Source organism: Haloarcula sp. DT43 (genome assembly GCF_037078405.1).
Classification (GTDB): Archaea; Halobacteriota; Halobacteria; order Halobacteriales; family Haloarculaceae; genus Haloarcula; species Haloarcula brevis.
In genome coordinates this window covers 115,344-223,248 of sequence record NZ_JAYMGZ010000004.1, presented here as the reverse complement: position 1 = coordinate 223,248, position 107,905 = coordinate 115,344, and the positions used below count along the sequence as shown (strand labels likewise).

Genomic DNA, 107,905 nt, shown 5'->3' with positions numbered 1-107,905 from the left:
ATGTCGCTCGCCGTCGGGCTGACCATTCCCGACACCACCGACGGGACGATAGTCGCCAACCTCGCCTACGATTCCGTCGAGCATCCGGCCCCAGTCGTCCACGGCGACACGATACGCGCGGAGACGACGGTCCTGGACAAGCGGCTGACGAGCGACGAGGAGCGCGGCGTCGTCACGATGCAGGTCGACGCCTACAACCAGGACGGCACGCTCGTCTGTGCGCTCGAACGGACGGCGCTGGTCCAGCGAGCCGAGGAGTGAACGGCCGTCCTCCCCACCCCGTTACAGGCGAAGCAGGAGCGTCGCGTTCACCACGACGGCACCCGCCCACGGGAGCGCTATCCCGAGCGGGACGACGACGCCACGGCGGTCGCTCAGCAGTCGGCGCGTCACCCCTGCCAGCCCCAGCGCGGCGACCTTCGTCAGTCCGAGGACGGCGAACCCGAACGTCTCTATCGCGGCCCGCATCACCGGGTTTCCCTCCTGCAGGCCGTGCTGGAGGCCCACGTGCGTCAGCCACACGTCGACGACGAGCGTCACGGCGACCACCAGCCACAGTTCCCGCTCGACGCCCGCGAGTTCGTCGAGCAGGGCGCTACACCACCGGTCGATGGCCCCTATCGGGACCGTCCGGTCTGTCGTGAACACGGCACCCTCCGCAACCACGCCCCCACGTGGTCTGTCCGCTACTTGTCACGTATCCGTATTAAATACACGGCGTCTACTTCTGAAACAGGGCGGGTAGAGAGCGTCTACTGCGGCGGCCTCAGAGAATCGTGCCGTGTTTCTTGTCGGGGCGGTCCTTCTCGACGTCCTCGTAGAGGTCGAACCGGGCGGCCAGTTCCGGACGCAGGTCGCTCGGCGGGACGATTTCGTCGACGACGACCTCGCTCGCCATCCGGTGGACGTCGATGTCCTCGCGGTACTCCTCCCGGAGTTCCTGCTCGCGCCGGGCGCGTTCCTCGGGGTCGTCTATGGCGTCGAGTTTGTTGGCGTACACAGCGTTTATCGCCGCTTCCGGCCCCATGATAGCGATTTCGCTGCCCGGGAGCGCGAGGGTCGCTTCGGGGTCGTAGGCGGGCCCTGACATGGCGTAGATGCCCGCGCCGTAGGCCTTGCGGACGACGACACATTGCTTCGGGACGGTGGCCTGCGAAGTGGCGTAAATCATCCGTTTCCCGGCCTCCAGAATCCCCTCCTTTTCGACCGACGAGCCGGCCATGAACCCCGGCGTGTCACAGAGGTACAGCAGGGGGATGTCGTAGGCGTCACAGGTCCAGACGAAGCCGGCGGCCTTGCGGGCCGAGTCGGGGAAGATGGCACCGGCCCGCTGGCTCGGCTGGTTGGCGACGATGCCGACCGGGCGGCCGTCGACCCGGGCGAACCCGGTCAGAATCTCGGGACCGTACTGGGCCTGAAGTTCAAAGAAGGAGTCGGCGTCGACGACCCGCTCGATGACCTGGTGCATGTCGTAGCCCTTGTTCGGCTCCGCCGGGATGACCGAGTCCAGTCCTGCGGGGTCGGCCGCCGGAGCGGTTCCGTCGGTCCGCGGCGGCTTCTCATCGGCGCTGTCGGGCAGGTACGTGATGAGTTGGGCGACCAGTTCCCGGGCGTGTTCCTCGTCGTCGGCGACGAGGTCGGCGCTACCGGAGTGGCGGGCGTGCAGGTCCGGCCCGCCCAGCGTTTCGAGGTCGATGTCCTCGCCGGTGACCATCTCGACCATCCGGGGCGACGCGATGGCGAGCGCGCTCATCCCCCGGACCATGACGGTAAAGTCCGCGAACACTGGCGTGTAGGCCGCGCCGGCGATACACGGGCCGTAGAGCACGCAAATCTGTGGCACCGCGCCCGACAGCAGCGAGTGGTTGTAGTAGAACTTCCCGATGCCCTCGCGGTTGGCGAAAAAGCCCCGCTGCTGGTCGATGCGGCCGCCCGAGGAGTCGACCAGGTACAGCAGCGGCTGCCCGCTCTTCAGCGCACGCTGTTGCAGCCGGAGGAACTTCTCGACGCCGTGGCGGGCAATCGACCCCGCCTTGACGGTGAAGTCGTTGGCGGCGACGTGGACCTGGCGGCCCTCGAAGGTCCCCGCGCCGGTGACGAGGCCGTCGGCCGGCAGGCGGTCGCCTTCGCCGTCGGCGTCGGGGCTGTCGGGGTGCCACGAGTCGAAGTTGGCGAACCGCCCGTCCTCGAAGTCCAGGCCGCCGTCGCCGAACCACAGGTCCAGGCGGTCGCGGACGAACAGTTTCCCCTGCTCGGCGAGCCGGTCCCGGTACTTCTGCGGGCCGCCGCGCTCGATGTCCTCGATTTCCTCTCGGAGCCGCCGCTCGCGGTCCGTCGGGGCGGCGTCCGTTCCGGCGTCGTCACCGGTCGCGTCCGAGTCCTGGCCGTCGGCGGTCACTTCGCGGACCAGCGTCGGGGTCTCCTCGTCGCCGACGTACACTTCCACGGTTCGACCGGTGTGTTCGGCGACGGCGGCCGCGATGGCCGACGCCTCGTCGCGCGTGGCCCCGTCCGCGATATGGACTCTCATACCAGCCCCAACGGTCCCGGGGGTCACAGTAGTTGCCCCCGTGCCATTATCACCTCTCGTAATGGTGGCGTACGATTGATAGTGGGTGCCGGAGTAGCCACACGTCATGAGGACCACCGGCGGCTCCCGGGAGACGGCTGGGTCGGCTGGGAGACAGCGCCGGTGGCTCCCGCTGCTCGTTTTGCTCGTTACGGTCTCGCTGGTCGCGCCGATGGCCCCTGCGGTGGCCGCGGCCGAAGACACGGAGCCTCCGGAGTGGGGGAACGCGACGCGGGGCGACGACACGACCATCGAACTCACTCTGTACGACGACACCTCGATAAACACGAACACGATTCAGGCCGACGACTTCCGCCTGACCGCGGGCCGGGTCGAGAACGTCTCTGTCAGCTCCGCCAGCGCGCCGGACAGCAACAAGAGCGGGGCGCGCGTCTCGCTCCTCCTCGCCGACAGGATAGACCAGAACAACGTGACGGTCGGCCTCAGTGCCACCGGCAACATCACCGACGGCGCGGGCAACGAACTCCCGGACGAGTCGGTCACCGTGACCGGGATGGACAGCGTCACCCCGAAGTATCGGGATTTCAACGTCACCCGGGTCAACAGCTCGACCGCCGAAATCGTCGTCGAGACACACGAGCGGCTGCGCCAGCTCCGCATCTCCGTCGGCGGGCCGTCGCTCGACTCGCTCAACATCTCCGGGTTCACGGAACGCACCGGCAACAGCGCCACCTACACCCGGGAGTACACGTTCACGGAGGAGGGAGAGTACTCGCTGCTCCTGATGTCGGTGACCGACAGGAACGGGAACAACAACTCCTTCAGCCGACAGCGGACGTTCCTCTACGACGGGTCCGCCCCGAACGTCACCGTCGCCGGGCCGGGGAACGCGACCGTCGGCGAGCAGGTGACGTTCTCCGCGGCGGGGACCACCGACGACCAGGGCGTCGAGTCTATCCGATGGCAGGTGGGTGGGGATACGATTCTCACCGGCGAGAACATCACCGTAGCTTTCGCCTCGCCCGGCAGTCACGAGGTCACGGCGACGGCCACGGACCCGTTCGGGAACACGGGGCGGGAGACCAGAATCGTGTCCGTGGGCGGGCCGGGAGCCGGCGGGAACGTGACCGTGCGACGGGTGAACGCGACGACGGCGAACGCGTCGGTCAACGGGACCGGCCGGCCACAGCGCATCCAGCCCGACTCGGGCGCGCTCGTCAGCGGTCAGAACGGGACGCTACTGCGGCTTTCGGCGGCGTTCCCGCGTAACGAGTCCGCCGAACTCACTGTTCGGGCCCGCCGGCCCCCGTCGTCGTTTTCGGCCGCGACCGGCCACACCGCCGTCGGTCGATTCGACGTCGACCACGGCTCGGTTCCGGCCACGGACGCGACGTTCACGTTCACCGTCGACCGGGCCACGCTGGCGGCGGCCGACGTAGAGCCCGGAGCCGTGGCCCTGTTCCGGGACGACGGCGAGTGGACGCCGCTTTCGACCGACGTAGTCGGGCGGAGTGAATCGCGGGTCGTCTACCGGGCCGACTCGCCGGGCCTCTCGACGTTCGTCGTGGGAATCGAGCAGCCGACGCCAGCGGAGACGGAGACGCCGACCGAGACAGCGACGCCCGAACCGACGACGGCGACGGAACCCGCCGGGGAGCCGGACATCGTGGTCACGAACGCGACTGCCGAGCCGCCGGCGCTCGGCCCGGGCGACCGGACCGTCGTCACCGTCGAACTGGAGAACAGGGGCACCGCGAGCGGCGACCACCGGGTGGTCGTCTCGCTCAACAGGTCGGTGCTGGCGACGCGGACGGTCACGGTCCCGGCCGGCGAGACGCGAACGACGGAGTTCGCGCGCTCGGTACCGGCGAACGCAACCGGGGACCTGACCGTCGACAGGCGACGCGTCGGGAACGTGACGGCCGCCGGCAGCGGCGGCGGTTTCTCGCTGCCGGCGCTGCCGTCCGTCGGGATACCGAACCCGCTCTCCCTGTGGCCCGACGGCATCGTCGGGACCGTCCTGGGCGGGCTGTTGGGCGTCGCTATCGGGCTGTACAGCGTTCTGAAGGCGCTCGCGATATACCTCGGCTACTGAGCCGTCAGTCGATGGACGCTTCGAGGCGGTCGACGAGGTCGTCGTTCCCGAGGTACAGCGGCGTCCGCTCGTGGAGCGCGTCGGGGTCGACCTCGAGCAGCGACCGGTTCCCGTCGGAGGACCGGCCGCCGGCGGATTCGACGATGTAGGCCATCGGGTGGCCCTCGAACTGGACCCGGAGCTTCCCCTCGGGGCGTGACTCCAGTTCGGGGTACGAAAAGACGCCGCCGTAGGTGAGCACCTGATTGATGTCGGCGACCATCGCCCCGCCGTAGCGGAGCTTCAGTTCGTGGCGTATCTCCTCGGCGTAGGATTCGAACTCCTCGGTCCAGGAGTCGACGCCGCCGCCGAACCCGAACACGGTGGGGTCGTCGGGGACCGTCACGTCGTCGTCGACGACCCGCTTGTCGCCGTCTTCGACGATGTACTCGTGGACGCGGCCCTTCCGGGCGACGACCATCGAGGTTATCGGGCCGTAGACGACGAAGCCGGCGGCGAGAAGGTTGGTGCCGACCGTCGGCGGCCGCTCGCTGTAGACGCCGAAAATCGTCCCCATCCCGCTGTTGGGTTCGAGGTTGCTCGACCCGTCCAGGGGGTCCATCGCGACGTGGAGGCGGCCGTCCGTCGCTTTCACGTCCGCCCGCTCCTCGCTGGCGTACGTGGCGACCCCGTCGATGTCCAGCAGCCGCCGCTCGAACAGTTCGTCGGCGCGCAGGTCGGCCGCGAGCTGGTCGTCGCCGGTGGGGTTGACGGAGTTACTCTGGCCACGGTGGTCGGCGATTGCGCGACGGACGTCCGGTGTCGTCGCGGCGATGCCGTCGACGACGTCGGTGACTGTCTGCTCGGCTTCGCTGGTCGAGGTATCGAGTGACTTGCTCATTTGTCAGGTGTAGGGGCAGTGACTGGCCGGCGGTGACCAGTCGCGTTTGTCTCCGAGCCTGCTGCCCGCAGGGTCTCTCATCACCAGTCCGTTCTCCGGCACAGCATAAGTATCTTTTTGCTGACATTTACTACATTTCGAGTGAATGTTCGACGGGCGGGCGTCGTTTGCCGCTAAGTGTGTGGGACTCTCCCGGAGGGACCCGCTCGTCGGAGCGACCACTCCCGTCGGCAGACTTACACGACGGCCGGGCGAAGCGGACCTATGCACCTCGAAGCAGTCGACACCGTCGGCGTCGTCGGGGCCGGGACGATGGGTAACGGCATCGCCCAGGTCGCGGCGACGGCCGGCTACGACGTCGTCATGCGGGACGTGTCTGAAGAGTTGGTCGCCGCCGGGTTCGAGGACATCCGGGCGAGTTTCGAGCGTCTCGTCGCGCGCGGGACCGTGAAGGAACAGGAGGCCGAGGCGGCGACGGCCCGCATCACCGGCACCACCGAGATGACGGCCCTCGACGACGCCGACCTCGTCGTCGAGGCGGTGACCGAGGACATGGATGTCAAGCAGTCGGTGTTCGGGGAACTCGATGCCGTCTGCGGGTCGGACGCGGTGCTGGCGAGCAACACGAGCACGCTCTCGATTACGACCATCGCCAGCGCCACCGACCGGCCCGAGCAGGTCATGGGGTTGCATTTCATGAACCCGGTGCCGGTGATGAAAGGCGTCGAACTCGTCGTCGGCGAGCACACCAGCGACGAGACGGTGGCGCTGGGTCGGGAGTTCGCCCGCGACATCGGCAAGGAGACCTGGGAGGCCGACGACAAGCCCGGCTTCGTCGTGAACCGCGTACTGATGCCCTGGATAAACGAGGGCATCCGGGCCTACGACGAGGGCGTCGCCGACAAGGCCGACATCGACCGCGGGCTGACGCTCGGCACGAACGTCCCGATGGGGCCGCTCGAACTGGCCGACCACATCGGCCTCGACGTGGTGCTCGACGCCTCCGAGACGCTGTACGAGGAACTGGGCGACCGCTACAAGCCCGCGTACCTGCTCAAGCGGAAGGTCGCGGCCGGCGACCTCGGGAAAAAGTCGGGCCGCGGCTTCTACGACTACGAGTGAGTCGGCGACGACGGGAGGGTTCGAGTACGAGACCGAGCAACGGGTCGGGCGTTGGCCAACAGTAAAGACCCGACCCGCGCTAGACCCTGCCATGGACTTCAGCCCCACACAGGAACAGCGCCAGATACAGGAGATGGTCGCGGAGTTCGTCGACGAGGAGGTCAAGCCGCGGGCGGCGGACATCGACGACACCGACGAGTTCCCGTGGGACCTCGTCGACGAGATGGCCGAACTGGGTCTGATGGGCATGCCGATTCCGGAAGCGTACGGCGGGGCCGAACTGGACTACCACAGCTACGCGATGGCGCTCGAAGAGATTTCGCGGGGCAGCGGCGGCCTCGGGACAATCGTGGCCGCGCACATCTCGCTGGCCTGCAACATGATATACGAGTTCGGCGACGAGGCACAGATGGAGACGTACCTCACGCCGCTGGCAGAGGGGGCGGAAATCGGCGCGTTCGCCCTCTCGGAAGCCGGCGCCGGCAGCGACGTGCCGGCGATGGACACCACCGCCGAACCGGTCGACGGCGGCGACGCCTATCTGGTCAACGGCGGCAAGCTCTGGATTTCCAACGGCTCGGTCGCCGACACCGTGGTCCTGTTCGCAAAGACCGACCCCGAGGCCGGCAACAAAGGCATCTCGTCGTTCGTCGTCCGCCCCGAGGAGGACGACGGCTTCATCGTCGAGGGCACCGAGCACAAGCTCGGGGACAAGGGCTGTCCGACCGCCGAACTCCGCTTCGACGACATGCGCCTCCCCGCGGACCGCCGGCTCGGCGAGGAGGGTCGCGGGTTCGTCCACGCGCTCAAGACGCTCAACGGCGGCCGCATCACCATCGCGGCCCGCGGCGTCGGCATCGCACAGGCGGCACTGGACGAGGCGCTGAAATACGCCCAGGACCGCGAGCAGTTCGACCGGCCAATCAGCGACTTTCAGGCCATCCAGCACAAGCTCGCCGACATGGACACGAAGACCCAGGCCGCCCGCCTGCTGATGCACCAGGCGGCCGACAAAAAGATGGCCGGCGAGTCCTTCGTCAAGGAGGCCGCCCAGGCCAAACTGTACGCCTCCGAGGTGTCACGGGAGGTGGCGAACGAGGGCATCCAGATTCACGGCGGCTACGGCTACACGAAGGACTTCCCAGTCGAGCGGTTCTACCGCGACGCCAAACTCAACGAGATTTACGAGGGGACCAGCGAGGTGCTCCGGAACACCATCGCGGACCAGCTGCTCGACTAGGGGAGCGACAGGAGTCCCTCGACGACGACGGCGCGCGTGAAGTAGAACGACTTGCCGTCCGCGCGGTAGCGGTTCGCGCTGACGGTGCCGAGCGCCAGGAGCACCACCGCGCCGACGGTACCGGCGAGCACGCCGACGGCGAACGGCGGCTGGACAGTCGTGCGTGCGAACACGTACGCCGCGACGCTCGCAAGCGCCGCGAACGGGAGGGCGTCCAGCCCAGCCAGGAGGAGTGACCGAGACAGGGACATGGCTGTACACTGCGGAAGGCTCGTAAAAAAGAATACCCCTCCGCCGGAGGACCCGGTTTGGGGCCGTGCCGTCAGTCGTCGTCGCCGAGCGCCGCCCGCATCCACTCGTACTGCTCCCGGAGCCGCCGCTGGCCGGCGTCGGTCAGCGAGTACTTGTCGGCGATGCCGTCCTCGCGGTGGTCGACGAACCCGGCCGACTCCAGCGCGTCGAGCGCGCCGTAGAAGCTCTTGGGCTCGATTCGCGTGTCGTAGCGGCTTTCGAGCCGCGTCTTCAGCCGTTGGCCGGAGAGTTCCCCGTCCGCCGCGGCGGCCAGCAGGACGCACATGTCGCGCCGGCGGCCGCTCTGGAGCCACTTCGCCATGGGTGTCCCTGGCGGCGCGCCCGCTTCGCGTTTGCGGTTTCGGACCGCCAGGTTCGCATACCCCCACCCCCTAGGACCGGCGATGACCGACTCCGAACTCCCCGTCGAGGCGTCGGCCGACGGCATCACGGCCACGTATCGTGAGACGGACGAGGAACGGCTGTTGACCTTCGAGAGCGACGGCGGGAGCGCCGCGGTCGCCCAGAACATCGAGGGGTACGCGATGCTGAAGGTCCGGCCGACCGCCGACGGCGACGAACTGGAGCGGTACTACGGCTTCGACATGGCGCTCGACCACGCGGCGGAGTTGCTGGGTGTGTCTCCGAACGCGCTGCCGATTCCCGACCCGGCCGCCGACATGGGGATGTAGCCGCCGGGCCACGACGCCTCCCCGCCCGGTTTCTGTCCCGGCTGTCGGGGCATCCCGCTGCGGTGGCGACCGTTCCCCGACTGGTACGTAGCTGAGGACGAACCGGCTCGTGAGGGAACGTCGTCGACGCCATACAGTACGTACCCCGCAAAAATAGCCGTATTTGTGATATGTCCGATGGGTTAGACGTACGGGTGGAACAGAGGCCACTGGAGCACTCCTGGACATATCATACGAATATTATAAAACTGCTTTAACAACCACTGCTACCCCTCACCCGCATGGTCGATTTCACTCGACGGCAGGTGCTTTCACAGTCGGTGGCTGCTGCGCTTGGGGCCAGCGTCATCGGCGTGGCAAGCGGGGAAGAGGTTGAGGAATCGGACACACCGGGCGCACCGAGCGTCGCCGGGAGTCTCAAACGCTTCTCGACGACGGCGTTCGGCGCGGAGGTGACCGGGCCGTTCGTCTTCCAGGACGGGTCGCTGCTGTACAGCCTCCAGCACCCGGAGGGAGCGAATCCCGAACCGTTCGGACGGGCCGCGGTGGGCTATTTCAGTGGCTTCCAGTTCGAGTTCGACGGGAGCAACAACGACTTCCCGGAGGTGGGGATTCCGGACACGGAAGAGAAACAGCGACAGGTCCGGTCCGCGGCCGGCGACTACGAAATCCTCGTCCAGGGGCGCGAGCCAATCAACGGCGGCGAGGAGCGACTCGGCGTGGTCCAGACGCCCGACGGAACGGACATCACCCAGGAGAACTTCGCGGGCACCCAGTACGGCGGCGCGGCGACGAACCCCGACTGCAACCAGTTCGTCCCGACCAACGACGAGGGGACCGAGGGCTACCTGTTCACCAACTGGGAGAACAGCCCCGGCTGCGTCTCGCGGGTCCCACTTAGCCAGGACGAGAACGGCGAGTGGCGCGCGGACACCGAGAACGCGATGAACCTGACGAACACCGAGTCGCTCCGCGAACACGGCGGGACGCGCATCAACTGCTACGGCGACCTCAGCCCGTGGGGGACGATGATTTCCGCCGAGGAGAACTACGCACACCCCCGCGTCAGCCTGACGGCGACGGTGAGCGACATCGTCGAGGCGGGGTCCGGCGAGGGCCTCATCGGCGGCTGTCAGTTCTGGAACCGGCCGAACCCCAGCGAGATTTCGGGCGCAATCGAGTCCTACGCCGAGAGCGGCGACCTCGACGCGAACTTCGGTCCGCAGGGGTACTGGGCGCTGACCGGCGTCGAGTTCCTCGCGTACTACCTCGGTGCGGAGCGCGACGACCAGGGCGACGGCGAGAACCTGGCGACGACGCTGCTCGACGACGTGTACCCGAACCCGTACCGGTACGGATACTTCGTCGACTTCCGTGAGCCGACCGCCGACGAACCCGAGGCGGTCAAGTACTACGTGATGGGGCGGGCGTCGTGGGAGGCACCCGACATCGAAGGCGACCAGCGGACCCTCTACGGCTGCTCTGACGGCGACAGCAAGGGCATCTACAAGTTCGTCGCCGACGAGCCGATTCCGGAGTACGACGACCCGATGGACGTCACCGGGACGCTGTACGCGCCGAAGATTACGAACGACGCGGCCAACGCCGCCGAAGCCGGCGAGCGAAACTCCCCCGCACAGACCCCGCTCGAAATCGAGTGGATAGAACTCGGCCACGCCACCAACGGCGAGGTCGAGTCCTGGGTCGCCGAGTACGACGACGTGACCCAGGCCGACTACCTCAGCGCCCACGCCGACTGGGCGGAGGGCGACGAGGTGACTACCGAGGTCATCAAGCAGGCCGACCTCTCCGTCATCGAGAACGGGAACCAGAACTACATCACGAACGAGGACATCCTCGCGTGGGCCGAGCAGTACGAGGCCAACGGCCCCGACGGCGTCGACGAGGAACTCCGGCGCGTCCCGTTCCTGGAGACCCGCGCGGCCGCCAAGGAAATCGGCGCGTCCATCGAGTTCAACAAGGCCGAGGGCGTCGACAGCGTCGACGACTCCCAGCCCGGCGACTTCGTCTACTTCGGCATCTCCGAGTTCAACGACGCGCTCGCCGACGACGAGGGCGACGTCCAACTCGACCGCGTCGACGGCGGCGTCGTCTATCGCGGCGTGCTCGAATCGGACTACAACGTCTCGACGCTCGAACCGGTCATCACCGGGCCGGACTTCACCGACTCGCCCGAGGACGCCGACGACGCGCTCCGGAACATCGACAACGTCTACACGATGCGGGACGGCCGCGTGCTCTGCTGTGAGGACGGCTTCGGCGGCCCCGCCCGCTCGTACCCGAACGACGGCCTCTACGTCTACCAGCCGAACGTCGTCGTCAGCGCCGGGTCCGCGGCGGTCGGCGGCGGCACCACCGGGAGCGTCCCGGTGACCGCCTCCTCGCTCCCCGCCGGCTTCTCCGGCGCGCGGCTGACCCTCTCCCTCTCGAACCCCGACATCGCGTCGATAACCGGCGTCTCCTTCCCCGACGCGCTGGGGCTCACCGAGAGCGCCATCAGCGACGACGGTTCCTCGGCCACCATCCGCGTGGCCGACGTGAACACGAACGTCCAGTCGGGCGCGATGGACGTGGAACTGGCGACGCTGGACGTCCGCGCCGACAGCGGCGGCACGACCGACCTGACCGTCTCCGTCGAGCAGATGGACGACGAGAACGGGAACGCCATCAAGGCCGAGACGCGGAACGGCCTCGTCGTCGGTGGCCCGCAGACGGTCGTCGGCGACGCCGCCCCGACCGACCCCGACGGTGACGGTCACTTCGAGGACCTCAACGGCAACGGCCGCCTCGACTACGAGGACGTGCAGGTCCTGTTCTCGAACATGGACTCCGACAGCGTCCGCCTGAACACCGGCGCGTACGACTTCAACGAGAACGGACAGATAGACTTCGCCGACGTGACCGCTCTCTACGAAGAGGTCAACTGACGGCCGCGGTTCCCCGTCTTTCGATACAGCGACCCAATGACAGACGACACCCACCGTTCGATACGCGGCCGGACCGCTCGCCTCCCCCTGGCGCTCGTCGCGCTCGTCCTCCTCGCGGGGACGCTCCCCGCGCTCGCCGCAGGGCAGAGCGACCCGGCCATCAGCATCGAGGCCGGCTCCGTCGCCGCCGGCGAGACCACGGCCGTCCCGGTCGTCCTCACGAGCGCCCCCGACGGTCTGGCCGGCTACCAGCTCGAACTCGCGGTCTCCGACCCCGGGGTCGCCCGGTTCGGGAACGCCAGCTACCCCGACCGCTTCGGGCTCACGACCGACCCCGTCGTGAGTTCGGACGGCGGGACGATTACGCTGGAGGCGGCCGACCTCGACGGGCAGATAGAGCCCGGGGCCACTGACGTGACGCTGGCGACGGTCGAACTGACCGGCGTCGCCGGCGGCGAGACGCAGGTGACCGTCGCGTCGAGCCAGGTCGACGCCGACGGCGGCGCGGCCGTCGAGCCCGCCACGACGGCGACGACGGTCGCGGTGACTGGGGACGCGACGGCAGAGCGGGTCGCCGCGTCGGAAACGACCCCGCAGGCCGTCGAATCCACCGCCGGGACGGCGAGGACCGCGAGCGACGCGGGTGGCGCTGCCGGCGGTGCCACGGCCGCTCGGTCGACCACCGGGGCCGACGGCTCGCTTCCGCCGGCGCTGGTCCTCGTCGCAATCGCCGGCGCGGCGGCGCTGGCAGCCGGAACCGCTCGACGTCCGTAGACCGACAGCCATCCATGCCACACACAGACACAGCAGACGCACCGACGGACAGTTCGACCTACCGCGAGTACATCCTCGGCGTGCGCGTCGTCGAGCGGACGACCGCCGACGGCGACGTGTGCTACCGCTTCGAGGCCCCCGACCACGAGGGCATCGCGTTCGAGGACCCCGAGACGGCCACGTTGTACGCCGACGTGTACTTCGACGTGAACGGCTTTCAGGAGGCCGGCACGGGCGAGCGCGGCGTGCCGCCGACAGTCATCCAGGCCGGCCGCGACACCCTCGTCGCGTACCTCCTCACGCAGGACGGTATCGACGCCTACTGGGCCGCGTCGTTCTACGGCGTGAAACCGGAGAAAATCGAGCGCTACGTCTCCCGCGTCCGCAAGCGGTCCGAAAGCGTCCGCGAGGGAGCGAAAGAGCAGGGTCACGCCTGACCACCGCGCGTCCGGGGCGGCCGAGCGTGTGGTCCCGCTAGGACACACGGGAGCAGTTCGTCACTGACGCGGCGAGCGGCTATCGCCGCGTTGTCCCCGAGAATTCCCGTCAGAACCAGCGCTGGCGGAACGTGGGGCTTTTTCGTATCGGGGGATTGAGCGTCAGTTAATGGTCGGTGATCAGTGATGTCGGTTCGCGTCGACTGGCGACAGAGCATCGGCTTGACCGGCACCGTCATCAAGTATCTCGCCGCGACGATGCTGGTCCCGCTGGGAATCGGGCTGCTCTACGGGGACGACGTCGTCGTCTTCCTGATTTCTATCGCGATTGCTGTCACCGTCGGCGTGGCGCTGGAGCGGGTCAGCGACAGCCACGAACTCGGGCCACGCGAGGCCCTGCTGTTCGTCGCCCTCTCGTGGGGGGCCGTCGCCGTCATCGGCGCGATACCCTACGTCATCGCCGGCTACGGGACCGAGTCGGCGCTGGGCCAGCCCGTGAACGCGCTGTTCGAGTCGATGTCCGGCTTCACGACGACCGGTGCGACCGTCACCGGCGAGATATCGTTCGACCGCCACTCCCACGCGCTGTTGATGTGGCGACAGCTCACCCAGTGGCTCGGCGGCATGGGTATCATCGTCCTGATGGTCGCCATTCTCCCGGAAGCCGCGGTCAACGGCGCGCAGCTAATCGAGTCGGAAGCGCCCGGTCCCGAACTCCAGAAGCTCACCCCGAAGATAGCCGAGACCGCGCGGCTGCTCTGGCTGTTCTATCTGGGCTTTACCGTCCTGCTCGTCCTCATTTTGCTCGGGCTCCACTACACCGGGTTCGCGCCGAACATGAACGCCTACAACGCGGTCGCACACGGGTTCACGACGCTGCCGACGGGCGGGTTCTCGCCGCAGGCCGAGAGCATCGGCGCGTTCTCACCGGCCGTCCAGTGGGCCGTCATTCCGTTCATGCTCGTCGCCGGGATGAACTTCGCGCTGTTTTACCTCCTGTTACAGGACGACTACGCCGCCTTCCTCCAGGACCGCGAACTCCAGACGTACCTCGGGGCCAACGCCGGCGTGGCCGTCATCCTCTGGGGGCTGCTCTTTACCGGGTCCGCGCCGCCGCTGGAACTCGGCGGGGTCACGCAGGGGGCGCTGGAGAACTCGCTCCGGCAGGCGACGTTCCAGGTCGCGTCGCTGCTGAACTCGACCGGGTACGCGACGAGCAACTTCATCGAGTGGGGCGACACCGCGAAGGGAGTCCTGCTGTTCGCCATGTTCATCGGCGGCTCCGCGGGGTCGACCGGCGGCGGCGTCAAAATCGTTCGGTGGCTCGTCGTGCTCAAGGGCATCCGACGACAGCTGTTCACGACCGCCCACCCCAGCGCAGTCAAGCCGGTCCGGCTCGGCGGCCAGGTCATCGAAGAGGACGTCATCAACGCCATCTACGGGTTCACGCTGCTGTACCTGCTCACGCTCGGGGTCACCACGGTGGTGCTCCTCCTCGATGCGGGCCGGGTCGGGCTCGAACTGACCGTCCTCGAGGCACTCAGTGCGAGTCTGGCGACGCTCGGAAACATCGGCCCCGGGTTCGGGTTTCTGGGGCCGTTCGGGAGCTACCTCACGTTCCCGGACACCAGCAAACTGCTGATGGTGTTCCTAATGTGGCTCGGCCGGCTGGAGATTATCCCGGTGTTCGTGATATTCACCGGCGCGTTCTGGAACGAGTGAGTGCCGTCCCCGGCTAGCTGGCAGTTCAGTTATGTGCGTCCGCGGCGGAGATGTTGGTATGCCCAGTCCCGCAGATGAACCGATACCGCCGGAGGGGATTCCGGCGGCACTGGCGGCGGAACTGTCCGACCGGACCCCCGAGGAACTCCGCAACACAATCATCTACGCACAGGAGTTACTGCAGTTCCACGACGAGACGGCGTCGCCGGTCATACCGGGGCCCAACGAGGAGATACTCCGGTCGACCGAACGCGACGGCTACACCGAGGTAGTGAAGCGGACGACCTGCGCCGACGGCTGCGACGACTGTCCGCACGGGCCGTATCTCTATCACCTCAAAGAGGAGTCCCGGCCCGAGGGCGGGACGAAGGTCCGCTGGACGTTCCTCGGCGAGGTGTCCTTGGCGGAGTGACACGGACCGCGGCGCACGGAGTCACTGTCGCCGACCTGTGGCGGTCGGCCCCGAAACACTATGCCTCCCCCGCCGTATTCCCCGGTATGGCTCGCCTCACCGAGCGGTTCGACCACCCGGCGTGGCTGACAGCCGCCGGGACGCTCGCCGGCTACGGCCTCATCCTCCTGTTCGTGTTCCTGCTGCTGTTCGTCCTGCCGTACCTCCTGTTCCCGGCCTGAGTCGACCCCGTACCGCCCACGTTCACTCGGCTCTCGAATCGATGAGAAACCCGAGCGAGATGAGGCCACAGACCATCGCCAGGAACCCGACGATAGCGAGGCCAAACGGCGGGTCGTCGCCGGGATACGCTACGAGTGCGCCGAAAGACCCGACACTGACGGCACAGAGTCCGACCGTCAGCACTAGGTCCGCATACGTGTTCCAGGCGTCTTCGACAGCGGGTTCGAGACGAGCGAGCCACCACTCGGGCGTGTCCTCCTGAGACGACGACCCGCGGCCCAGAAGCTGGCGAACTGCGGGCCGTCCGCCCGCGACGGCGAGTGCGGCAGTAGCGAGCGCCGCAATCCCCGCCAGTGCCGACACCGGGGCCACACGGACCTGCAACAACAGGAACAGGGTAACGTAGCCAAGGACCCCGATGCCTGCCGTGAGTCCGCGGAGTGTCTTCCCGATGCTCATTCCTCGTTGCTGTTTCTTTCGAACTGAGCGAGATAGCGGTACCGTCTTACTGCGACGCAGTCGCTTCGGTCGCTGTGGCCACCGTGACCGATACAGGGGTATCGCAGTTAGTAAATAGGTCCGCGCGGGAGTACACGTCGATGGAAGGGAAGGCAGCAGCGCCCGCGGCGGGGACGGTCCTCAACGCGCTCGCGACCGGCCGCGGCGCGGCGTTTGCTATCGACGAGTACACGACCGCGACCGTCGAGCTCTCGACCGAGACCGACGGCGTCACCGGCGAGGTCGCCGGCGCGCCGGACGCCGACACGCGGCTCATCGAACGCTGTGTCGAGTACGTCATCGACGCCCACGGCGGCCCACAGAACGTGGGCGTCCCGGCGGTCTCCGGCGGGACCGTCCGCACCGAGAGCGATGTCCCGATGGCCTCGGGACTCAAGAGTTCCAGCGCGGCCGCGAACGCGACCGTGATGGCGACGCTCGACGCCCTCGACGCGACCGACCGGATGAGCCGCGAGGACATGGCCCGCCTCGGCGTCATGGCCGCCCGCGACGTGGGCGTCACCGTCACCGGAGCCTTCGACGACGCGTCGGCGTCGATGCTGGGCGGCGTCACCGTCACCGACAACGAGGACGACACGGTCCTGGCCCGCGACGAAACCGACTGGGACGTGCTCGTCTGGACGCCGCCCGAGCAGTCGTTCAGCGCCGACGCGGACGTCGAGCGGTGCCGCCATATCGCGCCGATGGCCCGCCTCGTCGAGGACCTCGCGCTCGACGGCGACTACCAGCGCGCGATGACGGTCAACGGCCTCGCGTTCTCGGCCGCGCTGGACTTCGAGACGGACCCAGTGGTCGACGCGCTCCAGCACGTCGAGGGCGTCTCGCTGTCCGGGACGGGGCCGTCGTTCACCGCCGTCGGCGACCGGGCGGCGCTCGAAACCGTCCGGGACGCCTGGGACGACCGACCCGGAGACACCTGGCTGACCACGACACAAACCGAGGGAACACAGACAGTATGAGCACGAACCCAGAGGACATGTCGCTGGACGAACTGCGCGACGAAATCCGGAGCATCGACCGCGAAATCGTCGAGAAAATCGCACAGCGGACCTACGTGGCCGACACCATCGCGCAGGTCAAAGACGAGAAGGGCCTGCCGACGACCGACGAACAGCAGGAGCAGGCCGTGATGGACCGCGCCGGCGACAACGCCGAGCAGTTCGACGTCGACGCGAACCTCGTGAAAGCCATCTTCCGGCTCCTCATCGAACTGAACAAGGTCGAACAGCGCGAGAGTCGGTAGCTAGTACTCCCAGAGGCGGTCGATACGCGACTCGATGTCGGGGTGGGCCGCCCGGAGCGCGTCGACGTCGGTTTCGCCGTCGACGTTGACGACGTGGACCTCGCCCCGCTGACCGCCGTACACGTCCTGAAAATCGTAGACGACGCCGAACACGTCGACAGCCTCCGGCACGTCGTCGCTGGTGCGGAGGAACTCGACCTGTCTGTCGACGTTGTACTCGACGAGACGGTTGATGGCCGCCGCCCGCTCGATGTCCGTGGGGAGGTGCTCCAGTGCCGGTTCGAGATGCGGTTTCAGAACGCTGAGACAGTGCTCGATACCTGCCGGCTCGTCGAGCCCGTCCGTCAGGTCGTCGTACGTCGCCGTCACCGCACCGCAGCCGGTGTGTCCGACGACGACGGCGGTTTCGGTCAGCGTGTGCTCGATTGGGTACAGCACGTCGCCGGACACCGCCTCGCCGGACGCGGTCCGCTGGATGACGCGGTTCCCGATGTTGCTACACGTAAAGAGATGTCCGGGGTCGTCGTTGCCCCACATGTGGTCCTGGAGCACCCGCGAATCCGAGCAACAGACCGTGACAGCGTCGGGCGTCTGTGAGTTCTGGACGCTGTCGAACCGGTCCCGGAACGCCGCCGCGTGAGCGGCGTTCCCGGCGAGTAACTCCCGTAATAGCTGGCTCATGGGTTGCCAGATAGCCGCCACGAAGTAAACTCATTGGGCTCTCCACCAGTGCCGCGTCCGACTCACCACGTCCGCTCGGTAACTGGGCCACTCCACCGCCAATCGATGCGTCGACTGTCAGCTGAAAAATTCTTCGGGGCCAACAACGCTTTGACGCTTGAGAACCAAGCCATGATACGGAACCAAGCACACACTGTGCGTTTAGCTCCGGCGGAGAGAGCTACTTGAAACGGGAGTTCCCGTTCACACCCATCCATTTCTCTTCGCGCACCGGTTGCGCGGAACGCATCCCCAGTGAACCGTTTCGCAACAAGAGCCATCAGCAAATGTCAGACGAACGTGGCGAGACCGGTGATTCGCTGAGTGAACTATTCGAGATGCTTAGCCACACGTACCGTCGCCGCATTCTCATGGCCGTTGCACACCACAATCCGAACTCCGAGGACGACATCACATCGGAGGGGGTCACGGATGAGGACGAGAACGACGACGAGGCGCTCAATCACCTCTCGACGGAGTTCTACCATGTTCACTTGCCAAAACTGGCAGATGCAGGCCTCATCAACTGGAATCGTGATACTGGGGTCATCACGCGCGGCCCGCGGTTCGAGGAGATCGAACCGCTCCTCACACTGATGCAGGACCATGAGGACGAATTGCCCGATGGCTGGCCCTGACCCAGTCTCCGACTGAGTTGCTGCACGTCCTGATCTGTGCACGAGTGCGGCGTGACTGTCCCCCGTCCAACCGAGTTCCCCGGCCCAGTGGAGCGCCGGTTGAGAGCACGCGGACCACCTCGTACTGACCGCTCTGGAGTGGTGGCGTGAAAAGCAGCAGAATTTTCTGCTTTGCGTTTATACGGAGTGGGGTCGGAGGGATTTGAACCCCCGATCGGCTGATATCTCCGTCCTGTGCCTCGGAACTCCAGAGGGTCATCGTCGCGACGCGGTGATCAGCCGGTCGCTCAGTATATCAGCCCTTGGAGTGTCGTCCCAGGCACGTGGCCTCTGGAGTCAGCCGCCTTCCCGGACTAGGCCACGACCCCGCACTCCGGCGTAAGCCGACTCGCATTAAAGGGATTTCGATTGGCAGACGGTGCTCACTCGCGGTCGGTGTCGGCCCAGTCACACTCCTGGCACTTGTAGCCGGTGACGAACTCCAGCGCAGAGGGCATGTACCCGACGGAGATGACGTTCTCGCCGCATTCGGGACAGTCCTCGTCGGCGTCTTCGATAGGCTCTGCGTCCATGACGGAGTCGCCTTCGATGAGTTCGGCCAGGCTCTCGGGGGTCTGCATCCGTCCCTGGACCACGCGGTTGTCGCTCATACCGGACAGGCGGGCCTGACGGGCCTAAAAGTTCCCCATCAGAGCCACGGGGCGCGCTCCTGGTCGGGTTCGTACTCGACGGTCGCGCCGTCGTCGGTCCGCTCGTCGGCGGCGACGCCCTGGGACGCGCCGCCGTCAGAGAAGGCCGCGGTGAGGTCCACGGCGTCGGGGCGGTACTCCGTGTGGCGCGTGCGGGCGTTCTCCGGGTCGAAGGAGAGCAGCGCCGTGACGGCGAGGACGGCCAGCGCCACCGGCGCGTCGGTCGGCATCACGCCGAGGACGGAGAGGGCGAGCACGCCCAGCGCGACGGCGCTGCCGAACCGGAAGCGGTCGATGTCGACGGCGTTACGGAGCCACGGGCTCGCCAACGCGACGGCGAGGGCAAACGCGATACCGACGCCGGTGGTGGCGGCCGCCCGGAGCAGGACGCCGGGCTCGATGGCGGTGACGAGCGTCGCGCCGGCGGGGTCGAGACTCGCCAGCAGGCCGAGCACGACGATGACGGCCGGGCGCGGCAGGTACTCGCCGATGCGGGCACTCGCCGTCTGTGCGGCGATAGCGAGGATGACGAGGCCGGCGAATCGTTCGAGGGTCGCCAGTTCGACGATGCCCGCGATGGTCGGCGCGAGCGCCGCCTCGACGAGGGCGACCGGGAGCAGGACAGCGCCGATGATGAGCACCGAACGGGCCTGCTGGCGGGGGCCGCCTTCGAGTTCGGCCAGGACGACGGCGACCGTCGCCGACCCGCCGAAGACCAGCAAGCCGACTTCGAGGACGCCGGTCCAGGTCGAGAGTGCCCCTGCGAGGACGAGCACCGGGAAGATGCCGTCGACGAGCGGGAGGCCCATCACGGTCGCTAGGAGTCGGCCGCCGCGGCCTACCTGCTGCTCGATGTCGAGGGCAATCGGGTGTCTGGAGATGCTCATGTCGTGTTACGGTCGAGCGTGACCCAACTCCCGATGGGGGGTTCTCGCTCGGTCCTGACGGGGACGACTGGGCTGCCAGAACTGTTTACCGAACCCCGCGAACGTTGTGTTGCCCGACGCTATCGGCGTCGTCTGACGGGCAGTACCGTTCCGTGCGGGTTCGGCGAGTCGCATGTTTATAATTATCCTTCATTCCCACATAACCGTTGCGTGAGAACTGCGCACACACGCCACCGTTTTTCCGGAATCGACCGCTGTTTGTGGACGAATGCCCCACATCCGATGGTACGACTTGACAAGTGAGGCATCGGGGCCGCCGTCGCCGGCCCCACGGCCACCGGCGTGTGTGGTATCGAACCCCACGTAGCGGCGAGTCTCGCAACGTTTTTGCCGGGCCGTCGTGGACGATTTACATGGCGAACGATTCCGAGCCTTTCTCAGAGAAGCTCCGAGTGCCGGAGGCGCTGACGTTCGACGACGTACTCCTCAGACCCAAGGAGTCCCGCGTCGAACCGGACGAAGCGGACACGACGACACGGGTCTCGAAGTCGGTCGAACTGACCGTCCCCGTCGTCTCCGCGGCGATGGACACCGTCACCGAGAGCGACATGGCGATTGCGATGGCGCGACAGGGCGGTATCGGCGTCCTCCACCGCAACATGAACGCCGACGAGATGGCGACCGAAATCGAGCGGGTCAAACGCGCCGACGAACTCATCATCCGCGACGTGGTGACGGCCAGCCCGAACCAGACCGTCCGCGAGGTCGACGAGATGATGGAGCGTGAGGGGGTCTCCGGCGCGCCCGTCGTCGACGACGACAGTGAGGAAGTGCTGGGTATCATCTCCGGGACGGACATTCGCCCGTACCTCGAAGTCGGCGAGGACGACGCGGTCACGGACGCGATGACGGACGAGGTCGTCACCGCCCCAGAGGACGTGACACCGCGGGAAGCGCTGGAACTGATGTACGACCACAAGATAGAGCGCGTCCCCATCGTCGACGGCGAGAACAGGCTCGTCGGGCTGGTCACGATGCAGGGCATCCTCCAGCGCCGCGAGTACGACCAGGCCGCCCGCGACCACGAGGGCTCGCTGCGCTGTGGCGCGGCCGTCGGCCCCTTCGAGATGGACCGCGCGCAGGTCGCCGACGAGGCCGGCGTCGACATCCTGTTTATCGACTGTGCGCACGCCCACAACGCGAACGTCATCGAGAGCGCCCGCGAAATAAAGGCGGAAGTCGACGCCGACGTGATCGTCGGCAACGTCGGGACCCGCGAGGCCGCCGAGGCCGTCGTCGACTTCGCCGACGGCATCAAGGTCGGTATCGGCCCCGGCTCCATCTGTACGACCCGTGTGGTCACCGGCGCAGGGATGCCACAGATTACCGCCGTCGCGCAGGTCGCCGACGTGGCGAGCCAGCACGACGTGCCGGTCATCGCCGACGGCGGCATCCGCTACTCCGGGGACGCCATCAAGGCCATCGCCGCCGGCGCGGACGCGGTGATGCTGGGCTCCTACTTCGCCGGCACCGACGAGGCCCCCGGCCGCGTCATCACGATGAACGGCAAGAAGTACAAGCAGTACCGCGGCATGGGCAGCGTCGGCGCGATGAACGAGGGCGGCGGCGAGCGCTACCTCAAAGACGACGAGGAGGGCGAGGAGTTCGTCCCCGAGGGCGTCGAAGCGGCGACGCCGTACAAGGGCTCGCTGGCCTCCGAACTCCACCAGCTCGTCGGCGGCATGCAGTCCGGGATGGGCTACGTCGGCGCGGCCACCATCCCTGAGTTCAAGGAGCGCGCGGAGTTCGTCCGGGTCTCGGCGGCCGGCCAGCAGGAGAGTCACCCCCACGACGTGATGATTACCGACGAAGCGCCCAACTACAGCCCGGACAGCTAAAAGACCGAACTCGACTACGACGCCGGTTCGCAGGCCGGGCTACGCGCTTCCGTCTGTGCCGCGTTCGCGTCCGGAGACGCTTTGAACGGCTCACCACAGGTCGCACACTCGACCGTGTCGAAGTCGGCCATACCGGGGGCCGGTACTCGCGCCACGGGAAGAATTATTGTCGCTCCGGCAATCGTAGTCGGTTATTCCGGCTTGTCAGTCGTAGTAGTCCTCGTCCAGAGGCAGTTCCGTGCCGGACGAAGTGACTTTGTCGACGGTGGTTTCGAGGCGTAGCGTTTCGCTGCATTCGGGACAGATGACCGCCACGTCGACCTGTAGCGCGTTATCGGAGTCGTAGATACCCAGAACCTCTGCGTCAGAGGCGTACAGATACTCCGCCGACAGTTCGTGCTCGTGGTCGCGAGCGTAATCGTAGGTCATGCATGCTCGCTACACCCGCGTCTGTGTTGATGGTTTCGGCGATTCCCAGTGCTAGCACATACAGGGACCCCACCCGAAGCCGCTGGCATGAGCGATTTCGAGGTCGACGCCGGCACCTGGGACGAGTTCGAAGACGCGGCGACGGCCGTCCGAACAGAGGTGTTCGTCGACGAACAGGGCGTCTCGGAGGCCGAGGAACTGGACGGGAACGATTCGGACGCCGTCCAGTTTCTCGCCCGCGACGGCGACCGTCCGGTCGGTACCGCCCGGCTCCGGTTCCCCGAGCCAACGGTCGGAAAGGTCGAGCGAGTCGCCGTCCGCGAGCCCTACCGTGGTGCCGGCGTCGGGTCGGCGCTGATGCGGGCCGTCGAGGCGGCCGCCCGCGAGGACGGGGCGACGGAACTCATACTCCACGCACAAACTCACGTCGAGGCGTTCTACCGGCGACTCGGCTACGAGACTGTCAGCGACGCGTTCGAGGAAGCCGGCATCCCGCACGTCGAGATGCGAAAGCGGCTGGACGGCTGACCTGTCCGCACCGACTTTCCAATCCTCTGCGGACGCTTCGCTGTCCGAGTCGTTTCTCACAGAAGCGAGTCGGAAGGGATTTGAATCACATCGAGATTCACGCCGTTCATCTCGTCTGCTTCAAACTCTTCTGCAGTTTTCACTGCTCACCTCGTTCGCAGGAAAACGGGCCGGAAGGGATTTGAACCCTCGACCGACGGCTTAAGAGGCCGTCGCTCTGCCAGACTGAGCTACCGGCCCAGTGCACTCAATGCTCTGGACGGCCTGGTAAAATAGGTTTTCATTCTCTCGTCGCCTGTCGGTTTGGACCCAGTTCGCACGCCTGTCGCAAAGCGGCGCGGCTGACTAGCCCTCGACCGCATCTCTCGTCCGCTCGGCGTCGAGGCCGAACAGGAGACCGGCCAAGAAGAGCAGTTCGTTGCCCTGGTAGTACCGCTCGACGACGAAGGTCACGAGCCCGATTTCGGGGGCGGCCACGCCGAAAATCACCAACAGGAGGGCGACGAGGGCGGCGAGGCCGGCGACCCAGCGGACGACGATTCCGGAGAGCAAGCCGACGACGAAGACGACCAGTGCGGTCAGGAGGCTCATCGGTCGCTCCGTCGAGCGCGGCGGGTCACCGTCCGTAAGCGTGCGCTCATCGTCCGTACGTGCGCCCGACCGAGGTAAATACGTAGGCCCTGACAGTCCCGGCCTGTGGGGTTACCGGGCGTACCGGCGGGGGCCACTGGCCGACACAGCGGACCCGCCCTTTTCCGGGCAGTCGAACAGGTGTGTGGTGCAATGGATGCAATATAAGAGGCTTGACGCCAAGCGATACAGACACTAATGAGTGCAGCCAGCGGCATCACGATGGCCTCTATGTCGACCTACGCCATCCTTGGGTGTGGGAGTGTCGGCCACGCCGTGGCGGAGGAACTCGTCGAGGAGGGGAAGGACGTCCTCATCCTCGACGCCGACGAGGGGCGGGTCGAGGCGCTCCGTGACCAGGACCTCAACGCACAGCAGGCCGACATCCGCGAGGCCGACGTCGCTCAGACGGTCGCCGACCGCGACGTGGTGCTCATCATGTCCCCGGACGTAACCGCCAACGCGGAAGCGGTCCAGAACATCCGCGAGTCCGGCGGCGAACAGTTCATCGTCGCCCGCGCCGACGACCCGGTGTCGGCCGACGACCTCACCGACCTCGGTGCCGACGTGGTCATCAACCCCTCCGCGGTCATCGCGGACTCGGCGCTCCGGGCGCTCGAAACGGGCGAACTGGAGTACAAGGCCTCACAGCTCGGGGACGTCATCGACGGGACCGAGGAGCGCATGGCGATTCTGATTCACCGGTCGCCGGACCCGGACTCCATCGCTTCGGCGGCCGCGCTGCGGGCCATCGCCGCGAGCCGCGACGTGGAGGCCGACATCATCTACGAGGGGGAAATCGGCCACCAGGAGAACCGTGCGTTCGTCAACCTCCTGGGTATCGAACTGACCTCGAACGAGGACGTCGACCTGGAGGAGTACGACACGTTCGCCCTGGTCGACGTCGCCAAGGGCGGCGAACCGGCAATCGACTCGGTCGACATCGTCGTCGACCACTACGAGCACGAACACGAACTGGAACACGACGCCACCTTCTCGGACATCCGGCCGAATATCTCGGCCACGTCGACGATTCTGACGAAGTACATCCAGGAGCTGGACCTCAATCTCGACCAGAGCGTCGCCACGGCGCTTCTGTACGGCATCCGGGCCGAGACGCTGGATTTCAAGCGGGACACGACGCCGGCGGACCTGACCGCCGCGGCGTACCTGTACCCGTTCGCCGACCACGACACGCTCGAACAGGTCGAGTCACCGTCGATGAGTCCGGAGACGCTGGACGTGCTCGCCGAGGCCATCCGGAACCGCGAGGTCCAGGGGAGCCACCTCGTCTCCAACGCCGGGTTCATCAGGGACCGCGACGCGCTGGCCCAGGCGGCCCAACACCTCCTGAATCTGGAGGGGATAACGACGACGGCCGTCTTCGCCATCGCCGACGACACCATCTACCTCGCCGCGCGCTCGAAGGACATCCGGATGAACATCGGGAAGGTGCTGTCGGACGCCTTCGGCGGGATGGGTGAGACGGCGGGCCACTCCACCGACGCCAGCGTCGAGATACCGCTGGGCATCTTCACCGGCCTGGATACGAGCGACGACAACCGGGACACCCTGCTAGAACTCACCGAAGAAGCGGTCAAACGGAAGCTGTTCGAAGCGATGGGCGTCGACAGTTCCAGTAGCGAGAGTTCGAACGGGAGCTAGGCGGGGACTTCCTCTTCTTCGTCGCCGGTCTCGGGCTGGCGGAGCCGTTCGACGATGTCGCTGACGATGACGATGTCGCCGACGGCCTGGACCCACCGGTACGGGATGATGACGCCCCGCGCCGCGTTGACGTCTTCCTCGAACAGTTCGGTGTTGAGCTGGTGGAGGGCGAGCCCCGTGACCTCCTTGCGGTCGAGTTCGAGACGGAGGTCCTCGACCTCGCCGACGAACACGCCGTTTTTCGAGTACACCTCGCGGCCGACGAGGGCTGTAATCTCCTGTGGCAGATTCTCCATTCCCATACGACGGTGGTTGGTTGGACGGCTTATAAAACTTCTTTGCGACTGAACAGTCCTGTACCGGGGCCTGAGCGTCCCGTCGTCCGTCGAAACACAGCGCTAGACCGGGCCGGGACGTCACCGACGCTGAACGGCCGCTGTCGCCGACGGGGTCCGGGGGACTTTTGCGCCGCTCGGCCGTCGACCAAGTATGCTCGACACTGGCGACCCCGCGCCCGACTTCGACCTGCCGGGGACCGCAGCCGACGGCGTCGGTACCTACCGGCTCTCGGCGGCGACGAACCGCGCCCCGGCAGTCGTTGCGTTCGTTCCCGGCGGTGACCCCGCTTCCCGTGGCTTCCTCGAAGCCCTGGCGGAAGCGGACTGGGCGACCGTCGCCGACGCCGTGGCCGTCTTCGGCGTGCTCCCGGCGAACGTGGACGACTGCCGGTCGCTCGCGGCGGCGCTGTCGCTCCCCTATCCGCTGTTGGCCGACACCCACGGCGTCGCTACCCAGTTCGGCGTCGGGAAGCCGGACGGGAGCGTCCAGCGGGCGGCGTTCGTCGTCGACCGCCGGTGCCGTGTGCATGCCGCGACGACCGTCGGCGACTCGGACGAGAGCGAGGGGCTGGACGCGGTGCTGCGCGGCCTCGCCGACCTGTAGCTACTCGCCCCGGCCCAGTTCGGCGGTCAGTAGCCGTCCGCGGACACGCCGCCGTGCCGACCGGGACCGCTGCAGAACGACACGCCGAAGGGAAGCCAGCACTGTCATAGGGTATGGGAACGCCGCTGGATTCGCGCGAGGCACAGGCCACGGAGGTCGTCGACCGACTCCACGAGGAGTACCCCGATTCGGCGATTTCACTGCACTACAGCGACCGGCTCGAACTGCTGGTCGCCGTCGTCCTCTCGGCGCAGTGTACCGACGAGCGGGTCAACGAGGTCACGGCGGACCTGTTCGAGACGTACCGGGGCGCCGAGGACTACGCCGCGGCCACCGAGGAGGAACTCGCGGAGGCCATCTACGGCATCACGTTCCACAACAACAAGGGCGGCTACCTCCAGGGCATCGGCGAGATTCTCGTCGAGGAACACGACGGCGAGGTCCCCGACACGATGTCGGAACTGACGGACCTCCCGGGCGTCGGCCGCAAGACGGCCAACGTCGTCCTCCAGCACGGCCACGACATCGTCGAGGGCATCGTCGTCGACACGCACGTCCAGCGGCTCTCGCGGCGGCTGGGACTTACCGAGGAAGAGCGGCCCGAGGCCATCGAGCAGGACCTCCTCGACGTGGTCCCCGAGGACGAGTGGCAGCAGTTCACGCACCTGCTCATCGACCACGGGCGCGCGGTGTGTGGTGCGCGCTCGGCCGACTGCGGGGCGTGCGTCCTCGCGGACATCTGTCCGTCCGAGCAGGGCGACGGCGAGGTCGACCTCGCCAGCGGCGAGGCGTGGTAGCCCGAGCAGTCAGTCCCCGTCGGCACCGAGTCGCACGGTCAGCACGGGTACGTCGGACGTTCGAACGACCTTCTCGGCGACGCTCCCGAGCAGATACCGCTCGATGCCGGTCCGGCCGTGGGTCCCCATCACGACGAGGTCGAGGTCGTTGTCGGCGGCGTAGTCGAGAATCGCGCGGTGCGGGGGGCCGCGTTCGACGGCGGTGACGGTCTCGACCGTGTCGACTTCGTCGGCCGCCGCCTCGACGATGGCCTGCGCCCGCTCCCGGAGCGACGACTCGATGCCGTGCTCCTCGCCGACCACGCCGGGCTCAGACGCGTCGTGTTCCTCCGCGACCATCCCGGACGATGCCCCCTCCGTGCCCGCGGCGGTCATCCCGATGTGTGGCGAGGACGTATCGAGGACGGTCATGACGTGTAACGTCGCGTCGTGTGTCTCGGCCAGTTCCCGCGCGTGCGCCAGCGCGACCGCCGCCCCGTCGCTGCCGTCGGTCGGGAAGAGGATGTGTTCGTACATTGGAACCACGGCCGTCGATAGACCTGCACTCCTAATGAAACGTCTAGTCGGTTCGCGGGCCCCGAGAACCGGTGGCTCGTCGGCGCTCACGCCACGTACCGGAGGGCGTAACGGGCGAGGCCGACGAGATACGCCAGCAGCCAGAAGATGACGTACCCGAAGACGCCGATGCGAAGCCGCGAGCGCCAGTGGCTGAACGTCTCGTCGCCGATTTCGTCGAGCAACAGCTCCTCGTCGTAGTCGTTGTAGAGGTCGTGTTCCCGCTTCGCGCGGAAGATGCGGACGATGCCGGTCCCGCCGAAGGCGAGCAGCGCGTACGCCTGGAGGCCGAGCATCGCGTGAACGGCCGAGAGGCCGCCGAGCTGGTCCGGGAGCCGCGGGGCCATCCACAGCACCATCGGGACGGTGGTCAACACGAGCCCCGTCGTGACGAACTTCAGGTGGTGCATGAGCACGTCCCAAGTCACCGGCTCGGTCTCGATGATGTAGTACGCGCCATAGAGGAAACAGGGCAGGCTGAGTGTCACCGACAGTAACACGACTGTGGCTACGAGGCCGTCCGACACCATGGCCGGGCCTAGGGACAGTGCTCGCTAAAGACTGCCGGATGGCGACGGTCAGAACTTGTAAGCCGTCGCGGTCCGTACACCCGGCCGATGGCCGACCCGGACTCGACGGCGCCCACGGAAGACGAGCGCGGGAACAGCCCTGCGGACGCGGTCACTGCCGAACCCGAGCCCGGAACCGAGGGCGGGGAGCCGGCCGACGGCGAGGAGGACCTCGACACGGAGGCGCTCCGGAAGCAGGTCGAGGAGAAGTACGACTTCGACAACTTCGGCCCGGCGGACATGGCCGAGATGACCGCCGAGGAGTGGGACGTCGCCTTCGACGAGGAGTCCTGGATTACCGGCGACGAACTGTTGGACCGGGTCACGCGGGACCTCCGGAGCCGCGTCGCAAACCGCGACGTGTTCGCCCGCATCGAGCGCCACCGGGACCCGCCGCGGGTGCTCGCGTACTCCGACGAGGGCTACGCGGTCGTCTACCCCGACGGGAGCCTCGAAGGCGAAGGGACCGTCATGCGGGACGTGAAGCCGACGGTCGCACTGTGTTCGATGGACTCCTACGACGTGCCCGAGACCGTCCCCGACAGGCCCCTCCCCGAGCCAGAGGAGGTCCCCGAGGGCGGCGGCGAACTCGGGAACTGGATGCTCCAGGCGATTGCCGGCACGCAGTTCCTGGCCGGGGTCGCCCTGCTTGGGGGCGCGGTGCTTGCGACCGCCGGCGTCATCGGCAACGCCGGGACCAGCATCGCGCTCCTGGTCGTGGCCGGCGTCGCGTTCATCGGGGTGTCGCTCGTCCTGTTTTTCACCGTCGCCAACGCGCGGCTCTCGGACACGTTCCGCGCCGAGGAGTACCGGGACAGACTGCGGGCCATCGGGCTCGAAGACGGCGAGCGACCGGAGTTCGTCCCGGAGCTCGACCCGCAGAATACGGGGTCCGAAGCGGGGACGGACGAGACCGACGAAGCCGGGCAATGACGGTTCCTGCGGGTGGTATTCGGTGGGTTTATACAAACTCAGTCCTGATTCTTGAGTGTATATGAACAGACGGGAGTTCGTCCGGACTGCAGGGGGTGCCGCCGGTGCTGCGGCGACCCTCAGTGCCACCGGCACCGCCGCCGCACAGGAGGAGGGCAGCGGAGGTGGCGAAACCGTCCCGGACTACGGCGGTTTCCTGGACCAGGTCGGGAACTTCGACGGGACGACCGTTGACGCGACCGGACAGGACACGGTGACTGTCGAGGTCGGTGTGCAGGCCAACGGCGGCGCGTACGGGTTCGGGCCGCCCGCCGTCCACGTGGACAACGGCGCGACCGTCCAGTGGGAGTGGACGGGCAACGGCGGCGGCCACAACGTCGTCTCGGACGGCGAGGGCCCGCTTGACTCCGGCAGCACGACCTCCAGTGCCGGGGTCAACTACGAACACACCTTCGAGGAGGACGGCATCTACCCGTACCTCTGTGTCCCACACGAGGGACTCAACATGAAGGGAGCGATTGTTGTCGGCGAGGAGTACCCGACACAGACAATCGGTGGCGGCGGCCCGGTAGAGGTCGACCCACACTACGCCGGCGTCCCCATCCAGCCCCACTACGTCGGGTTCGGTGCCGGGCTCGCGGTCATCATCCCGCTCATCTACACGTTCTTCCAGCTGAAGTACGGCGAGTCGCCCCACACTAGCGGAGGGAACAACTGATGGCATCCGAAGGCTCCACCTACGGCGATATCCACCGGTACGAACCGCCGCGCGAGAGCACGGCGGCGGCCGTCGGTATCGTGCTCCTGACGATTATCCAGGTCGGCCTTGTCGGCCTGTTCACCTACGGCATGATTGCCGGCTGGGCGTCAGGTATCGGGACGACGCTGACGGTTCGGCTCATCGAGGCCAACATGTTCCTCGGTGGCGTGCTGACGGCGATTTTCATCGACCTGTCGTTCATCATGCTGCTGTACCGCAAGGAGTTCCTCCCCGACGTGATGATAGTCAAGAAACGCCGCCGGAAGTGGGAGGACCTCTACATCCGTCAGGAAGACGTCGACGGTACGACGATGGCGGACGGCGACAAGTTCGCAGAGACCTTCAAACGCGCAGTGTATCCATACTACAAGAAATAACATGCCACTTGATGAAGACAAATATCCGGCCGAGACAGGCCGCCGTCGCTTCGTAAAGGGCGTCGTCGGGAGCGCAGCGCTCTCCAGCGTCGGCGTCGGTGGCGCTGCAGCCGTCGACGTGACGACAGACGCCGCCGGCGAAGGTGGCGGGACGACCCCGTTCGTCGCCGTCGAGAACACCGACGGACCGGCCCCGCGGGGGATGCCGATAATCCCCATCGAAATCAACGGCGGCGAAATCAGCGGCTTCTGGCCGGAATACGACGAGAACGCCGGTGCGGCCGTCGCACCGGACTTCGGCGGCAGCGGCATCGACTACTCCTCGCAGTGGTTCCAGTACTGTGGTATTCAGAGTACTGCAGCCATCTACCCGCAATCGGAGCGGAACAACACGTTCCTCAACGACACGGGGACCTTCTCCTGGCAGGGCGAGTACGAATCCGGCAAACCACTTACCGTCGACATGTTCGACGACTACCAGGAGTGGGGCAACGGTATCGGTACCCCCGGAATCGGAAAGCCTGCGAGCGTCGTCTGGCGGACCAACAGCGAAGGGAGTAACGGCGCTCCGGTGCAGGTAATCCGGTCGGTCGAAGTCGAGAAGATGGCTAACGGCGAAGGCGAGTACGCCGACCTCCCCGGAAGCGTCCAGTCGTTCGTCTCGGAGGCGACCGACCAGGGCTTCATCGCCTGGCTGAACAAGTGTACGCACTTCTGCTGTGTGCCTGGGTTCAAGACTCAGGAAGGGAGTGCGAACTTCGGCGGCGCAAACGCTATTTACTGTCAGTGCCACCAATCGGTGTACGACCCGTTCAGTCCCGTGCAAGCGACGTTCGTGGCGCTACCACGCCCACCACAGACGGAGTAATCAATGAGTCTCGAACGCAAAGACGAACACGACCACAAAGGCTGGATGGAATCGCGCGAGCTGACGCCGGTCGAATCGGTGTACCTGACTGTGCTCGTCTGGCTCGACAGGCGGCTGCGTATCGTTGACTACCTGGAGATACTCGAGGACCTCTACTACAAGGTCAACATGCAGATGCCCAAGAGCCACACGGAGCAGTACAACCTCGACAACAAGTTCTGGTACTGGTACCCGCTGTACGCGCTGGGGTCGTTCTCGACGGTGGCGTACGTCGTCGCCGCGATATCCGGCGCGCTGCTTGGCTTCTACTACGCACCGGCCGCGGCAGCCGCCGACGGGTCGCCGACAATCGCGTACGACTCGGTGCTGCTCATCATGGGCCAGCTCAACCTCGGCTACTTCCTGCGGTCGGTCCACCGCTGGGCCGCCCAGATAATGGTCGCTGCCGTGTTCCTCCACATGCTCCGCGTGTACTTCACCGGGGCGTACAAGGAACCGCGCGAGCTGAACTGGCTCATCGGCATCGTCCTCATCTCGCTGACGCTGGTGTTCGGGTACACCGGCTACCTGCTGCCGTGGAGCCAGCTGTCGTTCTGGGCCGGCCAGATCGGCGTCGAGATGTCCCTCTCTATCCCGCTCATCGGTGAGTGGGTCGCACAGCTGATGTTCGGCGGGTTCACGCTCTCGCAGGCCACGCTACAGCGGATGTACATCCTGCACGTGTTCTTCCTGCCGTTCATCACGACTGCCATCATCGCGGTCCACATCGGCATCGTCTGGATGCAGGGGATCGCTGAACCACACTGATACAATGAGCGACAACGACAACGACGACGTTCGCACGGACGGTTCCGGCACCGGTATCGTCTCGCCGGACGACGAGACCCCCGCGTGGTCCGAACGCAAGGAGCGGACCCAGGGGCTCTCCCGGCTGACCTACGAGTACTTCGAGCGGGCGCGCCGCGAGGACCAGGACCTGCGCCAGCAGTCCGACTACGTCGAGCGCGACGTGCTCGCGTTCCCGGCCTGGCCCCACGAGATGATGCGCAACATCGCGCTGACCTCCTTCTTCGTGGGCATGATTCTGTTCGTCTCGGCGACGCTGCCCCCGGAGATGCCGAACCCGGCCAACTCCAGCGTGACGCCGGCTATCATCCTGCCGGACTGGTACCTCTACTGGTCCTTCGGCCTGCTCAAGCTCGGCCCGCTGAACCCGGACCTGAGCATCCTCGGCGGGTCGAAGCTCATGGCCGACCGGACCTACGGTGTGCTGGCAAACGTCGTCGTCGTCGGGTTCGTCGCCATCGTCCCCTTCCTGAACAAGGGGTCTGCGCGCCGTCCCGTCGAGCAGCCGTTCTGGGCTGCGGTCGGGATGTCCGGCGTCATCTTCAGCCTGACCATCGCTGCGCTGTCCATCAAGAACCTCGTCCCGATGGACTCGCACCTGCTGTTCGACCTGACGTTCCTCGTCCCCATCGTCAGCGCGACTATCACCTACGCGGTGCTCAAGACGATGCGCGAGGGCTACATGTTCGACCTCAACCGCCGGTACTACCGGCTGCGGCCGCCGAAGTAGTCCGTTCGCAGTGTTTCTTTTCACCGTCGCTGTCGCCTACTGAGCGGCTCGCCCGCGTCTCGCCGCAGTAAAGTAGCTTCCGTCCCTAGGGCTGACGATGACAGAGGACCAGCCAGCGGGGACTGAGAGCGGTTCGGAGCGGCGGGACGTCGTGGTCCCGCTGCGCGTGTACAAGGCCGTGACGGTGTTCTCGACGCTGTTTGCGGTGATAAGCGTCGTCGCCGGCTTCATCCTCGTCGACGTGGCGACACAGCGGGCGTCGGCGCCCGCCTCCGAGATAGACGTCCCGGTCGCCATCGCCGGCATCGCCTGCATCCTCGCCGGCACAGTCGTCTACGCGTTCTCGACGCGGTTCCGGACCGAGGAAATGGGAAAGTCTAAAGACGACGCTACCTAACGTTCGGATAATGGCTGACGAGTTCATGAAGGGGTTCGCGTGCCTCATGGTCGGCGGACTGGGTTGGATGACGATCAAGGGCTGGTACAACACGCCGAGCTTCGAGGGGGCACAGCTCACCGGCGAACTTACCATCGAGGAACCGACCGTGTTCGACCAGATAGCCCTGTTCATGGGCGACGCGTTCTTCTGGTTCGCGGTACTGGGCGCGCTGACCTTCTGGGTCCTGCTCCCGCTGGTCAGCGAGTTCCAGGCGTATCTCGACGAGCGGTCGGCGTAACAGAGCTGTTTTTTCGAGCGCTCTCAGTTCGCGGTATGCTTGACGAGCGTGTTGCCGTCCTCCTCGCGCACCTGAATCCCGCGTGACCGGAGCGCCGCCGCGAACTTCGAAGGCGACACGCCGCCGTACGTCGCCGCCTCTTCAAGCGTGAGCGTTTCCCCGCGATACAGCGTCAGTGCCGTTGTGAGGGACCTGTGTGACATCTTCGTCTACAACGACACGAACGTCTTAGAGGTATTAAACTATTGCGGCTAGTTCTAGACCAATCGGGCGGGGTTTTAGAATAATATTGTTCAATCAAACTCTTTTTTCGGATGGAATTAGACATTAGGCGTAATCTGACGTGTGGCGTGTCGACCATACACGCGATGCTATCCGCGCACGCCGTCAGCGGAGAAGTGAGCCGGAACAGACCGGGACGTGTTCAGACGATGGCGCTCCAGGGGCCCTTGATGACCCAGAACAGGCTCTGGTAGCCCGCGTACATGAACACCACGAGGGCGGCGACGATGGCACCTTTCGGTCGTTCCAGCGGGATGTCACGGCGCGCCTCGACCTTTCGGGACTCGAACTCGAAGAAGTCGGTGATGACTGCGCCCAGCACGAGCACGGACAGGACCATCCCGCCGTGGTGGTGCAGCGTCATGTAGAAAAACGACAGCACGACCAGTGCGACGTTGGTGAACGTGTGTGCCGGGTGGCGGCTAATCGCGTCCGCGCCGCCGTCTTCGTACTGTTTGACGTGGCTTCTGTGGGCGAGCTGCCGGGTCAGGAAGTTGGCAACCACCACACCGAAGATGATGTATTCGATGAGGAACGCACCGCCGACTGTCGGACTCCCCAGAATGGTATCCAGTGGCCCAAAGAGCGTTACGGATGGCTGCATACCCAAAACTCTGTCCACCGTCCATTAGTGTCTTTCCAATCTCACTCGAATCTGGACTGGCTCTGGGCGACGACGGCGGTCCGAACCGGGGAGCCGAGGGATATCGTGACGGTCTCCTGATAGCCGATTGTCCGTGACACCCGGTCGTCGACAAGCAGTTCGACGGTCGCCTCGTCGCGCTCGACCGAGGCGCTGAGCCCGACGACCGGCAACACCCAGTGGTCCGGGTCGGTCGCGAACGGCGCAATCGGCGCGACCACCGCCTGCTTGGACGGTGCCAGAGTCGGGCCGCCGACGTGGTGGGCGTAGCCCGACGAGCCGGCGGCCGTCGCGATGACGACGCCGTCGGCCCGGAACCGGCCGATTCGGTCGGCCGTCGACGCGACGGTGAACTCGGAGATACGGGCCGCGTCGGCGGTGACGAGGGTCACGTCCCAGAAGGCCTGCTCGACCGTGCCGTCGGGCATCGTGACACGAAGCACCGGATGTGTCTCGACGCGGGCGTCCGAGAGCGCTGAGACGGCGGCCACGGCGTCGTCCCTCGATACTGACCGGACGCCGCGACCGGCCGCGACCGGCAACACGAGCGGGTCGCCGTCCGCGCGTGCCACCGCGGCGACGGCCGCTTGGCCGACGGCGACAATCCGGTCGGTTCCCGGGACCGTGCCGCCGCTGTCTCGTTCGACGGCCACACCGGCGTTCCGGAGCGCGTCTGCCAGGGCCTCGTCACCGACCACACCAACGGTGGTTCCCATCACCAGACACTCCGGGCCGGCGGAAAAAAACCTGCCGCACTTCGCTCTCAGATGCCGAAGCGACGGCGCGCGTAGTCGACGAGCAGCGGCACGTCCGAGAGGTGGGCGAGCTTCGCAATCGCCCGGCGGTCGCCGCTGTTTATCTGTCTGAGCGTGTCCTGGCCGGTGCTCCGGAGGTCGGCCATGAGCTGGTCGTACCGCTCGTTCGGGGCCAGATACAGCAGTTCCGTCATCATCAGGCGGGCGCTGTGCTTCGGGGCCACGTCGCTGTGCCAGAGCTGGTCGTAGACGGACAGGCTCTCGGCGGACGTGTCCGGCTCTTCCGGCGTGAGTGCGGCATCGGCGGTCGCGGCGGCGGCGCGGGCCGACTTCATTCCCTTGTGGATGCCCTCGCCCCACAGCGGGTCGATGGTCGGGACGGTGTCGCCGATGGCCATGAAGTTGTCCGTGCTCATCGACTTCGGCGGCTGGATGTGGGCCGACCCGCGGTGTTGCTGGCCCTCGATGCGCTCGGCGTCGTCGAACCGGGAGTCCGAGTCCAGCCAGTACTCCAGGTAGTCGTCGATGCCCATCCCGTCTTTCGCGTACTTCTGGTGGGAGCCGTTCTGGATGTAACAGAGGCCGACCTTCGCCGTGTCTTCGCCGGTGTGGAAAATCCAGGAGTAGCCGCCGGGGGCGAGGTCGTGGTCCAGGCGCAGCATCATCGCGTCCCGGAGGTCGGCGTAGTCGTCGTGGTCGACCTCGACGCCCTCGAACTCGTACTCGACGCCGATGGCCTGGTGGTCGCGCTGGAGGTCACACACGTCGAGTTTCTTGGCGAGCGGCGCGGCGGGGCCGGTGGCGTCGATGACGATGTCGGCGTACACCTCCTCGTCGCCGTCGTAGCGGACGCCGACGATTTCGCCGTCCTCCATGATGGGGGCGGAGACGCGGGAGTCGAACCGATAGGTCGCGCCGTTGGTCCGACCCTCGGCGACCAGCCAGCGTTTGAACTCCGCGAACTCCAGCACTGCGCCGGTCTGGCTGCGGACGTAGTGGTCGTTTGGCGACTCCAGGACGACGTTGTCGGTGTAGTTCATCACCACGTCGTCGGGGATGGCGAAGCCGGTCATCGCCGACATGAACGTCCCGGCAGTGGACTTGTTGCTCTGACGCGGGAACTCGTCTTCGGACTCGGTTTCGAGAACGAGCACCTCGTAGTTTCGCTCCGCTAGATCACGGGCACACTGCGCCCCCGCAGGCCCGGCTCCGGCAATCACCACGTCAAAGCGCTCGCGCATGGTTGTGGGTGTTCCCTGTCGCTAATCAGTCTTTCCGAATACACCGACGGCGGTCTCGAAAGGGTAAAGACGACCCCACTACCATCACGGGAACACCCGGGGCGACATACAATGGTTCTCAAGACAGGCGCGGGCGTGCTCGCGGACAGGCGGCGGCTTCCCACAGCACTGCGAGCGGTGCTGGGCTACTACGCGGACACCGGCGTCTTCGACGCCGCCAGCCTCTCGCTGAAGTCCGAAATCGACGACCGCACCGAGGCGATGGTCGACGACGTGACCGCCCGCATCGAGGACGCCCTCGAAGACGAGTTCGGACGGCCGGTCGACTTCTCCTACGACACGAAGCTCATCCTGCCCGCCCAGCTCACGCTCGGCTACGTCTACCGGAACGCCCGCCGGCAGGCTCCCGGCGACCCCGTCATCGACGCCATCGCCGACGGCGTTCCGACCGTCGACGAGACGGCGCTGGAGCAGGGCCCGGCCCAGGACCTCGCGCCCCGCGAGATGGTCGTCCGTGCCGAGCAGATGACCCGCCTCTCAATCGAGGCGCTCATCGACGGCGACATGCGCGACGCCATCAACGACGAGGAGTTCGAGGACTTCGAGGTCGAGTTCGGCGAGGCCGACGCCTCGAAACGACACGGTGAGCGAAGCGAGCCGTGGAGCGGCAGCGAGGCCGACCGACGGCGCGTCGCCGAGGTCACCCAGTCCGCCCTGCAGTCCCACCTCGATGGCCTGTTGGCGGACATGCCGCCCGTCGTCGAGGACGCTTACCAGTGGGCCGTCGACTACAGCGAGGCCCACCAGGACCGCGACGAGCACTTCCGGGGGCTGATGACCGCGGCCGAGGACGGCGACGCCGACGCCCTGGACGACATCCGCGAGGAGTACAAGTTCGCCGCCTACGACGAGGAGCCGGCGACGTTCACCGAGACGGAGAAGGACCTGCCCTACAGCAAGACCCAGTACGCCCGCGTCGGCGTCCTCTACGACGGAATGTTGGACCTCTACCGACTCGCCGGCCTGGACATCGACCGCGAGTTCGCGAAGGCAATCGTCCTCGCTATCATCGGGGCGCAGGTGTGGCTCGACGACGTGGACGACTACGACGACGACCGCGCGGAGGGGCAACTCACCCCGGTCACCGCCGAGTACCTGCTCGCGCCCGACGACGAGGCCGCCTACCGCCGCGTCGTCGACGTGACCGAACAGTACCTCGACCTGGCGAAGACCTACGCGACGGCTGCCGACTCGCCGCTGACCGGCGTCGCCATCGAGTACATCTACCGCTCGGGCGACCCGGACGTTCTACCCGGCAAGCCCAAGTAAGGACGCCCGCCCCAAGCGCCAGAGTTTATATCCCGCCGCCCGCACCTGGATTTGAATGCTTCATTCGTGGGTGGGCAGGGGCGCGGCTATCTGTGTGTTGCTGGCCGTGCTGTTCGCGCTCATGGTCGGTCTCGGGGCGCCCGCGCCCGACCCCGCGGTGGGTGACTACCCCAACGGGGACGCGCTGGCCCAGGATTACGACCGGTACGTCGGCGAGTACGTCCAGGTGACCGGCACGGTCGTCGGGACCGACCCCGTCGAAACCGACCTCGGGTACGCGTACGCCGCTGACGGCGAGCGCCACACCGGGACGCTCACGGTCACCGTCCGGAACGTCGACGCCACCGTCGTCGAGGGCCAGTCGCTGCAGGTGTACGGCACGCTCGGCCCGGACCGGACCATCACCGCCGAAAACAGCGTGGGCGTCCCGGCGACGAACTACACCGCGATGTACCTGGTGTCGGCGCTCGCCGGCCTGTGGACCCTCGGGCGAGTGGTCTGTGGCTGGCGGCTGGACCCGCGGACGGGCGCACTGCGTCGGCGCGAGGAGCCGCTCACGCCGGCACGGACGCTTCTCGTCAGGGCTCGGGAGGTGCTGGCCTGATGCCGGACCTGCTGTCGCACGCTTTCATCGCGTTCACCGCCTGTACGCTCCTGTCGCTCCGATACGACTGGCTCACCGGCGAGTACGTCACCGTGGGGATGGCCGGCGCGTTCATCCCCGACATGGCGAAAATCAAGCTCCTCGTCGATTCGGCGACCGTCGAGGCGGCGCTTGGGGTCCCGTTCGACTGGCTGGGTGTCCACACGCTCGGCGGCGCGTTCGTCGCCGTCCTCGTGGGCACGGTCGTCGTGGGCCGCTCGGACCGGCGGCGCGCGTTCGGCCTGCTGTCGCTCGGGGCCGCCAGCCACCTGTTCGCCGACGCGCTCCTGCTGAAGGCGTCCGGGCAGTCCTACGAGGTGCTGTGGCCGCTGACGCGGTACCACCCGCCGACGCCGGGGCTGTACCTGAGCACGGACGTCTGGCTCGCCGGCGTCACCGGGGCCATCGCGGTGGCGGCGTGGCTGTTCGCGGGCGACCGGTAACCCGATCTCGCGGCCACACTGCCCGGGACGGCAACAGTATTGTTGTTAGCCACACAACTATTCTGTATGGCACTCAGTGCTCGGAACAACCTCAGCGGGACGGTTCGCTCAGTAACGGCTGACGAAGTGATGGCCGAAGTCGTCATCGAACTGGATGGCGGCGAGACGGTCACGTCGACGATTACCCGAGGGTCCGCCGACCGACTCGACCTCGCCGAGGGCGACGAAGTGACGGCGGTCATCAAGGCCAGCGAAGTGATGGTCGACAAGGAGTGAGAGCGGCGTCGCCGAGCGTGCGCCCCGGTTACCGCTTCCCCAGCGCCGTCTCGAACACGCGCTGGGCGCGTTCGTAGGCGGCGTTCCGGTCGACGATTGGGTGGTCGTAGTCCGGGGCCAGCTCCTCGCGTTCGCCGTCCGAGAGCGTCGGCCAGTCGACGATTTTGGCCGCCGGAACGCCGCGCAGTTCCGGCACGTACTCGGTGACGTAGTCCGCGCCGCTGTCGTACTTGCTCATCTGTGCGACCGGGTCGAAGATGCGCACGTCCACCGAGTCCGTCCCGGTTGAGGCCGTCCACTGCCAGCTGGCGGCGTTGTTCGCGGGGTCGTGGTCGACCAGTCGCTTTCGGAAGTGCCGCGCGCCTTCGCGCCAGTCGACGAGGAGATGCTTCGTCAGGAAGGACGCGACGTTCTGTCGGGGGCGGTTGTGGATGTACCCCTCTCGTTCGAGCTGGCGCATCCCCGCATCGACCAGCGGATACCCGGTCTCGCCGCGCTTCCAGGCCTCGAACTTGGCCTCGTCGTTTTCCCACTCGATACGGTTCGGGAACGGCTTGTAGTTCTCCGACAGCAGCGTCGGGTTGTGGTACAACAGGTGGTAGCTCTGTTCCCGCCACGAGAGTTCGTAGCGGTACTTCTGGACGTTCCGCTGGGCGTCGCTGGTGACTTCGGTGTGACGGTCGGACGCGTCCTGCCACATCTCGCGGATGCCTATCATCCCCGCTGCGAGGTACGGCGACATGCGCGAGACGGCCCCCGTCGGGCGCTCGACGGCGGCCCGCATGTCGTCGCGGGTGTCGCTGTACGTCTCGATGCCGGCGTCGAGGAAGTCGTCGTACCGTTGCCGTGCGCCCTCGTAGCCGGGTGTCGGCAGGTCGATATCCGTCTCGATGCTCGGGGCCGTCGTCGGGTCCGACACGTCGACGAGTGCGTCCGCCGCAGGCGTGTCGACCGGCGGGAGCTTGTGATGGGCCTGCCAGTCGTCGTAGAAGCGGCTGTGGTTCTCGTACCGGCTGTCGAGCCCGGCCGGGTCGACGAGCACGAGGTCGGTCAGGGATTTCGTCGGCACGGCCTCGCCGACGCGGCGCTGTCGGTTCCGGCGTGCCGGCCGGTAGTGTTCGTTGTAGTACACCCGGTCGGCGTCGTACTCATCGACCACGTCCGCGAGCACCTCGGCGGCGGCCCCCTCCCGGACGAGCAAGTCCCCGCCGCGGTCCCGATACGCCGCTTTCAGCGCACGGACACCGGCCAGTAGGAACGCTCGCTGGCGTGTCCCGACCTTCGACAGCAGGTCCGCGTCGACGACGTACACCGGCAACACCGCGTCGTCCGTCGCGGCGGCCGTCAGTCCGCGGTTGTCCGGGAGTCGGAGGTCACGCTGGTGCCAGAAGACCTTCATACGCTCTGTTGGGGACCTGGACGTATGGACGTGAACCCGATTCTATTGTGTACCTCGCTCGGTGGCCGTCGCTCGGAACCCAGCGAGACGAGAAGTCGTTGCGGTCAGCGTCCGGCGGCCGCAGGCCGCCGTTTCACGGCTTCGCGGCGTCGCCGCGGAGTCGCCTTTTTCGCCCACGTTTTTCGGGGAGCCTTCCCACAGCGCGCTCGTAGAGCGCGCGAGGAAAGGCGACGACGAAAAAGGTGGTCTAGTAGAACTCGCGGACGAGGTCCATCGCGCCCTCGGGCGCGCCGTCGGGAATCTCGGCCATCGAGCCCTCGACGCCCTCGCGCTCCTCGAACGGGACCGAGTCCTCGTCCTGGTAGAGGACGCCCATGTACTCCTTGTCGCTTTCGAGGATCTTGTCCTTGGCCTGGTCGCGGTTCGACGGGTCGTGGTCGGTCTCGTCCAGGTCGACGATGGCGTCGCGGAAGTAGTCGTAGGTGTCCACGTCGTTGAACGTCACGCAGGGCGAGTAGACGTTGACGAAGCCGAAGCCGTCGTGTTCGACGGCCTGCTGGACGATTTCGGCGTGGCGCTGTGCGTTCGAGGAGAACGACTGCGCGATGAACGTCGCGCCGGAGGCCAGGGCCAGCGCCTTGGGATTGACCGGCGGCTGGTTCGGCCCCTCGGGCGAGGTCGAGGTCTCGAAGTCCTCGCGGCTCGTCGGCGAGGCCTGCCCCTTCGTCAGCCCGTAGATGCGGTTGTCCATCACGACGTAGCTCATATCGACGTTCCGGCGAACGGCGTGGATGAAGTGGCCGGCACCGATTGAGTAGCCGTCGCCGTCGCCGCCCGAGACCATCACTTCGAGGTCCGGGTTGGCCATCTTCACGCCGATGCCCACGGGCAGTGCGCGGCCGTGGACGCCGTGGAGCGCGTAGCTGTGCATGTAGGTGCCGATTTTGCCGGAACAGCCGATACCGGCGACGATGAAGGTGTTGTCGGGGTCGTTGCCCGTCTCGGCCAGCGCCTTCATCATGCCGTTCATCGTCCCGAAGTCACCGCAGCCGGGACACCAGGTCGGTTGCTTGTCGGATTTGAAGTCTGTGAAGCGAACGTCGGAACTCATTGTGTTGCCTCCGCGGGTGTGTCGAGCGTCTGCTTGATTTCGGTCGCCAGTTCGTCTGCCTTGAACCGCACGCCGTTGTACTTGTTGATGCGCTGGACCCGTTCGAGGACGTCGTGTTCGATGATGTCCGCGAACTGGCCGGTGGCGTTACACTCGACGACGATGACGTCCTCGGCCGCCTCGATTTCCTCGGTGAGGTCCGGCCGCGGGAAGATGTACGGGACGGAGATGAACCGCACGTCGTAGCCGTCCTCCTCGAGCAGTGTCAGGCCTTCCCGGAGCGCGCCTTCGTTGGAGCCCCAGGAGATGACCAGCGTGTCCGCGTCGGAGTCGCCGAACTCGCGGTAGTCGAAGTCCTCCTGTTCGCGGGCGGTCTCGACTTTCCGCTGGCGTTTGTCGACCTGTTCGATGCGGACGTCCGTGTCCTCCGTCCGGCGACCGAGTTCGTCGTGTTCGAGGCCGGTCGTCATGTGCGCGCCGTCGGTCGTCCCAGGGAACGCACGCGGCGAGACGCCGTCGGCGGCGGCGAAGTGGGCCTGGAAGCGCCCCTTCTCGTCGAGCCAGGCGTCGATGTCGTTCTCGTCGACGACCTTGCCGCGGTCGATTTCGACCTCGTCCATGTCGAAGGTCTCGGGGGCGAACGTCTGCTCCGTGACCGCCATCGCGAGGTCCGAGACGAGGAACACCGGCGTCTGGTACTTCTCGGCGAGGTTGAACGCCTCGACGGTCTTCCAGAAGCACTCCGAAACCGTGGTCGGCGCGACGACGAACCGCGGAATCTCGCCGTGGCCGCCGTACAGTGTCATATTGAGGTCGCCCTGTTCCTGCTTTGTCGGCATCCCGGTCGAGGGACCGGACCGCATCACGTCACAGATGACCAGCGGGGTCTCGCTCGTGGCGACCAGCCCGAACGTCTCGGTCATCAGGTCGATACCCGGGCCGGACGTGGCGGTCATGGCTCGGGCACCGGCGCGGGCCGCGCCAAGCGCCATGTTGATGGCCGAGAGTTCGTCTTCGGCCTGGACGACCTTCCCGCCGAACTGGTCGACGCGGCCGGTCATGTACTCCATCACGTCCGTCGCTGGGGTGATGGGGTAGCCGGCGTAGAAGCGACAGCCGGCGGCGATAGCGCCCATGCCGATGGCCTCGTCGCCGTTCAGCAGGACGTAGTCGTTGTCGGTCGTCTCCATGTCGTAGTCGAAGTCCTCGTCGTACTCCTCGCGGACGTACTCCTGGCCCTTCCGGGCGGCTTCCTTGTTGTTCTCGACGATGGCCTCGCCCTTGTCGCCGAAGCGCTTTTGCAGGCTTTCGTCGAGGTTCTCGATTGGGAAGCCAGTGACTTCACACGCCGCCCCGAGGGCGACGACGTTGAGCATGATGGCCCCACCCGCGTCCTCGGCCAGTCGTTTCAGCGGTACTTCGAGCGCCGTCGCGTCACCGGGGACCTCCACGTCCTGCATCGTCGAGCGCTCGCCGTCGTAGATGATGACGGAGTCCTCGTGGAGTTCGTCCTCGTTCTCGTGGATGGTGCGCTCTGTGAGTGCGATCAGGATGTCCAGGCGGTCGACGACACTCTCGACCCGGTCGACCGACGTCCGTACCTTGTAGGCAGTGTACCCGCCGCGGATGCGGGAGGCGAAGTCCTTTGAGGTGAAGACGTGCCGACCAGCCCGGGAGAGTGCCTGCGCGAAGATCTTCCCGGTGGAGTCGATTCCATCGCCGGCTTCGCCGCCGATGGCCCAGTTCAGGTCCTCTGGCATTATACCGCACGGGTAGCCAGCGTGGTAGGAAAAGCCTTCCGTAACCGCCCGCGAGCGGGCTACTCGTTTCCGAGTGAAAACCGGCAGATTTCGCTGCCAGCCGGCCGTATTTCCCGCGTACCGGAATGCGCAACCCGGCCTTTCAGCACTGTGGAACGCGGGGCGACCGTAACCCCCTTGGCCGGGCGCGGCAACTGCCGGATATGGATGAACGCGAACTCGACGTGGTGGGCGTTCGGGACGTCGGACCGGACACCGTGGCGATTGACTTCGAGACCCCGGAGGCGTTCGACGCGCAGCCGGGCCAGTTCGTCAAACTGACGCTGACCGTCGACGGGGAGGACGTCTCGCGGTTCTACACCATCTCCTCGCCGACGGTGGCGGAGACGTTCGAGATTACCGTCGGCATCGACCCCGACGGGGAGCTTGCGCCCCAGCTCGGCGCGCTCGAAGCGGGCGACGGCGTCCGCATCGCCGGGCCGTTCGGGTCGGACTACTACGAGGGTGAGAGCCGCGTCGTCGTGCTGGCGGGGGGCCCCGGCGTCGGCCCGGCGGTCGGTATCGCCGAGCGTGCCCTCGACGACGGCAACGAGGCCGCCGTCGTGTACCAGGACGACACGCCGGTCCACGAGGACCGACTGGACGCGCTAGCCGAGGCGGGCGCATTCGTCCGCGTCGTCGGGGCCGACGAGGACCTCACGGACCACGTCGGCGAGGCTGTCGACGGCGGCGGGCAGGTCTTCATCTACGGCTTCGCGGACTTCCTCGACGCCGCCACGGAAGCGCTCGAAGCCGCCGGCGTCGACACCGACGACGCCAAGGTCGAGAACTTCGGGTAGCTACGCCTCGTCGCCGGCGTCGGCCGACCGGACGGTCAGGACGGGCACCGGCGCGGTCCGGACGAGTTTCTCCGTGACGCTGCCGAGCAGGTAGCGGTCGATACCGGTCCGGCCGTGGGTCCCGATGACGACGAGGTCCACGTCGTTGTCGTCGATGGCCTGGAGGATGACCCGGTAGGGAATCCCGTGGGCGACGGCCGTCTTGACCGCCCCAACGCCCTGGTCGTAGAGGCGCTCCGACGCGGTGGCGACGGCGTCCTCGGCGATGGACTCCAGTTCGTCGATGATGACGGTCGACCCCACGTCGATACCAAGCGACCGCGTGTCCACGGCCGACAGCACGTGGACCGTCGCGTCGGTCTCGCCAGCGAGGGCCGCGGTCGGCTCAATCGCCGCCTCGGCCCCGCTGCTGCCGTCGGTCGGGAGCAGGATGTCGTCGAAGCGCACCCCGCCCGGCTCGGCGTCGGCCTTGACCGAGAGGACCGGCACGTCGGACAGACGGACCACTTTCTCGGTGACGCTCCCGAGCAGGTAGCGCCGGACGCCGGTGCGGCCGTGGGTCCCCATGACGACGAGGTCGACACCGCGCTCGTCGGCGTAGTCGAGGATTTCCTCGTGGACGACGCCCTCCCGCACGGCGGACGTCACCTCGATGCCGTCGGCCGCGTCCGACTGCTCGTCGAGGAACGCCGCCGCGGGGGAGTCGCCGTCGTAGTCCCACTCGCCGTCGCTCGGGCCGTGTTCGTCGACCACGGCGAGGACGTGGACGGCCGAGCCGTACTGCTTCGCGAGGGTCGCCGCGGCCTCGAAGGCCCGCTGGGAACCCGGACTGTCGTCGATAGGGACCAGGATAGTATCGAACATCGCGTATCGACCCGGTGTTCGACGGCGGTCGTGATAAAGTGTCGTGGCGAGGAAGTGTCCGCCCGATAGTCACATTTAGGGAACGGACGGCCGACAGTCGATGCATGTCAACCGTCCGCAGACTCGTCATCGACGTGTTGAAGCCTCACGACCCGCCGCTTATCGACTTCACCGAGCGCATCACCGCCGAACACACCGTCGTGGGCGTGACCGCGTCGCTGGTCGAACGGGACAAGGAGGTACAGAACGTCAAACTCACGATAGAGGGCGACGGCGTCGACTACGAATCGATACGGGAGGCGGTCGAGGAACTCGGCGCGTCGGTCCACTCCGTCGACGAGGTGAGTTGCGGCGAGCGCATCATCGAGGAGCGCTCGACGTTTCAGGACCGCTGAGCCGTGGTCTCGATACGGCAGTTGGTGACGCGCCTCCTCGGAAAGGAGGACGTGCGCGCCATCTCCCGGCGGTACTTCATCTCCAACGGGTTCGACGGGACGCTGACGAGCATCGGCATCGTCGTCGGGGCGGTGCTGTCGGGCGTGAGCGACGGCGTCACCGTCGTCCAAATCGGCCTCGGGGCGGCCGTCGGCCTCGGCACGTCGGCGGTCTGGAGCGTCTGGGAGATAGAGCGCGCCGAGACCCGCGCCGAGATTCTCCGCATCGAACAGGCCATGCTGGCGGACCTGGACGACACCCGCATCCAGCGCGAGCAGCGCGGCGCGCGCGTCCTGCACGCGACGATGAGCGGCCTCGGCCCGCTCATCGGCATCGCCGTTCCGCTGGTCCCGTTCTTCTTCGAGGGCACGCTGCTGACGATGGGCGAGGCCGCGCTGGTCGCCGTCGGCCTCGGCGTCGGCGTCCTCGGGGTGTTCGGCGCGTACATGGGCTCTATCTCGGGCCAGCGCTGGTACATCGCGGCGGCCCGGATGGGCTTAGCCGGCCTGGTCGTGGCCGTCATCAACTACCTCATGCCGGGCTGAGTCCGGGTCGACGCGCCTGACTCCCCACCCGACGAGGGCGAGCAGCGGCGCGCCGACGGCGAGCGTCCCCGCGATGAGTCCCCAGTCGGCGACGCCGAGCGCGACCGTCCCGAAGTACTGCCGGAGCGGCGTGTAGAGGATTGCGAGGTGGAGGGCGAGCGACGCGGCGACGGACGCGGCCAGCCACGGGTTCGAGCGCAGCGGCGTGTCCCGCGTCCAGCGCACCACGTAGAGCTTCACGAACTCCAGCGCGACGAACCCGGTGAACACCATCGTCATGGCGTAGGGCGTGACCGACGGCGCGCCGTCGAGCGTGTACGTCATCAGTCCCAGCATGAGCGCCGTGGCGACCAGCCCCATGCCGCCGATGAGCGTCAGCATCGGCCGGTCGACGATGCCCGTCTCGCCGGAGCGGGGCTCGCGGTCCATCACGTCGCCGGAGGGGTCGGCCCCGAGTGCGAGCGCCGGCAGGCCGTCGGTCAGGAGGTTTATCCACAGCAGTTGCACCGCCGGGAGGATGAGGTAGCCAAAGAGCGACGCGATGAACACGAGCAGCACCTCGGCAGCGTTCGCGCTCAGCAGGTAGGCGACGAACTTCCAGACGTTGTCGAAGATGGTCCGCCCGCGGCGGATGGCGTTGCGGATGGTCGCGTAGTTGTCGTCGAGCAGGACGATGTCGCTGGCCTCCTTCGCCACGTCCGTCCCCCGGACGCCCATCGCGATACCGATGTCGGCGTTTTTCAGCGCCGGCGCGTCGTTGACCCCGTCGCCGGTCATCGCCACGGCGTGGCCGTTGCCCTGCAGCGCCTTGAGCACGCGGACCTTGTGCGTCGGCTCCATCCGGGCGAACACGTCGACCGCTTCGGCGCGCTTGGCGAGCGCTTCGTCGTCCATCTCGGCGACCTCCGTGCCGGTCAGCACGTCGGACTCGATGCCGATTTCGGCCGCGATGGCTGACGCCGTCACCGCGTTGTCGCCCGTGACCATCTTCACGTCGATCCCGGCGCGATGCGTGTCTGCGATGGCGTCCTTGACGGCCGACCGCGGGGGGTCGATGAGCCCCTGCAGGCCGACGAAGACGAGGTTCTCCTCGGGGCCGCCGTCCTCGCCGCAGTCCTTGTACGCGAACCCGAGCACGCGGAGCGCGTCGCCGGCGAAGGCGTCGACTTGCTCGACGATTCGCTCGCGGGTCGCGTCGTCCAGTTCGGCCGGGCCGTCGGCGGTGAGCACCCGCGTCGAGCGGTCGAGGACCACCTGCGGCGCGCCCTTGACGTAGATCTCCTCGTCGTGGACCGTCGCCATCCGCCGGCGCTCTGAGGAGAAGGACACTTCGTCGGTCCGCGGGCGCTCCTCGCGGAGTGCCTCGACGTCGATCCCGCATCCGCTCGCGCCGGCGACCAGCGCCCGCTCGGTCGGGTCCCCGTCGTCGCCCGTGGCGTCGTTACACAGCACGCCGATTTCGAGCAGGCGGCGGAGTCGCCCGTCCTCGACGCTGGACGGTCGGTCCTCGCCGCCGAAGCGGGTCACGTCGTCGTCCACCCACGCGGCCCGGAGGCGCATCTCCCCCTCGGTCAGCGTCCCGGTCTTGTCCGTACAGACCACGTCAACCGCGCCCAGCCCCTCGACGGCTGGAAGCGTCCGCACCAGCGCGTTCTCGTCGGCCATCCGCCGGACGCCGAGCGCGAGCGTCAGCGTCACGACCGCCGGCAGTCCCTCCGGAATGGCCGCGACGGCGAGCGAGATCGCGGTCAGCGCCGCCTGAACGAGCGCTGTCCCGCCCAGATACAGCAGCGGGACGATGATCGCCGAGAGCGCGGCCACGCCGAGACCGAGGCGTCGGCCGAGCGTGTCGAGGTCGCGTTGCAGCGGCGTCTGGCTGTCCTCGGCGCTGAGCAGTTCCGTCGCGATCGCGCCCATCTCCGTCGCCATCCCGGTCTCGACGACGACGGCGACGGCGCTCCCCCGCGTGACGCTCGTCCCCTTGTACAGCACGCTCGTGCGCTCGGCAAGCGGCGTCCCCTCGTCGACCGGCTCCACGCCCTTCTCGACGGGCATGCTCTCGCCGGTCAGCGCCGCCTCGTCGACTTCGAGCGACTGCGCCTCGACAACGCGACAGTCGGCCGGCACGACGTCGCCCTGCTGGAGGACGACCACGTCGCCGGGGACGAGCTCGGTCGCGTCCACCGACTGCTCGGTCCCGTCCCGCCGAACCGTCACCTCGGGCGTCGCGAGTTCGCGGAGCGCTTCTAAGCTCTGCTCGGCCCGGTACTCCTGGACGAAGCCGAAGACGCCGTTCCCGAGCAGGATGATCCCGATGAGCACCGCGTCGACGGTGTGTCCGATGGCGACCGACAGCGCAGCGGCGCCGAGGAGGACCCAGATGAGGGCGCTGGAGAACTGCGCCAGGAAGACCCGAAGCGGGCTCCGACCCTCGCTCGACGTGATCTCGTTCGGTCCGCCTGCGTCGAGACGTGAAGCCGCGGCGTCGCTATCCAGACCGCTCTCGGTGCTGTCGAGCGCGTCGAATACGTCCCCGACCGGGCGCGCGTACCAGTGCGTGTCGCTCCCGCCTGCGCGCTCGTCGCTGGGCCGGTCGAGCGACTGCGCTCCGCTCTCGCCGGCCGACTGCGTCCCGGTGTCCGACATCGAGCGGTCAGGTGCCGCGCTGGAGCTCTTCGCGGGCGGTCAGCTCGTCCGGCACCAGCCGGAAGAACTCGAAGGTGACCTCGCGGACCGGGCGGTCGAACACGTCGACGAGCGGGATGTCGACGCGCTCGAAGCCGTCGAGGACCTCGCTCGTGATGTCGGCGCGCGACGCGTCTTCGAGGCGACCGCTGGCGACGACGCTCTTCCAGGGCTCCTCGCCGTCGCCGTAGGTCACGAACGTCACCGGGCGGCCGTCGAGGTGCCCCTTCTCGCTGTCGCGGTTCGCGGCCAGACGGAAGTAGAAGACCCCCGACTCGGGGTCGTACCCGTACGAGACGGGAGCCGCGTACGGGGCCGTCTCCTCGTCCACCGCGATCGACAGGACCCCGGTTCCGCCGACTCCGAGGAACGCGTCCCGGTCGTCGGCACTCATCTCGGCGCGATTCGTTTCAGCCATACGAGATATCACTCGCCGATAGTAAATAAAGCCCCACGCGCGGGCCGGTCGGTCAGGACGCTCGCCGACGGAATAAGACATATAACGGTCGGTTGCGAACTGTTCCCATGCGCGAGGCAAGTCGGACGACGCGCCAGCGCATCGCTGACCAACTACGCGACGAAGCGATGGCCGCCGGGACAATCGCGAACGCCTTCGAGATACAGACCAGCGACGCGCTCACGCACGTCGAACACATCGCGAAATCCCTGGAATCGACCGACGAACAGCTGCTGGTCGCGCCGCCGGAGTGCGAGGAGTGTGGCTTCACGGACTTCGACGACCTGACGAACCGGCCGAGCCGGTGCCCGGAGTGCAAGTGCGAGTCGGTCGCCGAACCGGCGTACCGCATCAGCTGACGCGGCACGACGCGCCGGCGTCAGTTGCCGGAGAAGCCGATGCGGCCGCGCGAGGAGCGGTCGTGGTCGCCCGAGGGGCCCTGCTGCTCGAACTCGTAGCGGTCGTCGGTGAGGTAGACGACGCCGTCCTCGACGGTAACCGACACCTCCTCCAAAACTGCGCCCTCACAGGGGCCGAAGTTACACAGGCCCGAGTCCGACTCGAACGTCGCGCCGTGTTTCTCACACACCAGCTCGCCGTCGCGGACCGTCGCGCCGTCGCCCTTGTCGAGGCGGATGTCCCGCCAGTGGGGGCAGTAGTTCTCGAACGCGACGACGGCGTCGGTCAACTGCACGACGAACGCCTCCGTCGTGTCGAAGCCGTCCCGGACAGTGAACAGGAACGTCCCGTCCTCGGGAACCTCCTCCAGCGCGACGATGCGGCTGTCCTCGTCCATGCTGGTCCCCCGTATGGGGCTCGGGGGTTTCAAACCGCCGGTCCGGGCGACAGTTGCGGACACGGCGGGGCGTCGCTCAGTAGTGCTCGGCCTCGATGCGCTCGTCGAACAGCCGCTGGAGGAGCTTCGTCATCGGACCCGTCCCCACGGGGATGCCGTCGACGGTTTCGACCGGGCGAATCTCCCACGTCGAGTTAGTCAGAAACGCCTCGTCGGCGTCCCGCAGGGCGTCGAGCGAGTAGTGGCCGGTCTCGACCGGGAAGTCCTCGGCGCGCGCGAGGTCCATCACGACGTCGCGGGTCACGCCGGGGAGCAGGTCGAGGTCGGTACTCGGCGTCCGGAGACCGTTGTCCGTGACGAAAAAGAGGTTGCTCGTCGCGCCCTCGGCCAGATTGCCGTCGGTGTCCCGGATGAGGCACTCGTCGGCTGGGTCGCCGCCCGCAGCCGCCTTCCGGAGTTCGAGGCGGCCGAGGATGCCGTTGAGGTAGTTGTGGGTCTTCGCGTCCGCCGGGACGGCCTCGCCGGGAATCCGCCGGGTCCGCACCGTCTGGACCGCCGCCGGCCCGTCCCAGACGCGCTCGCCCTCCAGTCCGCCCCGCGGGAGTCCCTTGCAGACGACGACGACCGTCGGGTCGACGTCGGGGCCGGGCGTGAGTTTCCCGGGCTGAACCCCGCGCGTGACAGAGAGTCGAACGTAGGCTTCCGTGAGGTCGTTCGCTTCGAGCGTCTCGTCGACGCGCGCCCGGAGGTCGTCTGGGACGGCATCGGCGAAGCCCAGCGTCTCGGCGGTCCGCTGGAGTCGCTCGCGGTGGGCGTCCCACGCGAAGGGGGCGCCCCCGTAGGCCCGGAGCGTCTCGAACGCCGCGTCGCCGTACATGAACCCGCGGTCGCGCACCGATACCGTCGCCTCGTCCGCGGGGACGAGGTCGCCGTCTACGTGGTATTGCATAGCAGGCAGAAGTTCTCTATCATGGTCTTGCCGTGGTCGGTCAGGATGCTCTCGGGGTGGAACTGGACGCCGACGTGGGGGCGGTCGTCGTGGCGCACGCCCATGACGACGCTGGCCTCGTCGGTACCGCCCTGGCCGTCGACATCGGTCGGCTCGGCGCTGTCCTCGTCCCCGTCGGTGACGGTGTAGGCCGTCTCGGTCAGCACGTCGGGCAGGGCCTCGCGGTCGACGGCGAGAGAGTGGTAGCGGCCGACCTCGACGGGGTCCGGGAGGTCCGCGAACACGCCGGTGCCGTCGTGGGTGACCGACGAGGACTTGCCGTGGACGACCGCCTCGGCGTGGCCGACCGGTGCGCCGTTGGCCGCACACAGCGCCTGGTGACCGAGACAGACGCCCAGCGTCGGATACGTCAGCTCCTCGAATATCGGCATCGAGACGCCGGCGTCCTCGGGGGTGCCTGGTCCCGGCGAGACGACGATGCCGTCGGGGTCCAGTTCGCGGATGCCCTCGACATCGATGGCGTCGTTGCGCCGGACCACGACGTCGTCAGCTGTCCCGCCCAGGCGCAGGACCACCTCGCCGACGTACTGGACGAGGTTGTACGCGAACGAGTCGTAGTTGTCGACGACGAGCACGGTCGGCGCGAGCGCGTCCCGGTCGCCGCCCGTCGCGTCCGCGCCGCTCATGCCGCGTCCTCCATGTCGAGGTCGACACGTCGCCCCAGCGCCTCGTCGACGGCATTGACGAGCGCGCGGCCCTTGTCGAGCGTCTCCTGATACTCGCTGTCCGGGTCCGAGTCGTGGACGATGCCCGCCCCCACGCGGAGGTGGTACTCCTCGGCGTACCGCACGAGCGTCCTGATGACGATGTTCAGCGTCGCCCGGCCGTCGAAGCCGAAGATGCCGATAGCGCCGGTGTACGGCCCCCGTCGGGTGGCTTCGGCCTCGTCGATTATCTCCATCGTCCGGGGCTTGGGCGCGCCGGTGATGGTCCCGCCGGGGAACACCGCGGCGATGGCGTCCGCCAAGGTTGCGCCGTCGCGCAGTCGCCCCTCGACGACGGAGACGAGATGCATCACCTCGGAGTAGCGGTCGACGCGGCGGTAGTCCGACACCTCGACGCTGCCGAACGCGCTGACTTTTCCGAGGTCGTTTCGCTCCAGGTCGACGAGCATCGCGTGTTCGGCCCGCTCCTTTGCGTCGTCGAGCAGGTCCGCCTCCAGGCGCTCGTCCGCGGCCGGCGTGTCGCCTCGGGGCCGCGTCCCGGCGATGGGTTCGGTCTCGATTCTGTCGCCCTCGCGGTGCAGGAGCAGTTCCGGGCTGGCGCTGACGAGGTCGACGCCGGGGAACTCAACGAGCGCGGAGTAGGGCGCGGGGTTCACGGTCCGAAGCGCGTCGAAGGCCTCGACCGGGTGGACCGCCGCGGGGGCGCGGAGGCGCTGAGAGACGTTCGCCTGGAACGTGTCGCCGTCGCGGATGTACTGCTTGACGGTGCGGACCCGGTCGGCGAAGGCCTCGCGCGTGCAATCACTCTCGAAGGTCGCCTCGTCGGCCTCGACCGGTGGGTCGCCGACGCTCGGGTCGCCCTCGACGGCCGCCCGCGCCAGGTCCAGCGCGTGTTGCTTGCCGAACTCGTAGGCCAGTGCGGGCGTCTCGAAGTCACCGACTCGCGGGCAGGCCGTCACGCGCAGCGTCGTCGACTCGCCCCGGGGTTCCTCCCAGGCGGCGAAGCGGTCGTACCGGGCCACCTGCAGGTTCGGGAGCGCGCGGTCGGCGTCGGCGCTGTCTGGCAGCGACTCCAGTTCGCGGGCCACGTCGTAGGAGAGCCACCCGACAGCCCCGCAAGGATAGGGCACGTCACAGTCCCCGCGGACCAGGCGCTCGCCGTCGAGAAACTCGGTCAGCGCGGCGAGGGTCCCGCCCGCGGCCGGGTCGACCTCGCGGAAGTCCGCCGGGGCCGTCCCGAAGTAGCCCCAGCCGGACTGGCCGCCGGTAGTCGCCAGATACACGCCGCCGGTCCCGTCGCGCGCCCGGCGGTAGGCGAGAAACGGGTCCTCGATGTCGACCCGGACCTCGACTGGGACGCGGGCCGACGGGGGCGCGTCGGCTGCGAGGTCCGTGAACGCGGTCCGGTCGGTCTCGACCGATGGCATTACAGTACGGAAGCACTGCCGCGACTAATTCCCTTGCGGTTCGGCGAGTCCGCGCTACCGCCGTCCGTCACTCGAAAAGCGGCGGTGTCAGTGGCCCTGGGCCCGCTCGACCCAGCCCGAGACGCGGCTTTCGGAGAGGTCGGTGTCCGCGGCGATGTCGGCCGCGTCCGCGGCGGCCAGGTCGCCGACGGTCTCGATGCCGATGCCGGCGAGCCGGTCGGCGTAGGCGGGGCCGATACCCTTGATGTCCGTGACAGGGGCGGTACTTCCCGTATCGTCGGCCTCGTCTTCCTCGTCGGCTTCGGTTACCTCGGTGTCATCGCCTGTCTCGTCGGCGTCGTCGGCTTCCGTCTCCGAATCGGACCCCGAGACCGTCTCCGTGGACGTCTCCCCGGCTTCGGCCGTCGACTCGTCGTCGGCCTCACCTGATGACGGCGTGGTCTCCGACTCGTCGGAGTGTGCGGCTGTCGCATTCCCGTCCGCCGATTCGTCGCCGGCTCCGTCCCCGGTGCCGGTCGCGCTGGCCTCGGCAGTCGTCGCGGTGTTCGTCCCCTTCACAGCGTCTTCGTCTTCAGTAGAGGGCTCCCGCTCGACGGTCACGTCCACGTCGCGATTGGTCCCGGACGTGGATGACCCGCTCCCGTCAAGCCCGAGGGCGGATTTCAATTTCTGAAGCAGACCCATACATGAACGTATTTATCCACCACACAAATCTCTTGCTGGTGGTCGGCTTCGCTACAGGTACTCGCGCAACCGTCCGTTCATCCGGTCTACGGGCGCGTCCTCGCCGGTCCACCGTTCGAACGCCTCGACGCCCTGATACAGGAGCATCCACGCGCCGTCGACCGTCGTCGCGCCCGCGGCCGCCGCGTCCCTGAGCAGACGGGTCTCGATTGGCGTGTAGACGGCGTCGAGCACCGCGAGGTCGCCGTGGAGCGCGTCCGCGGGGACCGGCGTCTCGTCTTCCTCCATGCCGACGCTGGTACAGTTGACGAGGACGTCGGCGTCCGCCAGCAGGTCCGACAGCGAGTCGAGCCCGTGCCCGGTCGCGCCCGGGACCTCGTCGGCGAGCGCGTCGGCCTTCGACTCGGTGCGGTTCGCAATCCGCACCGACAGCCCCTCGTCGGCGAGGCCGAACGCGACCGCCCGCCCCGCGCCGCCGGCACCGACGACGACCGCCGTGCCGGACAGCGACACGCCGTGGTGCTCCAGGGCCCGAACCGCGCCGACGGCGTCGGTGTTGTAGCCAGTCGGCGTCCCGCCGGCGAAGTCGATGGTGTTGACCGCGCCGATGCGCTCGGCGAGCGGAGCCGGGTCGACGGCGTTTAGCACGTCCTGTTTGAACGGGATGGTTACGTTGAGACCGTCGATGCCGAGCGTCCGGGCCGCTTCGACGGCTTCGGCACCGGCGTCGACCGGCGGTTCGAACGTGACATAGCGCGCGTCGAGCCCCAGCGCCTCGTAGCCAGCCTCGTGCATCGGCGGCGACAGCGAGTGGCCGACCGGGTTTCCGAGGAGTCCGTAAACGTCCATACCAACGCCAGCGCGCCCCGGTCGTATGAACGCCACGCTCTCGGGAGCCGGCGGGTCGGTCGACACTTTCGCAAGCTTTTCAGCCGGACCAAGCCACATCCCTGGTAGTGAGTCGTTTTCGCCATCCACTGCTGCAGGTCGCAGTCGCACTCGCCCTGACTGTCGGCTGGATATACCAGTTCCTCTCCGGTACCGAGGTCGGGAGCGTGACCACCGTCGCGGTCAGTGGGCTCGCCGTCCTCGGAGCGTCGTTCCTCCTGGCCTGGGGGGCCGAGACGGCAGAGAAAGACGTACCGAGGGCCTTCGCCATCGCCGTCCTCGCCATCCTCGCCGTGGCCCCGGAGTATGCCGTCGACGCGCTGTACGCCTGGAACGCCGGGGCCGGCGGTGCGACGGCGGAGGCCTGTCGCCAGCTCTCGGCACAGGCCATCGAGGCCAGCGAGACGCCGCTGGCCCGGGCCTGTCACGACGCGAACCTGGCGATTGCCAACATGACCGGCGCGAACCGCATCCTCATCGGCATCGGCTGGGCGGGCATCGCCGTGTTCACCGTCTGGCGCGCCGCGAAGACGCGGGACCCCGCCGTCCAGAAGCGCGCCGGGTTCCTGAAAGACGCCGTCCAGCTCGACACCGACATCGCCACCGAGATTTCCTTCCTCTTCCTGGCGACGATGTGGGCGTTCCTCGTCCCCCTCGGCGGCGGCATCGGCATCCTCGATACGCTGTTCCTGGTCGGCCTCTACGTCGGGTACATCGGCCTCGTCCTCAAGTCCGACATCGAACACAGCGAGCACACCGTCGGCGTGCCGAAGTACTTCCAGGAGTGGTCGCTGCCCTGGCGGCCGCTGGTCGTCCTGGCGCTGTTTGGGTACTCCGGCGCGATGATTTTCACCGCCGTCGAGCCGTTCGCACACGGCCTCGAAGAGATCGGCGTCGCCAACGGCATCCCCGAGTTCTTCATGATTCAGTGGGTCGCCCCGCTGGCCAGCGAGTCGCCGGAACTCATCGTCGTCGCCGTGCTCGTCAACAAGGCCCGGTCGACGGCCGGGTTCAACGCGCTCATCTCCTCGAAGCTAAACCAGTGGACGCTGCTCATCGGGACCATCGCCGTGGTGTACTCCATCGCACTCGGCGGGTACGGCGTCCTACCGTTCGACGCCAGACAGGGGGCAGAGATATGGATTACGGCGGCCCAGTCTTTCTTCGCGCTCGCCATCCTGATAAACTTCGAAATCAGCATCCGCGAGGCGGTCGGGCTGTTCGTGCTGTTCATCTCGCAGGTGGTCTTAGAGTTCGCAATTATCAGGGACCTCCTCGCCCTGCCGGTGTCGAGCCACGGCCTCCTGCTCGCGTACACGGGACTGTACCTCGCCATCGGGGTCGGACTGTTCGTCCAGCGCCGCGAGGCGCTGAAACACCTGTTCGGGCTGGCCGGCGACGCCGTCCGGACCGCGCTCGGCCGTGACCCGGTCCACGTGGAGAACGCCGACTGATGCTCGGCGTCGTCGTCTCGCGCGCCGACGCGGCGTCTACCCACATCGGCGAGCACCTGCTCTCCCTTCAGGAGTGGGAGACCAGCGTCGACGCGGCGCGGCCCGACGCCGAGGGCGGGGGCACGGTGTACCGGGCCCACGGCGTGGAACTCCGCGAGTTCGAGGCGCTGCACCTGGACATCGAGGACGCCGCGGCGGCCTTCGACGACCCGGACCTGCTGGTGTTCGCGTCGAAACACGCCGGCGAGACCGAGGAGCTACTGACTGCACACCACACCGGAAACTTCGGCGTCGCCGAGTACGGCGGTGAAGACGGACACTTCGCCCGCGCCTGTCCCGGCGCACACGAGGCAGTCGCCGCGGCGCTCCAGCGCCACGCCCCGCCGGAGTACGAGGTCGGGATGGAGTGTACCCACCACGGCCCGACCGACGTGGGCGTCCCGTCGATGTTCGTCGAGGTCGGGAGCGCGGAGCCGCAGTGGGACGACCCCGACGCCGCCGAAGCCGCCGCGAAGGCGATACTCGACCTGGCCGACGAGCCGGCCGACAAGCCCAGGGAGAACGGGACGCGCCGCCAGCTGCTCGGCGTGGGCGGCGGCCACTACGCGCCACGGTTCGAGCGGGTCGTCCGCGAGACGGACTGGGCGGTCGGCCACATCGCCGCCAACTGGTCGCTGGACGCCCTCTCGGAGTGGGCCGACAGTGCCGCCGAGCGCGACGCGGTGCTCGAACGCGCCCTCCGTGCCAGCGCGGCCGACTACGCCCTCATGGAGGGCGACCGGCCGGACCTGGAGGCGGCCATCGAATCGCTGGGCTGTCGGGTCGTCAGCGAGACGTTCGTCCGGGAGACCGACGGCGTCGACCTCGGCCTCGTCGAGGCGCTTGAAGCCGCCGTCGGGCCGGTCGAGGAAGGGCTCCGGTTCGGGGCGCTCGCACCCGGATTCGATGGCGAGTGGACAGTGTTCGACCTCCCCGACGAACTGATTTCTGACGCGCGTGGCGTCGACAGCGAAGCGCTGCGAGAGGCTATCGAGGCCCACTCGGTCGCCTACGGTACCGAGCAAAACGGGACCGTCCTCACCGGCCCGATTGTCTGCCCGGCGACGATAGACGTCGAAGCGGTCGTCGACCCCCTCGTGGGAATTCTCGAACGGCGGTTCGACAGCGTCGAGTGGACTGCGGGCGAACTCGTCGCCCGCGAGACGGCCTTCGACCCCAACCTCGCGCGGACCGCCGGCGTCCCCGAAGGCCCGAAGTTCGGAAAGCTCGCCTCGGGCCAGTCCGTGGAGCTCGACGGGGAAGAAATCGACCCGGAGCGGTTCCAGCGCGAGCGTATACGTCGATATACGCTGTGAACACCGGCGCGTCAGCCGTCGACACCGGCCCTCAACACGTCAGACGAGCGTCAGACACAGGGGGAAAACTAATAACTATTCGTCTGCAAGGACGCTTTAAATTATGGATTCGATAATTGACGACGCTATCGACGAGGCAGAACAAGACGGGGAGGACGCGGACGGAGGAACTGTCGACGAGACGACATCCACGCCGTCCCAGGACATGTCCACGTCGGGGACGATGTCCGACGAGGAACTGGCAAGCGTCGTCAAGGACCTGGAGACGAAGATTACGGTCGTCGGCTGTGGCGGTGCCGGCGGGAACACGGTCACCCGGATGATGGAGGAAGGCATCCACGGGGCCAAGCTCGTCGCCGCGAACACCGACGCCCAGCACCTCGCCGACGAGGTGTCCGCCGACACGAAGATTCTCATCGGCCGCAAACGCACCGGCGGCCGCGGTGCCGGGTCGGTCCCGAAAATCGGCGAGGAGGCCGCACAGGAAGACATCGAGGACATCCAGCAGTCCATCGACGGCTCCGACATGGTGTTCGTCACCGCGGGTCTCGGCGGCGGGACCGGCACCGGCGCGGCCCCGGTCGTCGCGCAGGCCGCCCAGGAAGCCGGCGCGCTCACTATCTCTATCGTCACGATTCCGTTCACCGCGGAGGGCGAGCGACGCCGCGCCAACGCCGACGCCGGCCTCGAACGCCTGCGCTCGGTCTCCGACACGGTCATCGTCGTCCCGAACGACCGCCTGCTCGACTACGCGCCATCGATGCCGCTGCAGGACGCGTTCAAAATCTGCGACCGCGTGCTCATGCGCTCGGTCAAGGGCATGACCGAACTCATCACCAAGCCCGGACTGGTCAACGTCGACTTCGCCGACGTTCGCACCATCATGGAGAACGGCGGCGTCGCCATGATAGGCCTCGGCGAATCCGACTCCGAGAACAAGGCCCAGGACTCCATCCGCTCGGCGCTGCGCTCGCCGCTGCTGGACGTGGAGTTCGACGGTGCGAACAGCGCCCTGGTGAACGTCGTCGGCGGCCCCGACATGAGCATCGAGGAGGCTGAGGGCGTCGTCGAGGAGATTTACGACCGCATCGACCCAGACGCCCGCATCATCTGGGGCGCGTCGGTCAACAACGAGTTCGAGGGCAAGATGGAGACGATGATAGTCGTCACCGGCGTCGAGAGCCCACAGATTTACGGCCAGAGCGAGGCCGAACAGGAGAAGGCCGCACAGCAACTCGGCGAAGACATCGACTACGTCGACTGACGGTCCCGTCGCTCTCCGGCATCGCTTCTATCTCTAGGACCCCGTCTTTCTCGCTCGTCTTCTCCGGCGGTCGAGTCGCACCCCGCAGGAGCCGCGGCGAATCGCGCACCACAATATAGAAAAGCCGCCAGTGGGTACGACCCGCTATGGACGTTCCATACGACCTCACCTCCTACATACGGGTACTCAAACTGGCGAGTACGCCGTCGTGGCAGGAGTTCTCCCAAATCGCGAAAATCGCCGGCGCGGGCATCGCGCTGGTCGGACTGCTCGGGTTCATCATCTTCGCCGTGATGACCTTCGTGCCTGGCAGCAAGCCGGTGTAAACCGATGGGTATCTACGCAGTCAAGACGACGGCCAGTCAGGAACGCACCGTCGCGGACATGATTATCTCCCGCGAGGAAGACGAGATTCACGCCGCGCTCGCGCCGGACTCCCTGACCAGTTACGTGATGGTCGAGGCGGACGACGCCGCGGTGTTCGACCGCATCCTCGACGAGATTCCCCACGCCAACGGCGTCGTCCAGGGGGAGTCCTCGATGGCGGAAGTCGAGCACTTCCTCTCGCCGAAGCCGGACGTGGAAGGCATCGCGGAGGGCGACATCGTCGAACTCATCGCCGGCCCGTTCAAGGGCGAGAAGGCGCAGGTCCAGCGCATCGACGAGGGCAAAGACCAGGTCACCGTCGAACTGTACGAGGCGACCGTTCCGATTCCGGTCACTGTCCGCGGCGACCAGATTCGCGTGCTCGATTCCGAAGAGCGCTGAGCTAGCATCCGGCGAGCGGAGCGAGCCAGTTCACCGGAATCGAGGTCGGAGGCCGAGATTCCGGCCGTTTTTCGCCCACGTTTTTCGAGGAGAGGTGGACGAGCGAAGCGAGGAAACCCGACGATGAAAAAGGTGGTTCCGTGAGGACCAGGTCACCGTCGAACTGTACGAGGCGACGGTCCCGATTCCGGTCACCGTGCGCGGCGACCAGATTCGGGTGCTGGACAGCGAAGAGCGCTGAGAGCGCCCGTCGAGCAGTTCGAGCGGCGAAGTCACGATAGCGAGGCGCGGTAGGTCCTCGGACACGCACCCGCGAGAACGGATTCGTCACTTTTCGGCGGGCCAGTCGGCACCCGCGAACAGGAGCCCAGTCCCTACGCTTCGCCGCCTTCGAGCCGGTCGATGACCTCGTTCATGTTGGCGGCGGCTTCGACGGACTCCTTTATCTGTTCGCGGCGGCGGACCTCGGCGGCGGAGGCGTCGTAGGCGCGGACGTACTCGGCGCGGGAGTGTTCGTCGAACGCGTGCTTGATTGCGAAGTAGCCGTCGGGGACGACGGCACCGCAGACCTCGCACTCGATGCGGTCGTGTTCGACCGACTGGTGGATGATGAGTTCCTCGACGCGGTCGAACTGTCTGTCGTCCCCCTCGATGTCGCACTCCCAGCGTGGCATTTGCTCAGTGGCATGCGACGCGGGGGTAAAAACCTTGGCTGACACCTGTCAGTAGTCTGTCCAGCAGACTGCCGAAACGGAAACCCCTAATGGCAGTACCGGGTTAGCGTTGACCGTGCAATCCGAGGGGTACGCCGTTGATCTCCACGTGAAGGTGCTCGACGACGGGGTCGTCGAGCGTGCGAAGGCACGTGGCCTCGACGCGCTGGTGTACGCGCCGCATTTCACGCGGCTGCCGGAGATACGGCGGCAGGCAGAGGCGTTTTCCGACGAAGAGCTGACCGTGTTCCCGGCCAGGGAGATATTCACGGGGACCTGGCAACAGCGCCGGCACGTGCTCGCCATCGGCCTCGACGACCCGGTGCCGGACTTCATCACGCTCGACGGTGCGATGCGGGAACTCGACCGCCAGGGGGCGGCCGTCCTCGTCCCCCATCCGGGCTTTCTCAACGTGAGCATGGGGCTGGAAGACATCGAAGCGTACGAGGGGACAATCGACGCGCTGGAAGTGTACAACCCCAAGCAGTTGTCACACCACCGGGACCGCGCGCAGTCGTTCGTCTCGGAAACCGGCCACGAGCCGTTCGTCTCGTCGTACGCGCACGTCCGTGGCACCGTCGGCGAGGCGTACGTGACCTTCGCCGAGGCGTTCGAGGACGTGACGGCGCTCAGCAGGGCGCTGAAAGACGGGTTGGAGCGGTCGCTGTTCCATCGTGACGGGGTCTCACACGACCTCCGGCGGGCGGTAGAGTGGGCGCACCTGGGACTCGAAAACACCTGGGGGAAGTTCGACCGGCTGATGCTCCAGGGCACCGAGCCGACACACCCCGACCACGTCGCCTACGACGGCCGGTTCGACGACGTGCGGGTGTACTAAAGGAAGACCGTGCTGTTCTCGACGACGAAGGTCCGGACCGTCGGCGGCAGGTACTGCGGGAGGACGTGGACCAGCAGGCCGACCGCGAGCAGTTCGAAGACGGTGATGGCGACCGTGACGGTTTCGGCGTGGTCGCTGGTGGTCGTCACGCCCGTCGGTGAGCCGTACTCCCGGTCCGAGATGGGATAGAACAGCGCGATGCCGCGGCGCGAGCCGAAGTAGTCCAGCACGTAGTGCGTGAGGACGCCGAGCCACACCCACTGGAGGTTGCCGCCGTGATACAGCGGATGGGCGAGGAAAATCACGAGGACGGGGATGTTGTGCAGGGTCTTGCGGTGTTTGCCGAAGGCGGTGTCGACGTCGGGGAACAGCGCGCCCAGGACGACGGGAAGGAACACTTCCGCGATTGTCGCGAAGGTCGTCACGTCGCCAGAGGGGTCGAGGACGTACCCCAGCCCGATGCTCAGGAGAACGGCGTTCAGGACGTGCCCGCGTTTGTTCATCTACCGAACCGTCCGTGTCCCGACTGAAAGGGCTTACTACTCCTGTAGGGCGGTTTCCAGGTCCCGGAGCGCCTGCGAGGCGATGGCCGCTTTGACCTCGCGGCGGCCGCCGTCGAACTCGTAGCGGGACACGGTCACGCCGGACGCGTTCGTCCCCCACGGCGCGGCCTCGGCGACGGCGATGTAGACCGTCCCGACGGGCGTCTCCGGCGTCCCGCCGCCGGGCCCGGCGACGCCGGTCGTGGCGACGCCCCAGTCGGTCCGGGCGGTGTCACGGACGCCCTGTGCCATCTCCGCGGCGACCGCCTCCGACACCGCGCCGTGGGCGTCGAGGGACTCCCGCGAGACGGCCAGTAGCTCCCGTTTGGCCTCGTAGGAGTAGGTGACCAGCGAGCGGTCGAAGTAGTCGCTGGAACCGGGCACGTCCGTTACCTTCGACCCGACGAGGCCGCCGGTACAGGACTCCGCGATAGCGACCGTCTGGTCGGCCTGTCGAAGGCGCTCGCCGACGCGCTTCTCGACCGGGTCCGCTGTGTCGTCTGCCATTGCCGGTCGTTGGCGGGACGGGCGAATAAGCGTTCAGGGAGGGGAGATGCTTTCAGTTCAGAGACACAACGGTGCGTATGAGCTATCAGACGACGCTCGGCTGGTCACTCGTTACCTCGGGGCTCGTGACGCTACTGCTCTGGGTCCTGCCCGGGTCGGACCTCCTGTGGGGGCTGCTGTTGCTGGCGCTCGGTGGCGTGACGCTGTACGTCCGCCAGTAGACAGAAAAGCAGACGGGGCCGGCGGCCGCAGGGTCCGTATGGACTACACGGAACCCCAGTTCTTCCGGGTCATGCAGTACGCGGCCCGGGCCGACCGGGACGTGGTGGACATGGTGTCGGGCAACCCCGACTGGGACCCACCGGAGGGGATCCGGGACGGGCTCAGGGACTACGCCGAGGCCCCGGCCGACGACTTCCAGTACCCGCCAAGCGTCGGCCTCACCGAACTCAGGGACGAAATCGCCGCTCGCAGGGGCGTCGACAGGAGCCGCGTGGTCGTCACGAACGGCGCGGGCGAGGCGAACCACCTTGCGATGACCGGCGGCCTTCACCACTTCGCCGGCGACGAAATCGTCCTGACGGACCCCGTCTACCCCTACTACGCCGGCCGGGCGAACTTCATCGGCGCGGACGTCTCGTTCGTCCCGGTCGACGAGACCAACCGGCTGGACCCCGCCGACGTGCGGGCGGCCGCGAGCGAGGAGACGGCCGTCATCGTCGTCAACTCCCCGAACAACCCCACCGGCGCGGTGTACGACGCCGACGCGATGGCCGAGTTCGCGGCCATCGCCGAGGAGTACGACGCCCTGCTGCTCAGCGACGAGGTGTACGACCACTTCGACTACGCGGGTCGGTTCAGTTCGGCGCTCGATACCAACTCGGACCACGTCGTCGCCACAAACTCTTTCTCGAAAACGATGGCGATAACGGGGTTCAGGGTCGGGTACGCCGTCTTCCCGCCCGAGGACGGCCCCACCGGTGCGCTCATCGAGCGGGCTCGCACCCAGCACATGCTCACGAACGTCACCGGGAGCCGGCCGGCACAGTACGCCGTTCTCCGGGCGCTGAAGACGACGGGCCCGGACTACTACGCCAGGTGCCGTCGTCGGCTCGAAGACCGGGTCGACGACTTCTGTGACGCGTTGGCCGAGGCCGGGGCCGAGTACAACCGCCCGGATGGCGGCTTCTACGTGATGGCGCGGTTCCCCGACTTCCCGGGCTCGTTCGAGAACGTGTACGAACTCGTCGACGAGGCCGGCGTCGCCGGGATGCCCGGCGAAGCCTTCGGCGAGTCCCGCAGCGACTGGATACGGTTCGCGCTCGTGACGCCCCGCGTCGACGAGGCGGCGGCGCGGCTGGCGGACTACTTCGAGTGAAAGAACGGTCTCGCGGCCCAGTCCAGCGACTCAGCCGAATATCAGGTCGACCGCGGTCGCCCGGTCGAGCAGGCCGTCGTCGTAGTACTCGGCTGTCTGGGCGGGGTGGGTCTCGTCGATGGCTCGCACCGTCTTGACGGTGTTGGCGAAGTTCTTGTAGGTCGCCTCGTCGACCATCTGGCCGTCGACGACGACCGCGCCGGTGCCCTCGCGCTTGGCCTCGTTGAACGACTCGATTTTGTGGAGGTCCCGCTCCAGTTCCTCTGTCGTCGGCATGTGGATGCGGTTGGCCTGCTCGGTCTGCTTTGGGTGGAGCGACCACGAGCCGTCGATGCCGATGGTCGCCTCGTGTTCGACCTGGTCGGCGTAGCCCTCGGCGTTGTAGTAGGTGACGCCGGCGCGCTCGTGGAACAGCTGGTCGAAGGGGCCGCCGATAGCGACGATGTCGGCCGCGCTCGTCTCGTTCGAGAGCGCCTCCAGCAGACCGTCCCAGCGGGGTCGCTCGCCATTGAGTGCGCGGCCGCCGAGTTCGGCCGTGTAGTCGACCGGCCCGAACACGACCCCGGAGAGCCGGGAGTCAGTCGCGTACTGACAGATTTCGCGGAGGTCCGAGCGGCCTGGGGCCGTCTCCAGGATGATGGCCATCTCCAGGCTCCCTTCGTCGAGGCCCGCGTCGCGCTCGGCGTCGGCGACGACCCCTGCGGCGTCGCGCACGTCGTCGAGGCGGCCGACCTTCGGGAAGACGAAACCGTCGATGTGTTCGCCGACCTCGTCGGCGAGACGTTCGACCTGCTCGACGCCGCGCTCGCAGGCGTCGGCGTCGTCGTAGGCCCACTCCACGCGCGGGAGGATGTCCCCGGCGAAGTCGGGCGCGTGGTCGGGCACGTGCTCGACGATGTTGTCGACGGCCTCGCCTTTCATCGACGGGGCCGTCCCGTCCTCGATGTCGGGGACGAGCCAGTCGGGGGCCTGAAAGCCCTCGCTCGTCAGCCCCGAGCGGAGGAACTTCGCGCTGTCGTCGTTCGGAATCGCGGCCGGTGCGGTCTGGAAGGTGCGGCAGAGTCGTGTCATGTGTCTCGCTGGATGAGTGCGGTTCGCCGGCCCGAGTAGACCGGGGTCTGGTCCTGGTTGAACGCGACGTGCTCGAAGGTGACCGCGCCGGCCCGCTCCGGTCCAGCCTCGGGGTCGGCGTCGAGGACGCGCGTGAAGCCGTAGACGGTGTCGCCGAGCGTGACGAAGTCGTGGAAGCGCTCGTCGGCGAACCGGTGCTCGCGGTAGGTCGCTTCGTCGGAGCGGGCGTGGGCCAGCGCAATCGAACGCGTCACGTCGCCGTACGCGACGATGTCGCCCGACGGCGAGTCGGCCATCTCGTCGCGGTTGTGGTGCTGGCGCGCGGTGTTGAGCGTCGCCAGCGGCAGGCCGGCGACGAGCTGGTCGTCCATCGTCCGCCCGCGCTCGTGGCGGTAGGCGACGGCGGCGTGCTCCTCGTGGGCGGCGTCGAGCGCCCGTCGGAAGTCCTCGAAGTGTTCGCCGTCGGGCGTGACGAGCGTATCGGGCAGCGTTGGACCGCCCTCGTCTTGCTCACCGACCGCGCCGCCGTCGGTCGCCGCCGGTTCACGTCGCGGAATCATGTTCGTCCGCTCGTAGGTCACCAGCGTCTCGCCCGTCTCGCGGTCGCGGCCCTCCGTCTCCCACGTCACGATGCCGTACTTCGGCCGCGACGAGGAGGTCCGGGTGTCGACCACGGTCGAGGTGACGGCGAGCGGCGTGCCCGCCGTCGCCGGGCGGTGAAAGCGCACGTCGTCGCGCCCGAGGAAGTATCCGCCCTTCTCCGAGAGGTCCTCGACGGTGATGCCCATGACGCAGGCCAGCAGGTAGTCCGGGTGGACGGGCACCGCATCGAAATCGCGCTCGCGGGCCGTGTCGGCCCGCCAGTACGCCGGGTCGTGGTTGAGCGTCTGGCCCATCCACTGCTCGCTGCCGTGCTGGGTGAGGGACAGGCCAGGGTCGTGGACGAGTTCGTCGCCCTCGGCGAAGAACTCGAAGAAGTGGCCCTTCTCCCTGGTCTCTGCGCGGTCGAGCAGGGCGCCGAACGTCTCGCCGTCCGAGAGGTCTATCGCCTCGAAGTCGGTCCAGTCAGTCATCGGCTGGCACCTCCCGGGCGGCGTCTCGTCTGGCAAGCGCCCGGCGCATCTCGTTCGTGACGACCATGAAGCCCTCGTCGAAGCCCATCCCGGGCTTTGCGAGCACCTGCGCGGCGTCGGTCGCCAGCGCGACGTGGGCGCAGGCCCGGGCCGAGGTGACCGTCTCGTTGCAGGTCCCGCCGAGATAGGCCCGGGTGTCCGTGCCGTCGCAGTACAGCACCGCCTCGGCCGAGCGCTGGATGCCGCCCAGATCCGGCGTCTTCACCTGGACCAGGTCAGCCGCGCCCGTGTCGACGAACGCTCGCACGTCCTCGAAGGTGTTGCACCACTCGTCGGCGACGATGTCCACCTCGACGCCCGCATCGGCCAGCCCCTCGCGGAGTTCGGCCATCTCGGCGATCTGGTCGGCGCGGCCGCCCGCGTCCATCGGCCCTTCCACCTGCAAGGGGTACGGCGCGGCGGCCTCCCGGAGCGTCTCGAAGTAGTCGGTCACTTCCGCCCGGTCGTACGGCGGGCCGAACACCTTGCCGAGGATGCCGTAGACGTCGACGTGGAAGCGCGGCGAGTACGAGTCGGGGCCGAGCGCGCCCGCCCGGTCCGAGAGCCACGCGAGGTACTCGCGCAGTCCCTCGCCGTCTTCGCCCACCTTTTCGACGCTGTTGAACAGCCCGTGTGGCAACACCGGCACGCCCTTGATGAGCATCTTCTCGGCGTTGATGCGGCGCTCGTCGCCCGATTGCCCGAACACCGGGACCGGCGAGGTCGCCGGTTCGGTGTCGTAGGCGTCTGCGAGCACGTCCGTCGGCGTCACGCCCTGGGCCCGCGCGGCGGCGTTCAACAGCGCCTGCGAGACGCCGTAGCGGACCGCCGTGTGCAGTCGGTCGCCGCCCGAGCGCTCGGGGTCCATCTCCTCGATGAGCGTCGCGTTCGCTCGGAACTCGGCCGCGTCCCGCCCGCGGAGGGCGTCGGCGACGGGGCCTTCCACAACCGGGCGGTACGCCTCGGCGCGGAACAGCGGGTCCCGGCCGCCGGCCCCGGAGTACTGGACCGCGGCGCAGTCGCCGGTCGCGACGGTGCCGTCCGCGAGTTCGAGTTCGACGATGAGCGCCTCGCCGGCCTCGCGGATGCGGTCGAACCCGTCGGTCACGGGCTGGCCGTCGTAGGCGAACCCGGACTGGGTCGCCCCGTCCTTGATGGCACGCTGGTCGTCGAAGAAGAAGCCCGACAGGCCCGGGACCGTCCGAACGTTTTCAATCCGCATCGCTGGCACCTCCAGCGGGGCCGTTGTCGCCGGTCGGCCTCCCGATGAGCTTCCCGTCGCTGATGGCGTCCACGTCGTCGGCGACCATCCGGAACGACTGGTCGCGTCCCTCGGTCTCGGCCCGTTCGCCCAGCCGCGCCGCGTGAATCTCCTTGATGTCGTCCGGGAGCGCGAGGTCCGCGAACTCGAAGATGCGGACCCGGCCGTCGTCGTCTCGCGCCGGCAGCACCGCGCCCTTCGCGGCGTCGCTCGGCGCGAAGGGGACGTCCAGCGCGCCGCTGTCGAAGGCGTTGATGACTCCCTGTGCAACGTCGCCGTCGCCGGCCTCGTAGATAGCGTCCATCAGGTGGCGCGTCTCCCGCTCGATGAGCGCCTGTTCCTCTTCGATACCCCCGAGGTCGATGTCCTGTTCTATCATCATATCGATGAGCTGTCTCGTCGTTCGCAGTCCGGCCGCGTTGGCCTCCTTCGTCGGCACGCCCTGGAACTCCTGGGCGGATTTCGTGATGACTTTGTCCGGCTGTGCGACGGCCGCCGTCGCGCCGCCGAGGCTGATGACGCCGTTGGCGCGGGCCTCGTCCGGCGGGAAGCCGCCCATCCACTCGTGGAAGACGGTGGTGACCGTCACCTCGTCGGGGAGGTACTCGTTGCCGAGCTTCCGCAGCGCGCGCAGCGCCGCCACGTCCTGGACGAGGTTCCCGACCTGTCCGTAGCCCAGCGTCAGCGAGCGGACGCCCTGCGTGGCGGCGAGCTGGCCCTCGACGAGCATCACCGCGATGGCGATGCTCGGGGGGACGAGCGTCCCCGTCAGCGGGCCGAACGGCTCGCGGTTGATGGTGACGCCCCGCTCGGTGTAGGCCCCACAGAGCCGGTCGACGAACTGCCAGTGCTCGATGGTCGTCGCCAGGTCGTGGCGCTTCGTGTACGGGATGTTGTACGAGATGGGGCCACCCTCGAAGCTCTGGAAGCCGCCGGCGAGGGTGACCATCGCGAGCAGGCGGGCGTCGGGCGTCCCGTGGCGCACCTCGACCGGCGCGTCGAGCGCGCGGATGAGCCGCCGGCAGTCCTCGACGCCGTGGTTCACCGCGGGAAAGCCGTTGAGTTCGTTCTCCTCGCTCCCGCGGGAGGCCGCCAGGCCCTCCTCGGCCTTCTCGTACTCGTTGTCGCGCGTGTACGAGTCGATGGTCGTCGGCAGGAGGTCCGCGCCGCCCTCGTCCTGCAGGTACCGCAGGAGGTCGATTTGCTCTTCGAGGCAGGGGACGCCCGCCCGCGGCTGGAGCAGCGGCTGGTCGGCCGACTCCAGCACCGTGGCGAACTGCTTCGAGGCCGGCAGCGACTCGTGGAAGGCGATAGCCTCCTCGAAGTCGACTTCCCGGCCCGTGTGCCAGTTGTCCCTGAGGTCGTTTGCGATGCGCTGTAGCTGGTCGTCGCTGAGTCGCTCGTCGGTCGGCATGGTCACCCGTCGACCCGTATCTGCTCCGCCTCTGTGGTCGTCAGCTGGAGGTCGTCGCGGAGCCTCGCGATTGCCTCCTCCGGGTCGGTTTCCGCGTCGAAGACGCGGTCGAAGCCCATCTCCCGGAAGGTCCGACGGGTCTCCTCGAAGTCGGACTGCCCGACGGCGAGGTTCCCGCCGACGTACGTGAGCACGTCGAGCCCGGCCGCGTCGAGTTCGTCGTGGAGCCCCTCGCAGTCCTGGCGGGCGTGCCCGTACAGCGAGGATACGAGTACAGCCTCGGCGTCGTGAGATTTCGCGGCGGAGACGAACTCGTCCTGTGAGGTCTGGACGCCGAGGTTGATGACCTCGAAGCCAGCGGACGAGAGCGCCTGCTCTAGAATCGTGATGCCGACGACGTGTGCGTCGGAGCCAATCACGCCGAGGATGACGGTCCGGGGCATGTACTACCCCGTCGTCGGCGGGCAGTGATAAACCTAATGGTCTTTCATGATAATACGTCCTTAAGGAATTTATAATGGTCGTTCAGGAAGGTTTATGCGGCCGCCCCCTCGTGGTTCCCTCATGGGTGCGCTTGACGACTTGCGTGTGCTCGACCTGACACAGGTCCTCGCCGGACCGTACTGTACGATGTTGCTCGCGGACATGGGCGCGGACGTGGTAAAGGTCGAACGCCCCGGCGGCGACCTCATCAGGTCGAACCCGCCGTTCGTGGCCGACGGCGACGAGGAGGCCTACGGGGGCTACTTCCAGAGCGTCAACCGGGGGAAGCGCTCGCTCGAACTGGACCTCGGCGCGGAGGGGGACCGCGAGGCGTTCCTCTCGCTTGTCGAGCGCGCGGACGTGGTAGTCGAGAACTTCAAAGCCGGCACCATGGAGAAGTTCGACTGCGGCTACGAGACGCTCCGGGAGCACAACCCGGAGCTCGTCTACTCCTCGATTCGGGGCTTCGGCGACCCGCGTACCGGTGAGACCCACCGGCAGGGCCAACCCTCGTTCGACCTCATCGCGCAGGCGCTGGGCGGCGTCATGGAGATAACTGGCCAGCCCGACGGCCCGCCGACGAAGGTCGGCCCCGGCGTCGGCGACCTCTTCACCGCGGCGCTGAACGCCGTCGGCATCCTCGCCGCCGTCCACCACCGCGAACGCACCGGCGAGGGCCAGTACGTCGACACCGCGATGTACGACTCGATGGTCTCGCTGTGCGAGCGGACGGTGTACCAGTACTCCTGTGACGGCGAGTCGCCGACCCGACAGGGCAACTCCCACCCGACGCTGTTCCCCTACGACTCCTTCGAGGGCGCGGACGGCCACGTCGTCATCGCGGCCTTCTCCGACGGCCACTGGGAGGCGCTGTGCGAGGCGATGGACCGGCCCGACCTCGCTGCCGACTACCCTGACGCCGGCAGCCGAATCAAGAACCGCGAGGCGCTGCGCGCCGAAATCGCGGCCTGGACAGAGACGGTGGAGACCGAGACCATGCTGGAGTTGCTCGAAGGCCGCGTGCCCGCCGCGCCGGTCCAGAACACCGCCGACATCTTCGCCGACCCACACATCCGCGACCGCGAGATGCTCGCCGAGGTGGACCAGCCGGGCGCGGACGACCGGATGACCATCGCCGGGAGTCCGATAAAGATGACCGAGACGATGCCCGAACCGGGCGGTCGCGCGCCGCTGCTGGACGAACACAGGGCGGAGCTGCTGGACGAGGCCGGCGTCGGCGCGGAGACCAATCCCGTCGAGAGCGACGACTGAGCGGCAACCTCCGGCAATTTTCACCACATCGGGGCAGGACCATTATCTATCATGAGCCGTAGAATAGGCTATGGTCGAAGTTCCAGATGCGCTCAGTACATTGTTCAGTGCCCGAGTAGAGACGGACGGTGACAGGTACGTCGTCGAAATCCCGAAAAGCGAGGTGGCCCATGGCGCGATTTCGCCGGGCGAGACCTACCGCGTGGGCCTGCTTTCCCAGGCCGATGCCGTCTCGTCACCGACGGCCGAGACACACGCGTCCGAACAGGACACCGACCCGGCGCGGGCCGACACCGGCGTCCCGAAGCCGCCGGTCGACGAGGGCGAAATCCGAAACGTGACCATCGAGTCCCTCGGCGACCAGGGCGACGGCATCGCCAAGGTCGAACGGGGGTACGTCGTCATCGTCCCCGACGGCGAACCGGGCGACTCGCCGACCGTCGAGATAGAGACCGTCCAGGAGAACGTCGCGTTCGCGACCGTCGTCGACGGCGACGGGCGAACAGCGTAACGGTACGTCTCAGCGGCCCGTACCGGCCGGGTAGGCAGTCGCTTCGGGTCCGGGAGGGCGGAGTCGTTCGACCGGCGAGGGTCTACTTGAATGGAATCTGTCGGACGCGGTAGAGGTCGAAGAACGACTAGTAATCACAGCATCACAAACGTTTATATGATTTAAATCCGGTATTTAAAACACTACATGGTCGACCCAAAAGAGAGCATTGACATCGAAAATGTCGTTGCTTCGACCGGTATCGGACAAGAACTCGACCTTGAGAGCGTCGCGATGGACCTGGAAGGGGCCGACTACGACCCCGAGCAGTTCCCGGGGCTGGTCTACCGGACACAGGACCCCAAATCCGCCGCGCTCATCTTCCGGTCGGGCAAAATCGTCTGTACGGGTGCGAAGTCGACGGACGACGTCCACCAGAGCCTGCGCATCGTCTTCGACAAGCTCCGCGACCTGAACATCCAGGTCGACGACGACCCGGAAATCGTCGTCCAGAACATCGTCAGTTCCGCGGACCTCGGCAGCTCCCTCAACCTAAACGCCATCGCCATCGGCCTCGGCCTCGAGAACATCGAGTACGAGCCCGAGCAGTTCCCGGGCCTCGTATACCGGCTCGACGAACCCGACGTAGTCGCGCTGCTTTTCGGTTCGGGGAAGCTCGTCGTCACCGGTGGGAAGCGAAAGGAGGACGCGGAGGAGGCCGTCGACACCATCGTCGAGCGGCTCTCCGACCTCGGCCTGCTGGACTAAGGGCGCGGTGCCAGTGACTGGGCAGCCGACAGTCACGCCCCGTTTTGCCGTTCGTCGCCGTCCTACCGCCGGGAGCGCACAGCGACGGGGCCGAACCCCGCGGTTCAAATACCAAGGCGACCAAGCCCGTTCCGATGGCAGACCCCGCCTCGACGGGCACGGAGTCCTGGCGCGAGTACTTCGGCTTCGACGAGCCCTACGAGAACCAGGCCGACGCGGTCGAGCGAGCTATCGAGGCGGGCAAGGCACGCGGCTTCCTCGCGATGGAGGGGCCCTGCGGGACCGGGAAGACGATGGCCGCGCTGACCGCCGGCGCGACGCTGGTCCGGGATACGGACCTCTACGAGCGGATGGTTATCGTCACCCCTGTCAAACAGCAACTCCAGCAGTTCGTCGACGACCTGCGGACGCTCAACGCCGGTATCGAGGAGCCCTTCGACGGCATCTCGCTGGTCGGCAAGCGCGACCTCTGTCCGTACGGCCGCGAGGGGCAGTTCCCGAACGACGTGGGGACACACGACCGCTGTGAGGACCTCAGGGAGGCGACGGCGCGGCTGGTCGAGGACGACGGCCGGTCTGACGGCGCGGCCGTCGCGGACGCCGCAATCGACGGTGAGGCCGACGACGACCAGTGGTGGGACCCCCGGAAGGGACAGGACCTCGCCGCGGCCGCCCGTCCCGAGGCCGCCGAGCAGGCGACGCTCGGCGAGGACACCCTCTCGACTGCGGGCGCGGCCTCGCCGTACCGGCCGAGCCAGCCGACCGCGCCGGAGTCGATGGCGGAGGGGTCCGACCCGCCGCTGTACTGTCCGTTCGAAGCCGACTGGTACGCCCGCAACAAGGGTTCGCCGGTCGACTTCTCGGCCGGGGAGGGGCACGTGGTGACGATGGACGACTACCTCCCGGCGGCGACGGAGCGCGGGACCTGCCCACATCGGGTGATGAGCGTGATGTTGAACGAGGCCGACGTCATCGTCGGGAACTACAACCACCTGTTCGACCCGGGCTCTCGCCCGCTGCTGTCGGGCGTGCTCGACGACCGGACGCTGGTCGTCGTCGACGAGGCCCACCGGCTCGAAGAGCGCGTGCGGGACCTCCTGTCGGACCGACTCGGCCGCCAGACCATCGTGCAGGCGCGCAACGACTGTAACACGCTGATTCAGCGCGCCCAGCAGAGCGCCGACCACAAGGCGCAGGTCCGCGAGGTGCTGTCCGCCCGGGAAGTCCCGCTTGACGCGGTCGACCAGGCCCGGAAGTTCTACGACGACCTGGTTCGGTGGCTCGACGACCGCGTCGAGGCGTTCCTGGACGCCGAACACGAAGGCTGGCGGGCGGACCCGTCGACCTTGCCCGACCACGACCGCGAAATCCCGCTTCGGGACCCCGACACGGTCGAACGGGACGAACTGACCGAGTGGGCCGAACGGAAGGGCTACGACGGCTCGCTCTGGCGGTCGCTGTCGCAGGTCGGGGCCGCCGTCGAGGACGCAATCGACCAGCTCGGGCTGACCCGCCAGCCGGTGTGTGCCGCCGTCGGCGTGCTGGCCGGGCAGTGGTGGGAGCGCGACCACGCCACCTTCCTCCGGGAAATCGAACTGGAGCACTCCCCCGCTCACGGACAGACGCTCGATTCCGACTATCAGGCCGTGTACACGCCTGGGCTGGTGTGTTACAACTGCATGCCTGCGACGGCCCTGCGGAACGTCTTCGACGACCTCGGGGGCGGCATCCTGATGAGCGCGACCCTGGAGCCACTGGACGTGTTCACCCGCGTGTCGGGCCTGGACTCGATGGCCGAGATGGGGTCGACGAGCCCGGACGAGGGGGCTGGCGACGGGCGACCGGTCCGGACGACCACGTACGACCTGCCGTTCCCCCCGGAGAACCGGGCGTCCTACCTCGTCGACGCGACGCCGTTTACCGCGCGCAACCGCGGCGACCCCGAGGCGATGCGGCCGCTGGGCGAGGGCTGGAACCCCACCCGCGACGAGTACGCACAGGCCCTGCGCGCGCTGGCCCGCTCGCCGGGCAACGTCATGGTGGCGATGCCGAACTACCGGGAGGCCCGCTGGGCCGGCGCGTACCTGCAAGAGGCCGTCGAGAACCCGGTCCTCGTCGACGAGTCGTCGAGCAACGAGGCGACCGAGCGGCTGAAACGGGAGTTCTTCGACGGCGACGGGACGGTCCTGGTCACGTCGACCCGCGGGACGCTCACGGAGGGCGTCGACTACGACGGCGAGAAGCTGTCGACCTGTGCGGTCGTCGGCGTACCGCTGGTGAACATCGGGTCGCCCCGCGTCCGGGGCGTCCAGCGGGCCTACGGCGACGCCTTCGGCGAGGACAACGCCTTCGAGTACGCTCTGACCGTCCCCGCCGTTCGGCGCGCACGCCAGGCCATCGGTCGCGTCATCCGCGGCGTCGACGAAGTCGGGGTCCGGGCGCTGGTCGGCCGCCGGTACACGCCGGACGCGCGCCACTCGGTGTACCCGTACCTGCCCGTCGGCGAGCGCGAGGAGTTCACCCGGATGACGCCGGACTTCCTCGCGGGCCAACTGGACGCCTTCTGGGCCGACCACCGGTAGCCTCCTGTTTATTAACCGGAAGATATCGTTGGCAGCGGAAGGCATATACATCGTGGAACGAGTGTACCTATAGATGCCCGAGTGTCAGAACTGCGGTGAGTTCGTAACCGAGCAGTACGTACGGGTTTTCACACCAGAAGCCGTCGAGGGTCACGGGCCCCGGGTCTGTCCGAACTGTGAGGACAAGCTCCGGGACGGCGCGGACGTCCGTGAAGCGCGGTCATCGCGGCAGTAGGGCGACTCCTTTTCGGGAAGTACTCAAGGCCGGACGAGCGTAGCTCTTGGCATGAGCGAACTCGACGTCGAAGCGGTCGAGGACATCGACGCACCCGCGGGAATCGACGCGGCGGAGTACGTCCTCTACGGGGGGAAAGGCGGCGTCGGCAAGACGACATGTGCCGCCGCCACGGCGCTGGCCTCCGCGCGGGACGACACGGCGACGCTCGTCGTCTCCACGGACCCCGCCCACTCGCTGTCGGACACGCTGGAGGCGGACATCCCGGCGACGCCGACCCGCATCCGCGAGGACGTGCCGCTGTACGCCGCGGAAATCGACCCCGAAGCCGCCGTCGGCGAGGGCCCGCTGGGCGTCGAGGAGGACGCGCTGGGCGGCGTCGGCGAACTGCTCGGGGGCGACGGGATGTTCGGCGGCGCGGCGGGCGCAGGCCAGACCGATGACCCCATCGGCGGCGAGGACGGACTCCTCGGCGGGTCGATGCCCGGGGCGGACGAGGCCGCGGCGCTCCGACTCCTGCTGGACTACGTCGACGACGACCGCTTCGACCGCGTCGTCATCGACACCGCGCCGACCGGCCACACCCTCCGCCTGCTCGAACTCCCTGAGACGATGGACTCGATGGTCGGGAAGGTGCTACAGCTCCGCGAGCGCTTCTCCGGGATGATGGACAACCTCACCGGAATGTTCGGCGACGACAACGACGTCGACGCCGAGGCCGGCATCGAGGACCTGCGGGAGCTGTCGGACCGAATCGAGCACCTGCGGTCGATTCTGCAGGACCCCCGGAAGACGGACTTCCGAATCGTGATGGTGCCCGAGGAGCTCTCGGTCGTCGAGTCCGAGCGCCTGCTCGCCCAGCTCGGCGAGTTCGACATCCCGGTCAGCACCGTCGTCGTCAACCGGGTGATGCAGGACCCGAGCGAGGTGCTGGGCGAGGACGTTGCCATCGCCGGTCCGAACCACGACGACTGCGAGTTCTGCGCGCGGCGCTGGCAGGTCCAGCAGGACGCGCTGGCCCGGTCACAGGACATGTTCCGCGGCCACGACGTGCGCCGGGTTCCGCTGTTTGCCGAGGAGGTGCGGGGTGAGCGGCTGCTGTCGGTCGTGGCGGCCTGTCTCGACTGATACGGACTGGTGTCGCGGGCGGCGGTTAGCTCGTCAGTTTCCGAATCACGCCGAAGGCCGCGTCGCGCCACCGCGCCGGCAGGTAATCGAGCATGAGCAACAGCTGTGCGCCCTGCCCGACGGGATACCGCGGCTCGGGGTCGCTGGCGTTGGCGGCGTCACGAATCGTCAGCGCGACCGTCCCGGGCGTGACCGACAGTGCGTCCTGAATGCCGACGAGGCTCGAATCCTCGTGGGCACGGTACAGCCAGTCGTAGGCTCCCGTCTTGTTCAGGTCGTCGAGTTCCTCGTCGGCGCGGTCGTCGAAGCTGCTCTCGACCGGTCCCGGTTCGACCAGCACCACGTCGATGCCGAACTCCTCGACTTCCATCCGGAGCGCGTCGCTGAGTCCCTCCAACGCGAACTTCGAGGCCGCGTAGCTCCCCTGGTTCGGGAACGCGATGCGGCCCGCGACGCTGGAGACGTTGACGATAGTACCGTTCTCGCGGGCCCGCATGTGCGGGAGGGCCTCGCGGATGAGCCGGTGTGGCCCGTAGAGGTTCACGTCGAACTGCTCGTGGAGCGACGCCGTCGACACGTCCTCGACCGCGCCGAACTGCGGGTAGCCGGCGTTGTTCACCAGGCAGTCCAGCCGTCCCTCGGCGTCGACGAGCGCCTCGACGACCCGTTCGCATTCACGGGGGTTGGTCACGTCGAGTTCAGCGGTCCGGCATCCCTCGTCACCGAGGTCGTCGATATCCGATTCCTCGCGGGCGGTCGCCCAGACAGTCCAGTCGTCGGCCAGGAACGCCTCGGCGCTCGCCCGTCCGATGCCCGAGGACGCTCCGGTAATCAGCACCGTCTTCGCCATGTGTTGGCCGGGAGAACACACCCCGGGAAGTTAACTGTCGGTTATCCCGACGACGTCACGGTCGCCTTCGCCTCGTCGGCGTAGCTGTCGGCCAGCCGGGTCGGCTCGGGGAGTTTGTAGCCGTCGGCGGTGGCCTCGACGATATCGGCCGCGGTGTCCGCGCTGACGCGGTGGCCGGGGCTGACGAGGAGCGGATTGACGTACCGGTTCGGCGAGTCGTACTGGCGCGTCTGGACCGCGTGCCCGATGGTCGTCCCGTTTGAGCAGGTCTCGACGCTGTCGTCGGCCGCGATGGGAATCCGCGTCCCCTCCGGATACGTCTCGTCGAGGGATTGCTCGGGCGTGCCACAGAGGAGGCTCTTGGCGACCCCGACGGCCGGCACGTCGAGCGTGACGCCGACGTGCGTCGCCAGTCCGGCCTCCCGGAAGTGGATGCGGCCGCTGCCGTCGACCAGCACCACGTCGGGGTCGGTCTCCAGTTCCGCGAACGCGGCCAGAATCGCACCGCCCTCGCGGAACGACAGCAAGCCGGGGATGTACGGGATTTCGGTCCGCTCGACGGCGCTGACCCGCTCGACGACCTCGCCGTCACGCAGGACGACGATGGCCGAGACGGCCTTGTCCCCGACGAAGGCCTGGTCGACGCCGGCGACGAGGGGCGGGTCCGCCTGGTCGTCAGTGCTGGCGCTCAGTGTCGTCTGGTCGTCGTCCGGTGCATTCCCGGCGGACGCGATGGCCGCCGGCGAGAAATCCAGATCGTCCTCGAATCGCGCGGCCTCGGCGATTTCCCGCTGTAGCGCCTCCATCTCCGCCTGCGAGAGCGACGGGTCAGGGACGAACTCGGGGCGAACCGGCTCCATGGTCACGGGCGACGCCGTCCCGGACCGCCGGGACCGCCCGGACCACCGGGGCCGCCGCCACCGCCGAACTGTATCTGCCCGGGCATTCGGGCTTTCCCCTTGATTTTCTGGCCGTACCAGAGGCCGATGACGAGGCCGATGAGGTGGGCGAGGTGAGCGACGTTCCCGCCCAGCAGCCCGGCTCCCATCGGATTGAGCGACCCGAAGATGCTCAGCAGGAAGTAGAAGCCGGTAATCGCCCAGATTGGAACCGGTATCAGGAAGTACAGGTACACGCGGAGGTCGGGTTTCAGGACCGTCAGGAACGCCATGATGGCCAGTGCCGCGCCGCTGGCCCCGAGAACGCCGGCCGAGGTTCCCTGGACCGTCTGAATCGCTATCTGTCCGAGTCCCGCCAGCGCACCGGAGACGAGGAAGAAGACCGCGAACTTCTTCGAGCCGATTTGCTGCTCGACGATTCGCCCGAAGAAGTAGATGATAATCCCGTTCCCGAAGATGTGATAGAACCCGAAGGGGGCGTGCGAGAACACCGACGTGACCCAGGTCCAGACGTACTCGGGGTTGTCCGGATGGAGGATGAACAGCGTCTGGAACGCTTCGCGGCCGAGCGTGAGGATGACGACGTGTTCGAGGATGAAGACGATGCCCATAATCGCCAGGAAGAGGTGCGTTACGTTCCCCCGGAAGTACGCTAGCGGCCCGCCGGGCCCGGTGTCGATACCGAACCGGTCGGCGACGCCGCTGCTTCCCGAGGTCTGGCCGGTGTTTACGCTCTCGTCGAACCCGCTGTCGAACACGCCGCCCGGGTCGCCCCAGTTGTCTAGTCCGGGGCAGTCGTGGGCCTCGGGCAGTCTGTGCTCCGCACAGTAGGTTCCGCCACAGTGCCCACACTGGTACGGCATGTTCTCCTGCTTTCCACAGGCATCGCACTCCGACATTGCGCTACGGTAGGGGTCCGCCGTGGAAATGGATTGGGATTGTGGTCACCGCTCCGAGCGACGGCCGCGAGCCCGGGGCCGAGGGCCGGTCGAAAAAACAGGGAGACGCCACTGGCCCGGCCGCGGTTTACTCGGCGTCCTCGGGGTTGTTCTCGGCGTCACGAAGCACACCGATCCAGGCCGGTTCGCCGTCGTACTCGATTGAGCCGCCGGACACCTCGATGGTCCGTGTGTCGCCGTTCGCCCGCTGCCCCTCGAACTCCGAGTGGAACGAGTCGAGGTCGTCCGCGTCCGCCGCCCGGAGCGATTCGGGGAACCGGTCGCCGTTCCCCGCCGGCGTGAGAATCGTCGGGGATTCGCCGATGAGGGCACTCTGGTCGTGTCCGAAGATATCCGCTAGCTTCTGGTTCACGTAGACGAAGGTCCCGTCTTGGATGATGCAGACGCCCGCGAGTTCCTGTTCGACGAGCCGCTGATACCACGACAGGGCGTTCCAGAACCGCTGTTCGGTGCGGTGCTGTTCGATGGCGTTCTCGATTCGGTTGGCCAGTACCTCGTACGTGTCCGACCGACCGCCCTTCTGCATGTAGTCGGTAACGCCCGAGGCGATTGCTTCGCTCGCAATCTCCTCGCTTCCCTTGCCCGTAAACAGGATGAAGGGGATGTCCTGGTACTGCTCGCGGACGAGTTCGAGGAACTCCAGCCCGTCGGTGTTGGGCATGTCGTAATCGCTGACGATACAGTCGACCTGAGACGTCCGGAGGAAATCCAGCGCGGCGACGGCGCTGGTCCTCGTCACCACGTCGAAATCGTCGTTGATGCGTTCGAGATACACTTCGACCAGCTCCCCCACCTGCGGGTCGTCGTCGACGTGCAACACGGTCGATTGCTGGGATTGCTCGACTTTCGCCAGTGGAATCGGCACCTCGGTCTGCATCTCGTCGTGTGACTCCGCCGACTCAGTCCGGAGAAGGGGTGCATGTCGCGTCGCCGCGCGGCGGCTCCCGCTGATGGCGCGACTCGTGAGTGCGACCGTCGTCTCCTCGAAAGGCCACTGTTCCTCAGAACCCATCGTTTCCCCCGCCGTCGGTAGGACAGAACTCGGCCGCAACCGCCGTTCCAGTCACGCGGGCAGCGCTCGCCACACCCGCCGTCGACTCCCACCCGTCCGAGCCCTGGGGGGAGTCGGCAGGAAGCATATGTCTCGGATAGTCCTCAAGCAATTTCCTTTCAAACATCCATACCAAATCCTGGTTATTAGTTACATACCAGTCTACTAAACGCTACTGATGGGGGGTGTCGTCGTTCCCCCCTTGTATAGAGACGCTCCGCGTCTATGTTAGTCACACCCTAAACGAGTGTTTCCAGCGCTGCGTGCGTTAATTTTTGGATTTGTCTTTTAATTCTATACTTAATACAATATATAATATGTAGGTACTTTTCAAATAAATTTAATTATCCCCCACCCAACATCCAAGTCGTATCATGTCCGATACCACCATGCGCGAATACCTCGCAGAGCACCCGAAAATGGCCGGCGCGCTGTTTACCCTCCTGATGCTACTGTCACAGGCAGGGACTGCAGCGGCTAATAATAGTTCGTACTTCGGTCCGTAATCTCAAGGGCAGCCAAAGACTTCTGAACCAGTAACGACAGATTCGATAGAAGATTGCATGCTGATTTACTGTATAGCTTCGCTCAAATCGAGAGACCGACTCCAATGTAAGTTCTCTCCAATTTGCACTGGCACTTCCTGCATGAGTAGAAAGTCCTTCAATTCTGTTCTGTCAAGCATAATCGGGCCAATTTCGCCGGATGATAAATGATGATCAGAATAATTCTCGACCAGAGGCATGGTAATAGTTCCAAGCCCATCGACATCAGTTGGATACATATTCATGAATATTTCAAATTCCTTTTCTTGAGGGATTATCCTAATCATGTTCGGCGTTCCCCCATCTGACTGCGCAACTGTCACCCCGCCGTCACCAACCACGATATACTGTCCGCCGAGGATGCTCTCGTCGCGGGCGATGGTCAGCGCCGCCCGAAGCGGGAACCCGCAGTTCAGCAGTCGGGCGACCGACTCACCGATTCGGACCGCGCCGTCGTTGAGGACCTCGTTGAGCGTGACGATGCCGCCGATTGCGCCCTTCTCGACGAGTCCCAGGCCCTGATTGTAGGAGTTGCAGGCGTTCAGCAGGAACGTGTCGACGCCGACGGAATCGACCGTCGTCACGTCGAGTTTGCCGTCGCGGCAGACGAACCCGTCCTGTTCGGTGTGGCCGATGTAGTGGAAGAACTCCGCGTCGGTCGTGAGCACGGTCCGAAGTTCCGCCGTCGTCAGGTCGTCGTGCACCGTCACGTCGAACGGCAGGTCGTCGCGGGTGCCGTACACCTCGTCGACGAGCTGGCGCTCCTCGTCCATCCGGGCGTCGTTCTGGACGACGCGAATCGTGATGTCCTCGGCGTTCATATCGCGGTCGAGGCGGTGCTCGAACGCCGCTTTGGTCAGTTTGCTCGCGCCGATGGGAATGCTGTCACCTATCCAGGCCTGTTCGAGGGAGTCCTCGGCCTGTGGCTCGACGTAGTCCACGTCGGACGAGGCGGTGGCGGTGTCGGAACTCGCGGCGCGGGTGATGACGTCGTCGCGGGTGAACTCGGCTTCGACCTCCGCGGGGACGCTGGCCTGGTTCAGCCGCTGTTGCTGGTGTGTCCGGACGATAGCCAGGTCGTCGACGACGTACGGCAGCTGTTCCGCGTTCGCCGGCACCGGGTCGATGTGGGTCGTCAGCCGCCACTTCGGGATGTGGTCTTCGATGACGTCGTACGGGACCTCCAGGTAGGCGGCGACCTGCTCGGCGAGCGGTCGTCGATACAGCGACTCGAAGTCGAGGTCGACGTAGGGCTCGATAGCCGCCCGTTCGTGCAGGTCTATCTGGTGGAACCCCTCGGTGCGCGTGACACAGTCGAGGAAAAACAGGCGTTTGAGCGTGCGTCCGACCTCGGACTCGAAGCCCCGGGCGGTATCGAGCGAGTACGTAAATCCCGTGTCGGTCACGAGTCGCGGAGTGGCCGCGGGGACCAGCGAGGCGCCGAGGTAGTACGAGAGCGGCGCGGCGACGAAAATCGACGCGAGGTCCGGCGGAAGTTCGAGCGTGACGCCGGTGTCCGGGCGCTCGATATCTGCTGGGATGTCCAGGCTGTCGCCGACTTCGAGCGCCGGGGGATGCCCCCGGAGTGTCGGATAGGAGCGTTCGGGGTCGTGGGCCTTGAGCGCCGACCCGAACGTCTCGACCGCGGCCATCACGTCGGCCGGGTCCTCGGTCGTCGTGACGGTGGCCGCGGGCCGGTCGTGCTGGGACCGAGCGCCGATGAGCACGTCCGTCGGGGTATCGAACTCGATTCGGGTCCGGTCCGAGTCGACGGTGGCGGCTATCTGAGCGTCCTCGACACGCATGTACGTCTTTATCTGTGTCAGTGGGTCCAGCACGTAGTCGTCGGCCGGGAGCGTCTCCGACTCGAACTGCGCGACCTCGGCGGCTATCGCTCCGTCGTCGTCGCGGACGTACACCATGACGACAGTCGGGAGTTCGATGGCCTGGGTCCGTATCCGGACGGCGTCCCCGACGGGATACTGGAACACGTCGGTCGCGGCGTCCCTGAGCGCGACGGGGGCGGGCGTGTGTATCCGGTAGCGCTGGCGCTCTATCTGGTCGATGACCGCGAGCCCGGGTCGGTCGTCGAGCGGTTCGAAAGCTAGAGTCATACAATAAATCGAGGAGCAGTCGTACTCTCGTACGGTGGGGACGGCCGAGACGATAAAAAAGATATCGCCGATAGGGGTCCGACCCAGCCGGGCTGCTTGCGATGGTTTTCGAGGCGGGGTGGTTCCAGAGGGGAAGCGAGTCCGAGCGAGCCGGGTCCCGTCCGTGGGCGAAGCGAGTAAGGGGGTCCCGGTCTAACGCTGGGGTAGTGAAAGAGTTCGAGCGCAAACAGTTGCTGGAGCGCATCGAACGCGACAGCGCGACCGTCGGCGCGGACATCCCCGACCGGATAACCGTCCAGGGCGAGGAGATAGAACTCCGGTCGTTCGTCTTCGAAATCAAGCGTCGGGAGACGGTTCCGCGGGGCGAGCGCGAGCGCGTCGAGCAGGCCAAGAAGAACCTGCGGCGCGAGCGCCTCCAGCGAAAGCAACGCATCGAGGACAACGAGGTGAGCTACGAGCGCGGCGAGGAGCTCGCCACGGCCATCATCGGCATCGACCGGGCGCTCAACGCCCTCGAACAGCTCGGCGCGGCGAACATCGAACAGGAAGCCCAGGCACAGGAGGCCGCCGACAGGAAGCGCTGGATGAAGTTCCTCCAGAAGGCACTGGGCCACGAGGACGCTGACTCCGGCACCGGTCGTGCCGGGCGGAGCTACTGACATGAGCCGGAACGACGACATCGCGGCGCTGCTCGAAGAGTTCGCCGACCTACTGGACGCGAAAGGCGTGGAGTACAAGCCCCGGGCCTACCGCCGGGCGGCCGAGAACATCAGGGACTACCCCGGGGCCATCGAAGGGCTTGCCGCCGAGGGCAAGGACAGCGTCGGGGAGATAGACGGCGTCGGCGACGCCATCTCCGCGAAGGTGGTCGAGTACTTCGAGACCGGCGAAATAGAGGAGCTGACCGAACTCCGCGAGGAGTTGCCCGTCGAGATGGACGCGCTCACCGCGGTCGAGGGCGTGGGACCGAAGTCCGTCGGCTCGCTGTACGAGGCGCTGGGCATCACCACCCTCGACGAACTGGAGGCGGCGGCCGAGGCCGGCGAGATACGAGATGTCTCGGGCTTCGGCGCGAAGACGGAGCAGAACATCCTCGACAACATCGACTTCGCCCGCGAGGCCCACGAGCGGTCGCTGCTGGGCGAGGCCCGACCACACGGCGACCGGGTTCGGGAGTACATGGCCGCCGGTGACGCCGTCGAGGAGTGCGCGCTCGGGGGCTCGATTCGGCGCTGGCGGCCGACCATCGGCGACGTGGACGTGCTCGTCGGGAGCACCGACCCTGACGCCGTCGTCGAGCGGTTCGCCGACTGGGACGGGCTCGACCGGGTCATCGAGTCCGGCGAGACGAAGGCGAGCGCCTACGCGGACGACGTGCGGGTCGACCTGCGGGTGGTCGACCCCGTCGAGTTCGGCGCGGCGCTGCAGTACTTCACCGGGAGCAAGGACCACAACGTGGCGGTCCGCAACCGCGCTATCGAGCAGGACCTGAAGGTAAACGAGTACGGGGTTTTTGATGTGGCGGGCGTCGAGGACGACGACCAGCGGGCCGGCGAACTGGTGGCCAGCGAAACCGAGGACGCGGTGTACGCCGCCCTGGGCATGGACTGGGTCCCGCCGGAACTCCGCGAGAACCGCGGCGAGGTGGCGGCCGCGGCCGACGGGTCGCTCCCGGACCTGCTGGCAGAGGGCGAGGTCCGGGGTGACCTCCACACGCACACGGACTGGTCGGACGGCCGCAACACTGTCGCGGAGATGGTCGCCGGCGCGGCCGAGTTCGGCCACGACTACCTCGCCGTCACCGACCACGCGACCGGACCGGGGATGGTCGGCGGCGTCGGCGTCTCCGACGAGGAACTCCGCGAGCAGATAGCCGAGGTCGAATCGGTCGCGGCAGACGCCGACGTCGACGTGTTCACTGGCGTCGAGGCCAACATCGCCGCGGACGGCAGCGTCTCCGTCGCCGACGACCTGCTCGCCGACCTCGACGTGGTCGTCGCCTCGCCACACGCCGCGCTCGACGGCGACGGCACGGACCGCCTCGTCGCGGCCGCACGGCACCCCGACGTGAACGTCATCGGCCACCCGACGGGGCGCTATCTCAACCGCCGGGAGGGGCTGGACGTCGACGTCGAGCGCCTCGCGACCGTCGCCGCCGACAACGACACGGCGCTGGAAATCAACGCCAACCCGGCACGGCTGGACCTCGGCGGCGGCGCGGTCAAGCAGGCTATCGAGGCCGGGGCGACAATCGCCATCAACACGGACGCACACAGCCCGGGCGACCTCGAACTCCTGCGCTACGGCGTCCACACGGCGCGGCGAGGGTGGGCCGAGACGGCGGACGTGCTGAACACCCGCGACGCCGAGGGAGTCCGCGAGTTCCTCGATGTCTGAGGAGACCCCGCGCAACCACCTCGCGCTCGACGCGATGCTCGGCAAGCTCGCCACCTACCTGCGGATGTGTGGCTACGACACGGCCTACGCGTTGGACCGGGACGCCGAGGCCGACGACGACCTCCTCGCGCTGGCCGACGGAGAGGACCGGCTGCTGATTACCAGGGACCGCGACCTCGCCGCCCGCGCACCCGACAGTCTGCTCGTCCACGAGCGGGAGATACAGGGCCAGTTGCGGGAACTCGCCGATGCCGGTGTCCAACTCTCGCTCGCAGACGAGCCGCACCACTGTGGCGTCTGCAACGGGCCGGTCGAAGAAGTCGCGCCGGCGGAACCGACGCCGGAGTACGCGCCGAGTGCGGGCGACGAGACGGTCTGGCGCTGCACCGACTGCGGACAACACTTCTGGAAGGGGAGCCACTGGGCGTCGGTCCGGGCGACGCTCGCGGACCTGTAACCTCGGTCGCTACAGTTCCTCGGCTACGGCGACGGCCTCGTCGGTCGTCCCCTCGACGACCACACCGGTCGTGACCTCGCCGTCGGTCCAGTAGACGACCGTCCTGTCGTCGCGCGCGATTGCGGTGGCGTCGCGCCCGTCGACCTGCACCGCCGTCCCGTTCTCGACACCCTCCAGATAGCTCGACGCGCCGGTCGCGGTCAGGACCGTCACGTTCTCGCCGTCAGCGTCGTACCGCTGAACGACGGCCGTACTCTCCGGCCGGCTGATGTACCGGGCTTCCTCGAAGGTCCCGTTCTCGTAGGCCGGCAGGTCCAGGTCCGTCCCGGACTGGGCTGCGTCGAAGGAGTCGTAGGTCTCTGTGGTCGTGACGGCGACCCGGTCGGCCGGCGGCGCGAACTGGCTGTCGTCGATGCTGACGTTGAAGTTCGTTTCCGCGACGACGACCGTCGTCCGGTTCGTCCCGTCGTCGGTGGTCAGTTTGTGGACGCGGTAGTCCTCGGTGTCGACCCACAGCGTCGTGTTCGGCGCATCGACGCTCTCGTTCGTCGGTTCGAGGTCGAGGACGTACGCCGACTCGCCGTCGACCTCAGAAATCCCCTGGAGCGTCGCGGTGACGTTCCCCTCGGGAACTGGGTCCGTGGTGTCGTTCACCGCCGTCATCTCGGGCAGTTCGCGGCCGTAGGACTCGTTTTCCCCGACCGCCCAGACGACGGTTCCGTTCGTCCCCACCTCGTAGGACCGGTTCGGCGTCGTGACGGCGGCCCACGCCTTGTCCGGTTCGGCGGCGGCGTACTCCACCGTGGCGGTCTTCGAGGCCGAGTCGTTCTCGACGGTCACCGTCGCCGTCCCCGTCACCGTCTCGGCCGCGTCGTAGCGCTGCGCCGTTCTGTCGAGCACTTCGTCGCCGGACGGTTGCCCCACCTGGTCGAGGCCGGACACGCCGGCGACCGCCCCAGCCGCGAGCAGCCCGATGGTGACAAACGCCGCGGCGATAGCCAGTCTCCGACCGGTATCGGCTGTCATTGTCCGGCCTTAGGACTGGAGTGGTAAGTGGGTTCCTCCTGTCAGCGCTCGGACCACTCCCGGCGACAGGGGGGCGGGCGAACCCCTCATTGCCGTCCAGTCCATACACGGGGCCGTGAGCGAGTCAGCGAACACGACCGTCCGCGTCGAGGGCGTCAGCAAACAGTACGACCTCGGCGGGACGGTGACGGCGCTGGACGACGTGAGCCTGGACCTGGCGGCCGGGTCGTACACGGCGGTGATGGGGCCGAGCGGCTCCGGCAAGAGTACCCTGCTGAACCTCATCGGCGGGCTCGACACGCCGTCGTCGGGCCGGGTCGTCGTCAACGGACAGGACGTGTCGGCGGCCAGCGAGGCCGAGCGGGCCGACATCCGCGGGACAGAGGTGGGGTTCGTCTTCCAGACGTTCAACCTCATGCCGCGGCTCTCCGCGGTGGAGAACGTCGCCCTGCCGCTCGTCTTCGACGGCTGGGACCGTGCCCGTCGTCGCGAGCGGGCGGCGTCGCTGCTCTCGGAGGTGGGACTGGCCGACCGCACCGACCACGTCCCCGCGGAACTCAGCGGCGGCCAGCGCCAGCGGGTCGCCATCGCCCGCGCGCTGTCGACCGACCCCGCATTGATTCTCGCCGACGAGCCCACCGGCAACGTCGACACCGACACCGGCGCGCGAATCCTGGACCTGTTCGACGACCTGCACGCGGCGGGCAACACGTTCCTGCTCGTGACCCACGAGCGCCACGTCGCCGAGCGGGCCGAGCGCATCCTCCACGTCGAGGACGGCCACGTCCGGTCCGTCGAGGACGTCTCCGGGGGCGAGCAGTGATGGACGCCGGCGAGAGCGTGCGCATCACGCTCCGGTCTATCAGTGCCCACAAGCTCCGGGCGGCGCTGACGGTCGTCGGCGTCGTCATCGGCATCGCGTCGGTCATCACCTTCGCCACGTTCGGGGCCAGCGTCGAGGCCGAAATCGTCGGCGACATCGAGACCTCGAACGCGGGCAACATCTACGTGTTCGGGACGCCCGCCGGCGACGACGACTTCGACCGGACGCTCCAGCCGGTGTTTACCGAGCACGATATTCAGCAGTTAGCGGGGATTGCGGGAGTCCAGGCAGTGCTCCCGCGTGGCATCGTCCGGACCCAGTCGATACGACACGGGAACCGAACGCTGGCCAGACAGCAGGTCACGGCGGTGCGACCGGCCAGCATCGACGACGGCGTCCTCGTCGAGGGCCGCTCCTTCGAGGCCGACGAGTCGGCGGTCGTCGTCAACGAGCGCATGGCCGGGTCGTTCGCCGAGAACCTCACGGCCGGCGAGCGGCTCACGATGACGCTGCCCGACGGCAGTGCCCGGAACGTCACCGTCGTCGGCGTCGTCAACGGCACCCGCGGCGAGGTGCCGGTCAGCGACTTCGCCCGCCAGCCGCGGGTGTACGTCCCCATCGACCCGTTCTACGACTCGGTCGTCGAGAGCCCGTCGGCGGGCGTGCGGCAGCGCGCGTACCCGCAGGTGACGCTCGTCGTCGACCCGCGAGCGATTCCGGAGACGCAGTCGGCGATTCAGACGTATCTCTCCGGCGAGTCCGACGCGCGGTCGCTGTCGGCCGACGACACGGAACTGGTCGCTCGTTCGGGCAACGACTTCGTCGAGGAGATAAGCGACGTCATCGAGCGCATCACGCGCTTCGTCACCGGCATCGCCGTCATCGCGCTGGTCGTGGGCGCTATCGGCATCGCCAACGTGATGCTCGTCAGCGTCACCGAACGGACCCGCGAAATCGGCATCATGAAAGCCGTCGGCGCGCGCAACCGCGACGTGATGCAAGTGTTCCTCGTCGAGGCCGCCCTGCTCGGCGCGGTCGGGTCGCTGCTCGGCGTCCCACTGGGACTGGTCGTCGGCTACGGCGCGACCCGGTACGCCGAGGTGACGTTCTCGCTCGCGCCGCTGTGGATGGCACTTGCAGTCGGCGTCGGCGTCCTCGTCGGCGTCGTCGCCGGCCTCTACCCGGCGTGGCGGGCGGCGCGGGTCGACCCCATCGACGCGCTCAGGCACGAGTGAGCCGGATTCAGAACACCGAAATACGTGGTCGCCGTACCGCCGTCCGATGACTCTCTCGGATGAGGCCCGCGAACGGCTCGCCGACATCGTCGAACTCCAGCCGACGAAAAACGGCGAGTTACAGGAGCGCTGGGACATGGACAGCGGGAGCGAAGTCCACCAGTACCTCGAAGCCGAACTCAAGGAGTACTACTACCGCAACGACAACAGTCTCATCTGTGCGACGCCGGAGGCGACGACGCTCATCGACGGGGAGGACTCCGAGCGGATTCAGACGGTGACGGTCACCCTGCTCCAGCAGGCTATCGTCGACGTCATCGCCGGCCCAGACGAGGAGAGCCAGAGCGTCGTGTCGGTGTTGCACGCGCTGCGCGAGGTCGGTGAGGACCGCGATACCGACGAGGTCCGGTCCGCGCTCCGCAGCCTCGCCGACAAGGGCATCGTCGAGACGGTCGAGAAGACCGTGCCGACGTTCAGGCTGGCCGTCCCGCGCGACGAACTGGACATCGAACTGTCCGAGGAGTGAGGGCGGCTGCGTCGCTACTCTGACAGCCCCGGCCGCCGGCGGCGTCGCCGCCGCGCCAGCAACCGTCGTATCGCCTGCCCCGGCCCGCCGTCGAGCGGCCAGCCCCCCGACCGCCACGCCGGCGGCTCCGGCTCGAAGGACGGGCACTGGCCCCGACACTCCGCCGCCGTGGGCAGACGCTCTTTCGCCGCACAGTAGGGGTAAACACCGGTTTCGTCGGCCCTGAGCTGGAAGTGTCGGCAGTCCGGGCGCATCGTGTCCGCGTACGCGCGCCAGCCGTCGGCGTAGGCCCGCTCAGCGATGGCGAGCCGCCGCTCGCGCTTCCAGTCGGGGTCCGCGTACTCGAACCGCGCCGCGCTGGTGTCGTCGGCCGGTCGGTCGAGGATGCGCGTCCCGGGGTCCTCGACCGACAGCGACCGCGGTTGCCAGACCGCCTCGGCCGTCCCGGACTCGGGGTCGACGGTCAACACGCCGGCGGCCGCGGGCAGGTCCGCCAGCAGAATCGGCTCCACGCGCTCGTCGGTCGCCGCCGTCGCCACCCACACCTCGTCGGCCAGCGACAGGGCGATGTCCCGCTCCAGTTGCGGGACGAGGTTCCTGGCCGCGCTGGCCGTCAGGTCGGGCTTGTTCTCGATGGCGACGACGCGGCGAAGCCAGTCCGGATAGGGGCGAACCCGACGAATCTGGATGCGGTTGCCCCGCTTGCGCGTCTCGACGGCTCCCCGGTCGGCCGCTTCGTGAATAGACTCCCGGACGTACCGCCACGGATACCCCGGGTCCGGCAGCGCGTCGCGGTAGTAGGTCCAGTCGGCCGGCGCGTGCCGGAGGACGTGCAGGAGGTCCGAGTCGAACGCGTCCGCACCGAAGGCCGCTCGCTGGCGGAGCCCGTCGGGGTCACACTCCAAGACGATGGTGTCCCAGCGGCGGTGTTTCGTCCCGAACTGCCTGGCGACGAGCACCGCCGCGTCGTCGGGCGGCGACCACGCTCGCTCGGCCCACTGGCAGACGGACAGTTCGAAGGCGAACTCTGAGTCGGGGGCCACAGGCAGTCGTTGTCGGCTTCGGACCAAAACCCTTCCTTCCGACGCCACAGCCCCGTCCGGGCCGGCGGTCCGGGCAATCGTTTCGTTCGGTGACACAACCCGATTATTTATGTGATAGCTTCAGAAATAAATCGTCGGTTACGAATGACACGGCTACAGCCCGGAGACAGTCCAGCCGCGATTGCCCTCGACACAGCGTCCCAGCCGACAGGCGACGCCGCGTTCAGCGCCCTCGGCGGAGGGCCGGTATGAGCGCCGCCGCCCGGAGCGACGGGATTTTCGACCAGTACACGACGATACAGTGGATTGCGGCGGTCGTCGTCGCGCTGTTGACGTTCCCCATCGGAATCGCCGTGCCGGCCTACTTCTACATCAAGACATCCAACGGCACCGCCCGAGAGCAGGGGGCCTGGGAGGCGTGGGCGGTCATCCTCGTTGGTATCCTCGGCATCATCGCGGTCGAACTCGCCGGGGAAACGGGCGCGAAAATCGCCATCGCGCTGGCACTCATAGGGATTCCGATTCTCCTCCTCCTCTTCGCTGCCGTCGTCGGGAGCTTCGTAATCGGCATGGGTAACGCGACGGCAGCGGCGCTGCTGGCCGGCGTCGCGGTCTGAGGACCGGACCGGTTACTCTTCCTCGTCCTCGCGCTCGTCCAGGAACTCGTGTGCCTGCTCGAGTATCTCGCGGGGGCCGTCCTGCGTGACGGTGTTGATGGCCTGTTCGTAGTCGCGCCACTGCAGGTCGCGGTGTTCTGTGGACAGTTCGGCTGACGCTTCGAACGACTTCGCGACGAACAGGTGGACCGTCTTGTGGATGGTGTTGCCGTTCGCCTCGAACACGTAGTCGTAGTCTTCGCGGAACCCGTCTAAAAGCCGGAAATCGCCGATTCCGGCCTCCTCTTTCACTTCGCGTATGGCGGTCTGCTGGAGTTCTTCCTCGCCCTCGACGCCGCCCTTGGGGAACTCCCAATCGCCGGGTCGGCTCTTGAGCAGGAGGTACTCCCGCCGGCCACGCGTATCGCGAAAGAGGATGGCTCCCGCGCTCGTGGCCTCTATCATTACCCGATTTTATGACACCGCTACTTAAGAGAATATCGGAGACGCAACGGAAACAGATGACCTTTTGTCACTCGCGGCAGAGTGTCCGTCCATGCCCTTTGTCACGACGCTTACGTTCACCAGCGGGGACCGACATCGCCTCGACGACGTCGTCACGGAAATCAAGGCGAACGCCGAGCAGAAGGGGGTCGAACTGAAAGGCCCGCATCCGAAACAGCCACAGGAGCTACGCATCCCGCAGTCGAAGTCGCTGGGGCCGGGCGGCGGCCGATTCGAGTCCTGGACCCACACCGTCTACACCCGGACGATAGAGATAGTCGGCTACGAGGAGTTCGCTCGGACCGTCACCCAGCGGACGTTCCCGGACGCCATCCACGTCGAGGCCGGCGTCGAACAGCGGACGCAGGTCGGCAGCGGGTCGTAGGGCCGTCGCCCGCGTCCGGAGAGTGTTATAAGTAATTGTGCCCCGTTTCGTCGGCATGAACGAGTCCCAGCAGGAGCGGCTCCGGTCCTTCCGACGCGACCTACACAGCTATCCCGAACCCGCGTGGCGGGAGTTCTACACCACCAGTCGCATCGTCGACGAACTGGAACGCATCGGCGTCGACCGGTTGCATATCGGTCAGGAGGTCGTCGAGGCCGACGCGCGGATGGCGGTCCCCGACGACGAGGAACTCGACGCCTGGCGGGCGAAGGCCCGCGACGCCGATGCCCGCGAGGACGTGCTGGAGGCCGCAGACGGTGGATTCACCGGTGCGCTGGCCGTCGTCGAACGGGGCGAGGGACCGACCGTCGCGCTCCGGGTCGACATCGACGCGCTCCCGATACACGAGGCCGACAGCGCCGCACACGCCCCGGCAGCGGCGGGGTTCCGCTCGGGCAACGAGGGGTACATGCACGCCTGCGGGCACGACGCTCACGCGACAATCGGCCTCGGCGTGCTGGAGGCGGTGAAAGCCAGCGACTTCCGGGGGACGTTCAAACTCGTCGTCCAGCCCGCCGAGGAGGTCATCGGCGGCGGGAAGGCCGTCGCCGAGAGCGGTCACCTCGACGACGTGGACCACCTGCTGGCTATCCACATCGGCCTCGACCACCCGACCGGCGAAATCGTCGCCGGCGTCGGGGGTTTCCTCGCCGTGCGGCAGTTCGAGGCGACGTTCACCGGCGAGTCGGCCCACGCCGGCGGCCATCCCGCACAGGGACGGGACGCCGTCCAAGCGCTCGCCACCGCGGTCCAGAACCTCCACGCGATTCGTCGGCACGGCGACGGCGCGACGCGGGTCAACGCCGGGGTCGTCGAGGGTGGGACGGCGACCAACATCGTTCCCGAGGCGGCGACGCTGCAAGGGGAGGTCCGCGGCGAGACGACCGCGCTCAAGGAGTACATGAGCGAGCGCGCGGACACCGTCATGGCGTCGGCCGCCGAGATGCACGACTGCGAGGTCGCCGTCGAGACGACAGCGGAAGCCCCGAGCGCGGTCAGCGACGAGGCGCTCGCGGACGTGGTCTACGACGCGGCGGGGGCGGTCACCGGCATCACCAGCCGGCTCCGGACCGACGACCTCGGCGGGAGCGAGGACGCGACCTACCTGATGGACCGCGTCCAGGCCCACGGCGGGACGGCGACGTTCGTCGGTATCGGCACCGACCACCCCGGCGGCCACCACACGCCGACGTTCGACGTCGACGAGGACTCGCTGGCCATCGGCGTCGGCGTCGTGGGCGAGGCGGTCCGCCGCCTGGGCGAGTGAGCTAGGGCGCTTCCCAACCCGCGAGTCGGATGGACCGGTCGCTGTCCGGCGACTGCCAGTTCAGCGTGACCGTCGCGTCCGAGAGGTCCAGCGACCCCCTGGAAAACGTCACCTGTGTCCCGGCCGTTATCTCCGACCCAGCCGCCGGTGCGCCACCGAGACTCGTGAACGCGTGCTGTCCGTTGGCGGTCGACGCCCCGCTGACGGTGACGTACAGGTTCCCGGCCCGAATCGGGTCCCCGCTCCGGTGCTCGATTGTCAGGCTGTCGGGGCTCCCGGCCTCGTATTCGAACGTGAACGCCGCCTGCGGCGTGTTTCCGCCGAGCCCCTCGGAGCCGATGTCGAGGAAGAAGGTGGCTGCCGTCGCCGCCAGCAGCACCGTTATTGCGACCATCAAGATGACGCCCACTATCGGTGAGACCCCGCTGTCGTCGGACTGAATCCCGTTCCCTGGCATGATTGACCCCCACACGGGCGGCGGTCGACGGACTGTCCCCACCCAGGTTCCCCCGGTCGACCGCCCCGATGTGACTTCAATTAGTCATCATGTCGTTAAAGTATAAAGCTTGTTGTACTGTCGTACAGTTCACGTGTTCTTCGATTACTGTCCAGTTACCGGACGGAGCCCCGTCTCACTGCTGCCGAAACGAGTCGGAACCGGCGAGTCAGTACTTCGGCTCCGCGCCGGTGACCTCGTAGATGTCGTCCATGATGGCGTCCCGCTCGCGTTGCCAGGCCTCGAAGCCGCCGCGGTCACTCGGGTACGACTCGTAGTGGTCGAGCAGCCGGTCGGCGGCCTTCTTCGTCTGGTAGAGGTCCCGGATGGTCCCCAGGTGGCCGATGCTCTTGACGGCCATCTTGAGTTTGAGCCCGAGGCCGATACTGGTCGAGCCGCCGTACAGCGCCTCGGCGAGCTTCTCGCCGGGGAGCGCGGCCAGCAGCGCCATCAGGTCGTCGACGTCGTAGGCGGTGGTGAAGATGTTGTACACGTCGAGCGCCGCGTACCGGGCCCCGAAGTGGTCCATCACGCGCTCGTTGTACTCCCAGAGCGCGGCTTCGTCGTCCGTCCGGCCGGTTTCGATGGCCTCGATGGCCTGTTCGGCGGCGTAAGTCCCGGCGTACGCCGCCCCGGCGATGCCGCCACCGGTGGTCGGGTTGACGTGGCCGGCGGCGTCGCCGACGGCCATGAACCCAGGGGCGACCGCGGAGTCGTACGGCCGGCGCGTCGGCAGGGCGGCACCGAGCTTGTCCTGGACCGTCGCGCCCTCGAACTCGCTTCGACCCCGGAGGTCGCGTTTGAGGTCGTCGACCAGTTCCATCGGTTCCTCGTTCATCTGGAAGCCGAGGCCGGCGTTGATTTCCGTGTCCGTGCGCGGGAAGTACCATAGGTAGCCGGCGGAGCGCTCGGTCGGCTTGAACACGAGCGCGTCGTCCCACTCGACGGGCTCGTCGACCTCGATTATCTCCCGATAGGCCGAGCAGAACTGCGAGTACCGGACGTTCGTGTCGAAGGTCGCGTCTTCGAGGTCGGCCTTGTCCTGGAGGATAGACAGCGCGCCGGCCCCGTCGATGACCATGTCGCCCTCGTAGGTGACGGGGTCGCCCTTGCGCATGGCTCTCACGCCGGTCACCCGGCCGCTGTCGTCCTGTCGCACGTCCTGGACGACAGTGTCGTAGTGGAACTCCACCCCGCTGTCGGCCGCGCCCTCGATGAGGCACCGCCCGTACTCCCAGCGGTCGATGACGGCGAGTTCGCCCGGCACGGGGATTTCGAGGACGGTGTCTTCCTGGGGAATCTCGAACCGGCCGTGGTCGACGCCCGTGTTGGTAAAGGCCGGTTCGAGCTGGGACTTCGGAATCGCCTCGGGGAAGTCGCTGGCTCCCTTCAGCGCGTCCCCGCAGGCGATGTGGCCGGCCTCGGTCTCGTCTTTGCGCTCGACGACGACGACGTCGTAGCCCGCGTCCGCAATCGTCGCGGCGGCGTAGCAGCCGGATGTCCCGGCCCCGACGACGACAACGTCCACGGACACGGTCCGTGTGGTCGCCGACGCTCCGTCGGCGTTGCCGCCCTGGTGTGTGGTCATGCACTCCCGTCCTGGCCGGAGAGAGAAAATTATTCCGACTATCCGTCTGACGGACCGCTGTCCCCGTTTCCCGCGAGGCCACCGGCCGACAGCGGTCAGTGCGGCATCGACCGACACCGCTCGGCACTGCTCCGGACGGCGGTGATAAAGAGTTTTGCTGGGGGGTGTCAAAGGGCCGAGCATGACCGAGTACACGGTGACGTTCGTGGGGACGGGCGAGGAAATCACCGTCTCCGAGAAGGAGACGATTCTCTCGCGGTGTATCGAGGAGGGTATCGCCCAGGAGTACTCCTGCCGCGTCGGGATGTGTCTGGCCTGTTCGGCGGAGATAATCGAGGGGTCGGTCACCCAGCCCGCCGCCCGCGGACTGACCGACCGTGAACGGGAGGACTACGCGCTGACCTGCATGGCGCGGCCCCAGTCGGACTTGAAACTCGACCGCGGGAAGTACCCCCCCAGCATCGAAGGGGACATCGGCGCGGAGGACGGCGACCCCACACCCGCGGACGACTGAGTAGGCACTGAATACTGCTCCTGTCCGACCTGCTAGAAGGTCTGTAAATACCTTTAACACTGAGCTCGAGTATCCCCTGATATAGAGCGGTGAGACCGCGAATGAAGGACAGGTCATATAAGCAAGTGGCCCCTATAGGGAAGTGACTACAGCGTCAGCGGACGGCCTTCGACGACTGACACACGCTTCCCCAACCATGACCAGCCGCGTATACAGACTTCACTCGACACTTGAACTGCCGCTAGAAGATGCCTACGATTTCTTCGAGGACCCGGACCTGCCTCCCGAAATCGCAGACATCGACATCACTCGTCGGAACAATACGCTCATCGTCAGTGCCGTCGCCAAGGACGACTCGATGAGCAAGTACACCCCGACGGCCCAGCTCAAGGCCAGCGTCACGGAGAACCGGGTGTACGAAGAGGACCCCGACGAGATGGGACCGCCCGGAGCGGCGAGCACCGGCAGCTCCGGCGGCGGCCCGCAGTGGGGCGCGCTCGAAGAGGAAGAAGAAGAAATCGAGTCCGAACTCGTCGAGTACGCCTGCTTCAAGGGCGACCGCGAGACGGTACTCCAGAACACCGCGCTCCAGTACGCGATGTTCGAGGTCCTGTGTGACGTAGCAAAAGTCGCCGAGAAAGGGACATTGACCGCGATTGCAGCGGTCGACGAGGAACTCGAAGCCGTCCGCATCGTCGATGGGGAAGAGCGACCCGCCGCGATAAACGTCGCGGAAGAACCCCGCGACGGCGAGGAAGAAGAGGGCGTCAACTGGCGCGACAACGAGTTCATCTCGTAACGCACCAGCTCCAGTCGCGGATTCGTTTTCTCCGGCCGTCACGACACGTCCAGCGGAAGCACCGGAACGCTACGCCGTGAGCCCCGAGAGGTCGGCGTCGGTGAACTGCGACGCGATTTCGACCGTGAGGTTCGCCTCGATGTAGGCCGCAATCACGATGAGGACGGCAGCCGTCCCGAGCAGCCAGCCGGCTTCCCGGATGTCCTGCCCGGTGACGAGTTCGTCCGCGCGGCCGCGGATGTACTGAATTGTGTGCCACCCGAACCGGAGCCCGACGGCGGCGACGATGAGCAACGCGGGGATTTCGACGAGGCCGTGCGGCACGATGAGCGCGGCGACGACGACGGGGGAGACCTGCTTGAGCGCGATACCGACGACGACGCCGACGAGCAGACCGTTCAGGACGAGCGACAGGACCGTCATGGTCCCGAGCGAGACAGCGCCGAGCGCCATCACGAGCAACGCGCCGAGGTTGTTGACCGTCAGCGAGAGGGTCGTTATCTCGGCCGGCACGAAGGGGCTTTCGCCAGTCGTCCCCGGGTTCTGGAGCCAGGCGGCGGGTACCTGACTGCCGAGTCCGTATCCGAGCACGGCACTGGCAAGCAGTATCAGCGCGGCTACGGGGACATAGCGCAACAGCCAGCGGTGAAAGAGGCGGGTCGGAAGGCCGGGGCGGTCGTCCATACCACGCCGTTCGCGCCGGCAACAGAAAACCCGAGTGCCCGGGCGCGGCCGCCACCGATTTGCCACCGCATGACACACCTGTCGACTATCCAAAAAGTACTTGGCACTCGTAATTATATCTCATTACACTATGTCCGAATCAGCAGAGTTCCCGGACTATCTGGACGTCGACTACACCGACGGGGAAGGCGAGGACCCCGCGGAGTACCCGACGGTCAACCACAAGATAGAGAAGGCCATCGAGGTCACGAAGACCGGCCTCGAACAGTACGAGAACCCCGTCGTGATGTGGACCGGCGGCAAGGACTCGACGCTGACGCTGTACTTCGTCAAGGAGGTCGCCGAGCGCTTCGACCTCGAAGTCCCCCCGGTCGTGTTCATCGACCACTACCAGCACTTCGACGAACTCATCGAGTTCGTCGAGCACTGGGCCGACGAGTGGGACCTCGACGTCATCTGGGCCCGCAACGAGGACGTGGGCAACTACGTCGACGAGCACGGGCTCGAACCGGGCGACGACATCCCCGTCGACGAACTCTCCGAGCACAACCAGCACCACATCCGGAACATCCTCGAGTACGAGGAGGACACGTTCCCGTTCCTGCTCGACACGTACGTCGGCAACCACCTCCTGAAGACGGTGGCGCTCAACGACACCATCGAGGAACACGACGTCGACGGTATCCTGTCGGGCATCCGCTGGGACGAGCAGGAGTCCCGCGCCGACGAGACGTTCTTCTCGCCGCGCCACGACCCGGACATCTACCCGCCGCACGACCGCATCCAGTCGATTCTCCAGTTCGCGGAGGCAGACGTGTGGGAGGCCTTCTGGAACTTCGTCGTCCCGGACACGGTCGAGGGCTACCCGGACGACGGCTACGTCCCACAGGGCCAGGACGACCTGCCCGAGGGCATCGAGAAGGAGGACGTGCCGGTCTCGCCGAAGTACTTCGCCGGGTTCCGCTCGCTCGGGAGCGAGGTCAGCACGGACAAGTCCGCCGAAGAGCCCGCCTGGCTACAGGACATGGAGAACACGACCGAGCGCGCCGGCCGCGCCCAGGACAAGGAGGACCTGATGGAGCGCCTGCGCGACCTCGGCTACATGTAACCGGCGGTACCGCTGTTTTCACATCCGTCGCTTTTTCCAGGTACGAACCGAGACCACAGCCAGCCGTCCCGACCGGATGTTATTGCTGTAACACTTCGACAGGAGTCGATGTCGGTCCCGACGACAGCGCCACCGGGACCCGTGTGGCCACGGACGCGGTGTCGTCGTGTCGATTGTGACACACGCTGGAGTGGCGACAGGCGACGGTTACCAGCCGTCTCGGGACCTTGTTCATCCTTGTTGAACGGTGTAATTATTCGTCCAGCAATCAGGAAACCCGCTCAGAAAGCGCTGTATTCTCCGCTACGGGGCCGTACAGCCGACTTAGACAATTGTCGAGAAAAGGTTTAGGTACTGTCGAACAAAACGGACAGGTGAATGAGTTCAGACCAGTACAACTGTCCGAACTGCGGGGCGAAACTGAGCTACCAGACGACCAAGCACAACGGCTGTTCGAACTGCGGGTTCGTCCCGCCACACGGCGCCGAGTGAGACAGGGCGGGTCGGGATGACGGTCGGCCTGTCGTGCGTGTGGCTCCGACATCTATTTTCCTCGCGTCGGCGTACTCGCGGTCTGTGACGGACCGCACAGACCGGGGCGTTCTCGCCGGCGTCATCTTCGCCGTCCTGCTCGCGCAGGTCCTGCTGTATCCGGGCGTCGACAGGCTCGTCGGGACGCTGGGAGCCGCGACGGACCTGAACGCGAGCATGTGGTTCCTGGCCGCCGAGTTCGGCGCGTTCGTCGTCTTCGCCGGCGTGTGGGGCGTCCTCAGCGATGCGACGGGGCGGCGCACGCCCTTCATCGTCGGCGGGGCGGGCGCGAGCGCGGTGCTGTATGCCCTCCTCGCGTGGCTCCCCGGCGCTGTCTCGCTGCCGTTCGCCGGCGTGCTGGTCCTTCGGGCGCTCCAGGGGGGTGCCACCATCGCAGCGTTCTCGCTCGCGATGACGATGCTGATGGACCTCGGCGGCGGCCACGGCAAGAACATGGGCGCGGCGGGCATCGCAATCGGGAGCGGTACGGCGCTTGGCGCGCCGCTCGGCGGCCAGCTGTACGAGATTCAGACGACGCTCCCGCTGTACGCCGCGAGCGCGCTGTCGCTCGTCGTCGCGGTGGCCGCCCTGTTCGTGACCGACCGCGCGCCGTCGGACGAGCGGGCGGGGCTGGCGGCGACCGTCGCCGGTCTCAGACGGCGGCCGTCGCTGGGCGTCCCGTACGCCTTCGGGTTCATCGACCGGCTCACCGCGGGCTTTTTCGCGCTCGTCGGCACGCTGTATTTCAGGGAGACGTTCGAGCTTGGCCCCGGCGAAACCGGCGTCATGCTGGCGCTGTTCTTCGCGCCCTTCGCCCTCCTGCAGTACCCGTTCGGCGTGCTCTCGGACCGCATCGGCCGCACCGTGCCAATCGTCGCCGGGTCGGTGCTGTACGGGCTCACCGTCATCGGCGTCGGGCAGGCCCCGTCGGTCACCGTCGCCGGCGCGGGGATGGTGCTGACCGGCGTCATCGGCGCGCTGATGGCCCCCGCGACGATGGCGCTCGTCTCGGACCTCGCCGGCGAGACGGAGCGCGGGACCGCGATGGCTGGGTTCAACATCTTCGGCAGCGTCGGCTTCCTCGCCGGCATCCTCGTCGGCGGCACCGTCGCGGGCACCTTCGGCTATCCGGCCGCGTTCCTCGTCGCCGGCGGGACGGAGGTCGTCCTCGCGGTGCTGGCGCTCCCCGGACTGTTACGGCTCGACGACCCAGGTGGGGACGCCGTCGGAGGCTGACTACGACGCCTCCCGGACGGCCTCCACCGCCTCGGGGTTCTCGATGCTGGACATGTCGCCCAGTTCCTCGCCGCGGTAGGCGCCGGCGATGGCCCGCCTGAGTATCTTCCCGCTCTGGGTCTTGGGGAACTCGTCGACGAACAGCACGTCCCGGGGGCGGAACGGCTTGCCGAGTTCCTCGCCGACGGCCGCGCGAATCGACTCCCGGAGGTCGTCGGAGGCGTCGAAGCCGGGTTCGAGGACGACGTAGAGAACGACGGCGGTCCCGGTGGTGTCGTCCGGCGCGCCGACGGCCGCGGCCTGATTGACCGCGGCGTGCTCCATCGCCGCCCCCTCGACCTCCGCCGGACCGACCTTCCGCCCGGCGACGTTGAGCACGTCGTCGGCCCGCCCATGGAGGAACCACAGGCCGTCCTCGTCCTTCTGGGCCCAGTCGCCGTGGTTCCACACGTCGTCCCAGGTCGACCAGTACTCCTCGATGTACCGCTCGTCGCCGCTCCACAGCGACTTCGTCATCGACGGGCAGGAGTCCCGCGCCACGAGATACCCCCGCTCGTGGGCGTCGGCAACGGAGTTCCCCTCGGCGTCGACGATATCGACATCCATCCCGAGCCCGGGGCCGCCGAGCGTGCAGGGCTTGAGCGACTGTATCGGCATCGGCATGAGAAAGCAGCCCATGATTTCGGTCCCCCCAGAGATGTTGATTATCGGGCACTCGCCGTTGCCCACGTGCTCGTAGAACCACAGCCAGCTCTCGGGGTCCCAGGGCTCTCCGGTCGACCCCAGCAGGCGGAGACTGGAGCGGTCGTGGCCCGCCAGCCACTCGTCGCCCTGCTTTCTGAGCGCCCGAATCGCGGTCGGCGAGACGCCGAAAGTGGTGATGTCGTGGCGGTCTATCATCGCCCAGAAGCGGTCCGGGTCGGGGTAGTCCGGCGCGCCCTCGTACATGAAGACGGTGCCGCCGAGGGCGTGGTTCCCCAGCAGCGTCCACGGCCCCATCATCCAGCCGATGTCGCTCACCCAGAAGAAGCGGTCGCTGGGTTTGTGGTCGAAGCCGAAGTAAATCTCCTTGGCCGCCTGGAGGAGCGCGCCGGCGTGCGTGTGGACGATGCCTTTCGGTTTCCCGGTCGTCCCCGAGGAGTACAGGAGCATCGACTCCTGGTCGCTCGGGAGTTCTTTCGCGGCGTACTCGTCGGCGGCGGCCCCGACGGCCTCGTCCCACCACTCGTCGCGACGGGTCCAGCGAATCGTCTCGTCGGGGTCGTCGGCGACGCCGAGGCGGTCGTAGACGACGGTGTGTTCGACCGGGACCGCGCCGAGTTCGTCGCCGGCCTGCCTGATGGCCTCGTCGGCGGTGCCCTTGAGGTGGACGCCGGAGCCCCGTCGGTAGAAGCCGTCGCCGGTGAACAGGACGGAACACTCGGCATCCGCGATGCGGGTCGCCGTCGCGTCGACGCCGAACCCGGAGAAGATGGGGACGGCGATGGCCCCGACTTTGAGACAGCCATAGAGGATGGACGCGACCTCGGGTATCATCGGCATGTACAGGCCGACGGTGTCGCCGGTGCCGACGCCGACCGAGTCCAGGTAGTTCGCCACTTTGCTGGCCTGCCGGTTCAGTTCGTGGTACGTGACCTCCCGGGTGTCGCCGGGTTCGCCCTCCCAGATGAGCGCGACCGTGTTGCGGGTGGGACTGTCCCGCGCCGCGTGGCGGTCGACCGCGTTGTGGGCGGCGTTGATGGTCCCGCCGACGTACCAGTCCGTGAACTGCGGTCCCGCGCTACCGTCCCGGACCGCGTCGTACGCCTCGAAGAACTCGACGTCGAGATACTCCGGGAGCGTGTCCCAGAACCACTCGACGCCGGAATCGGGCTCCTCGGGCAGGTCCGTGGTCGTTCGCTCGACGAGTTCGGCGTAGTCGTCGATGTCGTAGGTCTGCATGAACTCCCAGACGTTCGTCGACTCGACGAACGAACGGCTCGGGTCGTGAACGATGGTGTCGTGGTCTTGCTCACTCATTGTGCGTGTGTCCCGTCGGTCACTCGGCGGTCGGTACGCCCACGGACGGCGGAGCGGCGTGTGCGGACCCCAACCGGCGGTCGCGGCTCGACCCCGCACCGTCTACGTGGCATGGTACTGTGGCTCATGTTCACGTGCTAATTTCTCGTTCGTAGGTCTTTGTCGTTCCGCCGTCAGTCACGCCGCAAACCCTTTTCACTGCGGGAGCCAACGTTCGGCTATGTACGTCCGGGATGCCAAAAACAGGGAGGAGGTCTGGCTGCTGGACCGTATCGAGGAGATGGGGCTGGACGAGACGGCCTTCAGGTCCCGGGACTACGTCGTCGCCATCGACGAGAAGAGCCACGAGAAGGCGGGCTTCGGCCGTATCCGCATTCACAAGGGCGGCGACGAGCCCGTCTGCGAACTGACCAGCATCGGCGTCCTGCCCGACTGGCGCAACCAGGGCGTGGGCGCACACGTCATCGAGCGGCTGGTCGAGTACGCGGGCGACGAGGGGTTCGACACCGTCTACTCGCTGACCAGCGCCTCCGAGTATCTCGCGCAGTTCGGCTTCGAGCGCATCGAGCCCGCGCAGCTACCCGGCCCGCTCCGGGACCGGCTGGCAACCAAACAGGAGAACATCCAGCCGGACGCGGTGCCGCTCCGGGTGGCCGTCGACCGCTTCCAGGTGCCCGGACGCCTCCGCACGCGGTTCAAGCAGGCCAGTGCCGGCGAGCCCGAGGACACCGAGCCGGAGGAGGGACCGGAGGACTTCGGCATCGACCCCGACGAGGCGACCTACAAGTACGACACGGGCGACTGACTATCGGACGTCGACGACCTCGACGTCGAACACGAGCGTCTTGCCCGCCAGTTCGTGGTTGAAATCGACCTCGACGGCGTCGTCCCGGACCGCCGTCACGTCCCCGTGGAGGCCGTTCTCGGCCTCGACGTGGAGCCCGACCGCCGGGTCCTTCCCGACCATCCCCTCGAACGTCTCGGGGTCGTACTCGCGGACGCGGTCGGCCTGGAACTCGCCGTAGGCCTTTTCGGGGGGCACTGTGACGGTGGCCTCCTCGCCGGCGGCCAGTCCGACCAGCGCCTCGTCGAGGCCCTCGATTATCTCCCCGGCACCGACGGTGAAGGAAAGCGGCGCGTACTCGCTCGCGTCGACGCCCTGTGCCTCGATGAGTCCGTGCTCCCTGGCGACCTCGGGACGTGACGTATCGAAGACGGTCCCGTCCTCGAAGCGGCCGACGTACTCGATGGTGACGCTGTCACCCGGTTCGATTGGCATACCCCCGGTAGTCGGCGACGACATAAACCCGCCTCGGACCGACTCGTGGCCGCCCCACCGCGAGCTGGATATTAAAAACCGTGAAGGATTTGGGAACCCTTAAGCCACCGCCGTCCGACAGTCCGCCCATGTTTGACCCCGACGAGCTGGCGGAGATACGGGAGTCGAAGACCCAGTGGGAGGAAGACGACGTCCAGCCCACCGTCGACCGCTTCGGCGAGCGCAAGGAGACGTTCACGACGGACACGGAGGGCCACGGGGTGGACCGCCTGTACACGCCCGCCGACGTTGCTGACCTCGACTACGAGGACGACCTGGGGTTCCCTGGCCAGGAGCCCTACACTCGCGGCGTCTACCCGACCGGGTATCGGGGCCGCCTCTGGACGATGCGCCAGTACGCCGGGATGGGGACCGCGACCGAGACAAACGAGCGGTTCCACTACCTGCTCGACCAGGGCCAGACCGGGCTCTCGATGGCGTTCGACCTGCCGACGCAGATGGGCTACGACTCCGACCACGCGATGGCCGCCGGCGAGGTCGGCAAGACCGGCGTCGCCATCGACTCGCTGGACGACATGGAGACGGTCTTCGACGGCATCCCGCTGGACGAAGTCTCGACCAGCATGACCATCAACGCGCCCGCCTCCGTCCTGCTGGCGATGTACATCGCCGTCGGGGACAAGCAGGGCGTCGACCGCGAGGAACTGCGCGGGACCATCCAGAACGACGTGCTCAAGGAGTACATCGCCCGCAATACGTTCATCTACCCGCCGGAGCCGTCGATGCGGCTCATTACCGACATCTTCGAGTTCTGCGCCGCCGAGACGCCGAAGTTCAACACCATCTCAATCTCGGGGTATCACATCCGCGAGGCCGGGTCGACGGCCGCCCAGGAAATCGCGTTCACGCTCGGTGACGGTATCGAGTACGTCGAGGCCGCCATCGAGGCCGGGCTGGACGTCGACGAGTTCGCGCCCCAGTTGTCCTTCTTTTTCGCCTCCTACAACAACATCTTCGAGGAGGTGGCGAAGTTCCGGGCCGCTCGCCGTCTCTGGGCGAAAATCATGGACGAGCGCTTCGACGCCCAGAATCCCAAGTCCAAGCAGCTGAAGTTCCACACCCAGACCGCCGGGTCGACGCTGACCGCCCAACAGATAGAGAACAACGTCGTTCGCGTCTCCTACCAGGCGCTCGCGGCAGTCCTGGGCGGCACCCAGAGCCTCCACACCAACGGCAAGGACGAGGCCATCGGCCTGCCGACGGAGCAATCGGTCAGGACCGCGTTGCGGACCCAGCAGATTCTGGCCCACGAGTCCGGCGCGGCCGACACCATCGACCCGCTGGCCGGGAGCTACTACGTCGAGTCGCTGACCGACGAACTCGAAGCCGAGGCCCGCGACCTCATCGAGGAGGTCGACGAACGCGGCGGGATGCGCCGGGCCATCGAGGAGCAGTGGGTCCAGCGCCAGATTCAGGACGTGGCCTTCGAGCGCCAGCGCGAGCAGGAGGAGGGCGAGCGTATCATCGTCGGCGTCAACGAGTACCAGGTCGAAGAGGAGGGCGAGCAGGACATCGAGGAGGTCGACGAGGCCGTCGAGCAGGCCCAGCAGGACAACGTCGCCGCCGTCCGGGAGGAGCGCGACGAGGAAGCAGTCGCGGCGAAACTGAACGCGCTCCGGGGGGCCGCCGAAGGAGATGAGAACGTCATGCCCTACATCATCGACGCGGTGAAGGCCTACGCCACGACCGGGGAGGTGTGTGACGTGCTCCGGGACGTGTTCGGCGAGTACCAGCCCGGTTCGTCGCTGTAGGTCGATTTCGAATCCGAAGTGAAGCGGCGGTATCGCCTTCGTTTCGAAGTAGCAATCGGCATGAACGATGGCCGAGTAGTTCCAGCTATGGCACGCTATCGTGACCACGGGAGGTCCGCATGAGCGCACAGTCGTCCGACCGCCGGCTCGTCGTGGTCCTGCTCGCAGTCCTCGGCGCACTCGTCGTACTACCGTTGCTCACGATGGGGCTGGGCATGATGGGCGGCGGGATGTACGGCGGCGGGATGTACGGCGGCGGGATGTACGGCGGCGGGATGTGGGGCGGCGGCCACATGTGGGACGGACAGATGGGGCCCGGCGGCGGGACCGCCCCCGGCTGGGTGTTCCTGGTCGGCGCGCTGCTGCAGGTGCTGTTCCTTGCTGCCCTCGTCGGCGTCGGGTACCTCTTCTACCGGGCCGTGACCGGGGCCGCGAGCGGCGGTCGCGACGACGCCATCGCCGAACTGCGCCGGGCCTACGCGAGAGGGGACCTGGACGACGAAGAGTTCGAGCGGCGACGCGAGCGATTGGAACGGGAGTAGGTCGGGTGCGGTCGCCCTGTCACGGAGGTATATACCGCACGCGGTCGAAGCCCCCCGACATGCGCTTCGACCACGCCGGCATCGCAACCGACGACGCCGACCCGCTCGCGGAACTGTTCGCCGAGGCCTTCGGGACGCCGGTCGTCCACGAGGAGACCTTCGACGGCCTGCAGGTGACGTTCCTGGAGATGGGCGACGGCTACTTTGAACTGCTGGAGCCGCTGCCCGACGCTGACGGCGCGATTCCGCGGTACCTCGACGCGAACGGGCCGGGCATCCACCACGTCGCGCTGGAGACCGACGACCTCTCCGCCGCGCTGGAGACGGTCGCCGACTGCGGCATCGACCGCATCGACGAGGAGCCCCGACCGGGCGCGTGGGGCCACGACGTGGCGTTCCTCCATCCGAAGTCGACCGGCGGCGTGCTCGTGGAACTGGTCGAGCACTGACCGACCGTCGCATCACTCGTCGTCCAGAAACGCCGCGAACCGCTCCCGGGCCCCCGGCGTCAGCCGCTCGGGCGGCTCCGCGAACCACGCCGCGCCGACGAGTTCCGACTCGTCTACGTCCAGCGCCCCTCGCTTGTACGCCGCTTCGAGGTAGATATCGAGCGTGTGTACCGACCCCTGGGCGTCGGTGTCGGGATAGTACATCGAGTGGACGACCTCCGCGACGCCGGTGACCGTACAGCGGATACCGGTCTGTTCGTTGACCCGCCGGACGGCGGTGCCCTGCACCGACTCGTACTCGTCGCCCTTGCCGCCGCCCGGCAGCGCCCACATGTCGGCCCCGCGGCCCAGCACCAGCAGGACGCGGTCGCGGGTGTCGCCGGCCGCCTGGTCGGGTATCTGGTCGCTCAGCGCCGGGAAGTCGGTGCCCTCGCGGGTGACGAACGCGACGCTGTTCCCGGAGTAGCCGGTGCCACGCGTCGCGGCGAACACGTCGGCGTATTCCTCGGGCGACAGTTCGAACCGCTCCTCGGTGACGGGCACCTCGTCGTAGGACGCTTCCAGGCTCGAAATCCGCCGCTCGACGTTCGTCTGATTGATTTTTTCGGTGAGGTTCGCCTCCCCAGGCCCCGTGTCGTCGCCAGTCATACGGGGTGATGCTGCGGGGCACCGATAAGTGCCGCGGTCCGACCGATGGAAAAGAACTTGTATTTTGCTTGTCTGGTCCCGGACATGAAAGCGATTGTCCTCGCGGGCGGATACGCGACCCGGCTCTGGCCAGTCACCAAGCACCGGCCCAAGATGCTGCTCCCTGTCGGCGACACGACCGTCATCGACCGAATTCTCGGGGAGTTAGAGGCGGACAATCGCATCTCCGACGTGTTCGTCAGCACGAACGAGCGCTTCGCCGAGGACTTCCGGGACCACATCGCCGCGAGCGGATTCGAAAAGGCGTCCCTGACAGTCGAAGAAACGGCCGAGGAAGACGAGAAGTTCGGCGTCGTCGGCGCGCTCGCCCAGCTGGTCGACCGGGAGGGCCTCGGCGACGAACCCCTGTTAGTCATCGCCGGCGACAACCTCATGGGCTTCGACATCGGCGAGTTCATCGACTACTTCGAGCAGTACGGCGACCCCACGCTGGCCGCCTACGACGTCGGGTCCCGCGAGAAGGCCAAGTCCTACGGCCTCGTCGAACTCGACGGCGAGCGCGTCGTCGACTTCCAGGAGAAGCCGGACGACCCCAACAGCACGCTCGTCTCCATCGCCTGCTACGCGTTCCCCGCCGACGCGATTCGCTTCGAGGAGTACCTCGAGGACGGGAACAACCCCGACGAACCCGGCTGGTTCATCCAGTGGCTCGTCGACGACGGCCCGGTCCGGGCGTTCGCGTTCGACGACGCCTGGTACGACATCGGGACGCCCGAGAGCTACCTGGAGGCCGTCGCGTGGGAACTGGACGGCGAGAACGTCGTCGCCGAGGACGCCACCGTCGAGAACACGACGCTGGGCGAGAACGTCCACGTCCTCTCGGGGGCCGAAATCGTCGACTCCAGCCTCGACCGGACCATCGTGTTCCCGGACACGACCATCCGCGACTCGGACATCCGCGGGTCGATTATCGACCGCGACACGCGGGTCGAAGGCCTGGACCTGTCCGGCGCGCTCATCGGCGCACACACGAAGTTGACCGACGGCAGCTGACTCGGTGGATTACGCCAGCCACGCGTCTTCGATGTCGAGCGTTCCTCGGCTGCCGTCGTACCTTTTTCATCGTCGGGTGACCTCGGCCGGCGGCCTGCGGGCACCACTCGATGAAAAATCTACGCGAAAAAGCCGGTCGCTCGTTCGCACCGCTCACTCCCGACCGGTCCGACGGCACCTCACGCCAGCCACGCGTCTTCGATGTCGAGCGTTCCTCGACTGCCGTCCCACTCCGTCTCGTACGCCAGTTCTATCCGGCGGTCCATGTGTGGGCCGTCGGTGACCAGCGTCTCGAACTCGCCGCCCTCCCCGAGGATGTGGACGCCGTACTCGTCGTTGAGCGCCTCCAGTTCGTCGAGCGCGTCGGCGTCGAGCGTCCGCCCCAGCCATGACTCGTCGAGGCCGTACGCGGCCACGCGGATAACCCGTATCTCGAAGCCGGCGTCGAGCATCGCGTCGGCGAGGTCCCGGGGGTTCTCCTGCCAGAGCGGCGCGAACACGTTTGCTTCGAGGCGTTCGGCCATCGACTCGATGCGGGTGGTCTGGTACTCGCTCTCGACCGCGCCGGCGGTGACGCCGCCGATGCCGCCGTCAAGTTCGGCGTCGAGTTCACCCAGTGCGGCCTCCAGCGGTTCGAGTTCGGCGTCGCCCTGTGCGCCCGAATCGGGCACGTCGTCGGCGTCGAAGTCGTCCGGTTCGACCTCGACCAGCGGGATGCCGATGCTCTCGGCGGCGAGGCCGGCCAGTCGGGTCGCCGGCACGTGATACATGTACGAGTCGCCCTCCGGGTGCACCGTCACCAGTCGCTCGACGGGGTAGCCCCGTTCCAGTGCCCGGTACAGCGCCCACGAGGAGTCCTTGCCGCCGGAGAACAGCGAAACCCACGCGCCGTCTGTCATGGCCACCGGTAGCCGGCGGGGGCGTAAATCGCTGTCTATTCCACCAGTTCGTCCTCGATGTCGGTGTGGCTGACGTAGGTCGCCACCCGGACGCCGACGAGGCTGATGAGGATGCCCGCGAGGATGAACATGGCGAGGCGGGTCCCGGCTTCCAGCGTGAACCCCTGTATCTGGACGACGCCGAGGTCGGTCGGCCGGACGCGGAACGGCGCGAACACGCCGCGGCGTTCCAGAAAGTAGGCGGAAAAGCCGCGAACGACGAGGCCGACCGCGACCGCACCGAACGGGAGGTTCACGTACGCGCTCCGGACCCCTTCTCGCTGGATGAGTTCGTCGAGCAGGCGGCCGAGCGAGGCGGCCAGCGCCGCACCGGTCAGCCACGGGACGGAGGCGAAGGCAAAGCGGTTCGCGAGCAAGAAGGGACTGATGTCGCCGG

The 107,905-nt window shown here is 67.2% G+C and carries 122 protein-coding genes, 2 tRNA genes and 1 pseudogene (2 of these 125 only partly in view); 69 read left to right on the top strand and 56 right to left on the bottom strand.

Annotated features, from left to right (window positions below; translation table 11 throughout):
- On the top strand, positions 1-261 hold the 3' portion of the coding sequence (locus tag VI123_RS15805; protein ID WP_336339028.1) for a MaoC family dehydratase. 189 nt of this gene lie to the left of the window's left edge; 261 of the gene's 450 nt are visible here — the last part of the coding sequence; its start codon lies off the left edge, out of view; its stop codon occupies positions 259-261.
- A 21-nt stretch (positions 262-282) separates the two neighbouring features.
- Here the strand turns inward: VI123_RS15805 and VI123_RS15800 are convergent, their stop codons facing one another.
- A complete protein-coding gene (locus tag VI123_RS15800; RefSeq protein WP_336339027.1) occupies positions 283-666 on the bottom strand; it encodes a DUF5658 family protein in 384 nt (127 codons plus the stop codon).
- Between the two features lie 100 nt (positions 667-766).
- Entirely contained in the window at positions 767-2,530 is a 1,764-nt protein-coding gene (locus VI123_RS15795; RefSeq protein ID WP_336339026.1) for an acyl-CoA carboxylase subunit beta, read from the bottom strand.
- A 106-nt stretch (positions 2,531-2,636) separates the two neighbouring features.
- Between VI123_RS15795 and VI123_RS15790 the strand changes: the two genes are divergently transcribed.
- Complete coding sequence (locus tag VI123_RS15790) at positions 2,637-4,625, top strand: PKD domain-containing protein (RefSeq protein ID WP_336339025.1); 1,989 nt, start codon at positions 2,637-2,639, stop codon at positions 4,623-4,625.
- 4 nt (positions 4,626-4,629) lie between these two features.
- On the opposite strand, the gene VI123_RS15785 is transcribed toward VI123_RS15790, so the two are convergent.
- On the bottom strand, positions 4,630-5,505 hold the full coding sequence (locus VI123_RS15785; RefSeq protein ID WP_336339024.1) for a class 1 fructose-bisphosphatase: 876 nt from the start codon (positions 5,503-5,505) through the stop codon (positions 4,630-4,632).
- A 264-nt stretch (positions 5,506-5,769) separates the two neighbouring features.
- On the opposite strand from VI123_RS15785, the gene VI123_RS15780 reads away from it, so the two are divergent.
- Positions 5,770-6,627: a 3-hydroxyacyl-CoA dehydrogenase family protein gene (locus VI123_RS15780; RefSeq protein ID WP_336339023.1), complete on the top strand. Its 858-nt coding sequence runs from the start codon at positions 5,770-5,772 to the stop codon at positions 6,625-6,627.
- 91 nt (positions 6,628-6,718) lie between these two features.
- Positions 6,719-7,867 (top strand): acyl-CoA dehydrogenase, encoded by a 1,149-nt coding sequence (locus VI123_RS15775; protein WP_336339022.1) that lies wholly within the window; start codon positions 6,719-6,721, stop codon positions 7,865-7,867.
- Here the strand turns inward: VI123_RS15775 and VI123_RS15770 are convergent.
- Positions 7,864-8,118 carry a hypothetical protein gene (locus tag VI123_RS15770; RefSeq protein WP_336339021.1) on the bottom strand — a complete coding sequence of 85 codons (255 nt, stop codon included), beginning with the start codon at positions 8,116-8,118 and terminating at the stop codon, positions 7,864-7,866. The two genes, VI123_RS15775 and VI123_RS15770, sit on opposite strands and share 4 nt — an antisense overlap.
- 71 nt (positions 8,119-8,189) lie before the next feature.
- Positions 8,190-8,480, bottom strand: coding sequence for a PadR family transcriptional regulator (locus tag VI123_RS15765; RefSeq protein WP_336339020.1), 291 nt, complete (start codon positions 8,478-8,480; stop codon positions 8,190-8,192).
- Positions 8,481-8,562: 82 nt separating this feature from the next.
- Between VI123_RS15765 and VI123_RS15760 the strand changes: the two genes are divergently transcribed.
- The 7 genes from VI123_RS15760 (at position 8,563) to VI123_RS15730 (ending at position 15,364) form a co-directional block, all read left to right on the top strand.
- Complete coding sequence (locus VI123_RS15760; protein WP_336339019.1) at positions 8,563-8,850, top strand: DUF7111 family protein; 288 nt, start codon at positions 8,563-8,565, stop codon at positions 8,848-8,850.
- Between the two features lie 281 nt (positions 8,851-9,131).
- Entirely contained in the window at positions 9,132-11,798 is a 2,667-nt protein-coding gene (locus tag VI123_RS15755; RefSeq protein WP_336339018.1) for an alkaline phosphatase PhoX, read from the top strand.
- A 36-nt stretch (positions 11,799-11,834) separates the two neighbouring features.
- Positions 11,835-12,572: a cell surface protein gene (locus VI123_RS15750; protein WP_336339017.1), complete on the top strand. Its 738-nt coding sequence runs from the start codon at positions 11,835-11,837 to the stop codon at positions 12,570-12,572.
- 14 nt (positions 12,573-12,586) lie between these two features.
- Complete coding sequence (locus VI123_RS15745) at positions 12,587-13,009, top strand: hypothetical protein (protein ID WP_336339016.1); 423 nt, start codon at positions 12,587-12,589, stop codon at positions 13,007-13,009.
- 186 nt (positions 13,010-13,195) lie between these two features.
- Positions 13,196-14,731 carry a TrkH family potassium uptake protein gene (locus tag VI123_RS15740; protein WP_336339015.1) on the top strand — a complete coding sequence of 512 codons (1,536 nt, stop codon included), beginning with the start codon at positions 13,196-13,198 and terminating at the stop codon, positions 14,729-14,731.
- 58 nt (positions 14,732-14,789) lie between these two features.
- Entirely contained in the window at positions 14,790-15,143 is a 354-nt protein-coding gene (locus VI123_RS15735) for a hypothetical protein (RefSeq protein ID WP_336339014.1), read from the top strand.
- 86 nt (positions 15,144-15,229) lie between these two features.
- On the top strand, positions 15,230-15,364 hold the full coding sequence (locus VI123_RS15730) for a hypothetical protein (protein WP_336339013.1): 135 nt from the start codon (positions 15,230-15,232) through the stop codon (positions 15,362-15,364).
- 22 nt (positions 15,365-15,386) lie between these two features.
- On the opposite strand, the gene VI123_RS15725 is transcribed toward VI123_RS15730, so the two are convergent.
- Positions 15,387-15,824 carry a hypothetical protein gene (locus VI123_RS15725; protein WP_336339012.1) on the bottom strand — a complete coding sequence of 146 codons (438 nt, stop codon included), beginning with the start codon at positions 15,822-15,824 and terminating at the stop codon, positions 15,387-15,389.
- Positions 15,825-15,964: 140 nt separating this feature from the next.
- On the opposite strand from VI123_RS15725, the gene VI123_RS15720 reads away from it, so the two are divergent.
- Positions 15,965-16,843, top strand: coding sequence for a shikimate kinase (locus VI123_RS15720; protein ID WP_336339011.1), 879 nt, complete (start codon positions 15,965-15,967; stop codon positions 16,841-16,843).
- Complete coding sequence (locus VI123_RS15715; RefSeq protein WP_336339010.1) at positions 16,840-17,127, top strand: chorismate mutase; 288 nt, start codon at positions 16,840-16,842, stop codon at positions 17,125-17,127. Before VI123_RS15720 ends, VI123_RS15715 begins: the two co-directional genes overlap by 4 nt.
- On the opposite strand, the gene VI123_RS15710 is transcribed toward VI123_RS15715, so the two are convergent.
- Positions 17,128-17,808, bottom strand: coding sequence for a carbonic anhydrase (locus tag VI123_RS15710; RefSeq protein WP_336339009.1), 681 nt, complete (start codon positions 17,806-17,808; stop codon positions 17,128-17,130).
- Positions 17,809-18,134: 326 nt separating this feature from the next.
- On the opposite strand from VI123_RS15710, the gene VI123_RS15705 reads away from it, so the two are divergent.
- Positions 18,135-18,485, top strand: coding sequence for a DUF7344 domain-containing protein (locus tag VI123_RS15705; protein ID WP_336339008.1), 351 nt, complete (start codon positions 18,135-18,137; stop codon positions 18,483-18,485).
- Between the two features lie 187 nt (positions 18,486-18,672).
- Here VI123_RS15705 and VI123_RS15700 read toward each other — a convergent pair.
- The 3 genes from VI123_RS15700 to VI123_RS15690 all read right to left on the bottom strand — a co-directional run bounded on the left by VI123_RS15700 (position 18,673) and on the right by VI123_RS15690 (position 20,061).
- A tRNA-Trp gene (locus VI123_RS15700) sits at positions 18,673-18,853 on the bottom strand.
- A 54-nt stretch (positions 18,854-18,907) separates the two neighbouring features.
- Complete coding sequence (locus VI123_RS15695; RefSeq protein ID WP_336339007.1) at positions 18,908-19,135, bottom strand: DUF5795 family protein; 228 nt, start codon at positions 19,133-19,135, stop codon at positions 18,908-18,910.
- Positions 19,136-19,173: 38 nt separating this feature from the next.
- The gene (locus tag VI123_RS15690) at positions 19,174-20,061 is read right to left on the bottom strand and encodes a DUF5794 domain-containing protein (RefSeq protein WP_336339006.1); all 888 of its coding nucleotides are present in this window, start codon (positions 20,059-20,061) and stop codon (positions 19,174-19,176) included.
- A gap of 413 nt (positions 20,062-20,474) precedes the next feature.
- On the opposite strand from VI123_RS15690, the gene guaB reads away from it, so the two are divergent.
- Entirely contained in the window at positions 20,475-21,959 is a 1,485-nt protein-coding gene (gene guaB, locus VI123_RS15685; RefSeq protein WP_336339005.1) for an IMP dehydrogenase, read from the top strand.
- A 204-nt stretch (positions 21,960-22,163) separates the two neighbouring features.
- Here the strand turns inward: guaB and VI123_RS15680 are convergent, their stop codons facing one another.
- Positions 22,164-22,388: a hypothetical protein gene (locus VI123_RS15680; RefSeq protein WP_336339004.1), complete on the bottom strand. Its 225-nt coding sequence runs from the start codon at positions 22,386-22,388 to the stop codon at positions 22,164-22,166.
- 87 nt (positions 22,389-22,475) lie between these two features.
- Here VI123_RS15680 and VI123_RS15675 point away from each other — a divergent pair, with 87 nt between their 5' ends.
- A complete protein-coding gene (locus VI123_RS15675) occupies positions 22,476-22,916 on the top strand; it encodes a GNAT family N-acetyltransferase (protein WP_336339003.1) in 441 nt (146 codons plus the stop codon).
- 166 nt (positions 22,917-23,082) lie between these two features.
- Here the strand turns inward: VI123_RS15675 and VI123_RS15670 are convergent.
- A tRNA-Lys gene (locus VI123_RS15670) sits at positions 23,083-23,156 on the bottom strand.
- A gap of 105 nt (positions 23,157-23,261) precedes the next feature.
- On the bottom strand, positions 23,262-23,507 hold the full coding sequence (locus tag VI123_RS15665; RefSeq protein ID WP_336339002.1) for a hypothetical protein: 246 nt from the start codon (positions 23,505-23,507) through the stop codon (positions 23,262-23,264).
- A 237-nt stretch (positions 23,508-23,744) separates the two neighbouring features.
- Between VI123_RS15665 and VI123_RS15660 the strand changes: the two genes are divergently transcribed.
- Complete coding sequence (locus VI123_RS15660) at positions 23,745-25,211, top strand: DHH family phosphoesterase (RefSeq protein ID WP_336339001.1); 1,467 nt, start codon at positions 23,745-23,747, stop codon at positions 25,209-25,211.
- Here VI123_RS15660 and VI123_RS15655 read toward each other — a convergent pair.
- Positions 25,208-25,507, bottom strand: coding sequence for a PRC-barrel domain-containing protein (locus VI123_RS15655; RefSeq protein ID WP_336339400.1), 300 nt, complete (start codon positions 25,505-25,507; stop codon positions 25,208-25,210). The genes VI123_RS15660 and VI123_RS15655 overlap by 4 nt on opposite strands.
- A gap of 193 nt (positions 25,508-25,700) precedes the next feature.
- On the opposite strand from VI123_RS15655, the gene VI123_RS15650 reads away from it, so the two are divergent.
- The gene (locus tag VI123_RS15650; RefSeq protein ID WP_336339000.1) at positions 25,701-26,153 is read left to right on the top strand and encodes a redoxin domain-containing protein; all 453 of its coding nucleotides are present in this window, start codon (positions 25,701-25,703) and stop codon (positions 26,151-26,153) included.
- Positions 26,154-26,266: 113 nt separating this feature from the next.
- On the top strand, positions 26,267-26,950 hold the full coding sequence (gene nth, locus VI123_RS15645) for an endonuclease III (protein WP_336338999.1): 684 nt from the start codon (positions 26,267-26,269) through the stop codon (positions 26,948-26,950).
- Positions 26,951-26,959: 9 nt separating this feature from the next.
- On the opposite strand, the gene VI123_RS15640 is transcribed toward nth, so the two are convergent.
- Positions 26,960-27,466 carry a universal stress protein gene (locus tag VI123_RS15640; protein WP_336338998.1) on the bottom strand — a complete coding sequence of 169 codons (507 nt, stop codon included), beginning with the start codon at positions 27,464-27,466 and terminating at the stop codon, positions 26,960-26,962.
- Positions 27,467-27,552: 86 nt separating this feature from the next.
- Positions 27,553-28,035 (bottom strand): DUF7321 family protein, encoded by a 483-nt coding sequence (locus VI123_RS15635; protein ID WP_336338997.1) that lies wholly within the window; start codon positions 28,033-28,035, stop codon positions 27,553-27,555.
- Positions 28,036-28,122: 87 nt separating this feature from the next.
- Between VI123_RS15635 and VI123_RS15630 the strand changes: the two genes are divergently transcribed.
- The 8 genes from VI123_RS15630 (at position 28,123) to VI123_RS15595 (ending at position 33,265) form a co-directional block, all read left to right on the top strand.
- Complete coding sequence (locus VI123_RS15630; RefSeq protein ID WP_336338996.1) at positions 28,123-29,007, top strand: DUF7319 domain-containing protein; 885 nt, start codon at positions 28,123-28,125, stop codon at positions 29,005-29,007.
- Positions 29,008-29,068: 61 nt separating this feature from the next.
- Entirely contained in the window at positions 29,069-29,725 is a 657-nt protein-coding gene (locus tag VI123_RS15625) for a halocyanin domain-containing protein (RefSeq protein ID WP_336338995.1), read from the top strand.
- On the top strand, positions 29,725-30,144 hold the full coding sequence (locus tag VI123_RS15620) for a DUF7318 family protein (RefSeq protein WP_336338994.1): 420 nt from the start codon (positions 29,725-29,727) through the stop codon (positions 30,142-30,144). The genes VI123_RS15625 and VI123_RS15620 overlap by 1 nt, the downstream gene beginning before the upstream one ends.
- A 1-nt stretch (position 30,145) precedes the next feature.
- Positions 30,146-31,012 carry a ubiquinol-cytochrome c reductase iron-sulfur subunit gene (locus tag VI123_RS15615; RefSeq protein ID WP_336338993.1) on the top strand — a complete coding sequence of 289 codons (867 nt, stop codon included), beginning with the start codon at positions 30,146-30,148 and terminating at the stop codon, positions 31,010-31,012.
- Between the two features lie 3 nt (positions 31,013-31,015).
- The gene (locus VI123_RS15610) at positions 31,016-31,819 is read left to right on the top strand and encodes a cytochrome b (RefSeq protein WP_336338992.1); all 804 of its coding nucleotides are present in this window, start codon (positions 31,016-31,018) and stop codon (positions 31,817-31,819) included.
- Between the two features lie 4 nt (positions 31,820-31,823).
- Positions 31,824-32,588, top strand: a complete 765-nt coding sequence (locus tag VI123_RS15605; RefSeq protein WP_336338991.1) for a cytochrome b family protein — start codon at positions 31,824-31,826, stop codon at positions 32,586-32,588.
- Between the two features lie 97 nt (positions 32,589-32,685).
- Positions 32,686-32,985, top strand: a complete 300-nt coding sequence (locus VI123_RS15600) for a DUF7315 family membrane protein (protein ID WP_336338990.1) — start codon at positions 32,686-32,688, stop codon at positions 32,983-32,985.
- Positions 32,986-32,995: 10 nt separating this feature from the next.
- Positions 32,996-33,265 carry a DUF7314 family protein gene (locus VI123_RS15595; RefSeq protein ID WP_336338989.1) on the top strand — a complete coding sequence of 90 codons (270 nt, stop codon included), beginning with the start codon at positions 32,996-32,998 and terminating at the stop codon, positions 33,263-33,265.
- Between the two features lie 23 nt (positions 33,266-33,288).
- Here VI123_RS15595 and VI123_RS15590 read toward each other — a convergent pair whose 3' ends face one another.
- The 4 genes from VI123_RS15590 to VI123_RS15575 form a co-directional block, all read right to left on the bottom strand.
- A complete protein-coding gene (locus VI123_RS15590) occupies positions 33,289-33,468 on the bottom strand; it encodes a DUF7317 family protein (RefSeq protein ID WP_336338988.1) in 180 nt (59 codons plus the stop codon).
- 221 nt (positions 33,469-33,689) lie between these two features.
- Positions 33,690-34,151 carry a DUF7313 family protein gene (locus tag VI123_RS15585; protein WP_336338987.1) on the bottom strand — a complete coding sequence of 154 codons (462 nt, stop codon included), beginning with the start codon at positions 34,149-34,151 and terminating at the stop codon, positions 33,690-33,692.
- 41 nt (positions 34,152-34,192) lie between these two features.
- Positions 34,193-34,906 carry an NAD(+)/NADH kinase gene (locus VI123_RS15580; RefSeq protein WP_336338986.1) on the bottom strand — a complete coding sequence of 238 codons (714 nt, stop codon included), beginning with the start codon at positions 34,904-34,906 and terminating at the stop codon, positions 34,193-34,195.
- 47 nt (positions 34,907-34,953) lie between these two features.
- Positions 34,954-36,186, bottom strand: coding sequence for a digeranylgeranylglycerophospholipid reductase (locus VI123_RS15575; protein ID WP_336338985.1), 1,233 nt, complete (start codon positions 36,184-36,186; stop codon positions 34,954-34,956).
- 111 nt (positions 36,187-36,297) lie between these two features.
- On the opposite strand from VI123_RS15575, the gene VI123_RS15570 reads away from it, so the two are divergent.
- The 4 genes from VI123_RS15570 to VI123_RS15555 all read left to right on the top strand — a co-directional run bounded on the left by VI123_RS15570 (position 36,298) and on the right by VI123_RS15555 (position 38,877).
- On the top strand, positions 36,298-37,515 hold the full coding sequence (locus VI123_RS15570) for a hypothetical protein (protein ID WP_336338984.1): 1,218 nt from the start codon (positions 36,298-36,300) through the stop codon (positions 37,513-37,515).
- Positions 37,516-37,570: 55 nt separating this feature from the next.
- On the top strand, positions 37,571-38,119 hold the full coding sequence (locus VI123_RS15565) for a hypothetical protein (RefSeq protein ID WP_336338983.1): 549 nt from the start codon (positions 37,571-37,573) through the stop codon (positions 38,117-38,119).
- Positions 38,119-38,601 (top strand): metal-dependent hydrolase, encoded by a 483-nt coding sequence (locus VI123_RS15560; RefSeq protein ID WP_336338982.1) that lies wholly within the window; start codon positions 38,119-38,121, stop codon positions 38,599-38,601. Before VI123_RS15565 ends, VI123_RS15560 begins: the two co-directional genes overlap by 1 nt.
- Positions 38,602-38,667: 66 nt before the next feature.
- Positions 38,668-38,877 (top strand): TOBE domain-containing protein, encoded by a 210-nt coding sequence (locus tag VI123_RS15555; protein ID WP_336338981.1) that lies wholly within the window; start codon positions 38,668-38,670, stop codon positions 38,875-38,877.
- Between the two features lie 28 nt (positions 38,878-38,905).
- On the opposite strand, the gene VI123_RS15550 is transcribed toward VI123_RS15555, so the two are convergent.
- From VI123_RS15550 to VI123_RS15540, 3 genes are all read right to left on the bottom strand, one after another.
- Positions 38,906-40,276, bottom strand: a complete 1,371-nt coding sequence (locus VI123_RS15550; protein WP_336338980.1) for a cryptochrome/photolyase family protein — start codon at positions 40,274-40,276, stop codon at positions 38,906-38,908.
- 247 nt (positions 40,277-40,523) lie between these two features.
- On the bottom strand, positions 40,524-41,387 hold the full coding sequence (locus VI123_RS15545) for a 2-oxoacid:ferredoxin oxidoreductase subunit beta (protein ID WP_336338979.1): 864 nt from the start codon (positions 41,385-41,387) through the stop codon (positions 40,524-40,526).
- On the bottom strand, positions 41,384-43,147 hold the full coding sequence (locus VI123_RS15540; RefSeq protein ID WP_336338978.1) for a 2-oxoacid:acceptor oxidoreductase subunit alpha: 1,764 nt from the start codon (positions 43,145-43,147) through the stop codon (positions 41,384-41,386). The genes VI123_RS15545 and VI123_RS15540 overlap by 4 nt, the downstream gene beginning before the upstream one ends.
- A gap of 203 nt (positions 43,148-43,350) precedes the next feature.
- Between VI123_RS15540 and VI123_RS15535 the strand changes: the two genes are divergently transcribed.
- The gene (locus VI123_RS15535; protein ID WP_336338977.1) at positions 43,351-43,986 is read left to right on the top strand and encodes an FAD-dependent oxidoreductase; all 636 of its coding nucleotides are present in this window, start codon (positions 43,351-43,353) and stop codon (positions 43,984-43,986) included.
- On the opposite strand, the gene VI123_RS15530 is transcribed toward VI123_RS15535, so the two are convergent.
- A complete protein-coding gene (locus VI123_RS15530) occupies positions 43,987-44,850 on the bottom strand; it encodes a universal stress protein (RefSeq protein WP_336338976.1) in 864 nt (287 codons plus the stop codon).
- Between the two features lie 104 nt (positions 44,851-44,954).
- Between VI123_RS15530 and VI123_RS15525 the strand changes: the two genes are divergently transcribed.
- Positions 44,955-45,245: a DUF211 domain-containing protein gene (locus VI123_RS15525; protein ID WP_336338975.1), complete on the top strand. Its 291-nt coding sequence runs from the start codon at positions 44,955-44,957 to the stop codon at positions 45,243-45,245.
- A 3-nt stretch (positions 45,246-45,248) separates the two neighbouring features.
- Positions 45,249-45,830, top strand: a complete 582-nt coding sequence (locus tag VI123_RS15520; RefSeq protein WP_336338974.1) for a VIT1/CCC1 transporter family protein — start codon at positions 45,249-45,251, stop codon at positions 45,828-45,830.
- Here VI123_RS15520 and VI123_RS15515 read toward each other — a convergent pair.
- Both VI123_RS15515 and VI123_RS15510 read right to left on the bottom strand, forming a co-directional pair.
- Positions 45,783-48,476, bottom strand: coding sequence for a cation-translocating P-type ATPase (locus VI123_RS15515; protein ID WP_336338973.1), 2,694 nt, complete (start codon positions 48,474-48,476; stop codon positions 45,783-45,785). The genes VI123_RS15520 and VI123_RS15515 overlap by 48 nt on opposite strands.
- 7 nt (positions 48,477-48,483) lie before the next feature.
- Positions 48,484-48,933 (bottom strand): pyridoxamine 5'-phosphate oxidase family protein, encoded by a 450-nt coding sequence (locus VI123_RS15510; protein ID WP_336338972.1) that lies wholly within the window; start codon positions 48,931-48,933, stop codon positions 48,484-48,486.
- A 107-nt stretch (positions 48,934-49,040) separates the two neighbouring features.
- On the opposite strand from VI123_RS15510, the gene VI123_RS15505 reads away from it, so the two are divergent.
- Complete coding sequence (locus VI123_RS15505; protein WP_336338971.1) at positions 49,041-49,331, top strand: transcriptional regulator; 291 nt, start codon at positions 49,041-49,043, stop codon at positions 49,329-49,331.
- Between the two features lie 20 nt (positions 49,332-49,351).
- On the opposite strand, the gene VI123_RS15500 is transcribed toward VI123_RS15505, so the two are convergent.
- The 6 genes from VI123_RS15500 to VI123_RS15475 all read right to left on the bottom strand — a co-directional run bounded on the left by VI123_RS15500 (position 49,352) and on the right by VI123_RS15475 (position 54,402).
- The gene (locus VI123_RS15500; RefSeq protein WP_336338970.1) at positions 49,352-49,768 is read right to left on the bottom strand and encodes a Rieske (2Fe-2S) protein; all 417 of its coding nucleotides are present in this window, start codon (positions 49,766-49,768) and stop codon (positions 49,352-49,354) included.
- Positions 49,769-49,844: 76 nt separating this feature from the next.
- On the bottom strand, positions 49,845-50,717 hold the full coding sequence (locus VI123_RS15495; RefSeq protein ID WP_336338969.1) for an aminotransferase class IV: 873 nt from the start codon (positions 50,715-50,717) through the stop codon (positions 49,845-49,847).
- Complete coding sequence (locus tag VI123_RS15490) at positions 50,702-51,403, bottom strand: anthranilate synthase component II (RefSeq protein ID WP_336338968.1); 702 nt, start codon at positions 51,401-51,403, stop codon at positions 50,702-50,704. Before VI123_RS15490 ends, VI123_RS15495 begins: the two co-directional genes overlap by 16 nt.
- Positions 51,400-52,869 (bottom strand): aminodeoxychorismate synthase, component I, encoded by a 1,470-nt coding sequence (pabB, locus tag VI123_RS15485; RefSeq protein ID WP_336338967.1) that lies wholly within the window; start codon positions 52,867-52,869, stop codon positions 51,400-51,402. Before pabB ends, VI123_RS15490 begins: the two co-directional genes overlap by 4 nt.
- A gap of 87 nt (positions 52,870-52,956) precedes the next feature.
- Positions 52,957-53,553 (bottom strand): helix-hairpin-helix domain-containing protein, encoded by a 597-nt coding sequence (locus VI123_RS15480; RefSeq protein ID WP_336338966.1) that lies wholly within the window; start codon positions 53,551-53,553, stop codon positions 52,957-52,959.
- Between the two features lie 51 nt (positions 53,554-53,604).
- A complete protein-coding gene (locus VI123_RS15475; protein WP_336338965.1) occupies positions 53,605-54,402 on the bottom strand; it encodes a shikimate dehydrogenase in 798 nt (265 codons plus the stop codon).
- A gap of 131 nt (positions 54,403-54,533) precedes the next feature.
- Between VI123_RS15475 and VI123_RS15470 the strand changes: the two genes are divergently transcribed.
- The 6 genes and pseudogenes from VI123_RS15470 to VI123_RS15445 all read left to right on the top strand — a co-directional run.
- Positions 54,534-55,895, top strand: coding sequence for a sodium:calcium antiporter (locus VI123_RS15470; protein ID WP_336339399.1), 1,362 nt, complete (start codon positions 54,534-54,536; stop codon positions 55,893-55,895).
- Positions 55,895-57,250, top strand: a complete 1,356-nt coding sequence (locus tag VI123_RS15465) for a D-aminoacyl-tRNA deacylase (protein ID WP_336338964.1) — start codon at positions 55,895-55,897, stop codon at positions 57,248-57,250. The genes VI123_RS15470 and VI123_RS15465 overlap by 1 nt, the downstream gene beginning before the upstream one ends.
- A gap of 103 nt (positions 57,251-57,353) precedes the next feature.
- A complete protein-coding gene (ftsZ, locus tag VI123_RS15460) occupies positions 57,354-58,514 on the top strand; it encodes a cell division protein FtsZ (protein ID WP_336338963.1) in 1,161 nt (386 codons plus the stop codon).
- Positions 58,515-58,660: 146 nt separating this feature from the next.
- Positions 58,661-58,840 (top strand): protein translocase SEC61 complex subunit gamma, encoded by a 180-nt coding sequence (locus tag VI123_RS15455; RefSeq protein WP_336338962.1) that lies wholly within the window; start codon positions 58,661-58,663, stop codon positions 58,838-58,840.
- Between the two features lie 4 nt (positions 58,841-58,844).
- Positions 58,845-59,282 (top strand): transcription elongation factor Spt5, encoded by a 438-nt coding sequence (locus tag VI123_RS15450; protein WP_053968046.1) that lies wholly within the window; start codon positions 58,845-58,847, stop codon positions 59,280-59,282.
- A gap of 142 nt (positions 59,283-59,424) precedes the next feature.
- Positions 59,425-59,523 (top strand): annotated as a pseudogene (locus VI123_RS15445) (transcription elongation factor Spt5); the annotation flags it as partial.
- A 133-nt stretch (positions 59,524-59,656) separates the two neighbouring features.
- Here the strand turns inward: VI123_RS15445 and VI123_RS15440 are convergent.
- Complete coding sequence (locus tag VI123_RS15440) at positions 59,657-59,956, bottom strand: DUF7565 family protein (RefSeq protein WP_336338961.1); 300 nt, start codon at positions 59,954-59,956, stop codon at positions 59,657-59,659.
- A 115-nt stretch (positions 59,957-60,071) separates the two neighbouring features.
- Between VI123_RS15440 and VI123_RS15435 the strand changes: the two genes are divergently transcribed.
- Positions 60,072-60,833 (top strand): PHP-associated domain-containing protein, encoded by a 762-nt coding sequence (locus tag VI123_RS15435; RefSeq protein WP_336338960.1) that lies wholly within the window; start codon positions 60,072-60,074, stop codon positions 60,831-60,833.
- Here VI123_RS15435 and VI123_RS15430 read toward each other — a convergent pair.
- Entirely contained in the window at positions 60,830-61,336 is a 507-nt protein-coding gene (locus tag VI123_RS15430; protein ID WP_336338959.1) for a metal-dependent hydrolase, read from the bottom strand. The genes VI123_RS15435 and VI123_RS15430 overlap by 4 nt on opposite strands.
- Before the next feature lie 36 nt (positions 61,337-61,372).
- The gene (locus tag VI123_RS15425) at positions 61,373-61,882 is read right to left on the bottom strand and encodes a CinA family protein (protein WP_336338958.1); all 510 of its coding nucleotides are present in this window, start codon (positions 61,880-61,882) and stop codon (positions 61,373-61,375) included.
- 77 nt (positions 61,883-61,959) lie between these two features.
- On the opposite strand from VI123_RS15425, the gene VI123_RS15420 reads away from it, so the two are divergent.
- Positions 61,960-62,103: a hypothetical protein gene (locus VI123_RS15420; RefSeq protein ID WP_336338957.1), complete on the top strand. Its 144-nt coding sequence runs from the start codon at positions 61,960-61,962 to the stop codon at positions 62,101-62,103.
- Between the two features lie 38 nt (positions 62,104-62,141).
- Positions 62,142-63,260 (top strand): pyridoxal phosphate-dependent aminotransferase, encoded by a 1,119-nt coding sequence (locus tag VI123_RS15415; RefSeq protein WP_336338956.1) that lies wholly within the window; start codon positions 62,142-62,144, stop codon positions 63,258-63,260.
- A 30-nt stretch (positions 63,261-63,290) separates the two neighbouring features.
- Here the strand turns inward: VI123_RS15415 and citE are convergent, their stop codons facing one another.
- Genes citE through glmS form a run of 5 tightly spaced genes read right to left on the bottom strand, consistent with a single transcriptional unit; the run spans position 63,291 to position 68,561 of the window.
- A complete protein-coding gene (gene citE / locus VI123_RS15410; protein WP_336338955.1) occupies positions 63,291-64,331 on the bottom strand; it encodes an L-malyl-CoA/beta-methylmalyl-CoA lyase in 1,041 nt (346 codons plus the stop codon).
- The gene (gene mch, locus VI123_RS15405; RefSeq protein ID WP_336338954.1) at positions 64,328-65,404 is read right to left on the bottom strand and encodes a 2-methylfumaryl-CoA hydratase; all 1,077 of its coding nucleotides are present in this window, start codon (positions 65,402-65,404) and stop codon (positions 64,328-64,330) included. The genes citE and mch overlap by 4 nt, the downstream gene beginning before the upstream one ends.
- The gene (locus VI123_RS15400) at positions 65,397-66,665 is read right to left on the bottom strand and encodes a methylaspartate ammonia-lyase (RefSeq protein ID WP_336338953.1); all 1,269 of its coding nucleotides are present in this window, start codon (positions 66,663-66,665) and stop codon (positions 65,397-65,399) included. Before VI123_RS15400 ends, mch begins: the two co-directional genes overlap by 8 nt.
- The gene (locus VI123_RS15395) at positions 66,655-68,118 is read right to left on the bottom strand and encodes a methylaspartate mutase subunit E (protein WP_336338952.1); all 1,464 of its coding nucleotides are present in this window, start codon (positions 68,116-68,118) and stop codon (positions 66,655-66,657) included. The genes VI123_RS15400 and VI123_RS15395 overlap by 11 nt, the downstream gene beginning before the upstream one ends.
- Positions 68,119-68,120: 2 nt before the next feature.
- Positions 68,121-68,561, bottom strand: coding sequence for a methylaspartate mutase subunit S (gene glmS / locus VI123_RS15390; RefSeq protein WP_336338951.1), 441 nt, complete (start codon positions 68,559-68,561; stop codon positions 68,121-68,123).
- 121 nt (positions 68,562-68,682) lie between these two features.
- Here glmS and mct point away from each other — a divergent pair, with 121 nt between their 5' ends.
- From mct to VI123_RS15365, 6 genes are all read left to right on the top strand, one after another.
- Entirely contained in the window at positions 68,683-69,873 is a 1,191-nt protein-coding gene (gene mct / locus VI123_RS15385; RefSeq protein WP_336338950.1) for a succinyl-CoA:mesaconate CoA-transferase, read from the top strand.
- Between the two features lie 70 nt (positions 69,874-69,943).
- Positions 69,944-70,384, top strand: coding sequence for a TRAM domain-containing protein (locus VI123_RS15380; RefSeq protein ID WP_336338949.1), 441 nt, complete (start codon positions 69,944-69,946; stop codon positions 70,382-70,384).
- A gap of 186 nt (positions 70,385-70,570) precedes the next feature.
- Positions 70,571-71,131 (top strand): TATA-box-binding protein, encoded by a 561-nt coding sequence (locus VI123_RS15375; RefSeq protein ID WP_004516850.1) that lies wholly within the window; start codon positions 70,571-70,573, stop codon positions 71,129-71,131.
- 134 nt (positions 71,132-71,265) lie between these two features.
- Complete coding sequence (locus tag VI123_RS15370; protein WP_336338948.1) at positions 71,266-73,713, top strand: ATP-dependent DNA helicase; 2,448 nt, start codon at positions 71,266-71,268, stop codon at positions 73,711-73,713.
- A gap of 73 nt (positions 73,714-73,786) precedes the next feature.
- Positions 73,787-73,948 carry a DUF7563 family protein gene (locus tag VI123_RS19400; protein WP_004516852.1) on the top strand — a complete coding sequence of 54 codons (162 nt, stop codon included), beginning with the start codon at positions 73,787-73,789 and terminating at the stop codon, positions 73,946-73,948.
- 51 nt (positions 73,949-73,999) lie between these two features.
- A complete protein-coding gene (locus tag VI123_RS15365) occupies positions 74,000-75,076 on the top strand; it encodes an ArsA family ATPase (protein ID WP_336338947.1) in 1,077 nt (358 codons plus the stop codon).
- Positions 75,077-75,101: 25 nt separating this feature from the next.
- Here VI123_RS15365 and VI123_RS15360 read toward each other — a convergent pair whose 3' ends face one another.
- The 4 genes from VI123_RS15360 to VI123_RS15345 form a co-directional block, all read right to left on the bottom strand.
- Complete coding sequence (locus tag VI123_RS15360) at positions 75,102-75,926, bottom strand: SDR family oxidoreductase (protein WP_336338946.1); 825 nt, start codon at positions 75,924-75,926, stop codon at positions 75,102-75,104.
- A 41-nt stretch (positions 75,927-75,967) separates the two neighbouring features.
- Entirely contained in the window at positions 75,968-76,786 is an 819-nt protein-coding gene (locus tag VI123_RS15355) for an endonuclease V (protein WP_336339398.1), read from the bottom strand.
- A gap of 2 nt (positions 76,787-76,788) precedes the next feature.
- Positions 76,789-77,724, bottom strand: coding sequence for a rhomboid family intramembrane serine protease (locus VI123_RS15350; RefSeq protein ID WP_336338945.1), 936 nt, complete (start codon positions 77,722-77,724; stop codon positions 76,789-76,791).
- A 127-nt stretch (positions 77,725-77,851) separates the two neighbouring features.
- On the bottom strand, positions 77,852-78,796 hold the full coding sequence (locus VI123_RS15345) for a response regulator (protein ID WP_336338944.1): 945 nt from the start codon (positions 78,794-78,796) through the stop codon (positions 77,852-77,854).
- Positions 78,797-79,209: 413 nt separating this feature from the next.
- Here VI123_RS15345 and VI123_RS19395 point away from each other — a divergent pair, with 413 nt between their 5' ends.
- Positions 79,210-79,341 (top strand): DUF7503 family protein, encoded by a 132-nt coding sequence (locus VI123_RS19395; RefSeq protein WP_279629711.1) that lies wholly within the window; start codon positions 79,210-79,212, stop codon positions 79,339-79,341.
- 65 nt (positions 79,342-79,406) lie between these two features.
- Here the strand turns inward: VI123_RS19395 and VI123_RS15340 are convergent, their stop codons facing one another.
- Positions 79,407-81,494, bottom strand: coding sequence for a hypothetical protein (locus tag VI123_RS15340; protein WP_336338943.1), 2,088 nt, complete (start codon positions 81,492-81,494; stop codon positions 79,407-79,409).
- A gap of 206 nt (positions 81,495-81,700) precedes the next feature.
- On the opposite strand from VI123_RS15340, the gene VI123_RS15335 reads away from it, so the two are divergent.
- Genes VI123_RS15335 through VI123_RS15325 form a run of 3 tightly spaced genes read left to right on the top strand, consistent with a single transcriptional unit; the run spans position 81,701 to position 84,348 of the window.
- Positions 81,701-82,153, top strand: a complete 453-nt coding sequence (locus VI123_RS15335) for a DUF5788 family protein (protein WP_336338942.1) — start codon at positions 81,701-81,703, stop codon at positions 82,151-82,153.
- Position 82,154: 1 nt separating this feature from the next.
- Positions 82,155-83,891, top strand: a complete 1,737-nt coding sequence (gene polX, locus VI123_RS15330; protein WP_336338941.1) for a DNA polymerase/3'-5' exonuclease PolX — start codon at positions 82,155-82,157, stop codon at positions 83,889-83,891.
- On the top strand, positions 83,884-84,348 hold the full coding sequence (locus tag VI123_RS15325) for a Mut7-C RNAse domain-containing protein (protein ID WP_336338940.1): 465 nt from the start codon (positions 83,884-83,886) through the stop codon (positions 84,346-84,348). The genes polX and VI123_RS15325 overlap by 8 nt, the downstream gene beginning before the upstream one ends.
- A gap of 9 nt (positions 84,349-84,357) precedes the next feature.
- Here VI123_RS15325 and VI123_RS15320 read toward each other — a convergent pair whose 3' ends face one another.
- Positions 84,358-85,374: a LolA family protein gene (locus VI123_RS15320; RefSeq protein ID WP_336338939.1), complete on the bottom strand. Its 1,017-nt coding sequence runs from the start codon at positions 85,372-85,374 to the stop codon at positions 84,358-84,360.
- Between the two features lie 115 nt (positions 85,375-85,489).
- Here VI123_RS15320 and VI123_RS15315 point away from each other — a divergent pair, with 115 nt between their 5' ends.
- The 3 genes from VI123_RS15315 to VI123_RS15305 are packed head-to-tail and all read left to right on the top strand — an operon-like array spanning position 85,490 to position 87,958.
- Positions 85,490-86,197 (top strand): ABC transporter ATP-binding protein, encoded by a 708-nt coding sequence (locus VI123_RS15315; RefSeq protein ID WP_336338938.1) that lies wholly within the window; start codon positions 85,490-85,492, stop codon positions 86,195-86,197.
- Entirely contained in the window at positions 86,197-87,432 is a 1,236-nt protein-coding gene (locus VI123_RS15310; RefSeq protein WP_336338937.1) for an ABC transporter permease, read from the top strand. The genes VI123_RS15315 and VI123_RS15310 overlap by 1 nt, the downstream gene beginning before the upstream one ends.
- A 46-nt stretch (positions 87,433-87,478) precedes the next feature.
- Positions 87,479-87,958 (top strand): DUF5797 family protein, encoded by a 480-nt coding sequence (locus VI123_RS15305; RefSeq protein WP_336338936.1) that lies wholly within the window; start codon positions 87,479-87,481, stop codon positions 87,956-87,958.
- A gap of 14 nt (positions 87,959-87,972) precedes the next feature.
- Here VI123_RS15305 and VI123_RS15300 read toward each other — a convergent pair whose 3' ends face one another.
- A complete protein-coding gene (locus tag VI123_RS15300; RefSeq protein WP_336338935.1) occupies positions 87,973-89,001 on the bottom strand; it encodes a DUF5787 family protein in 1,029 nt (342 codons plus the stop codon).
- A 248-nt stretch (positions 89,002-89,249) separates the two neighbouring features.
- On the opposite strand from VI123_RS15300, the gene VI123_RS15295 reads away from it, so the two are divergent.
- Complete coding sequence (locus VI123_RS15295) at positions 89,250-89,618, top strand: hypothetical protein (RefSeq protein ID WP_336338934.1); 369 nt, start codon at positions 89,250-89,252, stop codon at positions 89,616-89,618.
- A gap of 12 nt (positions 89,619-89,630) precedes the next feature.
- Here the strand turns inward: VI123_RS15295 and VI123_RS15290 are convergent, their stop codons facing one another.
- The gene (locus tag VI123_RS15290; RefSeq protein WP_336338933.1) at positions 89,631-90,062 is read right to left on the bottom strand and encodes a bis(5'-nucleosyl)-tetraphosphatase; all 432 of its coding nucleotides are present in this window, start codon (positions 90,060-90,062) and stop codon (positions 89,631-89,633) included.
- Positions 90,063-90,153: 91 nt separating this feature from the next.
- On the opposite strand from VI123_RS15290, the gene VI123_RS15285 reads away from it, so the two are divergent.
- Entirely contained in the window at positions 90,154-90,486 is a 333-nt protein-coding gene (locus VI123_RS15285; protein ID WP_336338932.1) for an uS10/mL48 family ribosomal protein, read from the top strand.
- Positions 90,487-90,541: 55 nt separating this feature from the next.
- The gene (locus VI123_RS15280; protein ID WP_336338931.1) at positions 90,542-91,813 is read left to right on the top strand and encodes an amidohydrolase; all 1,272 of its coding nucleotides are present in this window, start codon (positions 90,542-90,544) and stop codon (positions 91,811-91,813) included.
- 1 nt (position 91,814) lies between these two features.
- Here VI123_RS15280 and VI123_RS15275 read toward each other — a convergent pair whose 3' ends face one another.
- A complete protein-coding gene (locus VI123_RS15275; RefSeq protein ID WP_336338930.1) occupies positions 91,815-92,270 on the bottom strand; it encodes a type IV pilin N-terminal domain-containing protein in 456 nt (151 codons plus the stop codon).
- A gap of 208 nt (positions 92,271-92,478) precedes the next feature.
- Positions 92,479-93,897: a geranylgeranyl reductase family protein gene (locus tag VI123_RS15270; RefSeq protein ID WP_336338929.1), complete on the bottom strand. Its 1,419-nt coding sequence runs from the start codon at positions 93,895-93,897 to the stop codon at positions 92,479-92,481.
- A 181-nt stretch (positions 93,898-94,078) separates the two neighbouring features.
- On the opposite strand from VI123_RS15270, the gene VI123_RS15265 reads away from it, so the two are divergent.
- Both VI123_RS15265 and VI123_RS15260 read left to right on the top strand, forming a co-directional pair.
- The gene (locus VI123_RS15265; protein WP_336338928.1) at positions 94,079-94,411 is read left to right on the top strand and encodes a 2Fe-2S iron-sulfur cluster-binding protein; all 333 of its coding nucleotides are present in this window, start codon (positions 94,079-94,081) and stop codon (positions 94,409-94,411) included.
- Positions 94,412-94,607: 196 nt separating this feature from the next.
- Positions 94,608-95,210, top strand: coding sequence for a DUF7110 family protein (locus VI123_RS15260; RefSeq protein ID WP_053968013.1), 603 nt, complete (start codon positions 94,608-94,610; stop codon positions 95,208-95,210).
- Positions 95,211-95,279: 69 nt separating this feature from the next.
- On the opposite strand, the gene VI123_RS15255 is transcribed toward VI123_RS15260, so the two are convergent.
- Positions 95,280-95,894: a stage II sporulation protein M gene (locus VI123_RS15255; RefSeq protein WP_336338927.1), complete on the bottom strand. Its 615-nt coding sequence runs from the start codon at positions 95,892-95,894 to the stop codon at positions 95,280-95,282.
- Positions 95,895-96,024: 130 nt separating this feature from the next.
- On the opposite strand from VI123_RS15255, the gene VI123_RS15250 reads away from it, so the two are divergent.
- Positions 96,025-97,002, top strand: a complete 978-nt coding sequence (locus VI123_RS15250) for a phosphoadenosine phosphosulfate reductase family protein (RefSeq protein ID WP_336338926.1) — start codon at positions 96,025-96,027, stop codon at positions 97,000-97,002.
- Positions 97,003-97,578: 576 nt separating this feature from the next.
- Positions 97,579-98,769: an MFS transporter gene (locus tag VI123_RS15245; RefSeq protein ID WP_336338925.1), complete on the top strand. Its 1,191-nt coding sequence runs from the start codon at positions 97,579-97,581 to the stop codon at positions 98,767-98,769.
- Here VI123_RS15245 and VI123_RS15240 read toward each other — a convergent pair whose 3' ends face one another.
- Positions 98,770-100,788: an AMP-binding protein gene (locus VI123_RS15240; RefSeq protein ID WP_336338924.1), complete on the bottom strand. Its 2,019-nt coding sequence runs from the start codon at positions 100,786-100,788 to the stop codon at positions 98,770-98,772.
- A gap of 220 nt (positions 100,789-101,008) precedes the next feature.
- Between VI123_RS15240 and VI123_RS15235 the strand changes: the two genes are divergently transcribed.
- Entirely contained in the window at positions 101,009-101,593 is a 585-nt protein-coding gene (locus VI123_RS15235) for a GNAT family N-acetyltransferase (protein WP_336338923.1), read from the top strand.
- On the opposite strand, the gene VI123_RS15230 is transcribed toward VI123_RS15235, so the two are convergent.
- Positions 101,594-102,067, bottom strand: coding sequence for an FKBP-type peptidyl-prolyl cis-trans isomerase (locus tag VI123_RS15230; RefSeq protein ID WP_336338922.1), 474 nt, complete (start codon positions 102,065-102,067; stop codon positions 101,594-101,596).
- Positions 102,068-102,195: 128 nt separating this feature from the next.
- Here VI123_RS15230 and VI123_RS15225 point away from each other — a divergent pair, with 128 nt between their 5' ends.
- The 3 genes from VI123_RS15225 to mce all read left to right on the top strand — a co-directional run bounded on the left by VI123_RS15225 (position 102,196) and on the right by mce (position 104,869).
- Positions 102,196-103,878, top strand: a complete 1,683-nt coding sequence (locus tag VI123_RS15225) for an acyl-CoA mutase large subunit family protein (RefSeq protein ID WP_336338921.1) — start codon at positions 102,196-102,198, stop codon at positions 103,876-103,878.
- Between the two features lie 119 nt (positions 103,879-103,997).
- On the top strand, positions 103,998-104,420 hold the full coding sequence (locus VI123_RS15220; RefSeq protein WP_336338920.1) for an SHOCT domain-containing protein: 423 nt from the start codon (positions 103,998-104,000) through the stop codon (positions 104,418-104,420).
- Positions 104,421-104,479: 59 nt separating this feature from the next.
- Positions 104,480-104,869 carry a methylmalonyl-CoA epimerase gene (mce, locus tag VI123_RS15215; protein WP_336338919.1) on the top strand — a complete coding sequence of 130 codons (390 nt, stop codon included), beginning with the start codon at positions 104,480-104,482 and terminating at the stop codon, positions 104,867-104,869.
- A 12-nt stretch (positions 104,870-104,881) separates the two neighbouring features.
- Here mce and VI123_RS15210 read toward each other — a convergent pair whose 3' ends face one another.
- Positions 104,882-105,517: an NUDIX hydrolase gene (locus VI123_RS15210; protein ID WP_336338918.1), complete on the bottom strand. Its 636-nt coding sequence runs from the start codon at positions 105,515-105,517 to the stop codon at positions 104,882-104,884.
- An 84-nt stretch (positions 105,518-105,601) separates the two neighbouring features.
- Here VI123_RS15210 and VI123_RS15205 point away from each other — a divergent pair, with 84 nt between their 5' ends.
- Entirely contained in the window at positions 105,602-106,570 is a 969-nt protein-coding gene (locus VI123_RS15205; protein WP_336338917.1) for an NDP-sugar synthase, read from the top strand.
- A gap of 179 nt (positions 106,571-106,749) precedes the next feature.
- Here the strand turns inward: VI123_RS15205 and VI123_RS15200 are convergent, their stop codons facing one another.
- Both VI123_RS15200 and VI123_RS15195 read right to left on the bottom strand, forming a co-directional pair.
- A complete protein-coding gene (locus VI123_RS15200) occupies positions 106,750-107,469 on the bottom strand; it encodes a diphthine--ammonia ligase (protein ID WP_336338916.1) in 720 nt (239 codons plus the stop codon).
- 35 nt (positions 107,470-107,504) lie between these two features.
- A protein-coding gene (locus VI123_RS15195) for a DUF373 family protein (protein WP_336338915.1) crosses the window boundary here: on the bottom strand, positions 107,505-107,905 show its 3' end. 721 nt of this gene lie beyond the right edge of the window; only the last 401 of its 1,122 coding nucleotides appear in the window; its start codon lies beyond the right edge, outside the window; its stop codon occupies positions 107,505-107,507.

Excerpts from the sequence above, each read along its gene's own strand:
- VI123_RS15795 (WP_336339026.1), bottom strand. The coding sequence starts at position 2,530 with ATGAGAGTCCATATCGCGGACGGGGCCACGCGCGACGAGGCGTCGGCC.
- VI123_RS15790 (WP_336339025.1), top strand. The coding sequence starts at position 2,637 with ATGAGGACCACCGGCGGCTCCCGGGAGACGGCTGGGTCGGCTGGGAGA.
- VI123_RS15785 (WP_336339024.1), bottom strand. The coding sequence starts at position 5,505 with ATGAGCAAGTCACTCGATACCTCGACCAGCGAAGCCGAGCAGACAGTC.
- VI123_RS15780 (WP_336339023.1), top strand. The coding sequence starts at position 5,770 with ATGCACCTCGAAGCAGTCGACACCGTCGGCGTCGTCGGGGCCGGGACG.
- VI123_RS15775 (WP_336339022.1), top strand. The coding sequence starts at position 6,719 with ATGGACTTCAGCCCCACACAGGAACAGCGCCAGATACAGGAGATGGTC.
- VI123_RS15770 (WP_336339021.1), bottom strand. The coding sequence starts at position 8,118 with ATGTCCCTGTCTCGGTCACTCCTCCTGGCTGGGCTGGACGCCCTCCCG.
- VI123_RS15765 (WP_336339020.1), bottom strand. The coding sequence starts at position 8,480 with ATGGCGAAGTGGCTCCAGAGCGGCCGCCGGCGCGACATGTGCGTCCTG.
- VI123_RS15760 (WP_336339019.1), top strand. The coding sequence starts at position 8,563 with ATGACCGACTCCGAACTCCCCGTCGAGGCGTCGGCCGACGGCATCACG.
- VI123_RS15755 (WP_336339018.1), top strand. The coding sequence starts at position 9,132 with ATGGTCGATTTCACTCGACGGCAGGTGCTTTCACAGTCGGTGGCTGCT.
- VI123_RS15750 (WP_336339017.1), top strand. The coding sequence starts at position 11,835 with ATGACAGACGACACCCACCGTTCGATACGCGGCCGGACCGCTCGCCTC.
- VI123_RS15745 (WP_336339016.1), top strand. The coding sequence starts at position 12,587 with ATGCCACACACAGACACAGCAGACGCACCGACGGACAGTTCGACCTAC.
- VI123_RS15740 (WP_336339015.1), top strand. The coding sequence starts at position 13,196 with ATGTCGGTTCGCGTCGACTGGCGACAGAGCATCGGCTTGACCGGCACC.
- VI123_RS15735 (WP_336339014.1), top strand. The coding sequence starts at position 14,790 with ATGCCCAGTCCCGCAGATGAACCGATACCGCCGGAGGGGATTCCGGCG.
- VI123_RS15730 (WP_336339013.1), top strand. The coding sequence starts at position 15,230 with ATGGCTCGCCTCACCGAGCGGTTCGACCACCCGGCGTGGCTGACAGCC.
- VI123_RS15725 (WP_336339012.1), bottom strand. The coding sequence starts at position 15,824 with ATGAGCATCGGGAAGACACTCCGCGGACTCACGGCAGGCATCGGGGTC.
- VI123_RS15720 (WP_336339011.1), top strand. The coding sequence starts at position 15,965 with ATGGAAGGGAAGGCAGCAGCGCCCGCGGCGGGGACGGTCCTCAACGCG.
- VI123_RS15715 (WP_336339010.1), top strand. The coding sequence starts at position 16,840 with ATGAGCACGAACCCAGAGGACATGTCGCTGGACGAACTGCGCGACGAA.
- VI123_RS15710 (WP_336339009.1), bottom strand. The coding sequence starts at position 17,808 with ATGAGCCAGCTATTACGGGAGTTACTCGCCGGGAACGCCGCTCACGCG.
- VI123_RS15705 (WP_336339008.1), top strand. The coding sequence starts at position 18,135 with ATGTCAGACGAACGTGGCGAGACCGGTGATTCGCTGAGTGAACTATTC.
- VI123_RS15695 (WP_336339007.1), bottom strand. The coding sequence starts at position 19,135 with ATGAGCGACAACCGCGTGGTCCAGGGACGGATGCAGACCCCCGAGAGC.
- VI123_RS15690 (WP_336339006.1), bottom strand. The coding sequence starts at position 20,061 with ATGAGCATCTCCAGACACCCGATTGCCCTCGACATCGAGCAGCAGGTA.
- guaB (WP_336339005.1), top strand. The coding sequence starts at position 20,475 with ATGGCGAACGATTCCGAGCCTTTCTCAGAGAAGCTCCGAGTGCCGGAG.
- VI123_RS15680 (WP_336339004.1), bottom strand. The coding sequence starts at position 22,388 with ATGACCTACGATTACGCTCGCGACCACGAGCACGAACTGTCGGCGGAG.
- VI123_RS15675 (WP_336339003.1), top strand. The coding sequence starts at position 22,476 with ATGAGCGATTTCGAGGTCGACGCCGGCACCTGGGACGAGTTCGAAGAC.
- VI123_RS15665 (WP_336339002.1), bottom strand. The coding sequence starts at position 23,507 with ATGAGCCTCCTGACCGCACTGGTCGTCTTCGTCGTCGGCTTGCTCTCC.
- VI123_RS15660 (WP_336339001.1), top strand. The coding sequence starts at position 23,745 with ATGAGTGCAGCCAGCGGCATCACGATGGCCTCTATGTCGACCTACGCC.
- VI123_RS15655 (WP_336339400.1), bottom strand. The coding sequence starts at position 25,507 with ATGGAGAATCTGCCACAGGAGATTACAGCCCTCGTCGGCCGCGAGGTG.
- VI123_RS15650 (WP_336339000.1), top strand. The coding sequence starts at position 25,701 with ATGCTCGACACTGGCGACCCCGCGCCCGACTTCGACCTGCCGGGGACC.
- nth (WP_336338999.1), top strand. The coding sequence starts at position 26,267 with ATGGGAACGCCGCTGGATTCGCGCGAGGCACAGGCCACGGAGGTCGTC.
- VI123_RS15640 (WP_336338998.1), bottom strand. The coding sequence starts at position 27,466 with ATGTACGAACACATCCTCTTCCCGACCGACGGCAGCGACGGGGCGGCG.
- VI123_RS15635 (WP_336338997.1), bottom strand. The coding sequence starts at position 28,035 with ATGGTGTCGGACGGCCTCGTAGCCACAGTCGTGTTACTGTCGGTGACA.
- VI123_RS15630 (WP_336338996.1), top strand. The coding sequence starts at position 28,123 with ATGGCCGACCCGGACTCGACGGCGCCCACGGAAGACGAGCGCGGGAAC.
- VI123_RS15625 (WP_336338995.1), top strand. The coding sequence starts at position 29,069 with ATGAACAGACGGGAGTTCGTCCGGACTGCAGGGGGTGCCGCCGGTGCT.
- VI123_RS15620 (WP_336338994.1), top strand. The coding sequence starts at position 29,725 with ATGGCATCCGAAGGCTCCACCTACGGCGATATCCACCGGTACGAACCG.
- VI123_RS15615 (WP_336338993.1), top strand. The coding sequence starts at position 30,146 with ATGCCACTTGATGAAGACAAATATCCGGCCGAGACAGGCCGCCGTCGC.
- VI123_RS15610 (WP_336338992.1), top strand. The coding sequence starts at position 31,016 with ATGAGTCTCGAACGCAAAGACGAACACGACCACAAAGGCTGGATGGAA.
- VI123_RS15605 (WP_336338991.1), top strand. The coding sequence starts at position 31,824 with ATGAGCGACAACGACAACGACGACGTTCGCACGGACGGTTCCGGCACC.
- VI123_RS15600 (WP_336338990.1), top strand. The coding sequence starts at position 32,686 with ATGACAGAGGACCAGCCAGCGGGGACTGAGAGCGGTTCGGAGCGGCGG.
- VI123_RS15595 (WP_336338989.1), top strand. The coding sequence starts at position 32,996 with ATGGCTGACGAGTTCATGAAGGGGTTCGCGTGCCTCATGGTCGGCGGA.
- VI123_RS15590 (WP_336338988.1), bottom strand. The coding sequence starts at position 33,468 with ATGTCACACAGGTCCCTCACAACGGCACTGACGCTGTATCGCGGGGAA.
- VI123_RS15585 (WP_336338987.1), bottom strand. The coding sequence starts at position 34,151 with ATGCAGCCATCCGTAACGCTCTTTGGGCCACTGGATACCATTCTGGGG.
- VI123_RS15580 (WP_336338986.1), bottom strand. The coding sequence starts at position 34,906 with ATGGGAACCACCGTTGGTGTGGTCGGTGACGAGGCCCTGGCAGACGCG.
- VI123_RS15575 (WP_336338985.1), bottom strand. The coding sequence starts at position 36,186 with ATGCGCGAGCGCTTTGACGTGGTGATTGCCGGAGCCGGGCCTGCGGGG.
- VI123_RS15570 (WP_336338984.1), top strand. The coding sequence starts at position 36,298 with ATGGTTCTCAAGACAGGCGCGGGCGTGCTCGCGGACAGGCGGCGGCTT.
- VI123_RS15565 (WP_336338983.1), top strand. The coding sequence starts at position 37,571 with ATGCTTCATTCGTGGGTGGGCAGGGGCGCGGCTATCTGTGTGTTGCTG.
- VI123_RS15560 (WP_336338982.1), top strand. The coding sequence starts at position 38,119 with ATGCCGGACCTGCTGTCGCACGCTTTCATCGCGTTCACCGCCTGTACG.
- VI123_RS15555 (WP_336338981.1), top strand. The coding sequence starts at position 38,668 with ATGGCACTCAGTGCTCGGAACAACCTCAGCGGGACGGTTCGCTCAGTA.
- VI123_RS15550 (WP_336338980.1), bottom strand. The coding sequence starts at position 40,276 with ATGAAGGTCTTCTGGCACCAGCGTGACCTCCGACTCCCGGACAACCGC.
- VI123_RS15545 (WP_336338979.1), bottom strand. The coding sequence starts at position 41,387 with ATGAGTTCCGACGTTCGCTTCACAGACTTCAAATCCGACAAGCAACCG.
- VI123_RS15540 (WP_336338978.1), bottom strand. The coding sequence starts at position 43,147 with ATGCCAGAGGACCTGAACTGGGCCATCGGCGGCGAAGCCGGCGATGGA.
- VI123_RS15535 (WP_336338977.1), top strand. The coding sequence starts at position 43,351 with ATGGATGAACGCGAACTCGACGTGGTGGGCGTTCGGGACGTCGGACCG.
- VI123_RS15530 (WP_336338976.1), bottom strand. The coding sequence starts at position 44,850 with ATGTTCGATACTATCCTGGTCCCTATCGACGACAGTCCGGGTTCCCAG.
- VI123_RS15525 (WP_336338975.1), top strand. The coding sequence starts at position 44,955 with ATGTCAACCGTCCGCAGACTCGTCATCGACGTGTTGAAGCCTCACGAC.
- VI123_RS15515 (WP_336338973.1), bottom strand. The coding sequence starts at position 48,476 with ATGTCGGACACCGGGACGCAGTCGGCCGGCGAGAGCGGAGCGCAGTCG.
- VI123_RS15510 (WP_336338972.1), bottom strand. The coding sequence starts at position 48,933 with ATGGCTGAAACGAATCGCGCCGAGATGAGTGCCGACGACCGGGACGCG.
- VI123_RS15505 (WP_336338971.1), top strand. The coding sequence starts at position 49,041 with ATGCGCGAGGCAAGTCGGACGACGCGCCAGCGCATCGCTGACCAACTA.
- VI123_RS15500 (WP_336338970.1), bottom strand. The coding sequence starts at position 49,768 with ATGGACGAGGACAGCCGCATCGTCGCGCTGGAGGAGGTTCCCGAGGAC.
- VI123_RS15495 (WP_336338969.1), bottom strand. The coding sequence starts at position 50,717 with ATGCAATACCACGTAGACGGCGACCTCGTCCCCGCGGACGAGGCGACG.
- VI123_RS15490 (WP_336338968.1), bottom strand. The coding sequence starts at position 51,403 with ATGAGCGGCGCGGACGCGACGGGCGGCGACCGGGACGCGCTCGCGCCG.
- pabB (WP_336338967.1), bottom strand. The coding sequence starts at position 52,869 with ATGCCATCGGTCGAGACCGACCGGACCGCGTTCACGGACCTCGCAGCC.
- VI123_RS15480 (WP_336338966.1), bottom strand. The coding sequence starts at position 53,553 with ATGGGTCTGCTTCAGAAATTGAAATCCGCCCTCGGGCTTGACGGGAGC.
- VI123_RS15475 (WP_336338965.1), bottom strand. The coding sequence starts at position 54,402 with ATGGACGTTTACGGACTCCTCGGAAACCCGGTCGGCCACTCGCTGTCG.
- VI123_RS15465 (WP_336338964.1), top strand. The coding sequence starts at position 55,895 with ATGCTCGGCGTCGTCGTCTCGCGCGCCGACGCGGCGTCTACCCACATC.
- ftsZ (WP_336338963.1), top strand. The coding sequence starts at position 57,354 with ATGGATTCGATAATTGACGACGCTATCGACGAGGCAGAACAAGACGGG.
- VI123_RS15455 (WP_336338962.1), top strand. The coding sequence starts at position 58,661 with ATGGACGTTCCATACGACCTCACCTCCTACATACGGGTACTCAAACTG.
- VI123_RS15450 (WP_053968046.1), top strand. The coding sequence starts at position 58,845 with ATGGGTATCTACGCAGTCAAGACGACGGCCAGTCAGGAACGCACCGTC.
- VI123_RS15440 (WP_336338961.1), bottom strand. The coding sequence starts at position 59,956 with ATGCCACGCTGGGAGTGCGACATCGAGGGGGACGACAGACAGTTCGAC.
- VI123_RS15430 (WP_336338959.1), bottom strand. The coding sequence starts at position 61,336 with ATGAACAAACGCGGGCACGTCCTGAACGCCGTTCTCCTGAGCATCGGG.
- VI123_RS15425 (WP_336338958.1), bottom strand. The coding sequence starts at position 61,882 with ATGGCAGACGACACAGCGGACCCGGTCGAGAAGCGCGTCGGCGAGCGC.
- VI123_RS15420 (WP_336338957.1), top strand. The coding sequence starts at position 61,960 with ATGAGCTATCAGACGACGCTCGGCTGGTCACTCGTTACCTCGGGGCTC.
- VI123_RS15415 (WP_336338956.1), top strand. The coding sequence starts at position 62,142 with ATGGACTACACGGAACCCCAGTTCTTCCGGGTCATGCAGTACGCGGCC.
- citE (WP_336338955.1), bottom strand. The coding sequence starts at position 64,331 with ATGACACGACTCTGCCGCACCTTCCAGACCGCACCGGCCGCGATTCCG.
- mch (WP_336338954.1), bottom strand. The coding sequence starts at position 65,404 with ATGACTGACTGGACCGACTTCGAGGCGATAGACCTCTCGGACGGCGAG.
- VI123_RS15400 (WP_336338953.1), bottom strand. The coding sequence starts at position 66,665 with ATGCGGATTGAAAACGTTCGGACGGTCCCGGGCCTGTCGGGCTTCTTC.
- VI123_RS15395 (WP_336338952.1), bottom strand. The coding sequence starts at position 68,118 with ATGCCGACCGACGAGCGACTCAGCGACGACCAGCTACAGCGCATCGCA.
- glmS (WP_336338951.1), bottom strand. The coding sequence starts at position 68,561 with ATGCCCCGGACCGTCATCCTCGGCGTGATTGGCTCCGACGCACACGTC.
- mct (WP_336338950.1), top strand. The coding sequence starts at position 68,683 with ATGGGTGCGCTTGACGACTTGCGTGTGCTCGACCTGACACAGGTCCTC.
- VI123_RS15380 (WP_336338949.1), top strand. The coding sequence starts at position 69,944 with ATGGTCGAAGTTCCAGATGCGCTCAGTACATTGTTCAGTGCCCGAGTA.
- VI123_RS15375 (WP_004516850.1), top strand. The coding sequence starts at position 70,571 with ATGGTCGACCCAAAAGAGAGCATTGACATCGAAAATGTCGTTGCTTCG.
- VI123_RS15370 (WP_336338948.1), top strand. The coding sequence starts at position 71,266 with ATGGCAGACCCCGCCTCGACGGGCACGGAGTCCTGGCGCGAGTACTTC.
- VI123_RS19400 (WP_004516852.1), top strand. The coding sequence starts at position 73,787 with ATGCCCGAGTGTCAGAACTGCGGTGAGTTCGTAACCGAGCAGTACGTA.
- VI123_RS15365 (WP_336338947.1), top strand. The coding sequence starts at position 74,000 with ATGAGCGAACTCGACGTCGAAGCGGTCGAGGACATCGACGCACCCGCG.
- VI123_RS15360 (WP_336338946.1), bottom strand. The coding sequence starts at position 75,926 with ATGGCGAAGACGGTGCTGATTACCGGAGCGTCCTCGGGCATCGGACGG.
- VI123_RS15355 (WP_336339398.1), bottom strand. The coding sequence starts at position 76,786 with ATGGAGCCGGTTCGCCCCGAGTTCGTCCCTGACCCGTCGCTCTCGCAG.
- VI123_RS15350 (WP_336338945.1), bottom strand. The coding sequence starts at position 77,724 with ATGTCGGAGTGCGATGCCTGTGGAAAGCAGGAGAACATGCCGTACCAG.
- VI123_RS15345 (WP_336338944.1), bottom strand. The coding sequence starts at position 78,796 with ATGGGTTCTGAGGAACAGTGGCCTTTCGAGGAGACGACGGTCGCACTC.
- VI123_RS19395 (WP_279629711.1), top strand. The coding sequence starts at position 79,210 with ATGTCCGATACCACCATGCGCGAATACCTCGCAGAGCACCCGAAAATG.
- VI123_RS15340 (WP_336338943.1), bottom strand. The coding sequence starts at position 81,494 with ATGACTCTAGCTTTCGAACCGCTCGACGACCGACCCGGGCTCGCGGTC.
- polX (WP_336338941.1), top strand. The coding sequence starts at position 82,155 with ATGAGCCGGAACGACGACATCGCGGCGCTGCTCGAAGAGTTCGCCGAC.
- VI123_RS15325 (WP_336338940.1), top strand. The coding sequence starts at position 83,884 with ATGTCTGAGGAGACCCCGCGCAACCACCTCGCGCTCGACGCGATGCTC.
- VI123_RS15320 (WP_336338939.1), bottom strand. The coding sequence starts at position 85,374 with ATGACAGCCGATACCGGTCGGAGACTGGCTATCGCCGCGGCGTTTGTC.
- VI123_RS15310 (WP_336338937.1), top strand. The coding sequence starts at position 86,197 with ATGGACGCCGGCGAGAGCGTGCGCATCACGCTCCGGTCTATCAGTGCC.
- VI123_RS15305 (WP_336338936.1), top strand. The coding sequence starts at position 87,479 with ATGACTCTCTCGGATGAGGCCCGCGAACGGCTCGCCGACATCGTCGAA.
- VI123_RS15295 (WP_336338934.1), top strand. The coding sequence starts at position 89,250 with ATGAGCGCCGCCGCCCGGAGCGACGGGATTTTCGACCAGTACACGACG.
- VI123_RS15290 (WP_336338933.1), bottom strand. The coding sequence starts at position 90,062 with ATGATAGAGGCCACGAGCGCGGGAGCCATCCTCTTTCGCGATACGCGT.
- VI123_RS15285 (WP_336338932.1), top strand. The coding sequence starts at position 90,154 with ATGCCCTTTGTCACGACGCTTACGTTCACCAGCGGGGACCGACATCGC.
- VI123_RS15280 (WP_336338931.1), top strand. The coding sequence starts at position 90,542 with ATGAACGAGTCCCAGCAGGAGCGGCTCCGGTCCTTCCGACGCGACCTA.
- VI123_RS15275 (WP_336338930.1), bottom strand. The coding sequence starts at position 92,270 with ATGCCAGGGAACGGGATTCAGTCCGACGACAGCGGGGTCTCACCGATA.
- VI123_RS15270 (WP_336338929.1), bottom strand. The coding sequence starts at position 93,897 with ATGACCACACACCAGGGCGGCAACGCCGACGGAGCGTCGGCGACCACA.
- VI123_RS15265 (WP_336338928.1), top strand. The coding sequence starts at position 94,079 with ATGACCGAGTACACGGTGACGTTCGTGGGGACGGGCGAGGAAATCACC.
- VI123_RS15260 (WP_053968013.1), top strand. The coding sequence starts at position 94,608 with ATGACCAGCCGCGTATACAGACTTCACTCGACACTTGAACTGCCGCTA.
- VI123_RS15255 (WP_336338927.1), bottom strand. The coding sequence starts at position 95,894 with ATGGACGACCGCCCCGGCCTTCCGACCCGCCTCTTTCACCGCTGGCTG.
- VI123_RS15250 (WP_336338926.1), top strand. The coding sequence starts at position 96,025 with ATGTCCGAATCAGCAGAGTTCCCGGACTATCTGGACGTCGACTACACC.
- VI123_RS15240 (WP_336338924.1), bottom strand. The coding sequence starts at position 100,788 with ATGAGTGAGCAAGACCACGACACCATCGTTCACGACCCGAGCCGTTCG.
- VI123_RS15235 (WP_336338923.1), top strand. The coding sequence starts at position 101,009 with ATGTACGTCCGGGATGCCAAAAACAGGGAGGAGGTCTGGCTGCTGGAC.
- VI123_RS15230 (WP_336338922.1), bottom strand. The coding sequence starts at position 102,067 with ATGCCAATCGAACCGGGTGACAGCGTCACCATCGAGTACGTCGGCCGC.
- VI123_RS15225 (WP_336338921.1), top strand. The coding sequence starts at position 102,196 with ATGTTTGACCCCGACGAGCTGGCGGAGATACGGGAGTCGAAGACCCAG.
- VI123_RS15220 (WP_336338920.1), top strand. The coding sequence starts at position 103,998 with ATGAGCGCACAGTCGTCCGACCGCCGGCTCGTCGTGGTCCTGCTCGCA.
- mce (WP_336338919.1), top strand. The coding sequence starts at position 104,480 with ATGCGCTTCGACCACGCCGGCATCGCAACCGACGACGCCGACCCGCTC.
- VI123_RS15210 (WP_336338918.1), bottom strand. The coding sequence starts at position 105,517 with ATGACTGGCGACGACACGGGGCCTGGGGAGGCGAACCTCACCGAAAAA.
- VI123_RS15205 (WP_336338917.1), top strand. The coding sequence starts at position 105,602 with ATGAAAGCGATTGTCCTCGCGGGCGGATACGCGACCCGGCTCTGGCCA.
- VI123_RS15200 (WP_336338916.1), bottom strand. The coding sequence starts at position 107,469 with ATGACAGACGGCGCGTGGGTTTCGCTGTTCTCCGGCGGCAAGGACTCC.